This is a genomic window from Mesorhizobium sp. (assembly GCF_004963255.1).
In the GTDB taxonomy this organism is placed as follows: domain Bacteria; phylum Pseudomonadota; class Alphaproteobacteria; order Rhizobiales; family Rhizobiaceae; genus Mesorhizobium.
In genome coordinates this window covers 55,954-164,300 of sequence record NZ_SUGA01000009.1, presented here as the reverse complement: position 1 = coordinate 164,300, position 108,347 = coordinate 55,954, and the positions used below count along the sequence as shown (strand labels likewise).

Annotated in this window: 121 protein-coding genes and 2 tRNA genes (2 of these 123 only partly in view); 67 read left to right on the top strand and 56 right to left on the bottom strand. The window is 63.4% G+C overall.

All coding sequences use genetic code 11. From position 1 onward, the window contains the following. The 8 genes from E5X34_RS13210 to E5X34_RS13175 form a co-directional block, all read left to right on the top strand. Positions 1-9 carry the final stretch of a hypothetical protein gene (locus E5X34_RS13210; protein ID WP_292565089.1) on the top strand. 141 nt of this gene lie to the left of the window's left edge, so the window shows 9 of its 150 coding nt (coding positions 142-150); its start codon lies beyond the left edge, outside the window; the stop codon is at positions 7-9. A gap of 38 nt (positions 10-47) precedes the next feature. Next, positions 48-311: a hypothetical protein gene (locus E5X34_RS13205; RefSeq protein WP_292565086.1), complete on the top strand. Its 264-nt coding sequence runs from the start codon at positions 48-50 to the stop codon at positions 309-311. Then, positions 311-1,093 (top strand): DNA N-6-adenine-methyltransferase, encoded by a 783-nt coding sequence (locus E5X34_RS13200; protein ID WP_292565083.1) that lies wholly within the window; start codon positions 311-313, stop codon positions 1,091-1,093. Before E5X34_RS13205 ends, E5X34_RS13200 begins: the two co-directional genes overlap by 1 nt. A 51-nt stretch (positions 1,094-1,144) precedes the next feature. Beyond that, positions 1,145-2,575 (top strand): P-loop NTPase fold protein, encoded by a 1,431-nt coding sequence (locus E5X34_RS13195; protein ID WP_292565080.1) that lies wholly within the window; start codon positions 1,145-1,147, stop codon positions 2,573-2,575. Between the two features lie 25 nt (positions 2,576-2,600). Beyond that, positions 2,601-2,969 carry a hypothetical protein gene (locus E5X34_RS13190; RefSeq protein ID WP_292565077.1) on the top strand — a complete coding sequence of 123 codons (369 nt, stop codon included), beginning with the start codon at positions 2,601-2,603 and terminating at the stop codon, positions 2,967-2,969. After that, the gene (locus tag E5X34_RS13185; RefSeq protein ID WP_292565075.1) at positions 2,956-4,356 is read left to right on the top strand and encodes a helicase HerA-like domain-containing protein; all 1,401 of its coding nucleotides are present in this window, start codon (positions 2,956-2,958) and stop codon (positions 4,354-4,356) included. The genes E5X34_RS13190 and E5X34_RS13185 overlap by 14 nt, the downstream gene beginning before the upstream one ends. Positions 4,357-4,444: 88 nt before the next feature. Continuing rightward, positions 4,445-5,629 (top strand): DUF262 domain-containing protein, encoded by a 1,185-nt coding sequence (locus E5X34_RS13180; RefSeq protein WP_292565073.1) that lies wholly within the window; start codon positions 4,445-4,447, stop codon positions 5,627-5,629. Positions 5,630-5,632: 3 nt separating this feature from the next. Further along, complete coding sequence (locus E5X34_RS13175; protein WP_292565070.1) at positions 5,633-6,721, top strand: MAE_28990/MAE_18760 family HEPN-like nuclease; 1,089 nt, start codon at positions 5,633-5,635, stop codon at positions 6,719-6,721. Between the two features lies 1 nt (position 6,722). Here the strand turns inward: E5X34_RS13175 and E5X34_RS13170 are convergent, their stop codons facing one another. From E5X34_RS13170 to E5X34_RS13100, 15 genes are all read right to left on the bottom strand, one after another. Beyond that, positions 6,723-8,024: a hypothetical protein gene (locus E5X34_RS13170; RefSeq protein WP_292565067.1), complete on the bottom strand. Its 1,302-nt coding sequence runs from the start codon at positions 8,022-8,024 to the stop codon at positions 6,723-6,725. 87 nt (positions 8,025-8,111) lie between these two features. Next, positions 8,112-8,564 (bottom strand): hypothetical protein, encoded by a 453-nt coding sequence (locus tag E5X34_RS13165; RefSeq protein ID WP_292565064.1) that lies wholly within the window; start codon positions 8,562-8,564, stop codon positions 8,112-8,114. Continuing rightward, positions 8,564-8,968 carry a hypothetical protein gene (locus E5X34_RS13160; protein ID WP_292565059.1) on the bottom strand — a complete coding sequence of 135 codons (405 nt, stop codon included), beginning with the start codon at positions 8,966-8,968 and terminating at the stop codon, positions 8,564-8,566. Before E5X34_RS13160 ends, E5X34_RS13165 begins: the two co-directional genes overlap by 1 nt. Further along, on the bottom strand, positions 8,965-10,308 hold the full coding sequence (locus E5X34_RS13155) for an AAA family ATPase (protein ID WP_292565056.1): 1,344 nt from the start codon (positions 10,306-10,308) through the stop codon (positions 8,965-8,967). The genes E5X34_RS13160 and E5X34_RS13155 overlap by 4 nt, the downstream gene beginning before the upstream one ends. After that, on the bottom strand, positions 10,305-11,417 hold the full coding sequence (locus E5X34_RS13150) for a CHC2 zinc finger domain-containing protein (protein ID WP_292565053.1): 1,113 nt from the start codon (positions 11,415-11,417) through the stop codon (positions 10,305-10,307). Before E5X34_RS13150 ends, E5X34_RS13155 begins: the two co-directional genes overlap by 4 nt. Continuing rightward, positions 11,417-11,701, bottom strand: a complete 285-nt coding sequence (locus E5X34_RS13145) for a hypothetical protein (protein WP_292565050.1) — start codon at positions 11,699-11,701, stop codon at positions 11,417-11,419. Before E5X34_RS13145 ends, E5X34_RS13150 begins: the two co-directional genes overlap by 1 nt. Next, positions 11,694-14,042, bottom strand: a complete 2,349-nt coding sequence (locus E5X34_RS13140; RefSeq protein WP_292565048.1) for a DNA cytosine methyltransferase — start codon at positions 14,040-14,042, stop codon at positions 11,694-11,696. The genes E5X34_RS13145 and E5X34_RS13140 overlap by 8 nt, the downstream gene beginning before the upstream one ends. Next, a complete protein-coding gene (locus E5X34_RS13135) occupies positions 14,039-14,521 on the bottom strand; it encodes a hypothetical protein (RefSeq protein ID WP_292565044.1) in 483 nt (160 codons plus the stop codon). Before E5X34_RS13135 ends, E5X34_RS13140 begins: the two co-directional genes overlap by 4 nt. Beyond that, positions 14,518-15,180 (bottom strand): MT-A70 family methyltransferase, encoded by a 663-nt coding sequence (locus E5X34_RS13130; RefSeq protein ID WP_292565041.1) that lies wholly within the window; start codon positions 15,178-15,180, stop codon positions 14,518-14,520. Before E5X34_RS13130 ends, E5X34_RS13135 begins: the two co-directional genes overlap by 4 nt. Then, positions 15,177-15,938 (bottom strand): winged helix-turn-helix domain-containing protein, encoded by a 762-nt coding sequence (locus E5X34_RS13125; protein WP_292565038.1) that lies wholly within the window; start codon positions 15,936-15,938, stop codon positions 15,177-15,179. The genes E5X34_RS13130 and E5X34_RS13125 overlap by 4 nt, the downstream gene beginning before the upstream one ends. Positions 15,939-16,172: 234 nt before the next feature. Then, positions 16,173-16,829 carry a hypothetical protein gene (locus E5X34_RS13120; RefSeq protein WP_292565035.1) on the bottom strand — a complete coding sequence of 219 codons (657 nt, stop codon included), beginning with the start codon at positions 16,827-16,829 and terminating at the stop codon, positions 16,173-16,175. An 80-nt stretch (positions 16,830-16,909) separates the two neighbouring features. Beyond that, complete coding sequence (locus tag E5X34_RS13115; RefSeq protein ID WP_292565032.1) at positions 16,910-17,434, bottom strand: hypothetical protein; 525 nt, start codon at positions 17,432-17,434, stop codon at positions 16,910-16,912. Further along, positions 17,418-18,041: a GcrA family cell cycle regulator gene (locus E5X34_RS13110; RefSeq protein ID WP_292565030.1), complete on the bottom strand. Its 624-nt coding sequence runs from the start codon at positions 18,039-18,041 to the stop codon at positions 17,418-17,420. The genes E5X34_RS13115 and E5X34_RS13110 overlap by 17 nt, the downstream gene beginning before the upstream one ends. Further along, complete coding sequence (locus E5X34_RS13105) at positions 18,038-18,553, bottom strand: hypothetical protein (protein WP_292565028.1); 516 nt, start codon at positions 18,551-18,553, stop codon at positions 18,038-18,040. Before E5X34_RS13105 ends, E5X34_RS13110 begins: the two co-directional genes overlap by 4 nt. Positions 18,554-18,739: 186 nt before the next feature. Then, positions 18,740-18,970, bottom strand: a complete 231-nt coding sequence (locus E5X34_RS13100) for a helix-turn-helix transcriptional regulator (protein ID WP_292565025.1) — start codon at positions 18,968-18,970, stop codon at positions 18,740-18,742. A gap of 73 nt (positions 18,971-19,043) precedes the next feature. Here E5X34_RS13100 and E5X34_RS13095 point away from each other — a divergent pair, with 73 nt between their 5' ends. The 15 genes from E5X34_RS13095 (at position 19,044) to ssb (ending at position 27,960) form a co-directional block, all read left to right on the top strand. Further along, positions 19,044-19,712, top strand: coding sequence for a S24 family peptidase (locus tag E5X34_RS13095; protein WP_292565023.1), 669 nt, complete (start codon positions 19,044-19,046; stop codon positions 19,710-19,712). A 9-nt stretch (positions 19,713-19,721) separates the two neighbouring features. Beyond that, the gene (locus E5X34_RS13090; protein ID WP_292565020.1) at positions 19,722-20,015 is read left to right on the top strand and encodes a hypothetical protein; all 294 of its coding nucleotides are present in this window, start codon (positions 19,722-19,724) and stop codon (positions 20,013-20,015) included. A 585-nt stretch (positions 20,016-20,600) separates the two neighbouring features. Beyond that, the gene (locus tag E5X34_RS13085; protein WP_292565018.1) at positions 20,601-21,554 is read left to right on the top strand and encodes a YqaJ viral recombinase family protein; all 954 of its coding nucleotides are present in this window, start codon (positions 20,601-20,603) and stop codon (positions 21,552-21,554) included. Further along, positions 21,541-22,314, top strand: a complete 774-nt coding sequence (locus tag E5X34_RS13080) for a hypothetical protein (protein WP_292565015.1) — start codon at positions 21,541-21,543, stop codon at positions 22,312-22,314. The genes E5X34_RS13085 and E5X34_RS13080 overlap by 14 nt, the downstream gene beginning before the upstream one ends. 25 nt (positions 22,315-22,339) lie before the next feature. Beyond that, positions 22,340-23,539 carry a recombinase RecT gene (locus tag E5X34_RS13075; RefSeq protein WP_292565012.1) on the top strand — a complete coding sequence of 400 codons (1,200 nt, stop codon included), beginning with the start codon at positions 22,340-22,342 and terminating at the stop codon, positions 23,537-23,539. After that, on the top strand, positions 23,536-23,817 hold the full coding sequence (locus E5X34_RS13070) for a hypothetical protein (protein ID WP_292565009.1): 282 nt from the start codon (positions 23,536-23,538) through the stop codon (positions 23,815-23,817). Before E5X34_RS13075 ends, E5X34_RS13070 begins: the two co-directional genes overlap by 4 nt. Next, positions 23,814-23,948, top strand: coding sequence for a hypothetical protein (locus E5X34_RS13065; protein WP_292565006.1), 135 nt, complete (start codon positions 23,814-23,816; stop codon positions 23,946-23,948). Before E5X34_RS13070 ends, E5X34_RS13065 begins: the two co-directional genes overlap by 4 nt. Further along, positions 23,945-24,094 carry a hypothetical protein gene (locus tag E5X34_RS13060; protein ID WP_292565004.1) on the top strand — a complete coding sequence of 50 codons (150 nt, stop codon included), beginning with the start codon at positions 23,945-23,947 and terminating at the stop codon, positions 24,092-24,094. The genes E5X34_RS13065 and E5X34_RS13060 overlap by 4 nt, the downstream gene beginning before the upstream one ends. Then, complete coding sequence (locus tag E5X34_RS13055; RefSeq protein ID WP_292565002.1) at positions 24,091-24,441, top strand: hypothetical protein; 351 nt, start codon at positions 24,091-24,093, stop codon at positions 24,439-24,441. Before E5X34_RS13060 ends, E5X34_RS13055 begins: the two co-directional genes overlap by 4 nt. After that, complete coding sequence (locus E5X34_RS13050) at positions 24,434-24,754, top strand: hypothetical protein (RefSeq protein ID WP_292564999.1); 321 nt, start codon at positions 24,434-24,436, stop codon at positions 24,752-24,754. The genes E5X34_RS13055 and E5X34_RS13050 overlap by 8 nt, the downstream gene beginning before the upstream one ends. Further along, positions 24,751-25,551, top strand: a complete 801-nt coding sequence (locus E5X34_RS13045) for a hypothetical protein (protein WP_292564996.1) — start codon at positions 24,751-24,753, stop codon at positions 25,549-25,551. The genes E5X34_RS13050 and E5X34_RS13045 overlap by 4 nt, the downstream gene beginning before the upstream one ends. Further along, on the top strand, positions 25,551-25,766 hold the full coding sequence (locus E5X34_RS13040; RefSeq protein ID WP_292564993.1) for an HTH domain-containing protein: 216 nt from the start codon (positions 25,551-25,553) through the stop codon (positions 25,764-25,766). Before E5X34_RS13045 ends, E5X34_RS13040 begins: the two co-directional genes overlap by 1 nt. Continuing rightward, positions 25,759-26,886, top strand: coding sequence for an AAA family ATPase (locus E5X34_RS13035; protein WP_292564990.1), 1,128 nt, complete (start codon positions 25,759-25,761; stop codon positions 26,884-26,886). Before E5X34_RS13040 ends, E5X34_RS13035 begins: the two co-directional genes overlap by 8 nt. A gap of 38 nt (positions 26,887-26,924) precedes the next feature. Next, on the top strand, positions 26,925-27,473 hold the full coding sequence (locus E5X34_RS13030) for a J domain-containing protein (RefSeq protein WP_292564987.1): 549 nt from the start codon (positions 26,925-26,927) through the stop codon (positions 27,471-27,473). Position 27,474: 1 nt separating this feature from the next. Continuing rightward, positions 27,475-27,960, top strand: coding sequence for a single-stranded DNA-binding protein (gene ssb, locus E5X34_RS13025; protein ID WP_292564984.1), 486 nt, complete (start codon positions 27,475-27,477; stop codon positions 27,958-27,960). A 41-nt stretch (positions 27,961-28,001) separates the two neighbouring features. On the opposite strand, the gene E5X34_RS13020 is transcribed toward ssb, so the two are convergent. After that, entirely contained in the window at positions 28,002-28,697 is a 696-nt protein-coding gene (locus E5X34_RS13020) for a DUF4145 domain-containing protein (RefSeq protein ID WP_292564981.1), read from the bottom strand. An 83-nt stretch (positions 28,698-28,780) separates the two neighbouring features. Here E5X34_RS13020 and E5X34_RS13015 point away from each other — a divergent pair, with 83 nt between their 5' ends. The 3 genes from E5X34_RS13015 to E5X34_RS13005 are packed head-to-tail and all read left to right on the top strand — an operon-like array spanning position 28,781 to position 30,677. Further along, positions 28,781-29,287, top strand: a complete 507-nt coding sequence (locus E5X34_RS13015; RefSeq protein WP_292564979.1) for a hypothetical protein — start codon at positions 28,781-28,783, stop codon at positions 29,285-29,287. Further along, positions 29,284-29,553, top strand: coding sequence for a hypothetical protein (locus E5X34_RS13010; RefSeq protein ID WP_292564976.1), 270 nt, complete (start codon positions 29,284-29,286; stop codon positions 29,551-29,553). Before E5X34_RS13015 ends, E5X34_RS13010 begins: the two co-directional genes overlap by 4 nt. Next, positions 29,541-30,677 carry a hypothetical protein gene (locus E5X34_RS13005; RefSeq protein ID WP_292564972.1) on the top strand — a complete coding sequence of 379 codons (1,137 nt, stop codon included), beginning with the start codon at positions 29,541-29,543 and terminating at the stop codon, positions 30,675-30,677. Before E5X34_RS13010 ends, E5X34_RS13005 begins: the two co-directional genes overlap by 13 nt. 68 nt (positions 30,678-30,745) lie before the next feature. Here E5X34_RS13005 and E5X34_RS13000 read toward each other — a convergent pair. Continuing rightward, positions 30,746-30,822: transfer RNA gene (locus E5X34_RS13000), tRNA-Asp, on the bottom strand. A gap of 217 nt (positions 30,823-31,039) precedes the next feature. Here E5X34_RS13000 and E5X34_RS12995 point away from each other — a divergent pair. Further along, positions 31,040-31,115, top strand: a tRNA-Val gene (locus E5X34_RS12995). A 78-nt stretch (positions 31,116-31,193) separates the two neighbouring features. On the opposite strand, the gene E5X34_RS12990 is transcribed toward E5X34_RS12995, so the two are convergent. From E5X34_RS12990 to E5X34_RS12960, 7 genes are all read right to left on the bottom strand, one after another. After that, a complete protein-coding gene (locus tag E5X34_RS12990) occupies positions 31,194-31,733 on the bottom strand; it encodes a hypothetical protein (protein ID WP_292564969.1) in 540 nt (179 codons plus the stop codon). A gap of 117 nt (positions 31,734-31,850) precedes the next feature. Beyond that, complete coding sequence (locus tag E5X34_RS12985) at positions 31,851-32,606, bottom strand: ABC transporter permease (protein ID WP_292564966.1); 756 nt, start codon at positions 32,604-32,606, stop codon at positions 31,851-31,853. After that, positions 32,603-33,376 carry an ABC transporter ATP-binding protein gene (locus E5X34_RS12980; RefSeq protein WP_292564963.1) on the bottom strand — a complete coding sequence of 258 codons (774 nt, stop codon included), beginning with the start codon at positions 33,374-33,376 and terminating at the stop codon, positions 32,603-32,605. The genes E5X34_RS12985 and E5X34_RS12980 overlap by 4 nt, the downstream gene beginning before the upstream one ends. Beyond that, positions 33,376-34,428 carry an ABC transporter substrate-binding protein gene (locus E5X34_RS12975; RefSeq protein WP_292564960.1) on the bottom strand — a complete coding sequence of 351 codons (1,053 nt, stop codon included), beginning with the start codon at positions 34,426-34,428 and terminating at the stop codon, positions 33,376-33,378. The genes E5X34_RS12980 and E5X34_RS12975 overlap by 1 nt, the downstream gene beginning before the upstream one ends. Before the next feature lie 67 nt (positions 34,429-34,495). After that, the gene (locus tag E5X34_RS12970) at positions 34,496-34,930 is read right to left on the bottom strand and encodes a VOC family protein (RefSeq protein ID WP_292564957.1); all 435 of its coding nucleotides are present in this window, start codon (positions 34,928-34,930) and stop codon (positions 34,496-34,498) included. Between the two features lie 2 nt (positions 34,931-34,932). Beyond that, a complete protein-coding gene (locus tag E5X34_RS12965) occupies positions 34,933-35,667 on the bottom strand; it encodes a FadR/GntR family transcriptional regulator (RefSeq protein WP_126082454.1) in 735 nt (244 codons plus the stop codon). Continuing rightward, positions 35,664-37,100, bottom strand: a complete 1,437-nt coding sequence (locus E5X34_RS12960) for an FAD-binding oxidoreductase (protein WP_292564954.1) — start codon at positions 37,098-37,100, stop codon at positions 35,664-35,666. Before E5X34_RS12960 ends, E5X34_RS12965 begins: the two co-directional genes overlap by 4 nt. A gap of 253 nt (positions 37,101-37,353) precedes the next feature. Between E5X34_RS12960 and E5X34_RS12955 the strand changes: the two genes are divergently transcribed. After that, complete coding sequence (locus E5X34_RS12955; RefSeq protein ID WP_292564951.1) at positions 37,354-38,532, top strand: M24 family metallopeptidase; 1,179 nt, start codon at positions 37,354-37,356, stop codon at positions 38,530-38,532. Next, complete coding sequence (locus E5X34_RS12950; RefSeq protein WP_292564949.1) at positions 38,519-39,745, top strand: M20 family metallopeptidase; 1,227 nt, start codon at positions 38,519-38,521, stop codon at positions 39,743-39,745. The genes E5X34_RS12955 and E5X34_RS12950 overlap by 14 nt, the downstream gene beginning before the upstream one ends. A gap of 33 nt (positions 39,746-39,778) precedes the next feature. Here E5X34_RS12950 and E5X34_RS12945 read toward each other — a convergent pair whose 3' ends face one another. Continuing rightward, entirely contained in the window at positions 39,779-41,059 is a 1,281-nt protein-coding gene (locus tag E5X34_RS12945; RefSeq protein WP_292564946.1) for a M23 family metallopeptidase, read from the bottom strand. Positions 41,060-41,363: 304 nt separating this feature from the next. On the opposite strand from E5X34_RS12945, the gene E5X34_RS12940 reads away from it, so the two are divergent. Beyond that, positions 41,364-42,365, top strand: coding sequence for a sterol desaturase family protein (locus tag E5X34_RS12940; RefSeq protein ID WP_292564943.1), 1,002 nt, complete (start codon positions 41,364-41,366; stop codon positions 42,363-42,365). Continuing rightward, the gene (locus E5X34_RS12935) at positions 42,362-43,498 is read left to right on the top strand and encodes a GNAT family N-acetyltransferase (RefSeq protein WP_292564940.1); all 1,137 of its coding nucleotides are present in this window, start codon (positions 42,362-42,364) and stop codon (positions 43,496-43,498) included. The genes E5X34_RS12940 and E5X34_RS12935 overlap by 4 nt, the downstream gene beginning before the upstream one ends. Before the next feature lie 41 nt (positions 43,499-43,539). Here the strand turns inward: E5X34_RS12935 and E5X34_RS12930 are convergent, their stop codons facing one another. Beyond that, positions 43,540-44,007: a peroxiredoxin gene (locus tag E5X34_RS12930; RefSeq protein WP_292564937.1), complete on the bottom strand. Its 468-nt coding sequence runs from the start codon at positions 44,005-44,007 to the stop codon at positions 43,540-43,542. Positions 44,008-44,102: 95 nt separating this feature from the next. Here E5X34_RS12930 and E5X34_RS12925 point away from each other — a divergent pair, with 95 nt between their 5' ends. Continuing rightward, complete coding sequence (locus tag E5X34_RS12925; RefSeq protein WP_292564934.1) at positions 44,103-47,510, top strand: DUF3971 domain-containing protein; 3,408 nt, start codon at positions 44,103-44,105, stop codon at positions 47,508-47,510. Positions 47,511-47,573: 63 nt separating this feature from the next. Here E5X34_RS12925 and tyrS read toward each other — a convergent pair whose 3' ends face one another. Beyond that, entirely contained in the window at positions 47,574-48,827 is a 1,254-nt protein-coding gene (gene tyrS / locus E5X34_RS12920) for a tyrosine--tRNA ligase (protein ID WP_292564931.1), read from the bottom strand. 233 nt (positions 48,828-49,060) lie between these two features. On the opposite strand from tyrS, the gene E5X34_RS12915 reads away from it, so the two are divergent. Together E5X34_RS12915 and E5X34_RS12910 are read left to right on the top strand one after the other, a co-directional pair. Further along, the gene (locus tag E5X34_RS12915; protein WP_292564928.1) at positions 49,061-50,704 is read left to right on the top strand and encodes a glycosyltransferase family 39 protein; all 1,644 of its coding nucleotides are present in this window, start codon (positions 49,061-49,063) and stop codon (positions 50,702-50,704) included. Between the two features lie 47 nt (positions 50,705-50,751). Further along, positions 50,752-51,621, top strand: a complete 870-nt coding sequence (locus tag E5X34_RS12910) for a phosphatase PAP2 family protein (RefSeq protein WP_292564926.1) — start codon at positions 50,752-50,754, stop codon at positions 51,619-51,621. Between the two features lie 26 nt (positions 51,622-51,647). Here E5X34_RS12910 and E5X34_RS12905 read toward each other — a convergent pair whose 3' ends face one another. Next, a complete protein-coding gene (locus tag E5X34_RS12905) occupies positions 51,648-52,322 on the bottom strand; it encodes an alpha/beta hydrolase (RefSeq protein WP_095818525.1) in 675 nt (224 codons plus the stop codon). A gap of 268 nt (positions 52,323-52,590) precedes the next feature. Between E5X34_RS12905 and E5X34_RS12900 the strand changes: the two genes are divergently transcribed. The 7 genes from E5X34_RS12900 to sufA all read left to right on the top strand — a co-directional run bounded on the left by E5X34_RS12900 (position 52,591) and on the right by sufA (position 59,776). After that, positions 52,591-53,751, top strand: a complete 1,161-nt coding sequence (locus tag E5X34_RS12900; RefSeq protein ID WP_292564924.1) for a cysteine desulfurase family protein — start codon at positions 52,591-52,593, stop codon at positions 53,749-53,751. 190 nt (positions 53,752-53,941) lie between these two features. Further along, positions 53,942-55,462, top strand: coding sequence for a Fe-S cluster assembly protein SufB (sufB, locus tag E5X34_RS12895; RefSeq protein ID WP_292564921.1), 1,521 nt, complete (start codon positions 53,942-53,944; stop codon positions 55,460-55,462). Between the two features lie 26 nt (positions 55,463-55,488). Then, entirely contained in the window at positions 55,489-56,244 is a 756-nt protein-coding gene (sufC, locus tag E5X34_RS12890) for a Fe-S cluster assembly ATPase SufC (RefSeq protein WP_042644485.1), read from the top strand. Between the two features lie 22 nt (positions 56,245-56,266). Beyond that, a complete protein-coding gene (sufD, locus tag E5X34_RS12885) occupies positions 56,267-57,538 on the top strand; it encodes a Fe-S cluster assembly protein SufD (RefSeq protein WP_292564918.1) in 1,272 nt (423 codons plus the stop codon). Positions 57,539-57,639: 101 nt separating this feature from the next. After that, positions 57,640-58,881, top strand: coding sequence for a cysteine desulfurase (locus E5X34_RS12880; RefSeq protein ID WP_292564915.1), 1,242 nt, complete (start codon positions 57,640-57,642; stop codon positions 58,879-58,881). A 5-nt stretch (positions 58,882-58,886) separates the two neighbouring features. Continuing rightward, positions 58,887-59,294 carry an SUF system Fe-S cluster assembly protein gene (locus E5X34_RS12875; RefSeq protein ID WP_126060580.1) on the top strand — a complete coding sequence of 136 codons (408 nt, stop codon included), beginning with the start codon at positions 58,887-58,889 and terminating at the stop codon, positions 59,292-59,294. A 101-nt stretch (positions 59,295-59,395) separates the two neighbouring features. Continuing rightward, positions 59,396-59,776 (top strand): Fe-S cluster assembly scaffold SufA, encoded by a 381-nt coding sequence (sufA, locus tag E5X34_RS12870; RefSeq protein WP_201410242.1) that lies wholly within the window; start codon positions 59,396-59,398, stop codon positions 59,774-59,776. A gap of 32 nt (positions 59,777-59,808) precedes the next feature. Here the strand turns inward: sufA and E5X34_RS12865 are convergent, their stop codons facing one another. Further along, positions 59,809-60,306 carry a GFA family protein gene (locus tag E5X34_RS12865; protein WP_292564911.1) on the bottom strand — a complete coding sequence of 166 codons (498 nt, stop codon included), beginning with the start codon at positions 60,304-60,306 and terminating at the stop codon, positions 59,809-59,811. An 89-nt stretch (positions 60,307-60,395) separates the two neighbouring features. On the opposite strand from E5X34_RS12865, the gene E5X34_RS12860 reads away from it, so the two are divergent. After that, entirely contained in the window at positions 60,396-60,719 is a 324-nt protein-coding gene (locus E5X34_RS12860; RefSeq protein WP_292564908.1) for a TfoX/Sxy family protein, read from the top strand. Positions 60,720-60,926: 207 nt separating this feature from the next. On the opposite strand, the gene E5X34_RS12855 is transcribed toward E5X34_RS12860, so the two are convergent. After that, positions 60,927-61,844 (bottom strand): pseudouridine-5'-phosphate glycosidase, encoded by a 918-nt coding sequence (locus E5X34_RS12855; protein WP_292564905.1) that lies wholly within the window; start codon positions 61,842-61,844, stop codon positions 60,927-60,929. 40 nt (positions 61,845-61,884) lie between these two features. Further along, the gene (locus E5X34_RS12850; protein ID WP_292564901.1) at positions 61,885-62,838 is read right to left on the bottom strand and encodes a carbohydrate kinase family protein; all 954 of its coding nucleotides are present in this window, start codon (positions 62,836-62,838) and stop codon (positions 61,885-61,887) included. A 282-nt stretch (positions 62,839-63,120) separates the two neighbouring features. On the opposite strand from E5X34_RS12850, the gene recA reads away from it, so the two are divergent. Together recA and alaS are read left to right on the top strand one after the other, a co-directional pair. After that, positions 63,121-64,218, top strand: coding sequence for a recombinase RecA (recA, locus tag E5X34_RS12845; protein WP_040981289.1), 1,098 nt, complete (start codon positions 63,121-63,123; stop codon positions 64,216-64,218). 328 nt (positions 64,219-64,546) lie between these two features. Further along, positions 64,547-67,216, top strand: coding sequence for an alanine--tRNA ligase (gene alaS, locus E5X34_RS12840; RefSeq protein ID WP_292564898.1), 2,670 nt, complete (start codon positions 64,547-64,549; stop codon positions 67,214-67,216). A gap of 226 nt (positions 67,217-67,442) precedes the next feature. Here the strand turns inward: alaS and E5X34_RS12835 are convergent, their stop codons facing one another. Beyond that, a complete protein-coding gene (locus E5X34_RS12835; protein WP_292564895.1) occupies positions 67,443-68,069 on the bottom strand; it encodes a glutathione S-transferase family protein in 627 nt (208 codons plus the stop codon). Positions 68,070-68,230: 161 nt separating this feature from the next. Further along, positions 68,231-69,442, bottom strand: coding sequence for an NADP-dependent isocitrate dehydrogenase (locus E5X34_RS12830; RefSeq protein ID WP_292564892.1), 1,212 nt, complete (start codon positions 69,440-69,442; stop codon positions 68,231-68,233). Between the two features lie 208 nt (positions 69,443-69,650). On the opposite strand from E5X34_RS12830, the gene E5X34_RS12825 reads away from it, so the two are divergent. The 3 genes from E5X34_RS12825 to murI all read left to right on the top strand — a co-directional run bounded on the left by E5X34_RS12825 (position 69,651) and on the right by murI (position 72,167). Further along, positions 69,651-70,499 (top strand): RNA methyltransferase, encoded by an 849-nt coding sequence (locus E5X34_RS12825; RefSeq protein ID WP_292564889.1) that lies wholly within the window; start codon positions 69,651-69,653, stop codon positions 70,497-70,499. Between the two features lie 81 nt (positions 70,500-70,580). After that, complete coding sequence (locus tag E5X34_RS12820; RefSeq protein WP_292564887.1) at positions 70,581-71,186, top strand: hypothetical protein; 606 nt, start codon at positions 70,581-70,583, stop codon at positions 71,184-71,186. Positions 71,187-71,366: 180 nt separating this feature from the next. After that, positions 71,367-72,167, top strand: a complete 801-nt coding sequence (gene murI, locus E5X34_RS12815; protein WP_292564884.1) for a glutamate racemase — start codon at positions 71,367-71,369, stop codon at positions 72,165-72,167. Here murI and E5X34_RS12810 read toward each other — a convergent pair. Continuing rightward, a complete protein-coding gene (locus tag E5X34_RS12810; protein WP_292564882.1) occupies positions 72,164-73,549 on the bottom strand; it encodes an RNB domain-containing ribonuclease in 1,386 nt (461 codons plus the stop codon). The two genes, murI and E5X34_RS12810, sit on opposite strands and share 4 nt — an antisense overlap. 192 nt (positions 73,550-73,741) lie before the next feature. On the opposite strand from E5X34_RS12810, the gene E5X34_RS12805 reads away from it, so the two are divergent. Then, positions 73,742-73,924 (top strand): DUF3008 family protein, encoded by a 183-nt coding sequence (locus E5X34_RS12805; protein WP_292564879.1) that lies wholly within the window; start codon positions 73,742-73,744, stop codon positions 73,922-73,924. 70 nt (positions 73,925-73,994) lie between these two features. Here the strand turns inward: E5X34_RS12805 and E5X34_RS12800 are convergent, their stop codons facing one another. Further along, the gene (locus tag E5X34_RS12800; protein WP_292564877.1) at positions 73,995-74,198 is read right to left on the bottom strand and encodes a hypothetical protein; all 204 of its coding nucleotides are present in this window, start codon (positions 74,196-74,198) and stop codon (positions 73,995-73,997) included. A gap of 371 nt (positions 74,199-74,569) precedes the next feature. Between E5X34_RS12800 and rpsD the strand changes: the two genes are divergently transcribed. The 3 genes from rpsD to E5X34_RS12785 all read left to right on the top strand — a co-directional run bounded on the left by rpsD (position 74,570) and on the right by E5X34_RS12785 (position 77,003). Then, positions 74,570-75,187: a 30S ribosomal protein S4 gene (rpsD, locus tag E5X34_RS12795; RefSeq protein ID WP_040981269.1), complete on the top strand. Its 618-nt coding sequence runs from the start codon at positions 74,570-74,572 to the stop codon at positions 75,185-75,187. Between the two features lie 102 nt (positions 75,188-75,289). Beyond that, entirely contained in the window at positions 75,290-76,186 is an 897-nt protein-coding gene (ttcA, locus tag E5X34_RS12790) for a tRNA 2-thiocytidine(32) synthetase TtcA (RefSeq protein ID WP_292564875.1), read from the top strand. Then, on the top strand, positions 76,176-77,003 hold the full coding sequence (locus E5X34_RS12785) for an inositol monophosphatase family protein (protein ID WP_292564872.1): 828 nt from the start codon (positions 76,176-76,178) through the stop codon (positions 77,001-77,003). Before ttcA ends, E5X34_RS12785 begins: the two co-directional genes overlap by 11 nt. Before the next feature lie 44 nt (positions 77,004-77,047). Here E5X34_RS12785 and E5X34_RS12780 read toward each other — a convergent pair whose 3' ends face one another. From E5X34_RS12780 to E5X34_RS12755, 6 genes are all read right to left on the bottom strand, one after another. Next, positions 77,048-78,316, bottom strand: a complete 1,269-nt coding sequence (locus E5X34_RS12780) for a multidrug effflux MFS transporter (protein ID WP_292564869.1) — start codon at positions 78,314-78,316, stop codon at positions 77,048-77,050. Between the two features lie 155 nt (positions 78,317-78,471). Then, a complete protein-coding gene (grxD, locus tag E5X34_RS12775; protein WP_040981263.1) occupies positions 78,472-78,807 on the bottom strand; it encodes a Grx4 family monothiol glutaredoxin in 336 nt (111 codons plus the stop codon). A gap of 151 nt (positions 78,808-78,958) precedes the next feature. Beyond that, positions 78,959-79,192: a BolA/IbaG family iron-sulfur metabolism protein gene (locus tag E5X34_RS12770; RefSeq protein ID WP_006206026.1), complete on the bottom strand. Its 234-nt coding sequence runs from the start codon at positions 79,190-79,192 to the stop codon at positions 78,959-78,961. A gap of 111 nt (positions 79,193-79,303) precedes the next feature. Continuing rightward, the gene (locus E5X34_RS12765) at positions 79,304-79,831 is read right to left on the bottom strand and encodes a hypothetical protein (RefSeq protein WP_292564866.1); all 528 of its coding nucleotides are present in this window, start codon (positions 79,829-79,831) and stop codon (positions 79,304-79,306) included. Positions 79,832-79,923: 92 nt separating this feature from the next. Further along, a complete protein-coding gene (purL, locus tag E5X34_RS12760; RefSeq protein ID WP_292564863.1) occupies positions 79,924-82,155 on the bottom strand; it encodes a phosphoribosylformylglycinamidine synthase subunit PurL in 2,232 nt (743 codons plus the stop codon). Positions 82,156-82,302: 147 nt separating this feature from the next. Beyond that, a complete protein-coding gene (locus tag E5X34_RS12755) occupies positions 82,303-83,712 on the bottom strand; it encodes a PLP-dependent aminotransferase family protein (protein WP_292564860.1) in 1,410 nt (469 codons plus the stop codon). A 91-nt stretch (positions 83,713-83,803) separates the two neighbouring features. Between E5X34_RS12755 and E5X34_RS12750 the strand changes: the two genes are divergently transcribed. Then, positions 83,804-84,052 (top strand): DUF1127 domain-containing protein, encoded by a 249-nt coding sequence (locus tag E5X34_RS12750; protein WP_292565233.1) that lies wholly within the window; start codon positions 83,804-83,806, stop codon positions 84,050-84,052. Positions 84,053-84,074: 22 nt separating this feature from the next. Here E5X34_RS12750 and E5X34_RS12745 read toward each other — a convergent pair whose 3' ends face one another. From E5X34_RS12745 to purC, 5 genes are all read right to left on the bottom strand, one after another. After that, positions 84,075-84,737 (bottom strand): Pr6Pr family membrane protein, encoded by a 663-nt coding sequence (locus E5X34_RS12745; RefSeq protein ID WP_292564857.1) that lies wholly within the window; start codon positions 84,735-84,737, stop codon positions 84,075-84,077. Positions 84,738-84,744: 7 nt separating this feature from the next. Next, positions 84,745-85,155, bottom strand: coding sequence for a hypothetical protein (locus E5X34_RS12740; protein ID WP_292564853.1), 411 nt, complete (start codon positions 85,153-85,155; stop codon positions 84,745-84,747). 40 nt (positions 85,156-85,195) lie between these two features. After that, on the bottom strand, positions 85,196-85,864 hold the full coding sequence (gene purQ, locus E5X34_RS12735) for a phosphoribosylformylglycinamidine synthase subunit PurQ (protein WP_127253302.1): 669 nt from the start codon (positions 85,862-85,864) through the stop codon (positions 85,196-85,198). Position 85,865: 1 nt separating this feature from the next. Beyond that, entirely contained in the window at positions 85,866-86,105 is a 240-nt protein-coding gene (gene purS, locus E5X34_RS12730) for a phosphoribosylformylglycinamidine synthase subunit PurS (protein ID WP_040995386.1), read from the bottom strand. A 62-nt stretch (positions 86,106-86,167) separates the two neighbouring features. Beyond that, complete coding sequence (purC, locus tag E5X34_RS12725; protein ID WP_042644540.1) at positions 86,168-86,962, bottom strand: phosphoribosylaminoimidazolesuccinocarboxamide synthase; 795 nt, start codon at positions 86,960-86,962, stop codon at positions 86,168-86,170. Between the two features lie 275 nt (positions 86,963-87,237). Between purC and E5X34_RS12720 the strand changes: the two genes are divergently transcribed. Beyond that, positions 87,238-87,558: a DUF1476 domain-containing protein gene (locus tag E5X34_RS12720; protein ID WP_095818554.1), complete on the top strand. Its 321-nt coding sequence runs from the start codon at positions 87,238-87,240 to the stop codon at positions 87,556-87,558. 109 nt (positions 87,559-87,667) lie between these two features. Further along, complete coding sequence (locus tag E5X34_RS12715; protein ID WP_292564850.1) at positions 87,668-88,441, top strand: HpcH/HpaI aldolase/citrate lyase family protein; 774 nt, start codon at positions 87,668-87,670, stop codon at positions 88,439-88,441. A gap of 109 nt (positions 88,442-88,550) precedes the next feature. Here the strand turns inward: E5X34_RS12715 and E5X34_RS12710 are convergent, their stop codons facing one another. After that, positions 88,551-89,108, bottom strand: a complete 558-nt coding sequence (locus E5X34_RS12710) for an alpha/beta hydrolase (protein ID WP_127863762.1) — start codon at positions 89,106-89,108, stop codon at positions 88,551-88,553. Between the two features lie 187 nt (positions 89,109-89,295). Between E5X34_RS12710 and E5X34_RS12705 the strand changes: the two genes are divergently transcribed. Beyond that, the gene (locus tag E5X34_RS12705; protein WP_292564846.1) at positions 89,296-90,108 is read left to right on the top strand and encodes a VOC family protein; all 813 of its coding nucleotides are present in this window, start codon (positions 89,296-89,298) and stop codon (positions 90,106-90,108) included. A 246-nt stretch (positions 90,109-90,354) separates the two neighbouring features. On the opposite strand, the gene purB is transcribed toward E5X34_RS12705, so the two are convergent. Beyond that, positions 90,355-91,662, bottom strand: a complete 1,308-nt coding sequence (gene purB, locus E5X34_RS12700; protein WP_292564843.1) for an adenylosuccinate lyase — start codon at positions 91,660-91,662, stop codon at positions 90,355-90,357. A gap of 300 nt (positions 91,663-91,962) precedes the next feature. Between purB and E5X34_RS12695 the strand changes: the two genes are divergently transcribed. After that, positions 91,963-92,220, top strand: coding sequence for a DUF2171 domain-containing protein (locus E5X34_RS12695; protein WP_040982323.1), 258 nt, complete (start codon positions 91,963-91,965; stop codon positions 92,218-92,220). Here E5X34_RS12695 and E5X34_RS12690 read toward each other — a convergent pair whose 3' ends face one another. Next, positions 92,221-93,243, bottom strand: coding sequence for a P1 family peptidase (locus E5X34_RS12690; RefSeq protein WP_292564839.1), 1,023 nt, complete (start codon positions 93,241-93,243; stop codon positions 92,221-92,223). Further along, positions 93,243-94,313, bottom strand: a complete 1,071-nt coding sequence (locus E5X34_RS12685; RefSeq protein ID WP_292564837.1) for a branched-chain amino acid ABC transporter substrate-binding protein — start codon at positions 94,311-94,313, stop codon at positions 93,243-93,245. Before E5X34_RS12685 ends, E5X34_RS12690 begins: the two co-directional genes overlap by 1 nt. A gap of 192 nt (positions 94,314-94,505) precedes the next feature. On the opposite strand from E5X34_RS12685, the gene E5X34_RS12680 reads away from it, so the two are divergent. From E5X34_RS12680 to E5X34_RS12650, 7 genes are read left to right on the top strand one after another with little or no spacing between them, the layout of a single operon-like run. Next, complete coding sequence (locus E5X34_RS12680) at positions 94,506-95,000, top strand: flavin reductase (RefSeq protein ID WP_292564834.1); 495 nt, start codon at positions 94,506-94,508, stop codon at positions 94,998-95,000. 29 nt (positions 95,001-95,029) lie between these two features. Beyond that, entirely contained in the window at positions 95,030-95,953 is a 924-nt protein-coding gene (locus tag E5X34_RS12675) for a MoxR family ATPase (protein ID WP_126060608.1), read from the top strand. A 5-nt stretch (positions 95,954-95,958) separates the two neighbouring features. Continuing rightward, complete coding sequence (locus tag E5X34_RS12670; RefSeq protein WP_292564831.1) at positions 95,959-97,209, top strand: VWA domain-containing protein; 1,251 nt, start codon at positions 95,959-95,961, stop codon at positions 97,207-97,209. 57 nt (positions 97,210-97,266) lie between these two features. Next, positions 97,267-97,605 (top strand): XdhC family protein, encoded by a 339-nt coding sequence (locus E5X34_RS12665; RefSeq protein ID WP_127226125.1) that lies wholly within the window; start codon positions 97,267-97,269, stop codon positions 97,603-97,605. A 5-nt stretch (positions 97,606-97,610) separates the two neighbouring features. Beyond that, complete coding sequence (locus tag E5X34_RS12660) at positions 97,611-98,315, top strand: XdhC family protein (protein ID WP_292564826.1); 705 nt, start codon at positions 97,611-97,613, stop codon at positions 98,313-98,315. After that, the gene (locus tag E5X34_RS12655; RefSeq protein WP_292564823.1) at positions 98,312-99,931 is read left to right on the top strand and encodes a molybdopterin-binding/glycosyltransferase family 2 protein; all 1,620 of its coding nucleotides are present in this window, start codon (positions 98,312-98,314) and stop codon (positions 99,929-99,931) included. The genes E5X34_RS12660 and E5X34_RS12655 overlap by 4 nt, the downstream gene beginning before the upstream one ends. Positions 99,932-99,964: 33 nt before the next feature. Beyond that, positions 99,965-100,846, top strand: a complete 882-nt coding sequence (locus E5X34_RS12650) for an alpha/beta fold hydrolase (RefSeq protein ID WP_292565230.1) — start codon at positions 99,965-99,967, stop codon at positions 100,844-100,846. Positions 100,847-100,861: 15 nt separating this feature from the next. Here E5X34_RS12650 and E5X34_RS12645 read toward each other — a convergent pair whose 3' ends face one another. After that, the gene (locus E5X34_RS12645; protein ID WP_292564820.1) at positions 100,862-101,911 is read right to left on the bottom strand and encodes a DUF1176 domain-containing protein; all 1,050 of its coding nucleotides are present in this window, start codon (positions 101,909-101,911) and stop codon (positions 100,862-100,864) included. Between the two features lie 142 nt (positions 101,912-102,053). On the opposite strand from E5X34_RS12645, the gene E5X34_RS12640 reads away from it, so the two are divergent. After that, positions 102,054-102,560, top strand: coding sequence for a DUF1993 family protein (locus E5X34_RS12640; RefSeq protein ID WP_292564817.1), 507 nt, complete (start codon positions 102,054-102,056; stop codon positions 102,558-102,560). A gap of 59 nt (positions 102,561-102,619) precedes the next feature. Here the strand turns inward: E5X34_RS12640 and E5X34_RS12635 are convergent, their stop codons facing one another. Next, positions 102,620-102,784, bottom strand: coding sequence for a DUF1127 domain-containing protein (locus E5X34_RS12635; protein WP_095818565.1), 165 nt, complete (start codon positions 102,782-102,784; stop codon positions 102,620-102,622). A 391-nt stretch (positions 102,785-103,175) separates the two neighbouring features. Between E5X34_RS12635 and E5X34_RS12630 the strand changes: the two genes are divergently transcribed. The 3 genes from E5X34_RS12630 to E5X34_RS12620 all read left to right on the top strand — a co-directional run bounded on the left by E5X34_RS12630 (position 103,176) and on the right by E5X34_RS12620 (position 106,120). Next, a complete protein-coding gene (locus tag E5X34_RS12630; protein ID WP_292564813.1) occupies positions 103,176-103,634 on the top strand; it encodes a hypothetical protein in 459 nt (152 codons plus the stop codon). 117 nt (positions 103,635-103,751) lie between these two features. Further along, positions 103,752-104,819 carry an aldo/keto reductase gene (locus tag E5X34_RS12625; RefSeq protein WP_292564810.1) on the top strand — a complete coding sequence of 356 codons (1,068 nt, stop codon included), beginning with the start codon at positions 103,752-103,754 and terminating at the stop codon, positions 104,817-104,819. 32 nt (positions 104,820-104,851) lie between these two features. Further along, complete coding sequence (locus E5X34_RS12620; RefSeq protein ID WP_292564807.1) at positions 104,852-106,120, top strand: cysteine desulfurase-like protein; 1,269 nt, start codon at positions 104,852-104,854, stop codon at positions 106,118-106,120. 1 nt (position 106,121) lies between these two features. Here E5X34_RS12620 and E5X34_RS12615 read toward each other — a convergent pair whose 3' ends face one another. The 4 genes in view from E5X34_RS12615 to E5X34_RS12600 are tightly spaced (at most 23 nt apart) and all read right to left on the bottom strand, a layout consistent with a single transcriptional unit that may run on beyond the window. Continuing rightward, positions 106,122-107,150 (bottom strand): histone deacetylase family protein, encoded by a 1,029-nt coding sequence (locus E5X34_RS12615; protein ID WP_292564804.1) that lies wholly within the window; start codon positions 107,148-107,150, stop codon positions 106,122-106,124. Positions 107,151-107,152: 2 nt separating this feature from the next. Next, entirely contained in the window at positions 107,153-107,656 is a 504-nt protein-coding gene (locus E5X34_RS12610) for a GNAT family N-acetyltransferase (RefSeq protein WP_292564801.1), read from the bottom strand. 3 nt (positions 107,657-107,659) lie between these two features. Continuing rightward, positions 107,660-108,169 (bottom strand): DUF523 domain-containing protein, encoded by a 510-nt coding sequence (locus E5X34_RS12605; RefSeq protein ID WP_292564799.1) that lies wholly within the window; start codon positions 108,167-108,169, stop codon positions 107,660-107,662. A 23-nt stretch (positions 108,170-108,192) separates the two neighbouring features. After that, a protein-coding gene (locus tag E5X34_RS12600; protein ID WP_292564797.1) for an aspartate aminotransferase family protein crosses the window boundary here: on the bottom strand, positions 108,193-108,347 show its end. It continues 1,213 nt past the right edge of the window; only the last 155 of its 1,368 coding nucleotides appear in the window; its start codon lies off the right edge, out of view; it ends in the stop codon at positions 108,193-108,195.

Below are 108,347 nucleotides of genomic sequence, written 5' to 3'. Positions count from 1 at the left end.
ACCACCTGAAACCGCCCCGATCGTGGGGCATGACGAAAGGAACTGACATGACCGACAATTCAAAACAGGCATGGGTTGATGCCGTTGCCGCTGGTGAGACCACCGACAGCTTCGCCGATTGGTGGGCCGAGCGCGAGCGCGAGAAACAGTGCGACGACTGGCCGAGTTGCGCCTGCGGTCAAGGTGGGCCGGACAACTGCCGCACTGACCACTTCGAAAAGCTGGTCGACGCGCACGACAGGCACCGGGTCCAAGCACACGCGGCGCGCATCGCTGACTTCCGCAAGCTGAAGGCGGAGGGCAAAATCTGATGTCCAACCGCAAAGGAATCGGCGGCCACCACTCGGCCCGGGCGAACACCGAGGTCTGGCTCACCCCGCCCGATCTGCTGCAGGCGCTTGGCGGGCCAGAAACATTCGCTCTCGACCCCTGCGCAGCGCTCGGCCAGCCATGGCCGACGGCGCGCGCGCACTTCACTATCGAAGACGATGGCCTGGCGCAGCCGTGGCAAGGCCGCGTCTGGCTCAATCCGCCCTATACCTCGGGCGTCATCGGCAAATGGTTGGGCAAGCTCGCCACGCATGGCGACGGCATCGCCCTGACCTTCGCGCGCACCGAGACGGAAGCGTTCCACCGCACGGTCTGGGAGCAATGCGACGCGCTGCTGTTCCTCGAGGGCCGCTTGTTCTTCCACGTCGCCGAAGCCCAGACGTTCAATCAGGGCGGGCGCGACATCTTCGTTCCAAAGGGAGGGCGCGCGCCGGCCAATGGCGGCGCGCCGTCGGTGCTCTGTGCCTACGGGGCAGACTGCGCCGACATCCTCGCCGAATCCGGCCTGAAGGGCAGCTTCGTGCCGCTGCGGCTGCGCGTGCTGACCTTCGGCTTCGAAACGGTCGGGACGTGGGTCGAGGAGGTGCTGGCGCTGATCGCCGGCCGCAACGAACCCGTCACGCTCGACTGGCTTTACCGGAAACTCGCCGGCTCGCCGAAGGCCAGGCGCAATCCCAATTGGAAAGCGAAGGTGAGGCAGACGCTGCAGCGAGGACCGTTTGAGGCGCTGGGCGGCGGTGTCTGGCAGGCGGCTACTTTGTGAAGCAGCAGAAAATGATATTCCTTTCGATAGAAGCAACAGTGGGGCGGGTTCATGGAAAGCATTGAAGAGATTTGGGCTGGAGATCAACTTGGCCGAGCAGAGGACGCTCGGTTCGTGATCGACTTCATTCGGAACAGCATCGCGCTGCGACAGCAGCGAGGAAAAACAGCGTCTTATGTCCTGAACGTAGACAGCGAATGGGGAGGGGGTAAATCGTTCTTTCTCAAACGCTTGGCGGAGCAACTGAGAGCCGAGAGACACGTCGTCGCCGAGGTGAATTCATGGCGTGACGACCATTCAGACGATCCGCTCGTTGCTTTGATGGCAGAGATCGACAAGGCTCTGAAGCCACTCTTTGCAAAGAAGAACAAGATTGAGGCTGCCTGGTCGGCTGTTAAAGCAGACGGCGCAAAAATCGCAGGTCGCGCATTGCTATCGGCCGGCAAAACTGCATTACGGCGCTACGTCGGTGCTGAGCTCGACGAATTGATGGCTGAGGAAGGGATTGAGTCGAACTCGACGTCGGGCGAGGTCATTGGCGAGGCTATCAACGCCGTAGGTAAGGAACTCGAAACCCTGACGGATAAGACCGCGGACGCACTGATCGCAAAATTTGCAGCAGCATCGCGGTCCATCGATTCCTTCCGCAAGAACATGAGCCATCTGGTCGGGGCGCTATCGCAGAGCGAGTTCAAAGCACCTCTGTTCGTTCTTGTTGACGAGCTAGATCGCTGCAGACCCTCGTATGCAGTTGCGTCCCTCGAGCGGGTAAAGCACCTCTTTGAAACGAACGGCGTAGCCTTCGTCTTCGCGACCGACACTGCGCAATTGCAGCATACTATCCGGGGCGCCTACGGCGGGGAGTTCGATGGCCGGGCCTATCTCGATAGATTTTTCGACCGGCGATACTCTTTTGAAACTCCGAATTTGCAGCGATTCGTCCGAGAGCGTCTCGCCGGTTTCGACTCGAGCAAAGTGACCTCATTCGGCGACGATTGGCAGCGAATCGTCGTGAGCTGTTTCGAGGCCCAAAAGATCAGCTCCCTTCGAACCATTGGCCGCATTCTAGACATAGTGGAAACCACGGTCCTGGCTTGGCGATACCCGGAGAAGATCGAACTCTGCTCGCTGCTTTTCTTATCGTCTTGCTATGAGCAGACGCACGAGTTCGACGTGAGATTTGCGCAACATTTTCTTGGAGCCTGGGTCATACAAGATCGAACGAAAACTCAGCCCGCATTCATTGATCTGGCCAACGTAGCAGGCACCGTGATCCAGAAGGCTCGGAACCTTCGAGAGGCCGTTACGCCGCCCCACAACCAGAGGGACGTCTCGTTGAATCACGACCCAGTCGAGGAGTACATCATTTCGGTGTTTGCCCCTGAGTTCAATCGCAAGAATCCGGGCTTCGGTGCGCCAAGTGTGCAGAGCGAGCTACCAGCCCTAATACGGTGCGCCGGTCGCACAACGGGCCAACGATGAACTTCACTCAAACAGGGGAGGGACCATGACCCAGATAGTGTCTATGCTGGTCGGCGCCGCACTGCCGAGGACCAACATGCCCCGATTCGAATATTCCCGGATGAACGGAACCGAGCTGCACGAGACCTTCACCGAGCTCGGCATGCCGCCCTATGGGTTCGCCAGGATCTTCGGGGTGAAGCCGGACACCGTGAAGAAATGGCTGCGCGACCAGCAGGACATCCCGCCGTGGGTCTATGTCGCGCTGTCGCTGCTCTATGTGGACGGCGCACTCGGCGCCGCCCGCAAGGCGGCCGCCGAGCACATCAAGTTCGACAACAAGCGGCCGGCGGCAGGGGAATTCCCGTATTTGAACGGTGGCGATCTGTTGGAGGGCAGCGATGACGACGATTGAAATCGGTCTCAACGCCGCCGGCGCGGCCGTCGTCCTGCCCCTGCGGCTCGCCAACCGCCACGGTCTGGTCACCGGCGCCACCGGCACCGGCAAGACCGTCACTCTGCAGCGCCTCGCCGAGCAATTCAGCGCTGCCGGTGTCCCGGTTTTCGCCGCGGACGTGAAGGGCGACCTGTCCGGCATTGCATCGAATGGCCGTCCCGTTGCGTTCTGGGACCTATTCGGTGCGCACGGGCTGCCGATCCGCACCAGCGTGCAGGATATGGGCGCTGGCCTGCTCTCGCGCATGCTGGGGCTCAACCCGGCGCAGGAAGGCGCGATGCAGATCGTCTTCCGCAAAGCCGAGGACGAACAATGCTACATGCTCACCCTGGACGATCTGCGCTGGTCGCTCAACGACATGCTGGAAGAGCGCGAGGACGTCTGCAAACGCTATGGCAATATCACCCCGGCGTCGATCGCCGCCATCCAGCGCAACATCCTGGCGCTGGAAGCGCAGGGCGGCGACCACCTGTTCGGCGAGCCGCCGTTCGATATCCTCGACCTGATGGCCGCCGATGGCGCGGGTAGGGGAACCATCAACCTCCTGCACGCCGACAAGCTCCTCGAGGCGCCGAAGCTCTACGCTACCTTCCTGCAATGGCTGCTGACGGAGCTCTTCCGCAAATTGCCCGAGGCCGGCGACCTGCCCAAGCCCAAGCTGGTGTTCTTCTTCGACGAGGCGCATCTGTTGTTCGCGAACACCCCGAAGCACCTGGTCGAGAAAATCGAGCGGCTGGTGCGGCTGGTGCGCTCAAAGGGCGTCGGCGTGTTCTTCGTCTCGCAATCGCCGACTGATATCCCCTCCACGGTGCTGGAACAGCTCGGCACCAGGATCCTGCACGCGATGCGCGCCCATACGGCGGACTCGCTGCGCAAGATCCGTGCAGCCGCCGACACGATCCGGCCGCGCAAGGGCTTCAAGACCCGCGATGAACTGCCGGTCTTGTCGATCGGCGAGGCGCTGGTCTCGGTCATAGGCGAGGACAATGTGCCGAGCGAGGTCGAGAAGGTGAAGGTGACGCTGCCGGCCGGCGAGATCGGACCGATTTCAGATGAAGAGCGGCGCGTGCTGCTTGAGTCGACACCCTTGCGGAAGAAGTGTCATGCGGGGTTGCCGGATCACGTCGCCGGCGACGTTTTCAACCGGCGCATGAAGGTGGCGAGGGGAATCGATCCGGGGCCAGAAGGGGAGGTGGTTCCGCCCGAGCCGAAGCTTTACTTAAAGCACATTCCGACGATTGACACTGTAGATCACAGAGGTAGGACCATGGGGGGACAATTCACTCAGGTCGTGGGTTGGGGAGCGTTTGCCGCCGTGGGCCTGAAGCTATTGGGCTGGTTTTAATAACGAGTAATCGCGAGGGTAAGGGGGAAAAGGTGACGACCGCCTCCCTCTCCCTTACTGTCCCCGTTCCTTAACAGGATGCTGAGATATGCCATTTTCTTCGACCGAAATGACTATGTGGTTGGATGATCCGGGCGAACGGATAACGCGTCCAGATGACCGCGACATAAATGAACGATATGTGCGAGGTGAAGGACGGATTGTAATCGAGTCCAACCGAGAGAAATTGCCGGGCTTCGTTAACCAGCTGAAGAAACCCGACTATATGGATTTGCGGCCGTTTTACCAGCGGAGACCCCGCTGGGACGTAAAGACTCAGAGCTTGTTGATTGAATCGTTTATAATGAACATACCGGTTCCCCCGGTATTTCTTTATGAGCGCGATTTCAATTCGTACGAGGTTATGGATGGACAGCAGCGCATAACGGCAATTCGTGATTTCTATGGGAACGTATTCAAATTGAGAGGCCTGGAAACCTGGCCGGAATTAAACGGTCGGAGCTACTCGACTTTGCCAGACAAAATCCGAGCCGGGATCGACAGGAGATCAATTTCGTCAATCGTGCTTCTTAAAGAATCGACTGAGAGTGAGGAAGAGGCCTCGCTTCTTCGCGAAACCGTATTTGATCGATTGAACACGGGGGGCGTGAAACTCGAGAGGCAAGAAATTCGCAACGCTCTCTATCGCGGCGCTTTCAACGACATGCTTCATGAGATCACTCGTTCCGACGACTTTAGGGAGGTTTGGGGATTACCTCGTTGGGTGGCCGGAGAGATTGAAACGAACCCGACGCTCGCAGCTGATCCGTTCTTCGCCAAAATGGCTGATGCAGAGGTTGTGCTCCGCTTCTTTGCATTGCGACACGTCGATCACTACAGGCGTGGGATGCAGGGCTTCTTGGACCTCTACATGCGGCGTGCGGCGAAGTTCACAGAGGAGGACGTTGCCGAGTTAAAAAGATTGTACGAGCGAACGTTGCGTCTTGCACGCGAAGTTTATTCGGACTTAATTTTCAGGCCTTACTCGCCCGAACGACAAGATTGGGATTCCAAACCTCACCGGGCCTTCCAAGATGCCGTCATGATCGGACTTTCGGAGCACCTGAGCAATGAAGAGGAGCTAAAAAAGCGTTCATTTGACGTGATCGAGGCTACAAAGAGGTTGTTTGCGCAGCATCCAGACGGAACGTTCACGGGAAGAGGAAATACCAAGCAGGACATAAAGGATCGAATTGGATTCTATCGTGACATGCTTGGCCAAGTGCTGCGTTGAAAGATGTACAACGCCTTTCTGAAGCGCACAAAGGAAGCTATAGCGGCGCTCGAAAAGCACATCCGCACCTCGGACCAGTTTCGAACGGCTGTCTTCAACGAGAGTGTAAAATGTAAGAGGAAGAAGACTCCCTGCTTCGATCCCGCAATTATGTCTCCAGAAACGGCTCCAGACCTCCTTCAATGGCGTGTGATTGACCATTGCGCTGCAGTGACGCGCATTTACGCTATTTACGAACAGTTCGCCCATGAGATGATCAGGGAGCATCTTAGCTTGCTCCAGAGCCGCATCCCTTTTGGCGAGCTTCCGGACTCGCTTAGATCATCTTATCGGACTGGTATCGCCAAGATCCTGGAAAAGAAGGACGGCCCCCGGTTCGCCGATCTGGACCTCGCCACGCTGATTAGTGGCTATGATCGCGCCCTGGGCGGTCATGAATATGTGCTGGAACCGCGGGCGATGCTCATGCAAGAGCAAAATCTCCGGCTACCGGAACTTCAGCGCTTCATGAGCGCCTGCGGCGTCGATGGTGTGGCGCATTGGATAGAGCAGCATCCTGCAATACAGAGTTTTTTTGCGGTTGGAGGCCGGCTCACGGCCACCGCCGCCAGCGAAATGGCAGAGCTGATAGAGTATCGCAACGACGCCGCGCATGGCAGCATCGACATCACTGATATCCAAAACGTGAATGGTCTCACGGAGTTCTGCCATTTCGTTGCTGCTGTTTGCGAAGCGCTGGCCGAAAAGGTGCAACTCGCCGGATTACGAATGCTTCAGCCGCATGATCAAGCAGCAGAAAGAGGCTGGGTTGCCCAATCCCTAAAGAAAGGGCTGGTGGCGATAGGCCGAATGACCGGGAGCTTTAGAATAGGAGATACGGTGTACCTATGCGGAGAAGCGTATTGTCATGAGCGGGCTGTGGTCAGTCTGCAGCTAGATGGCGTAGCGCAAGATGAAGTAAACTTGGCGGTCGCAACTGAGCTTGGCATCCAGTTTGATGCGCCCGGGAAAAGGAACGCTACCGTAATGGTCATCAACCCGCGGCCCGCACGCTCTGACAGAATTAAAACCGAAGATAACACCCCCGATTAACTTATGCCTCTCGGTCCAGTTCGTTTGCAAGCTTCCGCGCGCCTCTATTGTTAACCTCGAATTCCGCGCCATTCGTCGTGATTTTTGCCTTTGCCGAAGCGCGCAGCAGTGAGCCCAGGCCATCTGCTGGCAAGCTCGAATCCTTGCTCGGGCCAGTGTCAAAAAGGTTGCGAGAAACGCCAGCGACCAGAATGTCGGGAATGCTCCCTCCATCCTTCTTGGCCTCCATGATTGTTTCGACCGCCCAGCTGGCACGGTTGAGATCGATCGAGTACCTTTCCAGCTCACGCTGAGCGCGAACATCGGCGTGGTAGATACTCTTGAGCCAGCTTATGGCGTAAACCAGGAACGCGACGGCAAGGCCGCCTGTAACGACGCCGCGGCCGAGCAAGAACCATCCTTGCTGAAGCGTGAAATCCGAGACAGGATTCAGCGACTTGACCGAAGCCTGCTGAACGATGGACACATATCCCACTAGGCTCTCGAATGAGACCCATCCCAAGAAGCCAGCGACCAGCAAAGAAATGGAGAATACCGCCCAGCCAACTAGCGACGTCCTCATTGGGACAATAGCGCTCGCCAGCCTTGCTTCGATTCCCTTGGTGATGTCTTCCCTCAGCTTCCGCCTAGCGTGAATATGGTCGCGATCATCGAGCTCCTTTGTTCGTTGCAGCAATGATCCTTCGCGTCGCAACATCTCTTCGTGTAACCCGGCAGATGTCTCTTCGAGCTTCGCTTGTCTCGCCTGAAAATCGGCTTCCAAAGCGGACCGGCGCTCGGCAAACTCGGTTTCCATCTTCAGTCGTGCCGCGGCCAGCTGCTCCGTCATTCCCACGGTCGTGCTTTGGAGTTGGCTGAGAAGTAGTTGGTGAGATTTGATGAGTGTCTTAAAAGCCTCCTGGTTGCGAAATAAGCCAACCGAAGGCTCCCAGCCGGGCTGGAATGTCTCGCCAATGAGCTGGTTGATCCGCCGAACTTTGTCTTTTCCGAAACGCTTTTCGGACTCGTTGTTGACCACTTGGATCCTGTCGAACAAGGCATCTTTGTCGAGAGGGGGCCGGCTGAGAGTGATAGAGATGTTCTGATGCCCAACTGATGCGCTGAAGACACTGTATAGTTCAGACGCAGACAGCCCGCTATCGTCCGGCTGCCTATCTTCAGCAAGGGAGACAGTTGTTCCAGTTTGTGCGCCGAGCTCTGTAACCGTAAAGCTCGGTGCTCCGATCAATCGTCCGGCTTCGGTAAAAAAACGGTAGATATCTCTCGTTCGTGCTCTCGGAACTTCGAATTGATAGTCGGCCATGGTGTCCTCCGCCAGGCGACCATATTGAGACAGGAGAGTTTCTTTGGGCAAGGTTTTGGATTGAACTTCCACCGGATCCTTTTACATCTACCAAGAATCGATCCCGGTATGGTTTAGCCGCTGTGCTATGGTTTGGGCTGCCTTGTCGCGCCGGCGTCGGAATGTTGAGTAGGCCCAACCGCGGCGCTGGCACTCGACCTCCGTGTGGCAGCCGCGAATTTCCCAGAAGCACCAGGTCACAAGCGCGCGCTTGGCCGCCGGCTCGTCCGAGACATACATCCCCCAATTCGGGAACCCACGGTGACCGATCAATACCGTTTCCATTTGGGAAATCTCGCGCGCGGTGCGCTGCACGCGCACCCGCGTGATGGTCCGCACCGTGCCTTCGCTACGCTGCGCGACCTCGTCCGAGAACTCGACCCGATACTCCGGCCAATTGTTCTTGAACCAGTCCGGACCGACCTGGCCCGTGGTGTCGAGCAGCACCTCGAACGCGTGCACCATGGCATTTTTCACGAGCGTCGGTGTCCAGCCGGCCATCAATCGAACTCACCATCTGTGATTGCATCGTACATGTCGTCTCGAATCGCGCAGACGTTGATCCGGCGAAGATATTCCTCGCCTGTTAATCCGCGCTTCTTGGCCTGGCGGGCGAGCTTCGCGCGCTCATGGAAGGTCAGGTTGACAGAGATGCGGCGGTGCTTCGGGCCGCCGACCTCGTGCAGCGGCAGGCCCCAATTCTTCCACTGCCGGCGCACCGTGGCAGCGCTCGTCCCGTCCGCCATGCGCTTCTCGATCTCGGCCGAGGAGTAGCCAAGGCCAGTCAGGAAACCGATGTACGCACCCTTCGCGATCGTCCAGCGGATGACGACCGGATAGCCGAAGCGCTCGGTGAAATGGCGCTTCTTCTGCGGTGTTTTCGATCTCCTGCGAACGGGCTTCACAGCGCTGACATCCCGTCGGTGTCGAAGAGCTCGGCCATGCCGGGCGAAATGGGGTTGTCCGCAATTTGTCCGGTGTTTGTCCCGGTCTCGTCCGGTTTTTGCGATTTTGGGAAGGTTCGCGCGAAGCCCCGCACGGCCTTGCCATCCCACCACAGATACGGGTTCACCATCTTCAAGACGCCGTATTTGATCAGGCCGTCCTTTGCGCGGGTGAATTCCTTCCGAATTTGCTCTCTGGCCTTGGTCTTGTCCTCGACCTCGAGCATCTTTTCGAGCGCGACCGTGACATAGTCCCGGTAGTCGACGACGACCTTGCCGACGGCGGCCTTCGGGCCTTCCTTGTCGTTGGCGATGAACTTCCCATGGCGGTCCAGGGTCTCGAAGAAGTTCATCAGGATGCGTCGCTCGGTCGGGCTCACCGAGAAGCCCTGCCGCTCCTGTTCCTTCTTCAGCCGCTCCTTCTCGCTGACCGTCACGATCGCACAGGAGGTAAACTCTTTGGTTGTACCGTCGGCCATCGTCTCGGTGCGCACCGGCACCGAAATGAGCGAGAAGCGGATCTTCCGACCGTCCTCCCCATCCTTGATCTTGTCGAGCACAGCGTCCCTGATGCCGGTCTCCTTGTCGTGCTCGATCAAAATGACCTGGTCGACGTCGTCGCGCAGCGAGGTGTGGCCGCGCAGCTTCTTGCCGTCGGCATTCGTGTGATGGACGAGGCAGACATGGCAGCGGGTCTCGCGCTCGATGCGCGAGACATTGTCGAGCACCACGGCATTGTCCTTGCCGCTGATCTCGTCGATGCCCGGCGCCGCCTTCTTCAGCGTGTCGATCACGACAAGGCCGGCCGGAAAGCCGAGCTTCTCCTCCCACTCTTTCGAGAACACGTTGACCTCCTCAATGAAGATGTCGACGTCCTTCTTCTCCTTGGTGAAGATGTCGATCTTGCCCGGCAGCATGGCGAACGCGATGTCCTCGTCCTCGGGCACCTTGAAATGCTGCGCATAGGCCTCCATGCGGTCCAGCAGGCCGAGGCCACCTTCACCCGCTTGGTAGACGACACCGCAGCGGCGGACGGTCAGGCCGAAGAAGTCGACGCCTCGCGCGATGCACAGGCTGAGGTGCAGGGCCAGGAAGGACTTGCCGCAGCTCGACCGTCCGCCGATGACCGAGACGCCGGCGGTGGTCAGCCAATCCTCGACTAGGTATTGCAGCCGGCGCCGCGGCCGCTTGCGGTTCTTCCACTCGATCGCGCCGAAGCTGGACCGAAACGGCGGGATCAGCAGCTTCTCGGTCGCCGCCTCGAACTGCTCGAACGATTCGATGGTTGGGGCGACCGTCATGACTGCTGTTCTTCCTGCAGCACGTTGCTGAAGTCCTTTCCGTCTGGGGCCATGGACACAAACACCGTGCGGCCTTGATTCCTGAAGCGCCGACCCGCGACCATCATTCGGGCGCGGGTCATGTATGGGTCGCTGTCGCCGTCCCCGAGGAGGATGACCTCCTTCACCCGCAAGGGCAGGATGACGCCGGGCCGGTCCTCGTCGGGGATGCCGTTCGGCACCCGCTTGCTCGGATCCTTGGGGTGGGGCTGCGAACCGGTGGCGCTGCCGGCCATGTTGCCGAGCGACACGCTGGCGGCGAGCGCAATGTCGTCATCGCCATAGCCGAGTGCGTACCAGGACCGCGTCGTCTCGATACCCTCGCCGGTGGCCAACCGCTCGCCGACAGGGGTCAGCCAGATCATGCCGCCGGACTGTTCGCCGAGCACCTTCTTCGCCTTGTTGCGCCGCTGGCAGCCGGGCGGGGTGAGCTTCTTCGGCTCCACCGGATCGAGATAGGTGCGGTGCACGCCGATCAGCGTCATGTCCTTGTCGCGGATGGCGGCAATCATGGCTGGGTAGGTTCCCAGCACGGTGGTCTCTTCCGCGTTGTCGTTGGCGTAGCCGCGATATTCGAGCGCCGGCACGAACCGAAGGTCGAACGTCCACCGCTTCACCACCGGCAGTGCGCGCCCTGCCAGGTAGGCCTCGGCGTGCGTGCCCAAGAGCGACACACCGCTGTTGAACAGCCGCTCGGACGACTTCCTGGCCTTCTTCTTCTCCTCGGCTTCCTCGGCCTCCCATTGGGTGAAGCGATCCTCTATGACCTTGCGCTCCTCGGCCGTCACCAACTGGACGCCGCCGAGGGCTTCGACGGCTTCCATGAATGTCTTGCCGCCAAGCTCCTGCAGCACCGTGTAGTGATCGCCGCCGGCGCCGCAGCCGAAGCAGTTGTAGCGCCCCTTCTTGTCGTCAATCTTCAGGCTGCCGGTCTTCTCGCCGTGGAAGCAGCAGACGACCCATTTAATATGGCCCTTGTCCCGGCTACGGACGCCGTACCTTTCGAAAACCTCGGACAGCTTGGTCCGCGATTTCAGGTGTTCCAGTTCGATCGGATCGATGCGGGCCACTATCGCCGCTCCACCGGGATCTTACGACCCTTCTTGAAGATGGCACCGAACAGCGCCTCGGCCTTCGAGCGCGCGATGGTGCGGTCGATCGTCGTACCGACGATCTCGCCGCAGAGATGGGACCGCAGCGCCCGCCAGGCAGCACGCTCGGCCTCGGCTTCGGTTGGGAAGATGCGAGGCGTGCCGCCCTCGCATACCTTCTCCCAATCGACCTTGTGGACCTTTCGGAACTCCCCGTGGTAGCCGCCATAAACCGGCGTGGCGCGGGCATCGACGTTATTCATGGGGGATGTTCCCGCGATCATCGACCGAGAGGGCGACGGCGACTTCGCGCACCCAGATCGGTTGGCTGGAAAGCATGAAGGTCTCGCCGGTCATCGCCAGCAGCAGCGTCGTCGCCATGACGCTGGCGATCGCCGCCGCGGCATCCGGCGGCACGGCGTTGCCTATTCGCTCGCGCCATGCGGAGTCGGATTGGCCGTCCAGCGTAAAGCCCTCGATCTCGTCGGGGTCGACGAGGCTCTGCAACGCGGCCAGTTCCAGCGTCGTGAAAGGGCGGTGCCATGTGTTGTCGAGCGCGCGGATGACGGCGACGAGACGGTCGTCGGGCTTGGGCAGTTCGATCAGGGGCTCGGCCGCAGCGCCATATGGATCGGCTACCGACCAATGGCCTCGGTCGTATTTCGCGAAGCCGGGCACTGCGTAGGCGCTTTCACCCCACGGCACGACACCATAATGCCCGCCGCTCTGGTAGTGATCGCGTTTGGCGTTTAGCCCGACCGGACGGGGGTCCGCCACTGCGAAAGCGCCATTGGATGGCATCGTCTCGCCCTGGACGGTCCCGGCAGTGTCGCCGAAACCGTTGACCCCAAATGCACCGTTGCGCAGATCGTCGACCGGACGAGGGTCAGCGACGCTGAGGGCGCCCCCGGCGACATGCCTCGCGCCGGAAATGACCTTGGCCGAATCCTCCCAATCGGTAACGGCGAGGATGTTCTGGTGAGCGTTCTGGCCGTAGCCGGGCCGAGGGTCGGCGACAGCACCGCCACCCGCGAGAATTCGACTCGAGGTGACCGTTCGAGCCGGTTCGCCCCATTCCTGCACGGCCAACTTGCTGCCGTGGGCGTTCTCGCCCCAATTAAGTGCTGGATCAGCTACGGCATAGGCGCCGTTGCCGGTGGTTGATGCGCCAATGACCGCACCGGAAGATTCCCGCATACCGGTAACGCGGTATTTTGTCTGCTTATAGTCGTCGCGCTGGGATGGGCGAGGGTCGGCTACGGCCAGCCCGCCGGCCGGGCCGCCAGGACCGGCGACGGCCGGCGCGGAACCCGCCCACGGCACGATACGGAAGGTGTTGTTGAAGCGTGGCTTCCCCTCCATCCGAGGGTCTGACACCGCATATGGGCCGGTGCCGACCGAGACATCGCCCTTCACGCATGCCGCAGTCTGATCCCACCGGCGGACGCCGAGCTGCACCGATTTCTCATGGCCGTCGACTCGGGGGTCGGCGACGCTTTGCGCGCTCGAGCCGGGGCTGCGCTGGGTCGTGATCGCGCCGGCCGACTGCTCGTAGCCGACGACGCGCAGACCGTGGAAATCGCTACCGCTGCCGCCGTCGACGAACTGGCGCGGATCAGCGACAGCGAACGCGCCGTTGGTCGGCGTCGATCGACCGGCGATGACGCCGCTGGTGTCGTTCCAGCCGTGTACCCCAAGCACGCCCGCCTGCCATTCGACATCGGGCAGGATGCCGAAATCGCGCAGCACTCCGTCCTCGACCGCCAATTTGTTGAGGGAGCGCCAGTCGGAGCCGGCTTCGACGAAGGCGAGGCGGACCCATGTCTTCCACTGCAACGCCGGCATCCGGTGCATCGGGCCGCCGCGCGGATCGCCGGGCCGAGGCAGTTTCTCAAGGATCTCGCCGACGCCGCGCAGGCGTCGCTTCTCCGGCTCGTAGAGGAAGGGCGGCACCTTGGCTTCATGCCGCGCGACCATCAGGAAGCGTTTCCGGCTCTGGCCTAGCCCGCCGATGACGCCGCAGTCGTGCGCCGTCTCGCGGACGGCATAGCCATAGGACCGAAGGAGTGCGATGATCTGGTCGAGCAGCCGGCGACCGCGCTTCATGATCCTCGGCACGTTCTCGAATATGATGAGTTCGGGCGGGTCGTCCTTCCAGGTTTCCAGCATCAGCCAGACGCCGCGCAGCGTGAGCGCGTTGAGCGCCTGGTATTTGTCGGTGATGCTGGACGCCTCGGGCAGCAGGCCAGAGAAACCCTTGCACGGGGCCGAGAGGAACACGGCATGCGGCCGCTCGCCGTGCGCAGCGCGGCGGATGTCGTCCGTCGTGCATTCACGCCAGGCGGCTGGCGGCTCGCGACCCCAGAAGGCGGTATACTGCTCGCGGCTGAAGAGATCGATGACCGTGCCAGGCACGCCAGCGGCGCGCGTGAAATCGCGGATGGCGGCCGGGTCGCTGTCGACACCGCCGATGCAGCGCCAGCAGCCGCGTAGATTCCCGACGCGGGCGGTCCCCTTGTTGAAGCCCTTGCCGCCGCCGCCGAGGCCGCAGAAGAAGTGGAAATGCCGAAATTCGATATCGGCGATGGCGCCCGAGGCGTTCATTTGAGCTCCATGGTTTCGGCATTCAGCATGCGGATGACGTTTGCAGCGGCGACCTTGGTCAGCACGCTCTTGATCTCCTTCGCCGATGGGTCGCCAGCGAGGATGCGGTCGCAGTCCAGGTCGGCCTCGGCGAGGGTGAAGGTGAGGAGGGGCTTGGCGTCTATCGACGCGGCCCTCGAGTCGTGTTTGGTGGCGATTACCGACCAGGATCCCGCGCCGTCGCAGCGAATGGAGCGCTCGACGCTGGCATCCCGGTGGTCGGCAAGGGCGTAGATGGTCGGGTTGCTGGGGGCGGCCGGCCGCGGCGTCTCTGTGCGAGTGTCGACGACGTCGAAACCGAGGCGCTTCCCGAGGCGGACGAACGCGTCGAAGGCGCGGCGCCACTCCTCCTGGTCGCACTGGTCCCAGCCGAAGCGCGTGCGGCCGATGCGCGCCTCGCGCATAGCCTCGGCGGCGCGGTCTCTGAGGTCGCGGGTCATGCGGCCTCCCGGAACAGGGGCAGGACGTCCGCGTATTGCTTCTTCAACTGCTTGAGGCGCTGCGGAAGCTCGACCGCATCGAATTTGCCGACCTCGTCGCCCCACTGTTCCCAACCAGGCCGGTTGGCGCGGCTGAAGAGCGAGACGCGCCGGCCCTTCGGTAACATGCGATCGGCGAGGGCGTAGAACTCTTCCGGCTTGCGGCTGTGCTCGCGCCGAAGGCCATCGAAACACGATCGGACATCTTTGGCGACAAACGGCGGATGACCTCGGGTCGCGATCAGCACCGGCTCGTGCGAGCCGCGCACGATATAGCCCGGGCCGAACGTCTGTTTCCCGAGGGCGGTGACCTTCCGCCAGATCATCTCGGTCTTGTAGGTGAAGCCCCATGCGTCGAGGACGCGCATCTGCTGCCGAAGCATGGGCGCCGTCGACCAGAGCGACAGGACGCAGTTTTCGGCGGCAAGATCTTGGACGGGAAAGGCCATGATCTGGTCGAGGGGCAAGCACCGGTAGTGCTGCTGCGCGCTCTTCTTCCCGCCCTTGACCGAGAACAGCGAGAAGTCCCACGGGCAATCGGCGTCGATCCATGCGTATGAATGCGGATCGAGCTCGTCGAACGGCCAATTCGCCAGCCCTGCATGCGCGAAAAGTCTCAACCCGCGACCCTCGCGTGGGCCTCGGTCATCACCGGGGTGTAGCCACCCGGGACGAACTGGTAGCCGCGCCCCCAAACGGTCTGAATGACGTCAAGGCCGTTAAGGGCAACGGCGAGCTTTTTCCTGATTTTGCAGACGGCGACGTCTACAATCTTGATATTCGCTTCGTCTCGGCCGCCATAGAGATAGTTCATCACCATCTCTTTGGTGACGATGGTGGCGCCCCGGAGCGACAGCAGCTCGAGCACGTCACCTTCGAGCTTGGTGAGGAGAATGGTCCCGCCCGGGTGCTTGACCGTTCCACCGTTGGGATCGAAGACGGCGTCGCATGGCAGCTTGACCAGGCGCTCGTTGGTGCGGCGATCGCGCCGCGCAAGCGCGGCGAGGCGGGCGGCAAACTCATCCTTGTCGATCGGCGCTGGTTGGACGTCGTCGGCGCCGGCGGCGAGAATATTGCAGCGGAACACCGCCGCGTCTGTCAGGGTTTCTGAGCGTGGCTTCCGAACCAGCAGGACGAACAGGATGTTCGTGATGTTGGCCTGGCGCCAGTTGCGGCAGATCACGCTGGCGATCCCGGGGGAGTCCGTCCAGATGACTGCCATCGTGTCAGGGTCGCGGTAGAGCGCCGAGCAGATGTCTTGCGTGTTGTCGAACTTCTCGGCTTCAAACCCACCGGTGCAGGCCTGGTAGTAGACGGTTTCAGCCGCGGCGGCGTCGTGCTTTGGGTTTGCGCTCGACGCGAGGATCAGGACGCGCATGGTCGCCTCCATTGGGCGTAGACGTTCGGGAGGGAGAAGATGACGACCTCGTCGGTGGCTTCGAGCCGGCGACGCTTCGCGGCGTAGCGAAGGCGGGAGAGGATCCGTGCGATCATCACCGCCCCCCGAAGAAGACGATGAGGCCGACCGTCACGAAGGAGGCCAGGAACAGCCCGAGTGCGATCGACATGGGCATGGAATGGTAGCCGCGCATGCGGCTGTGGTGCGAGCGCATCAGAACTTCTCCATGATGGATCGTCGCCGCTCGCTTTCTTCGCGAATGGCCTGCTCGGTCTTCGCGAGGCGTTGGTCAGCGGCGGCGGCCTCACGGCGCTTCCGCTCCTCGGCCTTGACGAACAGGTCGTCGATCGGCTGCGCGAGTTGCGGACAAAGCACCGTGCCGGCGTAGTGCCAGCCGGCTAGCGCGTCGGTACGGTCGTGTGAGAGATCTTCGTCGTTGGCCGAAATCCAGCCGAGGGCTATGCACTTGCGCCAGACCATCGGCTTGGCAATCTCGCCCTTGGCGTTCTTGCCGATGAAGTGGGTGCGGATTTTCGAGACTCGAGCGACCGACACCCGGTACATCTGCAGGCCGTACGCCATGCCCTGGATGGCGAACGGAAGGCCCATGAGGATTTCCTGGGTGGACACGGTCGTCTTGCCGTTGACCAATGTCGCTGGCAGGGGCGCCTCGACGACGATCTCGTCCGGCCGGTAGGACTGGATTTGCTCGGCCACGAATCGCATTGCGCCCCATGCGATGGCGCCCTGCGATGAGTCCTCAGGCGCGAAGCGGGCGCTGCCGGATTCCGGCTTCTCACCTGGCCGACCGCGCGCCCAGCCGTAGCGGCTGGCGGCGTCGACGAAGAGGATCTTCGGTGCGTCGGTCATTGGGGAAGGGGTCTCGAGGGGCCGCCCCGCCGCTGCAGCCCTCAGTCTTGAATCGCGCCTGTGGGCGGACGCGCTGGGTATTAGTGAGCGGCGGACTTGCCTTTGCCCTTCTTGGGGTCGGCGTCGTCCCATGCCTTGTTGGCGGCGTTGACGATGGCGGCCGTGGTCGCATCCTGCTGGCCGGGCTGTTCGCCCTCACGCTCGACTGCCGCGGCGCCGAGCCCGAAGCCGGCAAAGTCGGTGCCGAGCGCGGTCAGGATGTCGACGGCCTGAGTGCGCTGCTCGGCCTCAAGCTGGTCGACCCGCTCGCGCGCGGCTTCCTTGGCGCTTTCCAGCAGCTCGGCGTGCTTGCGAATCTTCTTCTGCCCGTCGACGATGGAGCGGACGACTGCCTTCGGCACACCAACGCTCTTCGCGTCGTTCAACTGTGCCGTGATCTCGTCGTTGGCCTTGGTGTTGATCGCTCGCTTCTTCGCCTTGAACTCTACGTCCAAGTCATGCAGCAGACGCTCACGCTCCTGCTCAATGCGGTCGCATTCGTCGACATACGACGATGCCTCCTCGGCGGACGCGCGATTGCGGCCGCCCTCAAGAACTCGCGCCATGGCGATACTCCTTCGGGGGTGGGGCTAGGTTGTAGGCAATGCGGTGATGTTCACGGCAATAGGCGCCGTCGGCAGGACGTCCGCAGTAGGTGGGGTCCTTGCCGTAGAGGCCGTTCACCGGCCAGTGGCACTCCCCGCCCTGAATGTCGGCGAGGTCGACGGGTACGGAATCGGGGAGAGGGAGGAAGTACGATTCGCGTGTCGTGAAAGTGGGAATGACGGCTGGCGTCGATGGTGACGGCGCCGGCGGCGGCAGCACGATCGGCGCCGGCTTCGCCTTCTGCTTTTCCGGCCTGAGAGCAACATGCTCGATACCGGCGATCAGCTTCTTCCGCTTCGGCGCGGCCGGCGTTTTGGAGGCGCCCTTCCTTGCCGTCGACCGCGCTCTGTTCGCCTTGATCGCGGCTGGCGCGGCTTTGCTAAAGCTCAGTTTCAGCCGGTGCACCCGGCCGATGATTGCGTTCCGGCTAAAGGTTCCGAAACGCTCCGAGATCTGGGAGGCTGACAGGTTCTCGGCGAGAAGTGCCTTCAGCCTCTCGTCCGCTTCCGGCGTCCAACGTGCGTAGAATGGGCGCTGGCGCTCTCTTGGAGTTGGGCCACGGGTCATAGGCGACCTCCGACCGGAACTCCGGCACAAGCCAGGCCGCGAAGCGCCCCGCTCGATCCCGCATCATGATTGCCCGGAACATCAATCGGTCGGCCCGCGATGCGCGCCAGCGCTTCCATTTGGACGCGAGAAAGCGACGCGCCCTCAGCGGCAAGAGCTGCTGCAAGACGGTTGGTGGTGGCGATGAATTCTCTTTGTTCACGTTTGGCCTCCTCGAGGGCCTTGAGTTCGCGAAGGGCGACGACCTCCTCGAAGTCGATGCGACGCGCCTCGCCGAAGAACCACGTCTTGACGCGGTTCCAGGTAAGAGCTTCGAGGCAGGACGCGAACGAAGGTTTGGTCAGTTCGCGGTGAACCGCGCTGACCTGCTGCTTCCAGCCTTGGCCTGGTGCGAGCAAGCCGCCAAGCTCGCGGGTGAGGGGCTGGACCGACGCGAGGCTAGACATGCGCTGCCCTCGCGAACGGAATTCTGAGGCCTCGGAACGAAATTCCGAGAGATCGGAATCGGGCATCGGTATCTCCATTTCCAGCGACGGAAATGAACGGAGACAGGGATGACCGAACGGACGAGAAAGAGGGGTGGGCCACCAAGCCGATCAGGATCGGCAAGAGGCCCACCATGGCCGGCTCCACCCACGATTGGGTTACGAGCCGGGGAGCGCGCAGCGGGAAGGACGGGACGGTGCGCGCAAAGGAAATCATTCTGCCGCCTCTTGCGTGGCGGGTTCTTCCGGGCAGAGCGCGTCGGCAGTGCCGTTGGCCGCTGCCGCGACGAGCATCTGAAGCAGGCGGAGCACCGCGCCTACCGCGGGCCGCCCATTTTCCATGTGGGACACGCTGGACCGGTCGATCCCGAGATAACGGGCCAGACGGTCCTGGTTCCAGTTGACGCTCTTGCGGAGAGCTCGGATGTCGATTGCTTCGCTCATGACCAAAGCGTGCATAACGCACTGTACAAAGTCAAGTCGAAACGCACGCTATTTTCGTGCTTAATGCACTGTCATGGAATACGATGATCGCCCCGACCCCGCGAAACGCCTTGAAATCGCTCGCAAAAAGCGGGGTTTCAAGACCGCGCGGGATGCTGCCAATTTTTATGGTTGGAGCATCGACTCCTACGCTCAGCATGAGAATGGCACACGCGGTCTCGTCCGCGCCGCAGCGCGTTATGCGAAAGCGTTCGGTGTAAGCGAGGCGTGGCTGCTGACGGGCGAGGGAGAGCCGGAGGCCATGACTATTCCCGTGGTTGGGTATCTTGGCGCCGGCGCAGAAATCGAGCCTGACTTCGAGCAAGTTCCGCCTGAAGGGCTCTACCAGATCGAGCTGCCGCTGGCGGTGCCGGCCGACATGATCGCCTTCGAGGTTCGCGGCGAATCAATGCTGCCGGTCTTCAAGCCGGGACAGGTCGTGGTGGTCTGGAAAGAGCAGCGCAAGCCCCTCGAGGATTTCTATGGGAGTGAGGCGGCGGTCCGAACCTCAGACGGGCGGCGCTTCATCAAGACCATCATGCGCGCTGGTAGCGGCTTGGTGAACCTCCTGTCCTGGAACGCTGCACCGATTGAGAACGTCCACCTGGAATGGATTGGCGAGATCTTCGCCACGCTGTCGCCTGCGGCTGTGCGCCAGGCGCCGCGGCGAGGTATCCAGGGCCAACTGAGGCTGCGGGCGTGAGGGCTGTTCGTGGCGACGCTAGTCCTGGCGGCGCATGCTTGGGCAGATGAGGAATCGACGTCCATCTCCAAGCCGTTTTTCGGATGCACCGACCTGACAGCCTTCAAGGACGGTCTTCGGCTGCTCAAGGAGACCGACATCGTGGCGTTCAAAAAGTTGATTCGGGAGCGCGGCTGCCACGAGTTCAACAAAGGCGAAAAGACGTTCCGTCGCCAACTCAGCGAGGATGCCCTCTACGCTTGCATTCGGCCCGAAGGCGAGCCGGACTGCTTTTGGACGCTCCCCGATCTGACAACGAAGTGACTTTAGTCTGCGCGCGAGCGCGTCAGCGCGATCGCGCGGATGACAGATAAAAACCTCCATCCAAATAGCTCTACGGTAGACGTTTCACTCTACGATGAACCGTAGAGCTGCAACCTGAAACCTCTCAGTCGCGGGGCGCTTGAAGCGCCCTCGAGTACACCGCTCCACGACTCAAGGTTGGCGGCTACTCGCGCGTGCGAGACGGCCGCAACAGAACGCACGGCAAAAGAATTTGCGTGCGTTTCGCACTTTTCTGCTTGACCAGTTGCAGTGCGTTATGCACGCTATAGGCAGATTGGAGCGAACCGATGCCATCAGAACCAGCCTCCCGTGTGACCCGAGAAGCGCTACGTGCCGTCCTATCGAAGTGGATGGCTGGTGGCAGATTAACCCCGGCCGAAAATGCGCTGGTGCGCCGCCTCTGCGCCGTGAACATGGCGCAGCAGATCGCCAAGGCCCCCCTGTGATGGTTCGGGCGGTCGTATTCGGCGCCAGCGCAGGCGTGGTCGTGGTGGCACTGTACGGCTACCTCTGCTTCGAGATCCTGCCGCAAGTCCTCTGGGCCGCGTTCCTTGGAGCTCAGCCATGACGGTCGAGACCCATTATCCCAGAGACCGCGAGGAATGGCTTGCCCTTCGCCAACACGACGTGACGGCCTCCGTCGCGGCCTCTCTGCTCGGCATCCACCCATACAAAACACCATACGGACTTTGGGCGGAGAAGACTGGTCGCGTCAGGGAAGATACCGAAGAGACCGAGGCAATGGAGCGGGGCAACCTCCTTGAGCCGGTCGCGGTCGCGATGCTCGCGAAGCGCCAGCCGACTTGGGACATCATCTACAAGAACAACCGCGCCTATTATCGCGATGCCGACCAGCGCATCGGCGCCACGCCGGACGCGTTCGTCAGGATCCCGGGCCGACTAGGTCTCGGCAACCTGCAGATCAAGACCGCATCTGAGGATGCCTTCCGGAAATATTGGCTGGACTCGGACACGGACGAGGTGGTGCCACCAACGTGGATTGCTGTCCAGGCAATCGCCGAGGCGAAGCTGACCGGCTGCGCCTACGCCATGGTCGCCGTCGTCGTTGTGACCTGGCGGGGGAACCTGCGGCTGTATGTCGTGGATATTCCGCTGCACGAAAAGCTCTGGACCCGGCTGGTCACCGAAGTCGGCAAGTTCTGGGCGCTCGTCGGCGACGGCGGCGAGCCTCCGATCGACTGGCAGCGAGACGGTGAGGTCGTGCTCGATGTTTATGACTCGAGCTACATCGATCGTCGCGACCTGACATCCGATACCGACCTCGACGGGATCGTCGGCCGGTACAAGGCCCTGAAGGAAAAGGCTGCCGAGGCGACAAAGCAGGCCGACGTCCTCAAACCCCAGATCATCTACGCGCTCGGCAATTCCGAGGCCGGCTTCACTGCCGGCTGGGAGATCACCGCGCGCACGCAAGACCGAGAAGCCTACACCGTGAAGGCTTCGACCATGCGCCCATTGCGCATCAAGCCAAGGAAATCCGCCGATGCAAGTTTCTGACGCACCATCTATCGCCGGCCCCGGCCACAACCTAGCCACCACGACCGACATCCTGCGCGACAGGTTCGCCGATCTGATCGGCCAGGTCGACGGTATCGCAGACAGAGCGAACCGGGCTCGTGAACCCCTCGGTGAGGAGGGCATTGTTACCGAAGACGAGCAGCGCGACCCGTTGGTCAGCATAGGCATCGACGCCGGCAAACTCTCACGGCTGATCGACGCGAAGCGCCTCGAGTCGACCAAGCCGCTCCGGGACGAGGTCGAAGAAACCAACAAGTTCTTCAACGCGCTCGCGGCCCGCATGGACCGCATCAAGACGCGGTTCGAAGAGATCGTCGGCGCCTACGATAGGAAGAAGCGAGACGAGGAGAGGAGGCGTGCCGCAGAAGCGGCGCGTCTCGCCCAGGAAGAGGCCGATCGCAAGCTCGCCGAGGCACAGGCCGAGCAGCACAGCGTGGTCGCCGACGTCATCGTGAACGAGGCCATTGCGGCCGAACAGAAGGCGGACCGGCTCGCCGCCGCAGCATCGACGGCCGGCATCGGCCCGACCAGGACCGACGCCGGCACGATCTCGTCGTCGTCGTCTTGGACCTTTGCAGTCGAGGATTGGCAGAAGGTCGATGTCGCCGAGCTGCGCGACCAATTCAGCGTGGCCGAGATCGAGAAGGCCATCCGCGCCCACGTCAAGAAATTCAAGAACACCCGGCCGCTCAAGGGCGTCCGCATCTTCCAGGACGAGAAGACCCGATTCCGCGGCTGATCGCGGCCACAAGAGGAGTGCCCTTATGAACGCAATGACGAAGACGGAAGAGCGCCAGCCGCCGCAGATGGTGGCTTTCCGCGCTCAACTCGAACAGCGGCTTGGCAGCTTTGCAGAGGCGCTTCCACCACAGATCACGCCGCAGAGGTTCAAGAGCGTTGTGATGCAGGCGGTGATGGCGGCGCCAGAACTCCTCGCCGCTGACCGCGTGTCCCTCTTCGAATCCTGCCTTGCCGCTGCGAACGACGGCCTGGTGCCGGATAAGCGCGAGGGCGCGCTGGTCGTCTACAACACCAAGCTTCCCAAGGAGAAGAAGACCGACCCTGATGTCTGGATCAAGAAGGTGCAGTGGCTCCCCATGGTCCGTGGGATCCTGACCAAGATCTACAACACCGGCAAGGTCAAGTCGGCCAGCATGGACATTGTCTATGGGGGTGACCACTTCCGCTATTGGAAGGACGACGAGGGCGAACACCTCGAGCATGAACCGGCCGAGGATCGCGACAAGAACATCATGCGGCGGGTCTATGCGCACGTCGTGATGAAGGCGTCCGAGGGTGGCGGCGTGTTTGCCGAAGTCCTCGACATGGACGACGTCGCCAAGGTCCGCTCCAAATCCAAGGCGAAGGACAGTGGCCCGTGGGCCGACTGGTTCGAGGAGATGGCGAAGAAGACGCCGATGAAGCGTCTCGCCAAACGCTTGCCGTTCGCCCGTGAAATCCAGCAGGTGCTCGACCGGGACAACGCCCTCTACGATTTGGAGCGCCAGCCCGATACCCGCCGGCGCTCGGGCAGCCTCGCGCAGCAGCTCGACGAGCTCGCCGACGGCGGGCGGGGAAACCTCATCGAACACAATTCCCAGGTGCCGATGGACCAGGAGACCGGTGCCGGCGCCGGCGACAAGGTGACGGCATCCGACAAGAAATCCGCATCAGCCCAGCCCCCCGCCGATGCGGAACGGCGCGACGAACGACCGGCATCGGCGTCGCGCCAGGCGCCCGAGGGTGAGTCCTCGGGCGCCACCAATTCCGAACTCACGGTCGAGGAGGCGCGCAAAGCCGGTGCCACCGCTCGTGAAGATGGCCGCAGCCGGAAAGCGGTGCCGGCCAAATTCAAGGCCAACGAGCAGTTGCTCGAAGGGTATCTCGCCGGCTTCGACGGCGACCCCGAGGACAACGGCGACGTCGACGAAAGTGAGCCGGATGAGGAGGGCGATCGCCAATGACCACGTTCGGCATCACCCGCACTGAGGCCACGCGTGGCGCGTCGGCCGCATTCGTAGCCGAGCTCGACAAGAGCATCGACGAGCTGACCGAGCAGCTATCGCTTCTGCAGACGCTTCGGCGGGCCACCGCCGGCGCATTCGGCTTCGACCGCCGCGGCGACGAGGCCGGCACATTCGGCAAAGCCGCCGATGCCGCGAAACGCGCGATCTACGAAGGCGAGAACGGCGGCGGCACCGATGGCGAGGGTCGTCTGGTCCCGAGAGGAGCGGCCGCATGAGAGCTCTCGGCGCAGTCCTCGCCGCCATCCTCGCGGTTGCTGCCAGCGTCGTCTTCATGCTGGTCGCGATCGCCTGGATCACGGTCCTGCCGTTCCTCGGGCTCTTCTGGTTGCTCGGGTGGCTCGCATGACGACCTTCCGCGTCCACCTAGCCGACGGCACGCATCGTGACGTGCCCGCAGCAACGCCGGCCGCCGCAGGAGCGGCGGTCCGCGCCACCACCGACCTGATCGTCACCAAGGTGAAGGTCGTCAGGCAGGAAGGGAAAGCAGCATGATGGAGATCCACGCCGAGGTGATCGACACCTTCCAGCGCGGCGCCGTGCGCGTCATGTGCGTGACCGAGCCCGGGCACACCGTCGTGCTCGGCAAGGAAGGTGAGGTCAAGATCCCCTACAAGGCCGGCGACGTCGTCCTGGTCGGAGTCGACGACCGCCTGATCTGCGGCCCGATCGGGTTCGAAGGCGGCGTCGAGTTCGCAGAGAGGATCCTGTCGGGCGACAGCCGCGCGATGACCCAGCCCGCCGGTCTGCAGATGCTCGCCACTGTCCTGGTCGCGCTCTCGACCTTGCCGCAATTTCAGCCGCCGGCGTCGGCCGCCGCGGCGGGGGTGGCCCATGGCTGAGGCCAAATCCCCAACGCCGATGAGCCACACCGATGTTCGGCGGGCTGCTCATCTGATCGAAGTGCGCGGCAAATATCAGCGCACCCTCGACGGACTCAAAACCGTCACGACAATCAACGGCTTGAACAACGCCGCCATTACGATGGATCACGGCGACGGCCACGCGCAGAAATGGCCCTTGGCGCATCTCCTGCGCGAGCTCGACGTCGAAGAGCAGTTCGGCAACAAGATGATCGAGTTGCTGCTCACCGTTGCTGCCGGGAAGATCGGTGAGATCAACGCCGAACTGAAAAACCTCGGGGTTGCAACGTGACCGCACCCCTGACCCTCATCCGCGTCGTCGACACGGAGACGACCGGGCTCACCGACCCCAAGGAACTGGTTGAGATCGGCTGGACCGACGTCCGCCTCTTCCCAACCGGGTGGGCGATCGAGAGCGGGCCCCATGCTCGCCTCGTCAACCCCGGCATGCCGATCACCCCCGGTGCGCGCGCTGCTCATCACATCACCGATGAGGAAGCGGCGACCGGAATGTCGCCCGACTATGCGCGCGCGCTGATATCGCCCGGCCCGGACTACATCTGCTGCCACCAACTGGCCTTCGACGAGCCTCTGCTGAAAGCAGGTAAGCCCGGCATCTGTACGTTCAAATGCGCGAAGGAAGTCTATCCGGACCTCGAGTCCCACAAGAACGGCGCTCTCTGGTACGCGCTCGGCCTCGGCGGCGGTGCTAAGCAGATGGAGCCGGTGCACAGGGCCGGCCCCGACAGTTGGACGACTGCGCACATCTTACTCGACCTCCTGCGCGTGCTGCCGGTCGAGACCATGGTCGAGATCTCGGCCAACCCGATCCGTCTGCTGAAGATGGCCTTCGGCAAGCACGCCGGCATGTCGTTCACCGAACTGCCGTGGGATTACCTCGACTGGATCGTCAACAAGTCGAACATGCGCAATGAGCCAGAGCACGAAGACGTGGTGCATACGGCGCGCCTCGAGCTCGTGCGCCGTGCCGACAGCCCGGCCGAGACGCGGCCGCCAGCCAAGACCACGCAACCAGAGATTTTCGACCAAGACCCCGACGCGTGGCGTCGGGAGATGGAGAGATTCTGATGACCAAGGCCACCATCCGCATGGGGAAAATCGTTGTGGCGCTCCGGAAGGGCATCACCACGGCCGACAAGCTGGCCGCTGCCAGTAGAGCTTCAGTCCGCCAGACCTATCGCGACATCGCCACCCTGAAGCAGTGGGGCATGCTGATCGAAGGCTCGGCCGGACTTGGTTACGAGCTGCGCGTTCGCAAAGGTGCGGGGTTGCATCATGGCTGAGGTTCGCAACTGGTCGCCACAGCAAGCTGCCGCGCTCGACGCCGTCGCAGCATGGTATGGCAGCGGCCTCTCCCGCAAGCAGGTCTTCCGCGTGTTCGGTTACGCGGGCACCGGCAAGACGACGCTCGCGCGGCACTTCGCCGGCGGACTACGAGGCCAGGTGCACTATATGGCCTACACCGGCAAGGCCGCCATGGTGATGCGGAAGAACGGCTGCCTTGGCGCCATGACAATTCACGCCACCATATACGCAGTCGAATTCGACCACGTAACCGGGGTCAAGAAATTCGTCCTTCGCGACATCGACGACCTCGGCGATGCGGCGCTCTTCGTGATCGACGAATGTTCGATGGTAGACGAAGAGATCGGCAAGGACATCCTGTCCTTCGGTGTACCCGTCCTAGTGCTCGGCGACCCCGCCCAGCTTCCGCCAGTGCGGGGCGGTGGCTTCTTCACCGACGCCGAGCCGGACGTCATGCTTACCGAAATCCACCGGCAGGCGGCCGAGAACCCGATCGTGCGGATGGCGACAACCATCCGCGAGGGCGGCCGCCTGGAATTCGGCACCTACGGACCGAGCGAGGTCATCAGGCGATCGGCGCTAACCCAGGATCACGTGCTGCAAGCGAGCCAGGTGCTCGTCGGCCTCAATAAGACACGGGCCGCCTACAACACCCGCATGCGTGAACTGCTTGGCCGAATGAGCGACTTGCCCGAGCCCGGCGACCAGCTTGTTTGCCTGAAGAACGACCGTAACAAAGGTATCTTCAACGGCGGGCTCTGGCAGGTGGTCGAACTCCTCAAGCGTCGTAAGGGCCACCTCAACGATCACTGCATCCGGATGCATGTAACGTCGCTCGACTTCGACTCGACCACCCCCATCGACGTCCGGGTCCGCGAGGAATTCTTCCGCGGGCAGGGCAACGAAATCCCGTGGCGGGAACTCAACGGCTTGCAGCAATTCGACTTCGGCTACGCGCTTACCGTTCACAAAGCCCAAGGCAGCCAATGGGACACGGTCTGCCTCTTTGACGAAAGCGGCACCTTTCAATCCGATCGCGCACGCTGGCTTTACACGGGCCTGACCAGAGCGGCCGAGAAAATCACGGTGGTGATGTGATGGAGGCGCAACGCTATCCGCTTACCTGGCCCGAGACTATGCCGAGGACGACCAACAAGGTCGCCTCAAAGTTCAAGACGGCCCTGTCGACGGCGCTCAAGAACGTCAACTCGTCGCTCACCCTCTTCGCTGGCGATAGCGGCAAGCGCGTCGAGAATGTGGTCATCTCGTCAAACGTCACGCTCGGCGTCGAGCGGCCTGCGGACCCGGGCGTGGCGGTCTGGTTCGTCTGGGACGGCATGCAGGTCTGCATCGCCGTCGACCGCTACCCCAAGGTCGAGGACAATCTTCAGGCCATCCACCACATCGTCGAGGCCCGCCGCACCGAGATGCGGCACGGCGGCCTCCATATCGTGCGTGCAACGTTCCGCGGCTTCACCGCGTTGCCGGCGCCGAAAAACAAAGGCTGGCGCGAGGTCATGGATTTCCTGCCCCAGGACGAGCCGCAGATCACCCGCGACGTAATCGAGAGCCGCTTCAAACGGCTAGCGGCACAGCGCCACCCCGATAGGCCCGGCGGCTCGCATGACGCGATGACCGAGCTCAACCACGCCAAAGAACAAGCACTGAGAGAGAAAGGCAACTGAAATGGCCGGAAGCGTCAACAAGGTAATCCTCGTCGGGAATCTCGGTGCTGATCCCGATATCCGTCGCCTGAATAGCGGCGACCCGGTCGTCAACCTTCGCATCGCCACATCCGAGTCCTGGCGGGACAAAAACTCGGGTGAGCGCAAGGAGAAGACCGAGTGGCACCAGGTCGTCATCTTCAACGACAGCCTCGCCAAGGTCGCCGAGCAATATCTCAAGAAGGGGATGAAGGTTTTCATTGAGGGTCAGCTACAGACCCGCAAATGGACTAAAGACGGCCAGGATCATTACACGACCGAGATTGTGCTGCAGAAGTTCCGCGGCGAACTGCAGATGCTCGACTCGAGGAACGAGAACGGCGGCGGCGACCGGCGCGATGATGATCGCGGTGGCGGCCGGCGCGATGACGGCCGGTCCGGCGGCGGCAACAGGCGCCAGCAGAGCAACCAGTCGAGCCGCGAGCTCGACGACGAGATCCCGTTCTGATGAGCCACTACAAGATGACGTCCGGCATCGGGGATCGCGCGCTATGGCGACTGTCGACGAATTTCGACCTCTTTTGGCAGGGTGATGAGATACTTCAGGAACGCATCGCAGAAGCCCCGGGCCGCGATGAGGTCAGACCGTTCAACCTGGTCGTCATGGGCGCCGTCGTTCCCTATCACTCGGATTTCGTCGGCCCAGTCGCCCATTGCCTTGGGCATGACACCGGTCCTCACGAGTTCCTTAATCTGCGACGCCAATGCTCCTGGCAGGCCAGGATGGGTGGCTTTAAGCGCTCGCTCAAGCGCTCGGCGATACATCGTAGCGGCTGCTTCTTCATGCCCAGCCTGCAAAAAGTTCGTTTCTGCTTGAGTCAGAGCTTTTCCTACATCCTGCGGAATGTGGTTCGGCAGCTGAGTATCAGGCAGACGGCTAAAAAACGGGGCGATAAGAACGTTCTGCCCATTAAGGTTCCTGTCGGCACCGCCGGAACAATAGGTGCGCAACAATTCGGCCAGGGATGGCCACGACGCGTTTCCGCTCGTGTGGACTGTAAATATCAATGGTTTTTCACAATGCGAGCAAACCGCAAAGACGTACCCGAAAGGGTAACCACCGCCCTGATTTCTTGGGGAGGTCGGACACGAATACGCGACCAAAGTCATCGTAATTTTTTTCGAGTTGCACTCAATACAGTCGGCGACCAACGAGCCCATCGGAGTTCCGTCATTCGGCAGCAAGGGATCGCCAAGCTATCTTTCTCTCCGCTGAAGGCAAGTATATCCCTCAGCGATTCGACCAGCATGCCAGGGAAGCGTACATCATGACGCCGACGGTTGTGCATCGCTTTGAGATCCCGCTGCGCGAGGCGCTGGGCCTGCTTGTCGGGGACGAGCGTGCCGGATCCAGTGCGGGATGGAAAATTGTGGTCGAGGACGAGGCGGTGGTCGTCGATCTGGTTGAGCCGTGGGCCGAACGCTCAATCGCCGTTCCGCCGGATTTCGACCACGAGAAGCTGTTGGCAATGATCGAGGCAGGCGAATTCCGCCTGCCGCCGCCAGAGCCCCCACCATCGCCGCCGCCCGCTGGCCAGGCGGAGTCGCCACCACGCAAAGGCGGCCCGCTGGCGCAGCGCGCGGGCATTCTCTGCAACGAGGGAGCGTTTCGGCTTTGGGCCGAGGTCCAGACACCGGACGCTGCCAAGGCATTTATTTACCGCCGGTGCGGGGTCGAAAGCCGCGTCGACCTTGATTACGAGGAAGAGGCGGCGGCGAAGTTCAAGGAGATGACTCTTGAATATGAGGTGTGGTTGGAGATGCCCGACCCATGACAATCCGCTTCGTGATCGACCCTCGTATGGTCCCGCCGGAGAAGATCGCTCGGCGCCTCGGCGTGACGCCGGCCGTATTCGAAGCGAAGCGCGCCGAGCTCGAGGGCACAGGCTTCCCGAAGCCCGACCGGGTGCTGGGGAATTACTGTTTAGAAGCTGTGGACAAGTGGATCGATGCGCAGGTGGGTTTGACCCGGGCCGACGATCCGGCTTCCGCTCAAGCTGCGATGCTTGCGGCTGTGCGGGGTAAGGCATGGGCAAAGTGAAGGTTCGCTACTACAGCGTTATCAAGGGACGGGGCTATTGGCAGCCCACGGCCGTGATGCGCGCTGCAGGCTTCAAGCCGCAATCGTGCGGCCCGGACGGGCCGTCCGCGTGGGCGATAGCCGAGCAGTTGAACAAGGCTTGGGACGAGCGGGACGCGCCGGCGGACGAGGCAACGCCGGCGCCGATCGTGGAAACCTGGCCGGTCGGCTCGGTCGGGGAGGCGTTCTTCGTCTACCGCGGCACCAACGAGTGGGCGAAAAAGGCGGTCCGGACGCGCGAGGATTGGGAGAGAGCTTGGAAATACATCGGGTCGGTCTTTGGCAAATTCTCGCCGAAACTGGTGACGATGCCGGCGATCTCGGAATGGCGCCAGGCGATCGAGGACGGTATCAGCCTGCGCGAGGCTCACCGTGCCCTGAAGATATGGCGCGCGCTATGGAAGGTGATGGCGGCATTGAAATATTGCGAGAAGGATCAGGATCCGTCTCTTGCCGTTGTCAACACCGAGCCGAAAGGACGCTCAGCGACTTGGAATGAGGGCGAAGCCGTCCGTCTGATCAAACGCGCGATTCGCGAGGGATATAAGGGGCTTGCTGCCGCCCTTGCGTGTATGTGGGACGGAGCTGTGGCTCCCGTCGACGCTCGCACGCTGAAGTTGTCGCAGAAGCGCCAGGACGACAAGGGCATCTGGTTTGATATTACCCGCGGCAAGACGGGCCGCGACGGCGTCCTGACGCTGTCGCGGCGCACCGAGCGGCTGTTCAACTGGTATCTGCGCGAGCAGTTCGGCGAGGCCGAGCCAATCGGCAGCATGGAGATTTTCCGTACCCGCCGCGGCGCCGCTTACCGGAAGAACTCTTTCTCAGAGGATTTTCGTGACATTCGAAAACTGGTGTTCCCCGGTGACACCCGCATGATGCTGGACTTCCGCCGCTCGGGGAGCACCGAGGCTGTGGCGGGCGGTGTCGAAGGCACTGCCCTTTCGGCCAAACTGGCGAACTCGCTGTCCGAATCGAAGAAGCTCGAGCAAACCTATGTGCCGGTCCAAGTCGAAATGGTGAGGCGCGCCGACGATGCCAGACGGGAGGGAAGGCGAGCTCTGAGGGGGAACAAAAAGAGCTAAAAGTCTGAATTGCCGGTCTGGCGTTCAGACTTTTCACCCTCTACCCAACGGCTAACTCATTGAAAAGATGGCGCGAGTGACGGGGCTCGAACCCGCGACCTCCGGCGTGACAGGCCGGCACTCTAACCGACTGAGCTACACCCGCGCACTGACGAGCACGTGTCAGGCGTGTCGTCGTTGAGGCGCTGGATAAGGGGTTCGCCTGCGGGTGTCAAGCGCGGCTTTCAACCATTACAGCAATCAGGAGAAGGTTTTTTGACAGCGGCGTCGAGGCCGGGGAAAACCTGCCGCGACAGGCGCGCCGTACGGTTCATTTGGCCTTGCGAAGCCGAGCCTAACTGCTTAAAGGTCCGCGCTCAGGCGGGCGATTAGCTCAGTTGGTAGAGCGCTTCGTTTACACCGAAGATGTCGGCGGTTCGAGCCCGTCATCGCCCACCATTACGCCGAACAAGCTGAAGCAGAACGCGGCAGCGGCCCTTGCCAGGGCCACCGCCTTATCGAGCTGCGGTCAGGCCGCTACTGCCTGACGTAGCAGCGCTTGTGAGCGCCGGGCGCAGGATCGTCGCCGAAAGCGTCGTTGCCGCAGCGAACGCCGTTCCTGAAGACGTCCTGGGTGTATTGGCCACGTGCGCCGTATCTGACCATCGCGCGGCCGCGGAAATCGCAGAATTCACCCTCCCTGGCGCAAGCGACCCATTCGCCACGGCCTGGGCGCGAGCCGTAGTCATCGTCCCCGTAATCATTGTCATCGCCGTAGCCGCCGCCACGCGCCACGAAATAGCAGGCCTTCTCGCGGCCGGGGGCGGGGTCGCCAAAAACGCGATTCGAGCAAGGGACGGCTCGACGATCGAAAAACCGGGAGGTCATTCGACCGCGCGCGCCGTAGACCACTTCCGTGGGGTAGGGCAGGCGGCAAATGCCACCCTCATTCGCGCATCGCCGCAGCTGCTGCGCCGACGCGGTGGTAGGGAACAGGGCCGTAGCGGCCGCGGCCAAGCCGACGAGGCAGATGAAGGCCAGCGTTGCTCGGATCGAGACGTGAAAAGTTCTTAACACGAATTGTCTCCCGGTTTGGTTGTACGCCGGCATCCTACAGCAGGCGGATTAAATGCGCGATGAATGCCTGATCGGGAGACCATTGTTAACTCGGGCGGTCCTACGGGCGGCCGGGGCTCAATATCTAATGATCCGCCGCTCAACGAGGACCACCAGGCAGAACAGCGCGATCGACAGCGACGACGAAAGAATGATCGCGGCGTAGAGCCGGTCGGACTGATAGTTGAAGGTCGCCTGGATGATCAGCGCGCCGAGCCCTTTGTCCGAGCCGATCCACTCGCCGACGATGGCGCCGATCACGGCGGTGGCCGACGCGATCCTGAGGGACGAGAACAACATCGGCAGAGCACGGGGCAGGCGCAGGCCCCAGAAGATCTCCGAGCGTGTCGCCGACAGCACCCGGAACAGCTCGTGTTCGTTGCCGCTGGCCGAATCGAGGCCGCGGATCATGTTCACCAGCGTCGGGAAGAAGCAGATCACCGCGGCGATGACGATCTTCGGCGTCATGCCGAGGCCGAAGATCAGGATGATGATCGGCGACAGCGCCAGGATGGGGATGGTGTTGAAGAAGAGCACGATCGGGAAATAGGCGGCCTGCAGGACGCGGCTGTGGACGAAGAGCACGGCCAGCAGCACGGCAGCGAGATTGCCGATGACGAAGCCGGCCAGCGCTTCGATCAGCGTCGGCCTGAGATTGTCCATGAGGAGCGAAAAGTTCTTCTGGAAGACGCCGAAAATGGCCGTCGGCGTCGGCACGATATAGGCCGGCACGCCGAGCAGCGGCAGAATGTATTGCCAGGCAAGCAGGATCGAAGCCGCGCCCAGGACCGGAAGCGCAACCGTCGTTTGCGGGGAGAGCGGCGCCTGTCTCACGATGCGCGCTCCAGCGCCACGCGCAGATCGGCCATGGCGGCGACCATCGCCGCATCCTCGCGCTTGCAGCGATTGCCTTCCTGCTTGAGGGGCCGCATGTCGAGGTCCTTGACGACACGTCCCGGATTGGCGGCCAGCACGATGACGCGCTCGCCGAGATAGGCGGCTTCGGCGATCGAATGGGTGACGAAGAGGATGGTCGTGCCGCTGCGCCGCCAGAGCGCCAACAGCTCGTCGTTCAACCGGTCGCGCGTGATCTCGTCCAGCGCGCCGAAGGGTTCGTCCATCAGAAGCAGTTTCGGTTCGCCGAGCAAAGCGCGCGCGATCGCCACGCGCTGGCGCTGGCCGCCGGAGAGCTGGTGCGGCAGGCGCTCACTGAGGGCGCCGAGCCCCATCAATTCAAGCAGTTCCGTGCTGCGATCCTCGATCTTGCGTGTCAGGCTGCGCAGGCCGACGCCAAGCGGCAGGCGCACATTGTCGCGCACCGTGCGCCAGGGCAGGAGGGTCGAATCCTGGAAGACGAAGCCGACATCGCGCCGCGAGCGCACTGCATGCGGCGTCTCGCCCAATACTCTGATCGTGCCGCCGAGCGGATCGAGCAGATCGGCCACCACGCGGAGCAAGGTGGACTTGCCGCAGCCTGACGGCCCCAGGATCGACAGGAAGGAGCCGGCCGCGACGGTCAAGTCGAGGCCGGCGAGCACTTTGACGGCCGCCTGCCGGCCGCCATAGCCGACATCCAGCTGTCGGGCCTCAATCGCGCTTGGCATCAGGCCGCGGGCGCGTCGAGCTTGGGCCGGTCCGCGGCGGAAAGCTCCAGGATCTTGGTGGTGTAGACATCGGCGGCGGCCGGGCGTCCGTTCGGATACTGGCCGACCTTATCGAGCAGCGCCAATTGCTCCTCGATCGAGGCCGGATCGAACGTGCCCCAGCCGTCCTTGGCGGTCGCGCCGTCGAAGGAGAGCTTCAGCACCAGATTGACCGTCTTCTCCTCCCAGCCGAGATCCATTTCCGGATAGGCGGCGACCATCTTCTTCACCGCTTCCTGCGGATTGGCATGCACCCAGCCCCAGCCTTTGCCGACGGCGCCGATGAACTTCGCCAGCGTCTCAGGATCCTTCTCGATTGCCGCGTCGGTGGCGAAATAGACATCGGCGTAGGAGCTCAGCCCAAGGTCGCGCGTCAGAAGGTCGATGCGGTCGTCGCCGACGACGCTGAGCGCCTGGGTGTTGGTAATCCAACCGCCGATCGCGTCGACATCGCCGCGCACCAGCGGCGCCTTGTCAAAGCCGACATTGACGATGGTCACCTCCGAGGGGTCCATGCCGTTCTTGGCCAGGATCTCGTCGATGACGAAGCGTGCCGTCGGCTGGATGCCGATCTTCTTGCCCTTGAGATCAGAGACACTGTGGATCGGCTTGGCCGGTTTCGAGGTCAATGCGTAAGGACCGGTACGGAAGCCGCAGGCGATGATCTTGATCGGCACGCCGCTGGCGCGGGCAGAATAGAGCTGCGGCGTTTCCGAGAACTGCCCAAGCTGCGCGGCGCCCGAAATGACCGGCGGCACGGTCGACGCGTTGGGGCCGCCGGGGCTGAACTCGACCTCCAGCCCAGCGTCCTTGAAATAGCCGTTGGCGACGGCCGCGATATCGCCGATCTGGCCGTTGGACATCAACCAGTCATACTGGATGACGACCTTGCCCGCGGCCTTGGCGCCCGGCGTCAGCACCAGCTGCATGCCGGCAGATACGGCGGCCACCGCTGCCATGCCGCCTTTCACGAAAGCACGGCGGTTCAATTCGAAGTCCCTGTTCCCACTCATTTTTCGCTCCTGTTGCAGACTTTTTTCGTCTCTTCTCCAGGCGCCGTTCCCTTCGGCGCGGCGTCGTCTACGGCTGTTCGTCGTGGTAATCGCCAGGGCCGCCGTCGAGCCAGGCGTAAAGCTCCCAGAGCGTGTCGTCCGGGTCGCTGAAATAGGCGCAGCGCGCCTTCCAGACGTAGTTTTCCGGCGGACCGTAGAAGGGCACGCCCTTGGCGCTGAGTTCAGCGTGCATGCGGTCGATGTCGGCCGGTGTGTCGAGCTGCACGGCGACACAAACCTTGTGCGCGTGGCGCGGCGATCTCAGGTTGGACACGCCGGTGTGCCGGTTGATGTGGTCGAGCTCCCAGGCAGCGAGCGTCACGCCCTCGCCATGGAAATCGGCAAAGCCTTCGGCGCGGCGGCGCAAGCGGAAGCCGAGCTTGTCGACGTAGAAATCGACCGTCCGTTCGATATTTTCGACCAGCAGGCAGACGTCGGAGATGCGGGTGACGCTCGCAGGCATGGCTATTTCGCTCCGGTGTCTTTCGAGAGCGGCAGCTTGACGCCGACGCGGTTGGCGGCGCCGACGATATGCGTGCGCATCGCCGCCTCCGCCGCAGCCGGATCGCCCGCCACCAGAGCCTCATAGATGCGCACATGTTCGCCGACATTGATCTCGACGAGGTCGTGCAGCGGGTTCGTCATGCGCGCGTAGTGGATCGAGTGGCGGATCTGCTCGCAAACGAAGGAAATGAAGGTGTGGATGTAGCTGTTGCCGGTGGCGCGCGCGATCTCGCGGTGGAAGAGCAGGTCGGCGTCGATGCTGCCTTCTTCCCAGCGCTCCTCGCCGCCCATGCGGTCGAGCGCAGCCTTGATCGAATCGAGATGGCCCTGATTGCGGCGCGCCGCTGCCAGCGCCGCCGATTCGGCCTCGAGGATGCAGCGCAGTTCGAACAGCCGCTCCATGTTGTGCGTGTCCTTGAGCGCCTCGCGGTCGATGCGGATCGCTGCCCGCTGCTCGGGCGCCAGCACGAAGGCGCCGATGCCTTGGCGCGCCTCGATCATGCCGTCGGCGCGAAGCTGGGCGATCGCCTCGCGCACGACATTTCGGCTGACGCCGAATTTTTCGGACAATTCCTGCTCGGTCGGCAGGCGCGCGCCGGGGTTCAATTCGCCGGATTCGATCTCGCGGCTGAGGAAGGCGGCGACCCGGTGCGGCAATGTCTCGACAGTGCCGATGGCGGCCAGTCTCTGCTTCATGGAAAAGTCTCCGTCGCGGGCAACAGGCAACCGGGATTCATCAGGCCCTTGGGGTCGAGTGCGCCCTTCAGCGCCGCGACCATGCGGCGATGCGCCGGCGAAAGCCCGGCCCAGAATTCCTTGCGGCGGCTGCGGCCGATGCCGTGCTCCGCGCTGATCGAGCCGCCGAGACCGATGGCGATTTCATAGAGCCCGGCGATGACTTCGGCGCCCCGGGCACGGGCTTCATCCTCGGCAAGTTCGAGCGGAGGCAGCACGTTGAAGTGGATGTTGCCGTCACCGGCGTGGCCGTAGGCGAGCGGGATCCAGCCGGGATGGTCATTCGCGACGAAGCGGCGGGCTCTTTCGATGAGGCTGGGGATGTCGGAAATCCTCACCGACAGGTCAGTGCGCACATGATAGCCACGCTTGGCCTGGCCTTCGACCAGACCTTCGCGGATCACCCAAAAACTCCTGGCCTGCGTCGTGCTCGCGGCGAGAACCGCGTCGGTTACAAGGCCATTTTCGATGGCATCGCCGAGGAGGCCGGCCAGCAAGCTGTTGAGGTCGATAGCAGCGCTGGATGACAATTCGATCAGCACGTGGACGGGCGCGGCGACCGGTGCCCTCATCGCCGGGTCGATCAGCTTGGCAAGCTCGATGCATTCGGCACCGATGATCTCGAAAGCGGAGACTAGGTCCGAGCAGTCGCGGCGCGCCTGGTTGAACAGCGCCACGGCCGCCTCGAACGAGGCTAGGCCGAGGTAAGCGGTCTCGGTTCGCGCCGGTTTCGGAAACAGCTTGACCTCGACACCGGTGATGATGCCGAGCGTGCCTTCGGAGCCGATGAAAAGCTGCTTCAGGTCGTAGCCGCTGTTGTTCTTGCGCAGACCGGAGAAGCCGTTCCACAGTTCGCCGTCCGCCAGCACGACTTCGAGACCGAGGATCAGGTCGCGCGCCATGCCATAGCGCAGCACGTTGACGCCGCCGGCATTGGTCGCCGCATTGCCGCCGATCTGGCAGCTGCCTTGCGCGCCGAGCGCGAGCGGAAAGAGGCAATCTCGCACCTCGCAGGCGTCCTTGATCGTCTGCAGCACGCAGCCGGCATCGGCTTGCAGCGTGAAATTGTCTCTATCGATCTGCCGGATGGCGTTCAGCCGCTCCAGGCTCAAGACAACCAGGCCGCCGCCCTTGCTGTCGATCGCGCCCGATACCAGCCCGGTGTTGCCGCCTTGCGGAACGATGCCGAGCCCAAGCTCGTTGCACAAACGCATCAGGGCCTGGACTTCGCCGACCGAGCCGGGCCGCAGCACGGCAAGCGCTCGGCCGCGATAATCGCCCGCCCAGTCGCCCAGATATTTCGCCATTCCAGCCGGCTCGGCGGCAATGCCGTTTCGGCCGACGGCGCCTTCCATGGCGCTGAGTATTTCCGGCGAGAGGCTATGAACGGTCATGGAGATTCATGTCTGGATATCAGGTGATACATATCATCCTACAACTTACTTCGAGTCAATCGCTCTCTTATTCGGCGAACAGGTCATCGGCTCGTTCAAGGCAGGTGGAACTGACCATGCGGCTGGCAAGCCGAGACTGCTCGGTAGGCCCTGCCTATGCACCGTCCTGGCCGATTGTCGTCGCTCAAAACCACCGCGATGGTAGGACGATAGGGCTTCGTCCCCGACCAGATCGATCCGATGAGGAGAAAAGATGATTGAACTGCCTTTTGCCCGCGCAGAGTACCAGCGGCGGCTCGGAGAAATCCGCGCCGAGATGGCCAGGCGCGGCATCGAACTCCTGATCGTCAACGACGTCGCCAACCAGCACTACATCACCGGCTATGACGGCTGGTCGTTCTATACTCCGCAGGTCGTGCTTGTTCCCATCGAGGATGCCGAGCCGGTCTGGATCGGCCGCGCCATGGATGCGGCCGGCGGCTTGCTGACGGCCTGGATGAAGCCGGAAAACGTCGTCGGCTTCCCGGAGGACCATGTCCAGCGCGCCGACCGGCATCCGATGGACTGGATCGCGGCCTGGATCGTCGCCAAGGGCTGGGGCAACCGCCCCATCGGCATCGAGCTCGAAGCCTATTATTTCTCGCCGAAGGCGCATGCGCGGCTCGTCGCCGGCCTTCCCAACGCCAAATGGCACGACGCCGACCTGCTCGTGAACTGGATCCGCGCGGTGAAATCGGCGCCGGAAATTGACTACCTGCGCAAGGCGTCGAGGCTGGCCGAGGCGGCGGTCGCGCGGGCCTACGAAGTCATCGCGCCGGGCGTGCGCGAATGCGACGCGATTGCTTCCATCCAGGCGGCGCAGATCGCCGGCAGCCCTGATTTCGCCGGCGACATCACGGCGCTGCCGCCGACGATCCTCGGCGGCGAAAACGCTTCTGCCCCGCACATCATGTGGAGCGACCGGCGGTTCGGAAAGGACGAAACCATCGCGCTGGAACTCGCCGGCGTCTGCCGCCGCTATGCCGCCGGGCTTGCCAGGACCATGCAGCTCGGCAAGACGCCGGCCCGCGTCGCGGACACGGCAAAGGCGGTGATCGAAGGCATGGATGCGGTGCTCGAGACCGCCCGTCCAGGCACGACCGCCGAGGCGGTCGAAGCCGCCTGGCGCAAGGTCATTGCGCGTCACGGGCTGAAGAAGGAATCGCGCATCGGCTATTCGATCGGCGTTGCCTATCCGCCGGATTGGGGCGAGCATACGATCAGCCTGCGGCCAGGCGACAAGACGGTGCTGCAGCCCGGCAATGTCGTCCATTCCATCCTGGGAATGTGGATGGACGGATGGGGCATCGAGGTCAGCGAAACCATTCTGGTGACCGAGACCGGCAACGAGACACTGACGAAGTTCCCGCGGGATATCCATGTCAAAACCTGACCGGCCGTCCTCGACGAGCGATGCCGCGCCCGACATCGATGCCGGAATTCTCGATCGGATGATCGAGATCCGGCGCCATCTGCACTGCCACCCCGAGCTGTCGAACCGGGAAGCGGGCACGCAGCGCTATTTGCGCGAGATGCTTGCAAAGGAAGGGATCACCGAAATCCGTGATGTGGCCGGCTACGGGCTTGCCGTCGACATCGTCGGCACCGGCCGGCCTTCGAACCGCAAGGTGGCTATCCGTGCCGATATCGACGCCTTGCCGATCGAGGAGGAGTCCGGTGTCGATTTTGCATCCAAAAATCCGGGCGTGATGCATGCCTGCGGTCATGACGCCCATGCCGGGATGGGCTTCGCGGTCGCCGCGCATCTCAATCGCTCACGCGACAGTTTCGGCGGAACGGTTCGCCTGATCTTCCAGCCGGCCGAGGAAGATGAACCGTCAGGCGGCAAACGGGTGGTCGAGGAAGGGCTTCTCGACGACGTCGATGCCGCGATCTGCCTCCATGTCGATCCGTATACGCCGTCGGGCAAGGTGGCCGTCGGCCCGGGTCCCTACACTCTCGCCTGCGATACGTTCGATGTGCTGGTCACGGGCTCGGCGGCGCATGCGGCAAAGCCCTATGAAGGCATAGACGCGCTGACGGTCGCCTGCTCAATGGTGGGCGACCTGCAGAAGATCGTATCGCGTGAGACCGATCCCTATGATCCCCTGGTCATCTCGGTCACCGCCATCAATGGCGGCAATGCCTATAACGTCACCGCCGGCAAGGTCGCGTTCAAAGGCACCATCCGCAGCGGCCACGACGCCACTCGCGTGCGGGCCTGGCGCCGGCTTCGTGAAGTGCTGGAAGGAATAGCGGCAAGCCACGGCGCCAGCGTAAAGATCGACATCCGCCGGGGCGAACCGGGCGTCGTCAACGATGCCGGTATGGCCGCGCTCATCATGGCCGGCGCCAGGGCCAGCATCGGCGCGGATAATGTTCTCAACATGCCTGGATGGAGCATTGCGGACGACTTCGGTTACTATAGCGAGAAACGCCCGTCGGTCTATTTCCGGCTCGGCATCCGCAACGAGGGGGTAGGGGCAGTCTACCCGCTCCACCATTCCAGGTTCCGCGTCGACGAGACGGCGTTGAAGAACGGCGTCCTTACTCTGGTGTCGGTGGCAACGATGTACCTGGCCGGACAGGAAAATTGCGGCGCTTAGCCGATCCGCAGGCGCCTTTGTCGGATCAGCCGGTCAAAGGTATTGCGCGACCTTCTTGCCGACAGTGAGGAAGCGCAGCGGGTCGACCGCCTCGCCATCGTGGCGCACTTCGTAATGAAGGTGCGGACCGGTCGAGCGGCCGCTGCTGCCGGTCTTGCCGATGATGTCGCCGGCGGCGAGCTTCTGGCCGACAGTGACGTCGATCTCGCTCAGATGTCCGTAGCGTGTGGCAAAGCCGTTGCCGTGGTCGACCTCGACCATGCGGCCGTAGCCGCCGGCCCAGCCGGCCCTGGTGACGATGCCGGCGGCCGTGACCTTGGCCGGCATGCCGATCGGCGCCCTGAAATCCATGCCCGTGTGCAGGGCGGCGCTGCCCAGGATCGGGTCCGTGCGTACGCCAAACGGGCTGGTCACCGGATGGCCAGGGGCGGGGTTGGCAAGCGGCAGCTTGCGCGCCTCCTTCTTGACTCCGTCAAGCGCGTCGAGCGCCTCGTCCAGTTCCTTGACCTTGCTGTCGAAAACCAGCGAGGGATCGAGCGGCACCAGTGGGCCGCCGACGTCGCTCTTGTTGAGCTCGCTGTCGACCGGCAGGCCCGCGGCTTCCAGCGCCTGGGTTATGGCATCGGCATTCTTGTAGGCGCTGTCGGCAAGCGTGGTGATGCGCGAGAGCTGCTGGCTCTCGATGGCCTTCAGCGATGCGTTGATCGAGACGAACAGCTTGTCGGCGCGATCAGCGGCCGTTTCACCATCGAGCGGATCGGACCTTGTCGACCAGAGCGAGAAGGGCCTGGTGTCACCAGCGCTCAAGGATGCGACGGAATAGGTCGGCGCCTGAGAGAGGCTGCCGGTGACCTCTGCGGGTTCATCGCGCTTGGCCGCCGCGGCGCCTGCCGCGGGCGCGTCGCCGACCTCGTTCTCGGCGCGCTCGAGGATCGGGCCAAGCCGCCCGTGACGCTCGCTGAGCTGTGTCTGCCTGGCCAAGAGCTCGCTGACCTTGGTTTCCATCAGTTGCTGGTCGAGAAGCTGGCGGCTGGTGATGCGGTCGACCTGGGCACGAAGGGCCGAGATGCGGTCCTCATAGGCCTGCTGCATGCGCGCCTGCCTGGCCGTCGTGGCGCCGATCAGGTCGTCGCGCAACACCAGATAGGACGTGGCAAGCAGATAGCCGATGGCGATCGCCGCCAGGGCCGAGCCGAGGAAGGCGGCGAGCCAGGGGCGGATGGTGAAATGCCTTATCTCGTTGCCGCGGGCGATGATGACCGTGTGCGGTTCCTTGCGCCTGCCGAAGACAGCTGACTGACCGGTTGGTTTCACGGGGACCAGGCTTTCGTTACGGGACCAACGACAAGCCTGATTACACATTATTAGGGTTAACAAAGGCTTGCCGGGTCGACCGCGCGGCGCCGAATGCTCGCAGCACGGGCACGAGGTTGCGCGTAAATCTCCTGGACGCGGACGCCATGTCGCGAAATCGTTGGCGACGAGCATCAATGTTCTGCCGGGAGCAGCCTATAGCTCCCAGAGTAAGGCGCGGTTTCTTAACTCTCTTCGATTGCGTTTAGTTGACGTTTTTCGAGTAAAGGCGTGTTGGTGTTTGGGATTCACCGTGGCGGTAGGAATGCTGGACGATCTGGTTGGCAAGCTCCTCGACAAGATTTCGGGCACCAGTCTGCTGGCGACCGGGCTTTTGCTGCTGACTGCCTTTGTCAGCGCGCTTGTAGCCTATTGGCGCACGGTCGAGGAGAAGAGCTGGAAGGAGTTCTTCGAGTTCGTCATCCCGCACGAGGTCATCACCCATCCTTCCGCGAAGGCCGACCTTCTGTTCTGGGTCACGAAGAAGGCCCTGATGCCTTTCCTGATGCTGCCCGCCGGAATCGTCTTCGTCACGGCGGTGGGGTACGGGACCAACTGGCTGTTTTCGACACTGCTCCACTTCCAACCGCCTCTGACCGAGGGGCCGGCAGGGCCGGTGACGGTTCTGATCTTCACCGTCAGCATGCTCCTCGCCTACGACATTTCCTATTATCTCTATCACGTCGCCCAGCATCGCTATCCACTGCTTTGGGAACTGCACAAGGTGCATCACTCGGCCGAGGTGATGGTCGGGATCACCAAGGACCGGGTCCATCCGCTCGACGAGTTGATGAACCGAGCCTGGGACGGCATCATCGTGGGGTTTTGCTTCGGCATCTGGTCGCTGATTTCGCTGAACCTTGTCGAACTGACCGTTTTTGGCGTCAACGTCTATGTCATGCGTAACATCCTGATGATGGATTTCGTCAGGCACACGCATTTCAAGATCTCGTTCGGCCCGCTCAACCATTTGATCCTGTGTCCCCACTGGCATCAGTTGCATCACAGCGTCGATCCGCGCCACTACGACAAGAACTTCGGGCTGCTCTTCTCGTTCTGGGACCGGCTTTTCGGAACATTGTGTGTGCCGAGGCCTGACGAGGACTTCAAGTTCGGGCTGGTCGACCGCGATGTGCGTGACTATCAGTCGCTCGCAGGCCTCTACCTCATGCCGCTGAAGCGGATGTGGGGTCATATCGCCAGGCGCATCCGGCCCGGAAAGCCACGGTCACGCACCTCGCGGGCCTCGGAGGGGACACGGCCATGAACGGTCCCGTTGTGCTCGCAATCCCGCGGACACACACCTTCGAAGTCGTGACGTCGGCGGCGCGCCTGGCCGAGATCGCACCGGCCTGGAGGGCGCTCTGGCAGCGGGCTGGCGGGCTTGTCTTCCAGCACCCGGACTGGATCGCGGCCTGGTGGCGCACCACCCCGCAGCAGGAGCGGCGCGCGCTCAGGATTGGGCTTGCCTGGAACGGCGGTCGGCTCGATGGCGTGATAGCGCTCGCGACCTTCAGGCGTTCCGGCATCCGCATCCTCGAATGGGCGGCGAAGGATCACAGTGACTATGGCGACGCGCTGGTTGCACCCGACAGCGACCCGCGGGCGATCTCCCGCCTCTGGCAGTATGTTTTTGACCAGGGTGGCTTCGACCTGATCTATCTCAACCGCCTGTTACCGGATGCCGGTGTTCATGCCCTGCTGGAACCGGTTCATGGCAGGGCGCTTCGGCCCAACCACCGCACTGAAATCAGCTATCGTGTCGCTGGCTCCTGGCAGCGCGGGGCGGAATGGTTCGAGACGTTGTCCAAGAAGGGCCGGCAGAACTATCGCCGTGGCCGGAAGTTCATGGAAGAAAGCGGTGCATTGCGTTTCCGGCTGCTGGACGCGGCGGAGCCGCGCGAGCCGGTGCTCGAGCGCGTCGCGACGCTGAAGCGCCTCTGGCTCGCTCGCCATGGTCGTGCCTCGGATCTGTTCGATAAGGGCTCGCCGGTTCTTGCCGCGCTTACTTCGGTGCTGGCCGACCTCGGGCTGTTGCGCATCTTCGTGCTGGAGCTTGACGACACGATCGTCGCCGTCTCGATCAATTTCGAGCAGCACGGCACGATGATGGCTTTCGTCACCACCTATGATCCCGAATACGAGCGCGCCTCGCCGGGTATGGTACTGATGATGGACTATATCCAATGGTCGTTCGACCGTGGCCTTGCCACCGTCGATTTTCTCTGCGGCGGCGAGGATTTCAAGCGGCGCTTTGCCACGCAATCAGTCACGCTGTCGTCCTTGATGGGGGCGCGCGGTTTGCGTGGCCAACTTGCCGCGTTGGCCGATCAAGCGAGCCATCGTTCGAAATCCTGGAGGACGCGGCGGCAGCCGAAGGCCGAGGCACCTGACGAGTAACGACCATAATTGTCGATTGCTTTGATGGGCTTTGGCGACGCTCAGAGCGCGCGCACGGCCTCGAGCACTTCTTCGGCATGGCCCTTGACGCGAACCTTGCGCCAGACGCGGGCAATGCGCCCATCCTTGCCGATCAGGAAGGTGGCGCGCTCGACACCCATATAATTGCGTCCGTACATCGTCTTCTCGACCCACAAATGATAGGCCTCGATCACCTTGCGCTCCTCGTCGGCGACGAGATCGACGGTGAGATCGTACTTCGCCTTGAATTTGTCGTGTTTCTTCACGCTATCGGGGGACAGCCCGATCACTTCGACGCCGGCCTTCTCGAACTCCGGTTTCAACTGCGAGAAGCCGATCGCCTCGTTGGTGCAGCTTGTGGTGTCGTCCTGCGGGTAGAAGTAGAGTACAACGGGCTTGCCCCGGAGCGCGGCGAGACTGAGGGAGCCGCCGCCGTCACGCGGAAGATCGAATTGGGGCGCTGCGTCGCCCACCGCGAGATCAGCCATATCGATGCCCTTGTTTGCGGTTACGCGCGGGAAAGCATCGTTATAACGTGAGGCGGGGATTCGTCCATGACGAGTTCGTCACAACGGAAGATTGCTTGGATCAGGAAGACCCGCAGCACGAGAAGATCAGGTTCAGGCGTGACGAGATCACCGACCTGGCGAAGCTCCCGTCCGCTTGCAGCGTGCCGCCGCTTGGCCGCGCGGTGGTGCGGCGGCGCTTCCGCGTCCTCGGCCGCGTGTTTGCCGGGCTTTGCGCGCTCGTGCTTCTGGCGGCGGCGGGCGTCTATGTCCTGGGGGCCTCGGGCATCGGCACGGAACGGCTCCGGGCCGAGGCGGAGACCGCCATCGAGAAGCTGGCAGGGGTCGATGTCAATGTCACCGTCGGCGCGGCGCGGCTGACGCTGGACGGATCGAGCTTCATTGCCCTGCAGGTGAACGATGTCAGCCTCAAGACGGCTGACGGCAAGCCGATGGCCGATATCGGGCGGGTGCGTTTCGGCATGCGCCTCTTGCCGCTGCTTTCGGGCGATGTCCGGCTGACCAGCGCCAGATTCTCCAACGCCCACATTGTCGTGGCGGCCATGCCTTCTGGCGGCGGTGACTGGACGGCGGCGCTGCGCAACGAGAACGGGCTTGTCGACCCGGAGAAAGTGTCGGCGGCGGCGTTCGCCAGCGTCAACGACGCACTGGATGCCGTGCGCGAGGACTCGATACGCCAGATCGATTTGCACAACGTCGAGTTCGAATTGCCGGACACAGGGCTCGTCAAGCGCGTGACCGTCACCTCGGCAACCGTCGCGCAGACCGGTACCGGGCGCATGCAGTTCTCCTACGATGCCGATGTCGACGGCCGGCACGCGACTTTGACCGCAACCGCGACCCGCGATGCGACGGCAAGGCGGATCGCCTCGCTGGATGCCAACATCGAAATAGAAGGCGCGGGCAACTCCGGCGAGGGCGCCTCGACCGAGACTGCCCCCGCGGCCGATGGCGCCAGACTGGGTTCGATCTCGCTGAAACTTTCGGGCTCGGAAGCGTCGGCCGACAGCCCGTCGCGGCTGGCGGCCTCGCTCTCGCTCACCGGTTCCGTGCTCGACCTGGACGAGCGTGGGCTGCTGCCTGTCGATGTCGAAGCCAATGCCACGCTGATGGCCGGCTCGAACAAAATTTCGGTCGACCGACTGCTGATCAAGAACGGTCGCTCGAGCTTCGACTTTGCCGGGTCGATTGGGCCGAAGCCGGCAGCCATCGGGGAGGAGCCCGCATACCGCTACGACCTGACCAGCGACGGCTCGACGCTGGCGCCCGCGGAATCGCCCGAACCGGCGCTTCAGTTCCTGGCCCGCATCGCGGGCGTCTATCAGCCGAAGAGCCGCAAGCTCGTCGCCGAGCAGATCGGCGTCCGGTCCGGCGGATCGGGCGAAGTGCTGGGCGCGGCCACCGTCGCCTTCGTCGACAACGGTCCTCCGGGCGTGTCGCTGTCGCTCAACGTTCACGACATGCCGGTCTCGCATGTGAAGCAATTGTGGCCATGGTTTTCGGCCCGCAACGCGCGGCTTTGGGTGCTGGGCAACCTGTTCGGCGGTACGGTGACCGACGGCAACCTGCAGTTCCAGGTGGTGCCGGGGCGCCTGGGCAATGGCGTGCCGCTTACCGGCGACGAAGTGTTTGGCCGTTTCCAGATCGAAGGCTCGCGCTTCGATACCGCCGGGCGCATCCCGCCGGTCCGCGACGCTGTCGGTGTCGTCGCGTTCCACGGCAACGATGTCGACGTCGCGCTCTCATCGGGCAGCGTCTACATGCCGAGCGGGCGCACCGTGGCGGCAAGCGGCGGGACGCTGACGATCAAGAACGCCAATCGACCGATCGTGGTCGGCGGGCTCGACATCGACGTCGCGGGTGAGGCGCCGGCGATCGCCGAGCTTGCCTCCTACGAGCCGATCAATGCCATGCGCCATGTCGGGCTGGCGCCCGAGGACCTGTCCGGCACCGTTACCGGCCACGTCAGGGCAGACATTCCGCTGACGAGGGGCATGGACACCGCGAAGCTCGATTGGCTGGTTTCCCTCGACTATCAGGACCTGTCGCTCGCCAAGCCGTTCGAAGACCAGACCGTTACCGAAGCGGACGGCTCGATAACAGTGGGGCCAAAACAGGCGGTGATTTCGGCGGAAGCCAAGCTCAACGGCATTCCGGCCGAGCTCGATCTGGTCGAACCGCTCGCCGATGACGGGCCGGCGCGCAGCCGCAAGGTCACGCTGATCCTCGACGACAAGACGCGCGACGCCAGCATGCCTGGGCTCTCGGACCTGCTTTCGGGAACCATCAAGGTGGCGATCGACAAGAGCGGCGAGGACGCCCAGCAGGTCTCGGCGGACCTGACCAATGCCAGGCTCGACATTCCCTGGGCGGGCTGGAGCAAGGGCGCCGGCATTCCGGCCAAGGTTGCATTCAACATGGCGAAGTCCGGCAGCACAACCACGCTGTCGGATTTCGCTCTCGACGGAAAAAGCTTTTCGATCGACGGCAATGTGACGCTGGTCAACGGCGCGTTGTCCGCGGCCCGCTTCAGCAAGGTTGCGTTGAACCGAGGCGACGATGTTGCCGTTTCGGTCAAGCGCGCCGGCAAGAGCTACGCGGTCGACGTCAGCGGCGCGTCGCTCGACGCCCGCTCGCTGATCAAGCAGTTCACTTCCGATGTCGACACCGCCACCAAGGGCGCTGGCAGCGACGCGATCTCGGTGAGCGCCGATGTGGCATCGCTGACCGGTTTCCATGACGAGGTGCTTTCCAATCTGAAGCTCGAATACAGCGCGGCCGGATCGCGCGTGAACGGGCTCAACGTCACCGCCGCGGCAAGCTCGGGCGCCCCGATCACGATCAACAACACCACCAGCGAAGGCGGCCGGGTGCTTAGGGTGAAGTCGGCCGACGCCGGCGCGATCCTGCGTTTCCTCAACGTCTACGAGCATATGGAAGGCGGCGCGATCACGCTGTCGCTCTCGGGCGCTGCCGACGGGCCGATGAAGGGACAGGTGGATGCCCGCAACTTCTATGTCGTCAACGAGCCCAAGCTCGCCTCGATCGTGTCGACGACGCCGGCCGGCGATACGCGCAGCCTGAACGAGGCCGTCAAGGGCAATATCGATACGTCCAGGGTGCAGTTCGAGCGCGGCTTCGCCGAGATCGACAAGGGGTCCGGCTATCTGAGGCTGGCGAACGGCCTGCTGCGCGGTCCACGCATCGGCACTACCTTCCAGGGAACGCTCTACGATCCGAACAACAACATGGACATGACCGGCACCTTCATGCCGGTCTACGGGCTGAACCGCATCTTCGGCGAATTGCCGCTGTTCGGGCCGCTGCTCGGCAACGGACGCGACCGCGGCCTGATCGGCGTCACCTACCGGCTGCGCGGCAATGCCAACAAGCCGACCCTCAACGTCAATCCGCTGTCCGTGGTGGCGCCCGGTATATTCCGCTCGATCTTCGAGTACCGTTAAACTCGATCCCGAAAAGCGGTCTCCGGTTTTCGGGAAGGACGATGATCGAGAAGGTGCGGCCGATCAGATCGGCCGCACCAGCACGTGCTTCTTCTTGCCGAGCGAGAGCTTCACCACGCCTTCCGGGCCGAGGTCCAGGGATGTGACGATGCGCCGGTCGTCGGTCAAGGGCTGATCGTTGATACGCACCGCACCGCCCTGGATATGCCGGCGCGCTTCGCCGTTCGAGCCGGCCAGCCCGGCTGTTACGAACAGCGCCAGGATGCCGATCCCGGCTTCTAGGTCCGATTTGGCGACTTCGACGCTGGGCAGCGTGTCGGCGAGCGCGCCTTCCTCGAAGGTCTTGCGCGCCGTCTCGCTTGCCGTCTCGGCCGCCTCGCGGCCGTGCAGCATGGCTGTGATCTCGGTGGCGAGGATTTTCTTCGCCTCATTGATTTCCGAGCCGCCGAGCTTTTCCAGCCGCGCCACCTCGTCCAGCGGCAGCGTGGTGTAAAGCTTCAGGAAGCGGCCGACATCGGCATCCTCGGTGTTGCGCCAGTACTGCCAGAATTCGTAGGGGCTCAGCATGTCGCCATCGAGCCAGACGGCGCCCGAGGCCGACTTGCCCATCTTGGCGCCGGACGAGGTGGTGAGCAGCGGTGTGGTCATGGCGAAGAGCTGCACGCCCTCCATGCGGTGGCCGAGGTCGATGCCATTGACGATATTGCCCCACTGGTCCGAGCCGCCCATCTGCAGCCGGCAGCCAAAGCGCTTGTAGAGCTCGACGAAGTCATAGGCCTGCAGGATCATGTAGTTGAACTCGAGGAAGGACAGTGACTGCTCGCGGTCGAGCCTGAGCTTCACGCTGTCGAAAGCGAGCATGCGGTTGACCGAGAAGTGCCGGCCGACATCGCGCAGGAAATTGACGTAGTTGATCTCCATCAGCCAGTCGGCGTTGTTGACCATGACCGCGTCGCCGGGGCCGCTGCCGAACTTCAGGTAAGGCGCGAAATTGCGGCGGATGCCGACGAGATTGTCCTCGATGTCCTGCGGGGTGAGCAGCTTGCGCGCTTCGTCCTTGAAGGACGGGTCGCCGATCATCGAGGTGCCGCCGCCCATCAGCGCGATCGGCCGGTGACCGGTCTGCTGCAGCCAGTGCAGCATCATGATCTGGATCAGCGATCCGGCATGCAGACTCCGGGCCGTGGCGTCGAAGCCGATATAGGCGCTTACCGTTTCCTTGGCGAAAAGCTGGTCGAGGGCGGATTCGTCCGAAATCTGGTGGATGAAGCCACGCTCGCCCATGATGCGCAGGAAATCGGATTTGAAGGCGTACATTTTCTCTTCCTGGAGATCGCTTGGCGCCAAGGCCAAGCTGGATATGAAGGCGCGCGTTTAGCATCCAAGCGCCGTTAGCAAAAGTGGTTTCCGGCTTTGCGACCGATCGGACGCGGCGCCCGGGCGTCCTTGCTTCGCCCTTTTTGCTGTCGTAATGAGGCGCCGCGCACAGATAGGCGCCCATGCGCCGCGACGGGACCATCCCGCAGTTTCAGATCGGACGAGCCCCCGCGATGAACAGGAACTACATTCTCCTCTTTCTGTTCAGCATCGTCATGACCGTCAGCGGGCTGGCCAGCCTGCCGCCGGTCGACCGCGACGAATCCCGCTTCGTCCAGGCGACCAAGCAGATGGTCGAGACGGGCGACTATGTCGATATCCGCCTGCAGGATGTCACGCGCTACAAGAAACCGATCGGCATCTACTGGCTGCAGTCCGCGGCGGTCGCGCTGAGCGGCGAGGGGGCGGCGGCGCCGATCTGGGTCTATCGCGTGGTCTCGATGCTGGGCATCGCGATCGCGGTCGTCGGCATCGGCTGGACCGGGACAAAGCTCTTCGGCGCCAATGCCGGGCTCGCCGCCGGCCTGATGATGGCGGCGATCTTCGCCACCGCCTTCGAGGGACGCGACGCCAAGACCGACGCGATGCTTCTCGCCTGCTGCGTGATCGCGCAAGGCGCGCTGGCCCAGGTCTATATGGCGGCCAAGCGCAACGAGCCGGTACCCGGGCATCTGCCGTGGATCTTCTGGATCGCGCAAGGGTTGGGCATCCTGATCAAGGGACCGGTTTCGCCGCTCTTGTCGCTACTCACGGCCGCGGCGCTTGTTGCCTTCGACCGCGACTGGCGCTGGCTGCTGAAGATGAAGCTGGTGCGCGGCGTCCTGATCGTGCTTGTCATCGTCCTGCCGTGGCTTGTCCTCATTACCTGGAAGAGCGGCGGCGCCTTCTTCCAGGAGGCGGTCGGCAAGGACATGCTGAACAAGGTGGCGCAGGGCGAGGAATCGCACGGCCTGCCGCCCGGTTTCTATATGCTGACCTATTCGCTGTTCATGTGGCCGTTCGGGTTGATCGCTGTCGGCGCCGGGCTGCAGGCGATCAACCGGTTCTGGGACGATCCGCGCCTGCGCTTCTGCCTGGCCTGGTACATCCCGTTCTGGCTGGTGTTCGAGGCGATCCCGACCAAGCTGCCGCACTATGTCATGCCGGCCTATCCAGGCATGGCGCTTTTGATCGGCTGGCTGCTCACCTTGCCGGCGGACCAGGCCAACGCGCCGCTCAAGCGCTGGCAGACCTGGCTGTGGTGGGCGACCGCCTTCGGCCTTGCCGTGGTGGCAATCGGCCTTGCCGTGGTCTGCGTCGGCGCGCCGCTCTATCTCACCAAGACCTTCTCCTGGTGGAGCATACCGGCGGTGATCGCCGCTCTTGTCACCGGCTACCTTGCCTTCCCGCGGCAATTGCAGGTGTCGCTTGGCCGCATCGCCGCGATCGCGGTCGGCGCCGGGATCACCTTCAGCCTGCTGTTCGGCGTCATCGCGCCGTCGCTGAAGCCGATCTGGCTTAGCCCCGCGGTCAAAGCCGCGGTCGACGCCAACCGCCTTTGCGACACCACGGTGCTTGCCTCGGCCAAATTCCAGGAGCCCAGCCTCGTCTTCCTGGTCGGCACCAAGACCGTGCTCACCGACGTCGAGGGCGTGGCGCGGCATCTGCTCGACGATCCGTCCTGCGCGCTCGGGCTGGCGCCGATCAAGGACGAACAGAAGCTTGCCGATGTGCTGACCGCCCAGGGCAAGTCGGCCAAGCGCCTGACCGAGATCGACGGCATCAACTATTCGTCAGGAGACAAGCTTGCGCTCGGGCTTTACCGGGTGGCGCCGTGATGAATAGCTTCGGGCATCGAATGCCCCTATAGACTCGCGCCAAAGCCATGTCCGCCGCGCCCCTTGCCCTTTACCGCCGCTCGCTCGGCAATTTCCGCGACACGATGTCGATCGTGCTGCGACGCTTTGCCGTGCGGCCGGCGCGCTATCCGCGAATCCTATGGAGCGTCTGGCTCATAGCCTGGGTGCTGCTTACCGTGGCGGTCTTCCTGCGCCTCGACGCCGCCGCGGGCGAGATGCGCGGCGAATGGTCACCCGGCTTCGTGCGCTTCACCGACTTCTTCACGCAGTTCGGCCTCGGCGGCTGGTACCTCATTCCGTCAGCGCTCTGCCTCGTCGTCGCCAACCTGACGGATTGGCGCGGCCTTTCCCGGCACGGCCGGATGCTGGTCTACAACTGGACCTGCTTCGCCTTCCTGGTGCTGTGCGCGGCCGGCCTGTCCGGTCTTGCGGTCAACGTGCTGAAATACGGCATCGGCCGGGCCCGGCCGCTTTATTTCGACAGCTTCGGCGTCCTGTCGCTGCATCCTTTCGCCATGGACGCGCGCTTCGCCGGCTTTCCCTCCGGCCATGCCACGACGATGGGCGCGGTGTTTGGCATCCTGCTGCTGCTGTTCCCGCGGCGCTGGTACATCACGCTGGCGGTCACCGCCTGCATCGCCTCGACCCGCGTCTTCGTCGGTGCGCACTATCCCAGCGACACGGTCGCGGGCTTCGGGCTTGGGCTGGCATTCGCGGTGATCTCGGGGCTGGTCTTCGCCCGGCTCGGTTTCATCTTTGGCCAGACAAGCTCGAAATTGCCGGTGCGCAAGCGGACATTCCGGCTGGCACCCTCCCGCGCGCTGAGAGGCAGGGTTTCGATGGCCGGCCCGGTCGAAGGCGCCGAGATCGGCGCCGGCCGGACGCCAACCCATTAAAGCGCTTCGACTGTACAGCTTCCTGCTTAGCGCAGCCGCTTCGGCCGCGGATCCGCGAGCTCGCCGGCGAGGCGCCGGTCGAGATAGTCAGCGCATTCATGGATCAGCAACTCGGCGTCATTGGCGAAGAAATGGTTGGCGCCGGGCAGCGTCTTCTGGGTGATGGTGATGCCCTTTTGCGTGTGCAGCTTGTCGACAAGTCCCTGCACGTCCTTGGGCGGCGCCACCTTGTCGGCATCGCCATGGATGATCAGGCCGGATGAGGGGCAGGGCGCCAGGAAGGAGAAATCGTAGGTGTTGGGCTGCGGCGCCACCGAGATGAAGCCCTCGATCTCCGGCCGGCGCATCAGAAGCTGCATGCCGATCCACGAGCCGAAGGAATAGCCGGCGACCCAGCAGCTCTTGGAATCCGGATGCAGCGACTGCACCCAGTCGAGCGCCGCGGCCGCGTCCGACAATTCGCCGGTGCCGTGGTCGAACTCGCCCTGGCTGCGGCCAATGCCGCGGAAATTGAAACGCAGCACGGTGAAATCGCGCTTCTGGAACATGTAGAAGAGGTCGTAGACGATCTTGTTGTTCATCGTCCCGCCGAATTGCGGATGCGGATGCAGCACGATGGCGATCGGGGCGCTCTTTTCCTTCGAGGGCTGATAGCGTCCCTCCAGGCGACCAGCCGGACCGGCGAAAATGACCTCAGGCATAAAATACTCCACGTGGCATATGAATGCGCTAGCTCGAAACTCGTTCGGCCCTAAACTGTCCTGCGGCCCCAAACCTTCTGTGGCCTTGACGCCGGGCGAGCGTCTTCCTAGAAGCTAGTTTAGAATTGTTCAAAACTGGGAAGCCGAAACCCGATGGTTCGGCCGCCCGCGCCGCAAGCCGGGTAAATAGGACGGCTTGCCTTGCAATTTCAAGGAAATAACGCGCTATCCTCGCGGGATAGTTGGCGGAAGGACGAACTGAGCGAAAATGGCCGCAACCCGCGCCTATCTCGACTACAACGCCAGCGCGCCGCTCATTGCGGAAGCGCGGGCGGCGATGGTCGCCGCCCTCGATGCCGCCAACCCGTCATCGGTGCACACCGAGGGCCGCGCCGCGCGCCGACTGGTCGAGGATGCGCGCCGTGACGTGGCGCGGCTGGTCAACGCCAGGCCCGAGCATATCGTCTTCACCTCCGGCGCCACCGAAGCCGCCTCGACGCTGCTTACGCCGGACTGGCAGATGGGGCGCGGCGCCATCCGTATGAGCCATCTCTATGTCTCTGAGGCCGACCATCCCTGCGTCCTCAATGGCGGGCGCTTCGCGGCGGCGCAGGTGACGAGGATCGGCGTCGACAGCAACGGCATTGCCGATCTCGAGGCGCTTGCCGCCGCGCTTGGCCAGCATAACAAGGCGGCCGGTCTGCCCCTGGTGGCGATCCACGCCGCTAATAATGAGACTGGCGTCGTCCAGCCGGTCGGTCGCATCGCCGAGATCGTCAAGGCCGCCGGCGGGGTGCTGGTCGTCGACGCCGTCCAGGCCGCCGGGCGGATTCCGCTCGATATGTCAGGCCCTTATGCCGATTACCTGATCCTGTCCTCGCACAAGATCGGCGGTCCCAAGGGCGTCGGCGCGATCGTCGCCGCGTCCGACCTGATGATGCCGCGGCCGCTGGTCAATGGCGGCGGCCAAGAGAAGGGCCATCGCGCCGGCACGGAAAACGTCGCCGGGATCGCCGGTTTCGGCGCCGCGGCGCGGGCAGCACTTGCCGGCCTCGACGATATGGACGCCGTAGCGCGCCGGCGCGACGAGGTCGAAGCCATCGTGACCGAACTGGCGCCGGACGCGGAAATCTTCGGAAATGGCGCTCAGAGGCTTGCCAACACGACATTCTTCGCTATTCCCGGCATCAAGGCCGAGACGGCGCAGATCGCTTTCGATCTGGCCGGCGTCGCGCTGTCGGCGGGCTCGGCCTGCTCGTCGGGAAAGGTCGGGCCAAGCCATGTGCTGAAGGCCATGGGCCATGGCGACAGCCTGGGCGCCTTGCGGGTCTCGATCGGCCGCGCGACCGGCGCCGAGGACATCGCGGCGTTCAGAGCGGCGTTGGCCGGCATTGTCGCGCGCCGCGCGGGCAAGGAAGAAGCCGCCTGACGGCGGCGAAGACGAATTCAGGCCCTGCGGCCTGGTAGAGTGGTGCGTTTTATCCTGGCCGGGTGAATTTCCGGCGGACACGCACTATATGGAGCTTACTCCGCTGCGCGTCCCTGCCGGGATGCGATCACAGCGGTGCCATAGTTTGAAAACTGCCGGGCCTTGACCCCGGCGTGGATGGAGAACGCTTATGCCTGCTGTGCAGGAGACGATCGATCGAGTCCGAAAGATCGACGTCGACCAGTATAAATATGGATTCCAGACAGAGATCGAGATGGACAAGGCCCCGAAGGGCCTGAGCGAGGACATTATTCGCTTCATCTCGGCCAAGAAGGATGAGCCGGACTGGATGCTGGAATGGCGTCTGGGGGCCTATCGCCGCTGGCTGACGCTGGAAGAGCCGACCTGGGCGCGCGTCCACTATCCGAAGATCGACTTCCAGGACATCTATTACTACGCCGCGCCGAAGAGCACGCCGGGGCCGAAGTCGCTGAGCGATGTCGACCCCGAACTGCTCAAGGTCTACGAAAAGCTCGGCATTCCGCTCAAGGAGCAGGAAATCCTGGCCGGCGTGCAGAAGCCCGCGGCGGCGGACGGGGAAGCGGAGATAGGCGACAACGTCTACAAGTCCGGCCGCGTCGCGGTCGACGCCGTGTTCGATTCGGTTTCCGTGGTCACGACCTTCAAGGAAGAGCTCGCCAAGGCGGGCGTCATCTTCTGCTCGATCTCGGAAGCGATCCGCGAGCATCCGGAACTGGTCAAGAAATATCTCGGCTCGGTTGTGCCGACCTCGGACAATTTCTACGCGACGTTGAACTCGGCCGTGTTCACCGACGGTTCCTTCGTCTTCGTGCCGAAGGGCGTTCGCTGCCCAATGGAGCTGTCGACCTATTTCCGCATTAACGAGAAGAACACCGGCCAGTTCGAGCGCACGCTGATCATCGCCGAGGAGGGGGCTTACGTCTCCTATCTCGAAGGCTGCACGGCGCCGCAGCGCGACGAGAACCAACTGCATGCCGCGGTAGTCGAGCTGATCGCGCTCGACGATGCCGAGATCAAATATTCGACGGTGCAGAACTGGTATCCCGGCGATGCCGAGGGCAAGGGCGGCATCTACAACTTCGTCACCAAGCGCGGCGATTGCCGCGGCGACCGCTCCAAGATCTCGTGGACGCAGGTCGAAACCGGCTCGGCGATCACCTGGAAATATCCGAGCTGCATCCTGCGCGGCGACGATTCCAGCGGCGAGTTCTATTCGATCGCGGTCTCGAACGGTTACCAGCAGGTCGATAGCGGCACCAAGATGATCCATCTCGGCAAGAACACGTCGAGCCGCATCATCTCCAAGGGCATCGCGGCCGGGTTCTCGCAGAACACCTATCGCGGCCAGGTCTCGGCGCACCGCAAGGCGACCAACGCGCGCAACTTCACCAATTGCGACTCGCTTCTGATCGGCGACCAGTGCGGCGCGCACACCGTGCCTTACATGGAAGCCAAGAACGCGACGGCGAAGTTCGAGCACGAGGCGACGACGTCGAAGATCTCCGAGGACCAGAAGTTCTACGTCATGCAGCGCGGCATCCCAGAAGAGGAAGCGATCGCGCTGATCGTCAACGGCTTCGTTAAGGATGTCATCCAGCAGCTGCCGATGGAGTTCGCCGTCGAGGCGCAGAAGCTGATCGGGATCAGCCTCGAGGGTTCGGTCGGCTGACCGCAAAAGTTATTCAGGAAGAAACTATGCTTGAGATCAAGAATTTGCATGCCCGCATCGTCGATGACGGCACCGAGATCATTCGCGGCCTGAATCTGACGGTGAAAGCCGGCGAGGTCGCGGCCATCATGGGTCCGAACGGCTCTGGCAAGTCGACGCTGTCCTATATCCTCGCCGGCCGCGAGGACTATGAGGTGACCGAAGGCGACATCCTCTATAACGGCCAGTCGATCCTCGAGATGGATCCGGCCGAGCGCGCCACCGCCGGCATCTTCCTCGCCTTCCAGTATCCGATGGAGATACCGGGCGTGGCGACCATGGAGTTCCTCAAGGTGGCGATGAACGAGCAGCGCAAGGCGCGCGGCGAGGAGCCGCTCAAGGTTCCGGAGTTCCTGAAGCGGGTGAAGGAAGCCGCCGCCTCGCTCAGCATGGACATGAATATGCTCAAGCGGCCGCTTAATGTCGGCTTCTCGGGCGGCGAGAAGAAGCGCGCCGAGATCCTGCAGATGAAGCTGCTGGAGCCGAAGCTTTGCGTGCTCGACGAGACCGATTCCGGCCTCGACATCGATGCGCTGAAGATCGTCTCGGACGGCGTCAACGCGCTGCGTTCGCCGGAGCGCGCCATCGTCGTGATCACCCACTACCAGCGCCTGCTGGAGCACATCGTGCCGGATTCGGTGCACGTGCTCTACAAGGGCCAGGTCATCAAGTCGGGCGACAAGTCGCTGGCGCTCGATCTCGAGGCCAATGGCTATGCCGGCGTGATCGGCGAAGCGGCGTGAGATGGCAGTCGAGGCAAGAGCCATGAACATGCATGCACAGCCCCAGCGGACCTTGGCCGAGACGGCGCTCATTGACGCCTTTGGCGAGCGGCTGTCACAACTGCCCGGCGACGGGGCGGTGATGGTCAAGCGCGACGACGCGATCGAGGCGATCAAGCACGGCCTGCCGACGCGCCGCGTCGAATCCTGGCATTATACGGATTTGCGCCGGTTGCTGACCAACGTGCCGGCTTTCGAAGCCGACGCCGTGGCCAAGGCACTTGCGCCGGTTCTTGAAGGGTCGGCCGTGCTGCCTGTGCTGAACGGAGTCTCACAGACGAAGCTGCCGGAGATCGACGGCGTCACCGTGCAGCGCCTGTCGGAAAAGCTGACCGACGGCAGCGTTGCGCCGGGACTCGACACCTATGGCGACGACGATGCGATCGGCGCCCTGAACACGGCCTTTGTTGCCGACGGCTATTTTGTCGATATCGCCGATGCAACCGAGTTGGAAAAGCCGATCGAGTTGCAGAATTTGCAGGCGGGCGGCCAGTCGCATGTGCGGCTCTTGGCACGTGTCGGCGCCGGCGCCAAGGCGGTCATCGTCGAGCGCCAGACGGGCGAGGGCGACGAGGCGCTCATTTCGTCGGTCAGCCAGCTGGTGGTCGGCGACGGCGCGCAAGTGACCTGGCTGATCGTGCAGGAGCAGCCGGACACGGCCACGCATCTCGCCCAGTTCAAGGCGCATATCGGCAAGGACGGCAAGCTGACGCTGTTCGTGATGAATGCCGGCGGCAAGCTCGTTCGCCAGGAGGTCGTGGTCAGGACGACGGGCGAGGGCGCCGATTTCAAATTGCGCGGCATCAATCTTCTCGCCGGCGACACGCATACCGACACCACCATGGTGCTCGATCATGCCGTGCCGCACACCACCTCGACGGAAGTGATCCGCAATGTGGTGACCGGCAAGGCGCGGGGCGTTTTCCAGGGCCGCATCAACGTGCATCAATACGCGCAGAAGACCAACGCCAAGATGGCCTGCAACACGCTGCTTCTGTCCGATGACGGCGAATTCTCGACCAAGCCGGAGCTGGAAATCTTCGCCGACGACGTGGTCTGCGGCCACGGCGCAACCGTCACCGAGATCGACCACAACCATCTGTTCTACCTGATGGCGCGCGGTATCGACGAGAAGTCGGCGCGGGGCCTTCTGGTGAAGGCGTTCGTCGCCGAAGTGATCGAGGAACTGGACGACGAGGCGCTTGTCGAAGCGCTCGAAGAGCGGCTCGACGGCTGGTTTTCGACGCACGGCTAGCGCCTAACCTTCTCCCCCTTGTGGGAGAAGGTGGCCGAGCGAAGCTCGGACGGATGAGGGGTGTTGGAAGGATCGCGGCTTTGGCCGGCAAGGACTTCGAAATGGACCAGAAGATCGAAACCACCCCATACGACGTCGAGGCGATCCGCCGCGACTTCCCGATCCTGTCGCGCCAGGTCTATGGCAAGCCGCTGGTCTATCTCGACAATGGCGCTTCGGCACAGAAGCCGCAGGTGGTGCTCGACACCATCCAGCACGCCTATTCCCAGGAATATGCCAACGTCCATCGCGGCCTGCATTTTTTGTCGAACGCCGCGACCGATGCCTATGAGAATGCCCGCAAGTCGGTGCAGCGGTTTTTGAACGCGCCGAGCACTGACAATATCGTCTTCACCTCGAACACCACCTCGGCGATCAACACGGTCGCCTATGGCTGGGGCATGCCGCGGATCGGCGAGGGCGACGAGATCGTGCTGTCGATCATGGAGCACCATTCCAACATAGTGCCGTGGCATTTCATCCGCGAGCGGCAGGGCGCCAAGCTGGTCTGGGTGCCGGTCGACGATCTCGGCGCGTTTCACATCGAGGAATTCGAGAAGCGCCTGACCGACCGCACCAAGCTGGTCGCCATCACGCAGATGTCCAACGCGCTGGGCACGGTGACGCCGATCAAGGAGATCGTGCGCATCGCGCATGCGCGTGGAATTCCGGTCCTCGTGGACGGCAGCCAGAGCGCGGTGCACATGCCGATCGACGTGCAGGATCTCGACTGCGATTTCTTCGTCTTCACGGGACACAAGGTCTACGGCCCGTCGGGAATCGGCGTGCTCTACGGCAAGAAGGACAGGCTGGAAGAGATGCGGCCCTTCATGGGCGGCGGTGAGATGATCGAGGAGGTGACGGAGGACATCGTCACCTACAACGAGCCGCCGCACCGTTTCGAGGCTGGCACGCCGCCGATCGTGCAGGCGATTGGGCTCGGCGCCGCGTTGGACTATATGGAGAAGGTGGGCCGCGAGCGCATCGCAGTACATGAGGCGGACCTCAAGGCCTACGCGCATGAGCGGCTGCGGGCGATCAACTCCTTGCGCATCTTCGGCGACGCGCCCGGCAAGGGCGCCATCATCTCGTTCGAGTTGCAGGGCATCCATGCGCATGACGTGTCGATGGTGATCGACCGGCAGGGTGTTGCGGTCCGCGCGGGCACGCATTGCGCCCAGCCGCTGTTGAAACGCTTCGGCGTCACCTCCACATGCAGGGCATCGTTCGGCATGTATAATACCAGGGCCGAAGTCGACGCTTTGGCCGAGGCGCTGGAAAAGGCGCGAAAGTTCTTCGGGTGATGATGATGAACGATGTGAGCGCGACCCAAGAGACTGCTCCGGAAACGGCTGGTCCGGAAACGGCCGGCAACGGTATCGTCTCGGCCTCGGCTATCCCCGCCGACGAGTTGGCGCGGCTGACCGACGACATCGTCTCGGCGCTGAAGACGGTCTATGACCCGGAAATCCCGGCCGACATCTACGAGCTTGGCCTCGTCTACAAGATCGACATTGAGGACGACCGTTCAGTCAAGATCGACATGACGCTGACCGCGCCGGGCTGCCCCGTGGCCGGCGAGATGCCGGGCTGGGTCGAGAACGCCGTCGGCGCCGTCGAAGGCGTTTCCGGTGTCGAGGTCAACATGGTGTTCGACCCGCCATGGACGCCTGACCGCATGTCGGAAGAGGCGCAGGTCGCGGTGGGTTGGTACTAGCAGGCACATGCTGGCGCACTTGCGCCAGCGGTAAAACTTCACCATTTTAGGTGAGAATCATTCGGCAGGCCTTGAACCTGCAGGGAATGGAGAAGGAAAATATGGGACGCTTCGCCGTCATCACGATGACCGAAAAGGCCGCCGACCGCGTGCGCGAGATCGTGGCCGCGCGCGACAACGCGCATGGCATCCGGCTCGGCATCAAGAAGGGCGGCTGCGCCGGCATGGAATACACCATCGATCTGGTGACCGAGCCGAACCCCAAGGACGACCATATCGAGCGCGACGGCGCGCATGTCTATGTCGCGCCGGAAGCCGCGCTCTTCCTGTTCGGCACCGAGATGGATTTCGAACAGACGACGTTGCGCACCGGCTTCACCTTCAAGAACCCGAACCAGAGTTCGGCCTGCGGCTGCGGCGAATCCGTCGAATTGAAGCCGGCTGATCTCAAGGCCCTTGCCGAGGCGCGCGCTTCGGCCTGATCTTCCTTGGCCTCGTCAACGGGGCGAAGAGACTAGTCGACCCACATCCCAGTTCGCTTGTGCCAGTCGGCGATCGATTCCTCGGGGTAGACCTCGAATACCTTATCCTTCTTGCCGACCACCGGCTCGACCCAGTTCGCCTTGTATTTCAGCATCAGATGCACCTTTTCCGGCGGCTTCGGCAGGTCGGTGTCGATTGCCGAGGCGAAGGGGTGCACGAGATCCGGCCAGGTCGGGTCGTAGAGCCAGAGCGCCGAGCCGCATTTGCGGCAGAAATTGCGCTCGCCGGTCGAGACCTCGCAATGCGGGTGCTCGTCGTCCTCGATCTTGGCGCGGTAGACGCCGAGGCTGCGCTTGCCCCTGATTTTCATCGTTTCGTAGTCGGCGCCGAGATTGATGGCGAAACCGCCGCCGCCCTGCTGCTTGCGGCAGATCGAGCAATAGCAGAGCATGAACGGCACCGGCGTGTGGCTTTGCACCTCGAAGCTGACGGCGCCGCAGCGGCAGGAGCCTTTGAGCAGGACGGGCATGGCGGGAACTCCGTTTCCAGGTTTCAACCTGTCAGCATGCTTTTGGTTGCGGCGATGACAAGGCCCTTGGCGGATGAGATGATCGCGGCATGGATAATACGCGCCTCGAAGAACTGTTCGAAAGCCTTGGGCCGATCAGCATCCGCAAACTGTTCGGCGGCAAGGGCATCTATTGCGACGGCGTTATCGTCGCGGTGGTGGTACGCGGCGAGCTGATGCTCAAGGCGGATGAGGAAACCATTCCCGATTTCGAGGCCGCCGGCTGCAGCCAGTGGACCTATATCGGCTCGCGCCACGGCAAGGACGTGGCGATGCCCTATTGGAGCGTGCCGGACGAGGCGTTCGACGATCCCGACGAGATGGCCGTGTGGGCGCGGCGGGCGTATGAGGCGGGAAGACGGGCGGGGAAGTGATTTGACCTGCTGTTGAAACACTGTGAAGGGCACGTCTAGGCCGCCCCCTCATCCGGCCGCTTCGCGGCCACCTTCTCCCCGCTGGGGAGAAGAGGTTGGCGCGGGCGCTAGCAGCTCCTCTCCCCTCGGGGAGAGGTCGGATTGCCCCGAATTGCTCTTCGCAATTCGGCCTTGGCAATCCGGGTGAGGGGGCTTCGCCGCGTGCCTCTACAGCGCCTTCGCAATCTCCGCCGCAAGCCGGGCGTTGTTCTCGACCAGCGCGATGTTGGTCTTGAGGCTGCGGCCGCCGGTGAGTTCCAGGATCTTCGACAGGAGGAACGGCGTCACCGCCTTGCCGGTCACGTTCTGGGCTTCCGCTGCTTTCTGCGCGGCATCGATATAGCCGGCCATTTCGTCGGCCGGAATCTCGTCGTTTTGCGGCACGGGATTGGCGACCAGGATGCCGCCGCCGATGCCCAGCGCCTGCCGCGTCCGGTAGAAATGCGCGATGTCCTCAGGCGCCTGCAGCGTCAGCGGCGCGCGGAAGGGCGATTGCCTGGACCAGAAGGCGGGCATGGTTTCGCTGCCATGGCCGATGACCGGCACACCACGCGTCTCCAGCACTTCCAGCGTCTTTTCGATGTCGAGGATCGCCTTGGCGCCGGCCGAGACGACGATGACAGGCGTGCGCGCCAGCTCGTCGAGATCGGCCGAGATGTCGAAGCTTTTCTCGGCACCCTTGTGGACACCGCCGATGCCGCCGGTGGCAAACACTTTTATGCCGGCCATATGCGCGGCGATCATGGTGGCGGCCACCGTGGTGCCGCCGGTGCGCCCTTGCGCCACCGCAAAGCCGATATCGGCACGCGACAGCTTCATGGCGTCGCCGGTCATGGCGAGCGATTCGCGTTCGCCGTCGGACAGGCCGATCTTGATGCGGCCGTTGACCACGGCGATCGTCGCCGGCACCGCGCCGGCATCAATGATGATCTGCTCGACCTTGGCCGCCATCGCGCCATTGTCGGGGTAGGGCATGCCGTGGGTGATGATGGTCGATTCCAGCGCCACCACGGGCCGGCCGGCGGCGAGCGCCTCCGCCACGGGCGGGTGGACATCGACGAAGGGGCGGGCGGTTTGCGGCGTCATGGCTGTTCTCCGACAAGGAGGAAGTAGATTGTCGGTGGCCCTATGCCACCTCCCGTGCCTCCGGCACAAGGGCAAGCGCCTGCGTGAAATTGGCGGTCGTAAGGGACGGCACGGCCTCGGCGCTTTCTATGGCGAGCATTGCCGCCGCGACGCCCTCGCGCAGTGCGGTGCGCAGCGGCAGGCCGTGCAGCAGGGCGGCGACCGTCGCGCCGGTCAGCGCATCGCCGGCGCCGGTCACGTCGGCGACCCGGCGCGGCGCCGGCGGGTCGATTTCGAAGATGCCGGCGTCGTCGAAGCCCAGCACCGGAGCGCTGCCGGCCGTGATCACGCCGGCGTTCAGGCCGACCTGCCTGAGTGCGTCGACAAGGGCTTCTCCTGACATTTCGGCGCGAACCAGCGCGGCGGCTTCGCGGCGGTTCATGAAGAGCAACGACAGATCACTGAGCAGAGGCGCCAGGCGGACGACCTTGGCTGGCGAGACGGCGATGGCGAAGACCGGCCGGTCGCCGGCGAGCGCAACCAGGCGCTCCAGCGCCGCGGTCGGCAGGTTAGCGTCGCACAAAATGGCGTCGGCCGCGGCGATCGCCTCGCGCACCTTGGAACGCCTTATCTGCTTGGGAAAGGCGAGGTCGTAGAGCGCCATGTCGGCCAGTCCGACGATCAATTCGCCCTCGGCGTCGATCAGCGCCGTGTAGCTCGGCGTCGTGCGGTCGAGGAACACCACCGAGAGGTCCGTTATCCCCGCGTTGTCGATCGCCGAGGCAACTGTGTCCGCCGCCGCGTCGCCGCCGCGCACCGAGATCAGCGAGGCCGGCACGCCGCGCTTCACCACGCTGCGCAGCGCGTTGAAAACGACGCCGCCGACATCCTCGCGCATCATGCCGGGATTGGAGGCGGCGGGCACATAGGTGCCCGCGACCTGGCCGCGCCGGTCGATATGGGCGCCGCCCAAAGCCAGGATCGTTGGGGCCAGGATAGTTGGGAATGTCGGCATTTCGGGTCGCTGACTTTCATTGATCGTGCGGCTGCGCACACTAGGTTTCCCCGGGTCGCCCTGCAATCGGGCTCGCGATTCGGGATGGCCGGATATCGAAATCTCTTCTGGACCAGCGGTTGTGCTCCGCACTAGCCCTGGTGAGACAAAAATAGAACAAATCCAGATATTGATTGTTTTTCAGATATTTGTTGCCCCTTGCCAAATGAGAACAAAAAAGGTACAAAACAGCAGGGATCACGGATTGTCCGGCCTTCATTGACGACCAAGGGGTGATGTATCATGGCTCAGAATACTTTGCGGCTTGTAGAGGATAAGGCAGTGGACAAATCAAAGGCTCTGGACGCGGCGCTGTCGCAAATCGAGCGCGCTTTCGGCAAGGGCTCGATCATGCGGCTCGGCGCCAACGAGCAGGCGGTCGAGATCGAAACCGTACCGACCGGCTCGCTCGGCCTCGACATCGCGCTTGGCGTCGGCGGGCTGCCGCGCGGCCGTATCGTCGAGATCTACGGGCCGGAAAGCTCGGGCAAGACGACGCTAGCGCTGCACACGGTTGCGGAAGCGCAGAAGAAGGGCGGCATCTGCGCTTTCGTCGATGCCGAGCACGCGCTCGATCCGGTCTATGCCCGCAAGCTTGGCGTCGACCTCGAGAACCTCCTGATCTCGCAGCCCGACACCGGCGAGCAGGCGCTGGAAATCTGCGACACGCTGGTGCGTTCGGGCGCCATCGATGTGCTGGTGGTCGATTCGGTCGCGGCGCTCACGCCGCGCGCTGAAATCGAGGGCGAGATGGGCGACGCGCTGCCCGGTCTCCAGGCCCGCCTGATGAGCCAGGCGCTGCGCAAGCTGACCGCCTCGATCTCGCGCTCCAACACCATGGTCATCTTCATCAACCAGATCCGCATGAAGATCGGCGTCATGTTCGGCTCGCCCGAAACCACGACCGGCGGCAATGCGCTGAAATTCTACGCATCGGTGCGCCTCGACATCCGCCGCATCGGCTCGGTCAAGGACCGAGACGAGGTCGTGGGCAACCAGACCCGCGTCAAGGTGGTCAAGAACAAGCTGGCCCCGCCCTTCAAGGTGGTCGAGTTCGACATCATGTATGGCGAGGGCGTGTCCAAGACCGGCGAGCTTGTCGATCTCGGCGTCAAGGCCGGCGTGGTCGAGAAGTCGGGCGCCTGGTTTTCCTATAATTCGCAGCGTCTCGGCCAGGGTCGCGAGAACGCCAAGCTGTTCCTGCGCGACAATCCCGACACGGCACGCGAGATTGAGATGGCGCTTCGGCAGAATGCGGGGCTGATCGCCGAGAAATTCCTTGAGAATGGCGGCTCCGAAGGCGGGGACGACGGTTTCGAGGACGAAGCCGGCGCCATGTAGGGCCGGTCCAGGAAGATTGCGTAGCGGTTTCCTGTTCGGCGCGGGCAATTCGTCGGGTTAGCCGGAGTTCGGCCACAATCCTGGTTTATTTGGTTATGCTTATGTAATCGCGTTCTTGAGTACTGCGTACCCGAACCGCCGGCCTTCGCGCCGGCGGTTTTGCGTTTCGCGGGGGGTGTTGAGCCGCTGCCCGCTTGCCGATTGGCCCAACTCCGTGTTTCTGGACAGGCTCAAGAGCTATCGCTAAAAGGCCCATCTATCTTCTGAAATACCAAAGCCCATTTGCCGCCGGCCGGGCCGGTGGTTCTTGCGAAAAAGGCAGTGTGCAATGAGTGGCGTGAACGACATCCGGTCGACATTCCTCGACTACTTCCGCAAGGAGGGCCACGAGATCGTCGCCTCCAGCCCGCTGGTGCCGCGCAACGACCCGACGCTGATGTTCACCAACGCCGGCATGGTGCAGTTCAAGAACGTTTTCACCGGCCTGGAGAAGCGCTCCTATTCGCGCGCCGCGACCGCGCAGAAGAGCGTGCGCGCCGGCGGGAAGCATAACGATCTCGACAATGTCGGCTACACCGCCCGCCATCTCACCTTCTTCGAGATGCTCGGCAATTTCTCGTTCGGCGACTATTTCAAGGAGCGCGCGATCGAGCTTGCCTGGAACCTGATCACCAAGGGTTTCGGCCTGAAGAAAGACAAGCTGCTCGTCACCGTCTATCACACCGACGATGAGGCGGCAGCTTACTGGAAGAAGATCGCCGGTTTTTCCGACGACCGCATTATCCGCATTCCGACCTCGGACAATTTCTGGGCGATGGGCGACACCGGCCCGTGCGGTCCCTGCTCGGAGATCTTCATCGACCGCGGCGAGCATATCTGGGGCGGCCCGCCCGGCAGCCCGGAGGAGGATGGCGACCGGTTTCTGGAATTCTGGAACCTGGTGTTCATGCAGTATGAGCAGGTGACGAAGGAAGAGCGTATTGACCTGCCGCGGCCCTCGATCGACACCGGCATGGGGCTGGAGCGCATGGCCTCCATCCTGCAAGGCGTCGAAAGCGTCTTCGAGACCGACCTGTTCAAGCATCTGATCGATGCCGCCTCCTCGGCGCTCGGCCACGGGCCAAATACGGAGAACGTTGCGTCCTATCGCGTGATCGCGGATCACCTGCGGTCATCCGCCTTCCTGGTGGCCGATGGCGTGCTGCCGTCCAACGAAGGCCGAGGCTATGTGCTGCGCCGCATCATGCGCCGTGCCATGCGCCACGCGCAGCTGCTCAGCGCCAAGGAACCGCTGATGTGGCAGCTGGTGCCGGCGCTTGTGCGCGAGATGGGCCAGGCCTATCCCGAGCTGGTGCGCGGAGAGGCGCTGATCACCGAGACGCTGAAGCTCGAGGAAACGCGCTTCCGCAAGACGCTGGTGCGCGGCCTCGGCCTGCTTTCGGACGCCACCGAGACGCTTCATGCCGGCGACATGCTGGACGGCGAGACGGCCTTCAAGCTCTATGACACCTACGGCTTCCCGCTCGACCTGACGCAGGATGCGCTCCGCCAGCGCAGCATCTCGGTCGACATCGCCGGCTTCACCGACGCGATGGAGCGGCAGAAGGCCGAGGCGCGCGCGCATTGGGCGGGCTCGGGCGAGGCCGCGACCGAGACGGTCTGGTTCTCGGTGCGCGAAAAGACGGGCGCGACCGAATTCCTCGGCTACGAGACTGAAGCTGCGGAAGGCATCGTCCAGGCGCTGGTAAAGGATGGCAAGACGATCGACAGCGCCTCCCAGGGCGATGCGATCGCCGTGGTCGTCAACCAGACGCCGTTCTATGGCGAATCCGGCGGCCAGATGGGCGATACCGGCGTCATCTCCGGCGAGGGCTTCTCGATCGAGGTTTCCGATACCCAGAAGAAGGCCGACGGTCTGTTCGTGCATCTGGGCAAAGTGGTCAAAGGCACGGTGAAGACCGGTGCTGCGGTCGAGCTCAAGGTCGACCATGCCCGCCGCTCGAAGCTGCGCGCCAACCATTCGGCGACGCATCTCATCCATGAGGCACTGCGCGAGGTGCTGGGCACTCACGTGGCGCAGAAGGGCTCGCTGGTCGCGCCCGACCGCCTGCGCTTCGACATCTCGCACAACAAGCCGATCTCGGCTGACGAGCTCGAGGAGGTCGAGCGCATGGCGAACGAGATCGTCGTGCAGAACAGCCCGGTAACGACGCGGCTGATGTCGGTCGATGACGCCATCGCCGAGGGCGCGATGGCGCTGTTCGGCGAGAAATACGGCGACGAGGTGCGCGTCGTGTCGATGGGCACCGGCCTGCACGGCGCTAAGGCCAATCGTCCCTATTCGGTCGAGCTTTGCGGCGGCACGCATGTCAGGTCGACTGGCGATATCGGCCTGGTTCGCATTCTCTCGGACAGTGCTGTCGCGGCCGGCGTGCGCCGCATCGAGGCGCTGACCGGCGAGGCGGCACGCAGGCATCTCGACGAGCAGGACAAGCGACTGAAGGCCGCGGCTGCGACCCTGAAGATTGCGCCGGCCGATGTGCCGTCGCGTGTCGAGGCGCTGCTCGAAGAGCGCAAGAAGCTCGAAAAGGAGCTGACCGAGGCGCGCAAGAAGCTGGCGCTGGGCGGCGGTTCGGCCGTTGCCGATGCCCCGGCCGCGAACGAGACGGTTGCCGGCGTCGGTTTCCTCGGCAAGGCGGTTTCCGGTGTGGCGCCGAAGGACCTGAAGCCGCTGGCCGATGCCGGCAAGAAGACGCTTGGCTCCGGCGTGGTCGTCTTTGTCGGCGCTGGCGAGGACAACAAGGCGAGCGTGGTCGTCGGCGTCACCGACGACCTGACTGGCCGCTTCAGCGCCGTCGATCTGGTCCGCGTCGCGTCGGCCGCGCTTGGCGGGCAGGGCGGAGGCGGCCGGCCCGACATGGCGCAAGCCGGTGGTCCGGATGCATCCAAGGCAAATGACGCGATCGCGGCGGTGAAGGCGGCGCTGGAAGCCGCGTAGGCGGGCGGACTGAATTTATTGCGACGGTTGGCGGGACAGCGCCCCTCTCTGTCCTGCCGGACATCCCCCCACATGGAGGGAGATCGGACGTCGCATCGGCTTTCGCCAATGGTCAGCGGTGCAGGAAAGGCGCCTGCGTTGCAACCGCTTCTTTCTCCCCGTTACGGGGAGAAATGCCCGGCAGGGCAATGAGGGGCGGCGCCGACGTTGAGGAAATTCACTCGGCCTAAGCGACCTTTTCAGTCCGCACAAAGCTCGCACGATCAGCCACGCGCGCATACCAATCCTGGATATCCGCAAACCGCGCCAGCAGGTCGCGCCCTTCCGAGACCTTGAGGAAATAGGCGATGATCGGCGCCGCGTGCAGGTCGGCCAGCGTCAGTTGCTCGCTAATCAGCCAGGGCCCCTTTGCCTTGCAGGATGTCAAAACCTTGAACACCGTTTCGGCCTGGCGGAGCCCGGCGGCGATCAGCGCCTCGTCCGGCGGCGCCTTTTCAAGCCGCTCGACCGCCACATCCCAGACCATGGCGCGGTAGCCATAGGCATCGAGCATGCCGATGATCTGGTTCATCCGCGCCCGAAGGCGCGGATCAGTAGGCTGAAGGGCCGGGCCATCGAAGGCTTCGTCGACATAGCGCGCGATTGCGCCGGTCTCGAACAGGCGAAAACCGTCATGCTCGAAGGCCGGGATGCGACCGAACGGGTGATGTTCCAGATACCAGGCGGGAATGCCGTCGGCGGCGAAGATGTCGAGCGGCACCAGCTCGTAGCCGATGCCTTTCTCCTCCAACGTCATCCGCGCGATGCGCACATAAACGCTGTAGTCAGCGCCATAGAGGATCGGCTCGGCCATCGCTTCCGCTCTTTTGCTTACCCCACAAAAACGAAGGCTCCTTTCGGAGCCTTCGACACTGAGGGACTTTGGCACACGGCCCGGCCCTACGCTATGGCTCCGGGCGTTCGTCGCATGAAAAGCCCATTTTGGGGCTTTTCATGCGCTTCGCGCACCGCTCCTCACCCCATTGCCTTCTGCAGATTCTCGTCGATCTTGTCGAGGAAGCCAGTGGTGGAGAGCCACGGCTGGTCGGGGCCGATCAGCAGCGACAGGTCCTTGGTCATGAAGCCGCTTTCGACGGTCTGGATGCAGACCTTCTCCAACGTCTCGGCGAAGCGCTTCAGCTCGGCATTGCCGTCGAGCTTGGCGCGATGGGCGAGCCCGCGCGTCCAGGCGAAGATCGAGGCGATGGAATTGGTCGAGGTTTCCTCGCCCTTCTGGTGCTGGCGGTAGTGGCGGGTCACGGTGCCGTGCGCGGCTTCCGCTTCCACGGTCTTGCCGTCGGGGGTCATCAGCACCGAGGTCATCAGGCCGAGCGAGCCAAAACCTTGCGCGACGGTGTCGGACTGCACGTCGCCGTCATAGTTCTTGCAGGCCCAGACATAGCCGCCCGACCATTTCAGGCTCGAAGCGACCATGTCGTCGATCAGGCGGTGCTCGTACCAGAGTTTGCGCGCCTTGAATTCGGCCTCGAATTCCTTCTCGTAGACCTCCTGGAAAATATCCTTGAAGCGGCCGTCATAGGCCTTGAGGATGGTGTTCTTGGTCGACAGATAAACCGGGAAATTGCGCAGCAGCCCGTAGTTCAGCGAGGCGCGGGCGAACTCGCGGATCGACTCGTCGAGATTGTACATGGCCATGGCCACGCCGGCGCCCGGCGCGTCATAGACCTCGTGCTCGATCACCTGGCCGTCCTCGCCGACGAACTTGATCGTCAGCTTGCCCTTGCCGGGGAAGCGGAAGTCGGTGGCCCGGTACTGGTCGCCGAAGGCGTGACGGCCGACGACGATCGGCTTGGTCCAGCCCGGCACCAGGCGCGGCACGTTCTTCATGATGATCGGCTCGCGGAAGATGGTGCCGCCGAGGATGTTGCGGATGGTGCCGTTGGGCGACTTCCACATCTTCTTCAGCTTGAATTCCTCGACGCGGGCCTCGTCGGGGGTGATCGTCGCGCATTTCACGCCGACGCCCCATTTCTTGATGGCGTTGGCGGAGTCGATGGTCACCTGGTCGTTGGTGGCGTCGCGGTGCTCGATGCCGAGGTCGTAATATTCAAGCTTCAGATCGAGATAGGGGTGGATCAGCTTGTCCTTGATGAACTGCCAGATGATGCGGGTCATCTCGTCGCCGTCGAGCTCGACGACCGGGTTCGCCACCTTGATCTTCGCCATGGAAAGAGTGCCTCGTTGCTGGGGGATCTGGACGGCCTTGCCCGCATGGTTTCGGCCGGGAATGCGGAGCGTATATCAAAGGCTTTTTCAGCGCGCAAACCACGATCCGCGCCGGAATGGACGTGTGCCGCTGTTGTGAATGCTTCATTTTCCGGTCCGGATGTGGCAGGGGACGCCGAAACGCCGCAAACCCCGGTTACCCATAGCCATGCCAGCCACCGAAGATACAGCCAAGACCGCCTCCGCCGGACCGGCGATCATCCTGGTCGAGCCGCAGCTCGGCGAGAATATCGGCATGGTCGCCCGCGCCATGGCGAATTTCGGCTTGTCGGAACTGCGCCTCGTCAACCCGCGCGATGGCTGGCCGAGCGAGAAGGCGCGCGCGGCCGCCAGCCGTGCCGATCATGTCATCGACGCCACCAGGGTCTTCGACGATCTGGCGTCGGCCGTTGCCGACCTGAACTTCGTCTTCGCCACGACCGCGCGCGAGCGCGACGGCTTCAAGCCTGTGCGTGGGCCGGTGGAAGCGGGCAGGGCGCTGAGGGCACGCGTCGAGGCCGGCCAGCGCACCGGCATCCTGTTCGGCCGCGAGCGCTTCGGCCTCTATAATGACGAGGTCGGGCTTGCCGACGAGATCGTCACTTTTCCGGTCGATCCCGGGTTCTCCTCGCTCAACATCGCGCAAGCGGTGCTTTTGATGTCCTATGAATGGATGAAATCCGGCCTCGCCGACGAGACCCAGACCAATTTCTCCGGGCCGGAGATGGTGCCGGCGACCAAGGAGCAATTGCACAGCCTGTTCGCCTATCTGGAGAACGCGCTGGAGGCGCGAGGCTACTTCCGCCCGGAAGAAAAGAAGCCGAAGATGGTCGACAATTTGCGCGCCGTGCTGACGCGCGCGGGCTTTGCCGAGCCGGAACTGAAGGTTCTGCGCGGCATCATCTCCTCGCTCGACCGGTTCTCGCCGGCCATGCCGCGCGGCGATGGCTCGCCTGGGGATGATCCGAGGCGGCTGCCGGCGGCTGCGCGAAGTCGCGCCAAAGACCAAGAAAGTTAAAATCCATAAGCTATGAGCATTTGAAGTAACCGATTTTTATTCTGTTATGCCTCATCCTTGCCGCAATAGTGGGGGTGGCACATGTTTACGTCCAATATTGGCCGGCTGCGCTTTTTCCTTTACTCTCTCGGTCTTGCTGTTGCCGAAGCCGTGGTGGTCGTTGTCTGCATTGTCGGCACGATCGGTTTCGAAGGACTGATCAATTCAGGGCCTGGCCCGGCGCGGCAGGGCATGGCAGGCGCGGTCCTGATCGCCTCGCTCATCTTTGTCGCGCTTCGCGGCAACATCGCCGCGCGCCGCACCCGCGACGCGAATGGACGCCGGTGGATCCTGTGGGCCTATATTGCCCTTTCCGCCGCCTATGCCCTATTGCAGGCGGGCGTGCTGCTGGTCGTCAAATTCGACGATCCCGAGAGCATTCCGGGCGGGCTGAACCTGCTCGGACTTTCGATATTCGGACTTTGGTGCACGATCCTCTGGGCGAAACCCGTCGCGGGCAGCAACATCGATGAATTGACGGATGTCTTCGACTTCGACGGTCCGCTGCCGGCACCGGCGCGCACTGCACGCGCCGCTGTGCCGGCCGCACCACGCGCCGCGGCTGCCGCTGCAACTCCCCGCGTTCCGCCCGCGCCGCAGCCCTTCGGCCGGCCGCGCCCGGCCGGCTTCGGCAAGCGCGGCATATGAGCGAGCCTGCGAGACAGCTGCGCAAAAGCTGCTCGCATTCGCCTCTTCAAGACCAAGATCATTCGCGATAGAAGCGCCTGCGGTCCAATCACGGACCTGCCGCCTCTCTTTGTTTTGACGCAATTCCGGACGGAAAACCGTTTCACACTTTTCCTGGAATTGCTCTATGACCGGATGACAATGAGCGATCGATCAAGCCAGCGCCCGATCCTGATGTTCGATTCCGGCGTCGGCGGGCTGACCGTGCTGCGCGAAGCGCGCGTGCTGATGCCCGATCGCCGCTTCGTCTATGTCGCCGACGACGCGGCTTTTCCTTACGGCGCCTGGGAAGAACCGGCGCTCAAGGAGCACATCCTCACGCTGTTCGGCAAATTGCTCGACCGGCTGCAGCCGGCGATCTCGGTCATTGCCTGCAACACAGCTTCGACGCTGGTGATCGAGGCGCTGCGCGAGACATTCCCCGGCCACCCTTTTGTCGGCACCGTGCCGGCGATCAAGCCGGCCGCCGAGCGCACGCGATCCGGCCTGGTGTCGGTGCTGGCGACGCCGGGCACTGTGAAGCGCCAATACACGCGCGACCTGATCAGCAAATGGGCGCAGAAATGCCATGTGCGCCTGGTCGGCAGCGACCGGCTGGCAGGGCTAGCCGAGATCTATATGCGCCAGGGCTTCGTCGATGAAGAAGCCGTGCGCGCCGAGATCGCGCCTTGTTTCATCGAGCGCGAGGGCAACCGCACCGACATCGTCGTGCTTGCCTGCACGCACTATCCGTTTCTCGTCAACCGCATGCGCAAGACGGCACCCTGGCCGGTCGACTGGATCGATCCAGCCGAAGCGATCGCCCGGCGCGCCATGTCGCTGCTCGAACCAGTCGCAGAAATATCCAGCGACAGCGAGCCCGATCTTGCCGTCTTCACTTCCGGCAAGGTGGATTTCGCCACCAGGCGGCTGATTCAGGGATTTGGACTGACCGCGCGTTAGACGGCAGTCTCGAAGACGATGCTGCGCTGATCCGGATCGGCCGAGACCAGTTTCAGCCTGAGATCGTCGCCCTGCCTGAGCCCGGAGGCTTTCACGTTGGCGACGACAGGCATGTCGGCAAGCTGTGCGCGCACGCCATGATCGACGAAGTCGGTGACGACGGCCTTGAACGTCTCACCCTCGTGTCCTTTGAGCATCACCGCCTCGGCAAGGTCGATGACAGCGTGGTTGATCTGCGAGGCTCGGGCGTCGCCGCGCCCCATCACCTTCGGCAACCGGGCGAAGGCGTTGGTGACGGCCTGCGGCACGGGCTGGCCGTTGGCGATTGCCAGCGCGCAGCGCACGACGTAGCGGTCGGCCAGCCGCCTGAGCGGCGCGGTGGCATGGGCATAGGTCGCGGCCATCGCCTCATGCCAGGGGACAACGCCCTGCTGATAGGGCTGGTAGGACGCGCCGTTGCCGGCGCGGCGGATTTCCAGCATCAGCGCCGCCTGTTTTGGATCGGCCGGATCGAGCGTGCGCTGATAGTCGTGCAGGCTGGTGGAGGCTGGCCAGGACAGGCCGAGCGCCTGCGCTGCGCTGCGCAGCCTTTGCACCTTGGAAGCGTCAGGCCCCGACATCACCCGAAACAGCCCGGTCTTGTGCGCCAGCATGGCATCGGCGATCGCCATATTGGCGGCCAGCGAAAGTGCTGCATTGTCCTGTTCGGATTGCAGCAGCGGCCTGAACGAAAGCCGGAACGTGCCGTCGGCGAGCCTTTCCACCTCCTGCTCGGGCGGGTCGACGCGCGAAGCACCGCGACGCTCTTCGTTTGCCGCCATGCGCCGCGCCAGTTCCGTGAAGCCGGCCGGAACGTCGGAGGGTTGCACGCTGTTATAGGCGAGCTTGGCGCGGCTTTGGATGATGGCGCGCTCCGCGCCGTCCAGCTTCACCGCGCCGTCCCCGGCAACCCTGATCGTGAAGATGACTGAGGGACGCGGTCCATCGGGCAGCAGGCTCGCCGCGGCCTCGGCAAGCACCGGCGGGTAGAGCCCGGCCTTGCCGTCCGGCAAATAAAGCGTCTCACCTCGGTTCCAGGCTTCGAGATCAATCGCGTCGCCGTCCTCGGCGAACCAGGCCACGTCGGCGATGGCATAATGCAAGAGGAGATCGCCGCCGCTCGCCTCGATAGAGAAGGCCTGATCAAGATCGGTGGAGCTCGCCGGATCGAGCGTGACGAAAGGCATCGCGGTGCGGTCGGCATGCTGGCTAGGCACACGCCTGGCCGCCGCTTCCGCCGCAGCCATCACCTCCGGCGGAAATCCGTCCGGCACGTGGAACTCGGTGCGGATCTTCGCGAGGCCGGTGGAGAGGGCCTGTGAGGGATCGGTCAGCGATTTCATGCCGTTGTCCTACACTGGGGTTCCGGACACGGGAAGTCTGCCAGCGAAGGTCGGGCTTCCGGGGATTGAAGCTGTGGACGCCGGAACTGGCGCCGGAGCGCGGCGTTTCTACTCTATCTGATTGACGCAATTCCTGACGGAAAACGTTTCACACTTTTCCTGGAATTGCTCTCCAGCAAAGGAGAAACGACCATGCCCGCCACATCGCAAGCCCAGCAAAAGGCAGCCGGCGCAGCGCTTTCCGCCAAGCGTGGCGAGATCAAGAAAAGCGAGCTCAAGGGTGCGTCGCGCGAGATGTATCACTCGATGAGCGAAAAGCAGCTCGAGGAATTCGCCGAGACTAAGCGCAAGGGCCTGCCCAGCAAGAAGTCTTAGATCGCGGGATCGGATGAAAAAGCCCGCGGTGTTGGCCGCGGGCTTCAGTCGAAGTCTTGCCGAAAGAAGGCTAGCGGCGCCACCAGCAGTATTTCGTCTTGTAGCGCACGACATGGCGGTGGCCGTGGCGCCAGACGACTCTTTTCTTCACCAGGACGCGGCACACCTGCTTGTGGCCGTGCCAATGCCTGGCCATGGCCGGTTCAGGCGTCATGACCGCCATCGACCCGGCCAGGACGGCGGCTCCGGTCAGGGTAAGGAAGAATTTCTTCATGGGAATTCGCACTCCTCTGCTCCAGTCCCTTCATCATGTGCGGGCGTTCGCATCCGAAGACGCCGCATCCGCCCCCGATGCCGCCGGCGTGCAACTTTCCGCCACATCCAGCGCCGCATGCAACGCAGGAATGGTATAGGCTTGCCCTCAATGTCGCCAGCCGCAAGCTTGACAGCGGTTAAATCTGTGTTTAACAGGCCCCCAAACACCGGGTGGCGACGCCCGGTGGTTTCTTTTGACGTGTCCCGTGGGTTTTCCGTCGCTTTGCGTGGGAAACCCTGTCAGGTCTCGAAAACGGAGGCCAGAGGAGGGCGCGTTTCCTTCGCCCGGAGCCATGGGGTTCCGGGTACATTGTTTTGAAAGGGAATGCGATGAGCAAGCGCGAATCCGCGAAATACAAGATCGACCGCCGTCTCGGCGAAAACATCTGGGGGCGCCCGAAGTCCCCAGTCAACAAGCGTGAATACGGCCCCGGCCAGCACGGCCAGCGCCGCAAGGGCAAGCTTTCCGACTTCGGCCTGCAGCTGCGCGCCAAGCAGAAGCTGAAGGGTCACTATGGAGACGTTTCGGAAAAGCAGTTCCGCAAGGTCTATGAAGAGGCCAACCGCCGCAAGGGCGACACCTCCGAGAACCTGATCGGCCTGCTCGAGTCGCGCCTCGACGCGATCGTCTATCGCGCCAAGTTCGTGCCGACCATCTTCGCCGCCCGTCAGTTCGTCAACCACGGCCACGTCAACGTCAACGGCAAGCGTACCAACATTGGTTCGTATCGCTGCAAGCCGGGCGACGTCATCGAGGTGCGCGAGAAGTCGAAGCAACTCGTGATCGTGCTGGAGTCGGTCGCTCTCGCCGAGCGCGACGTGCCGGACTATATCGAAGCCGACCACAACAAGATGACCGCGACCTTCGCGCGCGTTCCCGGCCTGTCGGACGTTCCGTTCGCGGTGCAGATGGAACCGAACCTGGTCGTCGAATTCTACTCGCGCTGATCGAACTCAATCAGCCGCAACATCCAGGGCCGCCCTCGAGGCGGCCTTTTCTTTGGCGATAAGGTCCGCTAAGCGGAGCGCTGATAACGCGGAGCCGGCGCCATGAACATGCTGCCAGACCTCAAATCACTGGAGCCGATCGATGATGAGACCGATGGCGGTTTCCACCCACTGTTCCGCGACGTGCCATCCTCGGTCGAGTTCAACAAGCTGCGCAAGCGGCTGTTGAGGCTCACCCGCCAGGCAATCGAGGATTTCGCCATGGTGAAGCCCGGCGAACGCTGGCTGGTGGCGCTTTCGGGCGGCAAGGATTCCTACGGCCTGCTGGCGCTTTTGCTCGACCTCAAATGGCGCGGGCTGCTGCCTGTCGATCTGCTCGCCTGCAATCTCGACCAGGGGCAGCCGAATTTCCCAAAACATATCCTGCCCGATTATCTCAACGCCAACGGCATCGCCCACCGCATCGAATACCAGGACACCTATTCGGTGGTGACCGACAAACTGCCCGAGGGCAGCACCTATTGCTCGCTCTGTTCGCGGCTGCGGCGCGGCCATCTCTACCGCATCGCGCGCGAGGAGGGGTGCTCGGCGCTGGTGCTCGGCCACCATCGCGAGGACATCCTCGAGACCTTCTTCATGAACCTGTTCCATGGCGGGCGTCTCGCCGCCATGCCGCCCAAGCTTCTCAATGACGAGGGCGACGTCATGGTGCTGCGGCCACTCGCCTACAGCGCCGAGGCCGACCTCGAGAAATTCGCCAACGCGATGAAATTCCCGATCATTCCCTGCGATCTCTGCGGCAGCCAGGAAGGGCTGCAGCGCAACGCCATGAAGGCGATGCTCGACGACATCGAGAAGCGCATGCCGGGCCGCAAGGACACGATGATCCGCGCCATGACGAATGTAAGGCCCTCGCATCTGCTCGACCGAAAACTGTTCGATTTCACCGCGCTCGATCAGCGCCTCGCCACAGGGCAGGACATTTCCGATGAGATTTGACGACCGCGCGATCGACTGGCTGGCCGACCTTCTTGCCGAAGCGGCCACGGCAGAAATCATGCCGCGCTTCCGCCGGCTGGGCGAGGGCGACGTGCGCCAGAAGACCTCTGCCGCCGACCTCGTCACGGAGGCGGACGTCAATGCCGAGAGGCTGATCACCGCCCGGCTGCGCGAACGCTATCCCGACGCCATGGTGGTCGGCGAGGAGGCCTGCTCCGACAATCCGGCGCTGCTGTCGGGCCTTGGCGATGCCGCGCTTGCCTTCGTCATCGATCCGGTCGACGGCACCTTCAACTTCGCCTCCGGCGTGCCGCTGTTCGGCGTCATGGCCGGCGTCGTCGTCCATGGCAAGACCGTAGCCGGCATCATCCACGATCCGGTCGGCAAGGATTGGCTGATCGGCGCCAAGGGCGCGGGCAGCCATATCCGCCACGCGCATGGCGCGCTGGAGAAGGTTCGCGTCGCGGCGCCGGTGCCGATGTCGCAGATGACCGGCGCCGTTTCCTGGCAGTTCCTCGAAGAGCCTGAGCGCTCGCGGCTCGCCCGCAACCAGACCAAGACGCTGTCGCAATTCGCCTATCGCTGCGCGGCGCATGAATACCGGCTGCTTGCCAGCGGTCACGCCCATTTCGTGCTCTACAACAAGCTGATGCCCTGGGATCATCTCGCGGGCGCGCTGATCCATCAGGAAGCCGGCGGCCATGTCGCGCGTGTCGACGGCAGCGCCTACCTGCCGTCGCATGTCGACGGCGGCCTGCTGGTCGCGCCGGACAAGCAAAGCTGGGACGAGTTGCGCCGCGAGCTCTGGGCCGAATAGGAATAAACCGCGCCCCGGCCGGCAACCGCCAGCCAGGCGACAATCTAGTGCAGATCGGTGACGTGCCCCGAAACAGGGGGATTGTGCGGCTGGAACATCCTGCCCCGCTCGGCGATCAGGATCATCAGCAAGGCCGCGACCGAAACGCTGCAGAAGCCTGCGGCCAGAGGCGTGACCGTGCCGTTGTAGGCCTGGCCGATCGCTGCGCCGATCAGGGCGCCGAGAAAAGTCTGCATGAAGCCAAGGATGGATGCCGCCGTGCCGGCGAGCTCACCGAGCGGCTCCATGGCGAGAGCGTTGAAATTCGCGCCAAGACCGCCGAACGGCAGCATCGCGCCGGCAAAGAAGGTGATGAAGAGCCAGAGCGGCATCTGCATCTCCAGCGAGACCACCAGCCAGGCAAGGCTGATGCACAGGAAGATGAGCAGCGCGCCCTGCGACAGGCGGCGCATTCCGACCTGTCCGACCAGCCGCGAATTCAGATAATTGGAGAAGGCAAGCACGGCGGCGACACCGGCAAAAATCAGCGGGAACAATTCGCCGACATGGAAGATGTCGATGTAGATCTGCTGCGCCGAGCTGATGAAGCCGAACATGGCGGCGAAGATGAAGGTGCTGGCGAAGGCATAGCAAAGCGTGAGCCGGTTGGTGAGCACGATGCGGAAGCCGCCGACGACCGAGCTTACCGTGAGCGGCCGGCGATATTCGGCATGCAGCGTCTCCGGCAGGCGCAGCAGAGCCCATGTCGAAACGATCAGCGCGCCGATGGCCATGGTCACGAAAATCCAGTGCCAGGTGGCGAACAGCATGACGAACTGGCCGATGCCCGGCGCGATGACGGGGATGGCCATGAACACCATGAAGATCAGCGACATCACTTCGGCCATACGCCGGCCTTCGAACGTGTCGCGCACGATCGAGACGGCGATGACGCGGGTTGCGGCCGCGCCGATGCCCTGGATGAGACGGCAGGTCAGCAACAAAGCGAAACTGGGCGCTATGGCGGCGGCAGCCGCGGCCACGACATAGACGACCAGGCCAAAGACCAGCGGCGCGCGGCGTCCAAAGCGATCTGAAATGGGCCCGAACAAAAGCTGTCCGCCGCCAAAGCCGAGCATATAGGCGGTGATGACATATTGGCGGTGGTTCTCGCTCTCGACGCCGAGCGAAGCGCCGATCTGCTGCAGCGCTGGCAACATGATGTCGATGGCCAGGGAGTTGAGCGCCATCAGCGCTGCGCAGAGCGCGATGAATTCCCAGCGCGGAATGGGCAAGCTGGTTGCCCGTTGCGACGCTTCTACCTGCTTATCCACGGCAAAGTCCGATCTTTCAAACGAACAAGCGCCGGCTTGCCGGCGCGCTGGTTCGTCTCATCCCCGAGATGCGGGTTCATAATTGCCGAGGTGGGGCAGCCCCGGGCGATGCTTGCCTGCCGGAGAGTTAGCCTCTGCCGGCGAGCAAGATTGGATCAGGCCGCGCCTTTGACGCTGACGCCCTTTTCGACCAGGAAGTCCTGCAACTCGCCGGCCTGGAACATTTCACGGACGATGTCGCAACCGCCGACGAATTCACCCTTCACATAAAGCTGCGGGATGGTCGGCCAGTTGGAATAGTCCTTGATGCCCTGGCGCAATTCGGCCGAGTCGAGCACGTTCACGCCTTTGTAGTCGGCCCCGATGTAATCGAGGATCTGGACCACCTGGCCGGAAAAGCCGCATTGCGGGAAGCCCGGGGTGCCCTTCATGAAAAGCACGACGTCGTTGCTCTTCACTTCATTGTCGATGTAGTCGCTGATTCCGGTCATGGACAATCCTTTCATGCCTGTGGGAGTCAGGCTCGAAGCATGCCCTTCAAATAAACCCATAGGGTGGCTGAAACAAGACGTTAGCCGTGACGCTACTTGAATGGCGCAAGGGATAACGCGATTTTGGGCCAAGCCCTAAGGGCGATAGCGCTTAGTCCGGGACGCTGGTCTGCAGCGCCAGCGCGTGCAGCACGCCGCCCATATTGCCCTTCAGCGCGTCATAGACCATCTGGTGCTGCTGGACACGGCTCTTGCCCCGGAAACTCTCGGCCACCACTTCCGCCGCGTAGTGGTCGCCGTCGCCGGCGAGATCACGGATCGTCACCTTGGCGTCCGGAATGCCTTCCTTGATCAGTTTTTCGATGTCGTGGGCATCCATTGCCATGGCAAAATCCTGTCTCGTGCGGCGGGCAGCTAGGCGGCACCGGTATGATCTGACTCGCGAGCCTAAAGCCTTTCCGACCCGGATTGAAGCCGTTCCGTCCGCGACAGCGGCCTAAGAATTGTCCTGCTTCGAATGGACCACGCCGTCTTCGGTGATGTCATCGCGGGTCGAGAAGGCCCGGCCAAGGCTGAAGGTGAGTATATAGAGCGGGATGTTGATCAGCAGGCCGACGATCGGAAGATAGCTCGTCATTCGCCAGGCGGACGAGAAGAAGGGTTGGCCATAACCGTCGCAGACCAGGGACGAGCCATAGTCCCAAGTCGCTCCGATGATTGCGGCAACGATGAAGAGCTTGATGCAGGCCGCGATATGCCGTGTTCGCGCCGGTTCCGGCGCGAGCCTGTCCCACAGCACCAGGCAGACGACCGGAACCGCGTAGATCAAGGTCTGCAAGACGAGCATCGGCAAAGCGGCATTGGCCGCGGCCAGGAACTCGTCGCGGGTTTCCAGCCGTGCGCACACCTCGCTCGAGGTGGTCGACAGCAACAAGAAAACGAACGGGCCGAGGAACCAGAAGAAGAACAGCGAAGGCCAGAAGACAACTGCGATCAGCGCCTTCGCAGTTAAATCATGTCGCATAAAAAAGGATTTATGCGACATGATTTAAGTCTTTTGTCGTAAGCATGTCTTTTCCCGAAACCGCTGCACACTTTCGGGAGACATGCTTCTGGTCAACTGGCCTGATCCATGAAGCGCGGGAACCAGCCTTCATGGGCTGCCTTCAGCTCGCTGACCGGGATCGGCCGTGCGTCACCCAGTTTCAAGTCACGCCCGCCGGTGGTGCCGATCCAGGGCGCGAAGATGCCGAGCTTCTCCTGTTCCTGGCGGATCCTGCCCCACTCGCCGCTCTGTGGGTCGATCGACAGCGTCAGCAGATAGCGGCCCTGGTCTTCGCCGAACCAGACCGGAATCGGGTCGATGCCGGTCAGCCCCGGAATGGTGGCGCCGATGCCGGAGGCCATCGCCATTTCGGCCAGCGCTATCGCCAGGCCGCCGTCGGAGATGTCGTGCGCGGCGGTGACGATGCCGGACGCGATCAGCGAGCGCACATGGTCGCCGACGCGCTTTTCATGTGCGAGGTCGACAGGCGGCGGCGGACCGTCCGCACGACCGTGGATGTCGCGCATATAGACGGACTGGCCGAGATGGCTGCCCCAGCTCGGCGGCGCGCCGACCAGCACGATCATCTGGCCCTCGGCGGCAAAGCCTATGCGCGCCATCTTCGACCAATCGGCGATCAGCCCGACGCCGCCGATGGTCGGCGTCGGCAGGATGCCGCGGCCATTGGTTTCGTTGTAGAGCGAGACATTGCCGGAGACGATCGGGAAGCCGAGCGCGCGGCAGGCATCGCCGATGCCTTTAACGGCGCCGACGAACTGGCCCATGATCTCGGGCCGCTCCGGATTGCCGAAATTGAGGTTGTCGGTGGCGGCGAGCGGCAGCGCGCCGGTGGCGGTCAGGTTGCGCCAACATTCGGCCACGGCCTGCTTGCCGCCTTCGTAAGGGTCGGCCTCGCAGTAGCGCGGCGTGACGTCGGAAGAGAAGGCGAGCGCCTTGGTCGGATGGCCTTCGACGCGCACCACGCCGGCATCGCCGCCCGGAAGCTGCAGCGAATTGCCTTGGATGAGCGTGTCGTATTGTTCCCACACCCAACGGCGCGAGGAGAGGTCCGGCCCACCCAGCATCTTGAGCAGGGCGTCGGCGACATCCGCCTTCGGCGCGTCGTTGGCGGCGAGCGGCGCGGGCTTCTTCGCCTCGACCCAGGGGCGGTCATATTCCGGCGCCTGGTCGCCCAACTCCTTGATCGGCAGGTTCGCGACCTCGTCGCCCTGATGGATAACGCGGAAACGCAGATCGTCGGTGGTCTTGCCGACGATGGCGAAGTCGAGTCCCCATTTGCGGAAGATCGCCTCGGCTTCCTCTTCCTTCTCGGGGCGCAGCACCATCAGCATGCGCTCCTGGCTTTCCGACAGCATCATCTCATAGGCGCTCATGCGCTCCTCGCGCACCGGCACCTTGTCGAGGTCGAGCTCGATGCCGAGGTCGCCCTTGGCGCCCATCTCGACGGCCGAACAGGTGAGGCCGGCCGCGCCCATGTCCTGGATGGCGATAACGGCGCCCGACGCCATCAACTCGAGGCAGGCTTCCAGCAGGCATTTTTCGGTGAAGGGATCGCCGACCTGCACGGTGGGGCGCTTCTCCTCGATCTTGTCGTCAAACTCGGCCGAGGCCATGGTGGCGCCGCCGACGCCGTCGCGTCCGGTCTTGGCGCCGAGATAGACGACCGGCAGGCCGACGCCCTTGGCCTGCGACAGGAAGATGGCGTTTGTCTTGGCAAGGCCCGCCGCAAAGGCGTTGACCAGGATGTTGCCGTTGTAGCGGGCGTCGAAATTGACCTCGCCGCCGACCGTCGGCACGCCGAAGGAATTGCCGTAGCCGCCGACGCCGGAAACCACGCCGGCGACGAGATGCCGGGTCTTGGGATGGTCAGGCGCGCCGAAGCGCAGCGCGTTCATCGCCGCGACCGGCCGCGCGCCCATGGTGAAGACGTCGCGCAGGATGCCGCCGACGCCGGTCGCGGCACCCTGATAGGGCTCGATGTAGGAGGGGTGGTTGTGGCTCTCCATCTTGAAGACGACGCAGTCGCCGTCGCCGATGTCGACCACGCCGGCATTCTCGCCTGGACCCTGGATGACCTGCGGACCGCTGGTCGGCAGCGTGCGCAGCCATTTCTTCGAGGACTTGTAGGAGCAGTGCTCGTTCCACATCGCCGAGAAGATGCCGAGCTCGGTGAAACTTGGCTCGCGGCCGACCAGATCCAGGATGCGCTGGTATTCATCGGGCTTCAGCCCGTGCGCGGCGACGAGCTCAGGGGTGATCGGCACGGAATTGGAAATGGTCATGAGCGGCGATTTTTGTCCGTGGGAGAGGGGAGGTTCTTCGAGTCTCCTCTTATCGCAAGCTTTCGCGCGATACACCCCCACCAGATAGGGAAAACGCCGGAAAACTGCCACTCCGGCAGTGCTCAGGTCTGGGCTTTCAGGGCTTGATCAGGAAAAACTGTCGTAGCCGGCGCGGCCTTCGTCGAGCAGGCGGCGGATGACGGCGACGCCGCCGGCGACATCCTGGCTTTGCCGCGGTTGCGAGACGCCGAAGCGTACGCCGTGAAAGACCTGCTCGGAGCGGCCGGCCTTGAACTCGTCCTCGTCGTCGATGAGCACGCCTTGCGCCAGGCAGGCGTTCTTAAAGGTGCCGGACAGCCACGGGTCGGGCAAGGTCAGCCAGACGAAGGGCACGTTGTCCCGCGCCTTGACGTCGAAGCCCGCCAGCACCTCGCGCACGATGGCGAGGCGAGCCTGGATTTCGGCAATGCAGCGCTTGCGGATATCACCGGCCTGGCCCGACATCACCAGCCGCGTGCCGACCTCGGCCAGCAGGAAAGGCAGGCCGCCGGTCATCATCTTGTGGGCGACACGGATGCGATGGCGGTAGGCCGGCGGGCAGGAAAGCCAGCCGCCGCGTACCCCGGCCGCGACCGACTTCGACAGGCCGCCGGCGACGATCGTGCGCTCGGGCGCATATTCGGCCAGCAGCGGTGTCGGATCGTCGGTGAGCTCGCCGTAAAGATCGTCTTCGATCAGCGCGACATTGTATTCGCGCGCAATCTTCGCGATCGCCTGCCGCCGCTCCGCCGACAGGGTCACCAGCGTCGGGTTTTTCGCGGTCGGCATCAGGAACATCACCTTTGGATGTTTCTGCGCGCAGACACGCTCGAAATCGTCGGGGTCAATGCCTTCGTCGTCAGTCGAAACCAGCGCTGTGCGGCGGCCGATCAGGCCGGCGCTGCGGGCGATCTGCGAATAGGTGAGGTGCTCGAAGACCACATAGTCGCCGGGCATGGTCAGCGCCGCGATCGCCGCCATGACCGCGGCATGCGTGCCCAGCGTCGGCACGATCGAATCGGGCGAGGGGCGGAAGGCGTTGCGGGCCAGCCAGCGGCTGCCCGCCTCGTACCAGCGTTCGGGAAAATCCCGCGTGTAGCTCGAGATTTCGTACTGATGTTCCTGTGCGGTGCGCGCCAGGATGTCGGCGATCACCGCGCCCTGGCCGACATCGGGCGCGGCGGTGCTGTCGAAGCGCAGCTTGCCGCTCGGGGCGTCGATGGGGCGCGTACCTTGCAAGCCAGCTTCGACGTCGGGTTTCGGCGCCTCGGCGCGCTGGCCGAGCACATAGGTGCCGCGACCGACCTCGCCGCTCACCAGACCGCGTTCGCGGAGCAGTTGATAGGCCCTGCCGATGGTCCCGACGGTCGTGCCGATGTCATAGGCGAGGTCGCGCTGCGGCGGCAGTTTTGCACCGGCATCGATGACGCCCTTGTCGATATCTGACTCAATGCTGTCAGCAAGGCGCTGATAGAGCGGACCGGAGCCAGTGGAGAGGTCAGGGAGCCAATTTGTCATGGTGACAATTTTCTATATTGCGCCGCGCGATGAGTCAATTCATATCGGGCCCGCGATTGGAAAGGTACAATCGAGACAAGGCAGCACGACAATGGATACAATTGAGACAATTCGCTACGCTCCCCCGGCTTTTGGCGCGCAGGCCGAGCCACTGGCCCAGCGCGGCTTCGTCGGTCGTGTGCTGGTGGTGCTCCGTTCTCTCGCCAGGCAGATCAACCGCATGCTGGAGCGTCGGCGTGGCCGCCTTGCGCTGTTGGAGATGACTGACGAGCAGCTCAAGGATATCGGCATCTCGCGCTGCGACGCTCATCGCGAAGGCATCAGGTCGTTCTGGGAGTGACGCCCAGTCGTCGAATGACAACCTATCGGCGGCCTGATTGAACGCGGGTTGCGGGTTTTCCCCGCAACCGGCCGATGCCGTGGTCGATGAGCACGGCAAGCACGCTCAATCCGACGAACAGCGCCGTGACGCCCACAGCCGAAACGGCAACGCTGGCCGCGCCGTTCTTGGCGACGTCGAGGAACGGGTACGGCACTTCGCCGGCGAACGGTGCGCGGATCAGCGCGTAGGCGAGATAGGCCAGCGGGTAGATCATCCACCAGGAGATATCGCGCCATCGGGTGCTGCCGTCGGCGCCCGCGACGAGCCACCACAGCACGAAGATAAACGGCGTAACGTAGTGGAGCAGGATGTCGCAAAGCAGGAACAGGCCCTGCGGTTGCCAAAGCCCTGCCAGTACGGTCGCGTAGACGATGAAAACCAGCGTGATGGACACCGCCACGCCGGTTCGCGTCCGCGGCCCCGCGAAGGCCGGAAACCAGGCATAGCCGGTGGGTGACAGCAGCGAAGCATGCACCATCACAGCCGCGATGTTGGTCAAGATGGTGAAGAAGCTGAGAAGAAAGACGAACGAGCCTAGCAGGCTGCGCCCGGCCGCCATCGACGCCGGAATGGTGATCGCAGCTTGCAGGACGAGCGCAATCAGCCCGATGACCAGTCCCGCGATCTGCAGGAACCGGCCCATGGCGGCCTCAAGCGGCAGCCGCGCAGGACGGGTTTCCGGCCTGCCATCTGGCGATGTCGGAGCCGATGCGGGCGCCGAGCGGCTCGTTCATCAGCGGCCCGAACACGTCGACGCGACTGGAATTGCCCTGCGCCTGCACGACCAGCAGCGGCTTGCCGCCATAATGCTTGGCGGGCACCAGCAGGAAGCGCGGCGTGCCGCTGTAGGAATTGAGCTCATTGGCCATCTGGTATGGTTTGAAGGCCGGATCCTTGCTGGCGATCCAGCATTTATGCGCCGCGATGGCGACCTGTTCCATGGCAAGCAGCGAGGCGCTTTTGCCCGAGGGGACCGGCGTCGTCTTAGGGCTGGACTGGCAGGAAGCCAAGCCGATCCCGGCCGCGGCCAGGAAAGCAAGGCGAGCGATCGTCGGTCTCATGGTCAGTCCGCCCCCGCGTTCCGATAGGATTCTTAAGGGATCAAGCCGCGAGACCGAGCGCGCTTTCGAACAGCGCGCGTCCATCATTGCCGCCATGCGCCGCCTCGATCAGGTTTTCGGGATGCGGCATCAGGCCAAGCACGTTGCCCTTGTCGTTGACGATGCCGGCAATGTCGTTGATCGAGCCGTTGGGATTGGTGCCTTCGGCGTAGCGGAACACCACCTGACCTTCGCCTTCGAGCCGGGCGAGCGTCTCGGCATCGGCGAAGTAGTTGCCGTCGTGATGCGCCACCGGCGAGCGGATGATCTGCCCCGGCTTGTAGTGCCGGGTGAACATAGTGTTGGCGTTGGCGATCTCGAGCTTCACCTGGCGGCAGACGAACTTCAGCGACGCATTGCGCATCAGGGCGCCGGGCAGCAGTCCCGCCTCGACCAGGATCTGAAATCCGTTGCAGACGCCGATGACGGGCACGCCCTTGGCCGCCTTTTCGGCGACCGCCCGCATCACCGGCATGCGCGCCGCGATCGCGCCGCAGCGCAGATAGTCACCGAAGGAGAAACCGCCGGGGATGGCGATCAGGTCGACATCGGGGATCTCGGTGTCGGTCTGCCAGACGGTCGCCGGCGCCTGGCCGGAAATCTTGGTCAGCGCCGCGATCATGTCGCGGTCGCGGTTGAGGCCAGGCAGGAGGACGACAGCTGATTTCATGTCAGGCGATCTCCACCGCGTAATTCTCAATCACTGTGTTAGCCAGAAGCTTGTCGCACATGGCCTTGAGATCGGCTTCGGCCTTGGCCTTGTCGGTTCCGGTGAGCTCGATGTCGAACACCTTGCCCTGGCGAACCTGGCCGACGCCGTCGAAGCCCAATCCGGAGAGGGCATGCTCGATCGCCTTGCCCTGCGGGTCGAGGACGCCGTTCTTGAGGGTCACGGTGATGCGGGCTTTCATCGATACTCCTAAGTGATGGATCAGGCGGTGGACCTGCCATTGCCCGGCAGGCCCGTCGGTATTCAGTGCTTCAGGCCCTTGGGCGCATCGGAAGAGGCGACGAGGACCGGACCCGTCGGGCGCGGCGGCTCGTTCTCGTTGATGATGCCGAGACGGCGGGCGACTTCCTGATACGCCTCGACCAGGCCGCCCATGTCGCGGCGGAAGCGGTCCTTGTCGAGCTTGTCCTGGGTGGCAACGTCCCACAGGCGGCAGGAATCCGGCGAGATCTCGTCTGCGACGACGATGCGCATCATGTCGCCCTCGAACAGGCGGCCGCATTCGATCTTGAAGTCGACGAGCTGGATGCCGACGCCGAGGAACAGGCCGGAGAGGAAGTCGTTGACGCGGATGGCCAGGGCCATGATGTCGTCGATTTCCTGCGGGCTCGCCCAGCCGAAGGCGGTGATGTGCTCTTCCGACACCATCGGGTCGTCGAGCGCGTCGGCCTTGTAGTAGAATTCGATGATCGAGCGCGGCAGCACCGTACCTTCCTCGATGCCGAGGCGCTTGGACAGCGAGCCGGCGGCGACATTGCGCACGACGACCTCGAGCGGGATGATCTCGACTTCCTTGATCAACTGCTCGCGCATGTTGAGCCGGCGGATGAAGTGGGTCGGGATGCCCATGCGGTTCAAGTGGTTGAAGATGTGCTCGGAAATGCGGTTGTTGAGCACGCCCTTGCCATCGACCACTTCATGTTTCTTCTTGTTGAAGGCGGTGGCGTCATCCTTGAAGAACTGGATCAGCGTGCCCGGCTCAGGTCCCTCATAGAGGATCTTGGCCTTGCCTTCGTAAATGCGGCGGCGATTTTTCATTTGATTTTTTCTCTGGGTCTGCGGGCAGGCGGCAAGTGACCGGTTCCTGTCCGTCTGCCTAAATTAGTATGGCGACGGCGGTGTTCAATGCCGGTGTTATCGCAATCGCCTGGTTTGCTCAATCGCCAAATCCGGCGAATCAACCGCTTTCGGGACTGAAATGCCGCAGCGCAGCATGCGACGAAGTATATTGACCGGGTCGCGGCCTTTTGATTTGTGCTTGCCCATCACACATATTCACCGCGAACGCGAATCGGATTGATCGGAGGGACGTCATGAGCAGCATGAAAGACCGCGAAGAGGGCTTTGAGCGCAAATTCGTCTTCGACGAGGAACTTCGCTTCAAGGCCGCGGCGCGGCGCAACAAGGCGCTTGGCCTGTGGGCCGCCGAGAAGCTGGGCAAATCCGGCGCCGATGCCGAAGCCTATGCCAAGGAAGTGGTGGTCTCCGATATAGAGGAGGCGGGCGACCACGACGTCTTCCGCAAGATTCGCAAGGATTTCGATGCCGCCGGCGTCAACCAGTCCGACCATCAGATCCGCCGCACCATGGACGAGTTGATGGCCCAGGCGATCGAGGAGATCAAGAATGCCTGAGGCCGGCCTCTAGCTGGACCAATCGACCGCCCGGCCAAACCGGGCGGTTTTTCTTTGCCTTTGCCGTCGTTTCCGGCTGAAACTGCGGATTGTCACCAAGGAAAGTCCGATGTCGCTCAAATCCCGCCTGACCGCCGACGAAACACTGTTCACCGCCTGGTCTGGGGTGCCGGACGCGCTGACGGTGGAAATCATCGCCAAGCAGGGTTTCGACGCCGTCACCCTCGACATGCAGCATGGCGGCCATCATGAAGATAGCGTGCTGCGCGGCCTGGTGCCGGTGCTGGCCGCCAATAAGCCGGCGCTGGTGCGCATTCCGGTCGGGCGCTTCGACATGGCGAGCCGCGCGCTCGATTTCGGCGCCGAGGCGGTGATCGCGCCGATGGTGAACTCTGTGGCCGACGCCAGGCAGTTCGCCGCCGCGATGAAGTATCCGCCCATGGGCGAGCGCTCCTGGGGGCCGACCTACGCCTTCCCGCGCCACGGCAAGGGCGACCACGCCGAATGGCTGCGCGACTCCAACCAGCGCACCATGGCCTTCGCGATGGTCGAGACACGGGCGGCGTTCGAGGCGCTCGACGGCATCCTCGATACGCCCGGCATTGACGGCATCTTCGTCGGTCCGTCGGATTTCTCGATCGCCTGGTCGAACGGAACGACTGTCAATTCGACGCTGGAAAGCATGATGGAGACGGTCGCTTCGATCGCCGAGCGGACGCGCAAGGTCGGAAAGCATGCGGCGATCTACGTCATCGAGCCGGCAATCGCCGGCCGCGTCGTGTCGATGGGCTACCGGCTTCTGGCCATGGGCTCGGACCACACGCTGATCTCGCTTGGCGCGAAGACCTTGTTGAAGAGCATGCGGGATTCGATCGGCGCCTGAGGTCGGCCTTAGAGCAATTCCAGGAAAAGTGTGAGCGGTTTTCCGTCAGGAATTGCGTCAAAACAAAGAGATAGAGCGGTTCGCCGTTTCCGTGAAACGGTGAAACGCTCTAGGGCTGCTTCAGTTCCGTCAAGAACTTGGCGAAAGTCATCGAACCTTCCGGCCACGGGCCGAAGCCGGCGTCCTGGTTGAGGTGGCCGGCCTCGCCGGCGTCAATGAAGAGCGACCCCCAGGCGGCGGCAATGTCCTCGGCGATCTCGTAGGCGCAGAACGGGTCGTTGCGGCTGGCGATGACGATCGACGGAAAGGGCAGCGGATCGCGCGAATAAGGGCCAAAGGTCATCAGATGTTTCGGCCTGATTTCCGGGTTCGAGACATCCGGCGGCGCGACGAAGAAAGCGCCGGCGACGGGCTTCTTGAACTGCGGGATAGCCTGCACCGCCGCCGCGACGCCAAGCGAATGCGCGACAAGCACCACCGGCCGCTCGGCCTCGTTCACGGCGTTCGCCACGCTCGCCGTCCAGTCCTCGCGCACGGGTTTGGTCCATTCCGCCTGCTCGACGCGCCGCGCCGTCGACAGTTTCGACTGCCAGCGGGTCTGCCAGTGCTCGGGGCCGGAATTGGTGTAGCCCGGTACGATCAGGATATCTGCGTCTTTGACTTTCATGGCGCGGATGTAGCGAGCGGCTTTGCCGGCTGCAACCCCGTTGCCAACATCACTGATGTCGCAATTGTGAACAACTTGTTCGATTCTTGCTCTCTTGTGTGAACGATCGCAATCGACGATTTGGAGGGGGAACAAGAGCTGGCGGCCTGGAAATCCCATGCCTAGGTCCGCCCGAACGGAGAGTTTGATGAGCGAACTGCCTTTTGCCGCGACCACACCGGTCAGCGTGTCGCGTGTCGGGTTGAAGGCGCGCGATGCCGAGAGCCTTGCCACCTATTATCGCGCGGTCGTCGGCCTGCAGGAATTGAGCCGCGCCGATGGCGCGATCACACTTGGCGCCGCCAACCGACCATTGCTGGTGCTTGAACAGGATGCTTCGGCGAAGCCCGACGATCCGCGTAGCGCTGGCCTTTTCCACACGGCCTTCCTTTTGCCGTCGCGCGCCGATCTCGGCCGCTGGATCAATCACGCCGCCGCCAATCGCATCGGCATAGAAGGCGCCTCGGACCATCTGGTCAGCGAGGCGCTCTATCTGACCGATCCGGAAGGCAACGGCATCGAGATCTATGCCGACCGCCGTCCGCAGGACTGGAAATGGAACGGCGACAAGGTCGCCATGGCGACCGAGCGGCTGAACCTGCCGGCGGTGGTGGGCAGCGTGCCGGCGGGCGATGCCGGCTGGCAGGGCGCGCCGGAAAACACCATTGTCGGCCATGTGCATCTGCGCGTCGGCCGGCCGGAAGATGCCGAGGCCTGGTGGCATGACCAGTTCGCCTTCGACACCGTCGCCAAATATGGCAGCCAGGCGGTGTTCCTGTCGTCCGGCCATTACCACCATCATATCGGCGCCAATGCCTGGCAGAGCGCCGGCGCCGGCCGTCGCGATCCGTCCCGCTCGGGCCTCGCCTGGGTGGAGATGCGCTCGGACAATGTGAAGGATGAGACTTCGCGGGAAGACCCGTGGGGCACCGTGATCAGGACGGTCCCGGGCAAAGCTTGAGCGACGGCAGGGTCAAGCTGGAGCACCCCTCATCCGTCTCGGCGCTAGCGCGCCGATCCACCTTCTCCCACAAGGGGAGAAGGGAAGAACTCGCCGGCGCCGTTGGCAATCGCAGGTGTCGGTGATTTTGCCGAAATGTAGGCGCCGGAGTCCCCTTCTCCCCTTGTGGGAGAAGGTGGCTTGTCGCGAAGCGACAAGACGGATGAGGGGTGCTCCAGCTTGGCGCTAACGCACGCCTTGCTCGCCTCAAGCCTCTCCAAACACCCGCTTGAAGATCGTGTCGACGTGCTTGGTGTGGTAGCCGAGGTCGAATTTCTCTCGGATCTCGGCTTCGGAGAGGGCTGCCGTCACGTCCTTGTCGGCCAGCAGTTCCTCCAGGAAATCGGCGCCGTGCTCCCAAACCTTCATGGCATTGCGCTGCACCAGTCGATAGGCGTCCTCGCGTGACAGGCCGGCCTGGGTCAGCGCGAGCAGCACACGCTGCGAATGCACCAGGCCGCGGAACTTGTTGAGGTTCTTCTCCATGTTCTCGGGATAGACGAGCAGCCTGTCGACGACGCTGGTGAGGCGCGCCAGCGCGAAATCCAGCGTCACCGTGGCGTCCGGCCCGATCATGCGCTCGACCGAGGAATGCGAAATGTCGCGCTCATGCCACAGCGCCACATCCTCCATCGCCGGCAGCGCCATCGACCGCACCATGCGGGCGAGGCCGGTGAGATTTTCGGTCAGCACCGGATTGCGCTTGTGCGGCATGGCAGACGAACCCTTCTGGCCCGGCGAGAAATACTCTTCCGCCTCCAGCACCTCGGTGCGCTGGAGATGGCGGATCTCGACGGCGAGGCGTTCGACCGACGAGGCGATGACGCCAAGCGTGGCAAAGAACATGGCATGCCGGTCGCGCGGGATGACCTGGGTCGACACCGGCTCAGGCTTCAGCCCGAGCTTTGCCGCCACATGCTCTTCGACATAAGGCTCGATGTTGGCAAAGGTGCCGACCGCGCCGGAGATCGCACATGTCGCGATATCTTCCCGCGCGTGCACCAGCCGCTCGCGGGAGCGCGAGAATTCGGCATAGGCTTGCGCCAGCTTGACGCCGAAGGTGGTCGGCTCGGCATGGATGCCGTGGCTGCGGCCGATGGTGACAGTGTCCTTGTGCTCGAAGGCGCGGCGCTTCAGCGCGGCGAGCAGGGCGTCGATGTCGGCGAGCAGGATGTCGCTGGCGCGGGTCAGCTGCACCGCAAGGCAGGTGTCGAGCACGTCCGACGAGGTCATGCCCTGGTGGATGAAGCGGGCATCCGGTCCGACGAATTCGGCGAGATGGGTGAGGAAAGCGATGACGTCGTGCTTGGTGACGCGCTCGATCTCGTCGATCTTGGCGACGTCGAACTTGGCCGCGCCGCCTTTTTCCCAGATGGTCCTTGCCGCTTCCTTCGGGATGACGCCCAGCTCCGCCAGTGCATCGCAGGCATGCGCCTCGATCTCGAACCAGATGCGGAAGCGGGTTTCTGGCGACCAGATGGCGACCATTTCCGGCCGGGAATAGCGAGGGATCATCTGTTTTCAGTCCTGCCTGGGAGAAGCGTCGGCCGCGTCCTAACAGAGGCGGGCCCAATGCTCAACGCCGCTGCCGCGCAAACCAGATGCTAACCCCGACAAGTGCCGCAAAACCCAGCGGAAAATAGAATCGAACGCCAAGCGCGAGGAACTGGTGGAGCGCCGTCAGCAGCGTGAAGGTGAATCATGCCTATCACGCCATGGTGAACGAGACGCGCCGTGCGATGCATCCAATCCGGCGTTCATTTGTTATTGTCGGCCGTCTCGCATCCGAAAGGGCAAATCCAGCGGAGAACCAGCATGAGCACCGACATCAGCAAGATACGCGGACATATGGAAGTGATCGGCGCCGATGGCGTCCATATCGGCACCGTCGACAAGGTCGAGGGTGACCGGATCAAGCTGACCAAGGCCGACAGCGGCATGGGCTCGCACAAGGGCCATCATCATTATATTTCGCTCGCCCTGGTCGCGGAGATCGACGGCCAGAAGGTCTGGCTTTCCGCGAATTCCGATGTCGCCGTCACCTTCGAGGAAGAGAAATCTGATCCGACCTGATTAGCTTCGGCGCGACGACCAGACAGGAAACAGATCGCCTTCGGCCGGTGTCGCGGCATGGACGCCGCGGCTGATCGCGCGCGACATGGTCGCGCCAGCCGCCGCGAACAGGTCGATCGCGGCATCGGCGCCGAGCTCGATGCCGCTCCTGCCGGTCGCCAGGGCGAAGACCAGATCGCCGTCAGCCGGCGTATGGGTCGGCCAGATGGCACGGGCGAAGCCGTCATGCGCCGAAATCGCCAGCCGCTTAGCCGCGGCCTTGGTCAGCACGGCGTCGGTGGCGATAACGGCAATGGTGGTGCTGCCGGCTTCCCCATGTCCGCCAACACGCCGGTCGCGGTATTTCAGCAGGATCTTCCTGGCGTCTTCGGGCAGCGGATCGGGGTAGCCCAGGCCGCCGAACTCGTCGCCGATCTCGAAGGGCGCCGCCCAGAAATGGCGGCTGCCGCCGACCGTCACCGAGCCAGTAGGGTTGACGGCGGCGAGCGCACCGATGGTGACGCCGCTGTCGAGCAAGGTCGAAGCCGAGCCCAGACCGCCCTTCAGCCCGGAGGTCAACGCGCCGGTGCCGGCTCCGGCCGTACCGATGGCGAAATCGGCGATTGCCGTCTGCACGGCCTCATAGCCGAGCTCGCGATAGGGCGGATAACGGCCCCAATCCTTATCGCCGCCATTGCGCAGGTCGAACAGGATCGCGGCCGGCACGATCGGCACGCGGAAGCCGCCGACCTCGACGCCGATGTTCTTCTCGCGCAGCGCCGCCTGTACGCCTGAGGCGGCGTCGAGCCCGAAGGCCGAGCCGCCGGACAGGACGACGGCATGGATCGTCGCGATCGAATTCTGCGGCTCCAGCAGGTCGGTCTCGCGCGTGCCCGGCGCGCCGCCCAGCACCTGGACGCCAGCCACGGCAGGTTCGTCGCACAGCACCACCGTGACGCCGGATTTCAGCCCGGCGTCGGCTGCATTGCCGACGCGAAGACCAGCAACGTCGGTGATCAGATTGCGCGGTCCGGTGCGGAACATCACTTGCCCTCCAGCGGTACGAAATGCGTGCCGTCGGAGCGGAAGACGCGGAACGGGTTCTGGCTGAGGTCGCCCTTGTCGTCGAAGCGGATGGTGCCGATCGCGGTCGCGAAATCATGGCCGGTCAGCGCTTCGCCGAGCGGTTGGCCGGAGCTTTCCGCATTAGCCAGCGCGGCCTTGGCGACCTCGACCGCCGCATAGGACGGCAGTGTGTAGCCGTCCGGTACGATGTTTTTTGCGCCGAAGGCCTGTACCACCTTGGGATCGGCGACCTCCGACCATTCCGGCGTGGCGATCATCAGCGTGCCGACGGCGTAAGGCACATCGCCAGGCGGCGTGCGCAGGTTCTCGCCGCCGGCGAATGTGATGCCTGCGTCGAGCTGGGCGGCGTCACGGCCCATGATGGCGACATCGTCGCCATCGCCGCCGGCGAACACTTTTGTCGCGCCGGCCTTCTTCAGCCGGCCGACCAGCCCGATCTGGTTGTCGAGCTGCGGCCTGAAAGTGTCGGTGAAGACCGGTTTCAAGGCAGCCTGCTCGGCCGCAGCGCGAAAAGTCTCGGCCATCTCGCGGCCGTAGATGGTGCCGTCATCGATTATGGCGAAGAGGTCGTCGCGCCACAGCCGGGTGAGCTCGGTGGCGACCGCGTTGCGCTCATCGTCGCCGCGCGGGCCCAGCCGGTAGACCGGCCAGCCGGTCTTGGCGCGTCGGTCGGTCAGGCTTTCGGTGCGCACGCCGACCGTGATGACCGGAATGTTGGCGTCCTTCAGGATCGGCAGCGCCGTCTCGATCGCCTCGGTGCAGAGAAAGCCCACCACGATATCGACCTTGGCGTCGACGAATTCCTTTGCCGCCGCGGCGCCGCCATCGGCAGTGCAGGCATCGTCTGCGGTCTTGATCGCAAGGCCGTTCGCCTCCGCCGCCAGGCCGGCACCATTCTCAATCTGCTTGCCCAGGATCGCCGACGGACCGGAAAGCGGCGCCGCAACGCCGATCAGCGTCCCGGCCTCGGCGCTCGCGGCCAGCGACAGCCAGAACAGCACGGCTGATGTCGTCGTGAGAAGACGCATTCGGGCTAAGAGATCCTCCATGCCGGGAATACAGTCCCGACATTATTCCAGGAAATGCCTAAAGGCTGGCTAAGCGGTGCGCAACACGCGAATTTGCGGATTGCGGTCAAGCACTTCGCCCATGATAGATAACTTGTGGCGTGCAATATGCCGCCATATATAACGAGCTTGTTCCGACAGGTGGATTATCGCGTGCTGAAGATCAATGATATCGGGCCGCAGCACTATCGCGATGCGATGGCGCATTTTGCCGGCCATGTGCATGTGGTGACCACGGACGGGCCCGGCGGCAAACGCGGCGCGACGGTGATCGCCGCCTGTTCGGTTTCGGACACGCCGCCGACGGTCCTGGTTTGCCTCAACCGCGAGAACGCCAAGAACGAGGCTTTCATCAAGAACGGCAAGTTCGCGCTCAACACGCTTGCCTCGGATCAGGAAGCCGTCTCGGTCGGCTTTTCCGGTGTCACCGGGTTGCCGGCGGACGAACGCTTTGCGCTTGCCGAGTGGGATGTGATCTCAACCGGCGCGCCGACGCTGAAAGGGGCCCTCGCCGTGTTCGACTGCGAGATCATCGACGCCAAGGATCTTGCCACCCACCGTGTGCTTTTTGGCAAGGTGACAGGCCTGCGCATCGGCGATAATTTGCGGCCGCTGATCTACTATAACCGCGACTATCACGTTCTTTGAAACGTGCAAGCGGGACCCACGGAGACAAGATGACCGCGCCGCGCCCCGCGCCGAAATCGATCGACGAAACGCTCGATCTTTTGACCGCTGCGGACTATGTCGCGGACCGCTCGCTGGCGACCGTGCTGTTTCTTTCACTGCGCATGAAGCGGCCCTTGTTCCTCGAAGGTGAGGCGGGCGTCGGCAAGACCGAGATCGCCAAGGTGCTGGCCGACGCGCTCGGCCGCCGGCTGATCCGGCTGCAATGCTATGAGGGGCTCGACGTCTCCTCGGCCGTCTATGAGTGGAATTATGCCGCGCAGATGATCGAGATCCGCATGGAGGAGGCGGCCGGCAAGGTCGTGCGCTCCGATATGGAGCGCAACGTATTCTCCGAAAAATACCTGATCCGCCGCCCGGTGCTCGACGCGCTGACCGGCAAGGCCGGCGCGGCCCCGGTGTTCCTGATAGATGAGCTCGACCGCACCGACGAAGCGTTCGAGGCGTTCCTGCTCGAGATCCTGTCGGACTTCCAGGTTACGGTTCCCGAGCTTGGCACGATCAAGGCGGAAGAGCCGCCGATCGTCATCATCACCACCAACCGCACGCGCGAAATCCATGACGCGCTGAAGCGGCGCTGCCTTTATCACTGGGTCGATTATCCGAACGCCGAGCGCGAGCTGGAGATCGTGCGCCGCAAGGTGCCGCAGGCGAACCGCCGGCTGTCGGCGGAGGTCGTGTCCTTTGTCCAGAAGCTGCGCCAGGTCGAGCTGTTCAAGGCGCCAGGCGTCGCCGAAACCATCGACTGGGCCGGCGCGCTCACCGAGCTCGACAAGGTGGCGCTCGACCCGGAGACCGTGTCCGACACGATCGGCGTGCTTTTGAAATACCAGGACGATATTGCCCGCATCGGTGAGGGCGAGGGCCGGCGCATCCTCAATGAGGTGAAGGCCGAGCTTTCGGCGGCGGAGTAGGGGCGATGCCGTCGCCGCGTCCGGAACCCAAAGAGGCGCGCGCCGATGGGCGCATCGCTGATAATATCGTCTATTTCGCTCGCGCCTTGCGCAAGGCCGGCATGCGCGTCGGGCCGGCCTCGGTGAAGGACGCCATCGAGGCGGTGCTTGCCGCCGGCATCGGCTCGCGCGACGATTTCTACTGGACGCTGCATGCGGTGCTGGTCTCGCGACACGAGGATCATCCGGTCTTCGACGAGGCCTTCCGCCTGTTCTGGAAATCGCGCGAGCTGATCGAGAAGCTGCTGGCGATGTTCTCGCCAGTCGCCCTGGACACAAGCGAAAAGCAAAAGCCGCGGGCGGCGGAGAACCGCGTCAGCCAGGCGATGTTCGAAGGCCATCAGAAGAGCCAGCCGGTGCGGGAAGTGCCGGAGATCGAGGTCGATGCGCGGCTCACCTTTTCCGGCAATGAAGTGCTGCGCGGCAAGGATTTCGCACAGATGGACGCCCGCGAAATGGCCGAGGCCAAAAAGGCGATCATGGCCTTGCGCCTGCCCTTCGACCTTGTCCGCACGCGGCGCTTCAGGGCTGACGCGCAGGGACGCCGCATCGATCCGCGCGCCATGATGCGCTCGGCGGCGCGCACCGGCGGCGCGCTTATCCTGCCGAAATTCCGATCGGCGCGCGAAGTGCATCCGCCGCTGGTCGTGCTGGCCGACATTTCGGGCTCGATGAGCCAGTATACCCGCATCTTCCTCCATTTCCTGCATGCCCTGACGGAGAAGCGCCGGCGCGTGCACGCCTTCGTCTTCGGCACGCGGCTGACCAATTTGACCCGGCAGATGCGCCATCGCGATCCGGACGAGGCGCTTGCCGAATGCTCGGTGGCGGTGAAGGACTGGTCGGGCGGCACCCGCATCGGCGATACGTTGGCCGAATTCAACCGGCTGTGGTCACGGCGCGTGCTGGGGCAGGGCGCCGTGGTGCTTCTCATCACCGACGGGCTGGAGCGTGACGACGTCACCGGCCTGTCGCAGGAGATGGAGCGGCTGCACAAATCCTGCCGGCGGCTGATCTGGCTCAATCCGCTTTTGCGCTTCGACGGCTTCGAGGCGCGCGCCCGTGGCGTGAAGGCGATGCTGCCCTATGTCGACGAGTTCCGGGCGGTGCACAATCTCGACGCACTGGCCGACCTTTGCGCCTCTCTCGACCGGCGGCCGGCGGCTTCGGTCGATCCGCGCCGCTGGCTGCGAACTGGCGGGAGGCACGCCGCGTAGCCATATGCTCTGTCAGGGATTGTCCCGGCGGGAAAACAGACTTTGTGAGAAGCGACGATGGATGAGAGCATTTATCTCGATGAGGCCCGTGATCCGCTGATCATCGCGGAGGGCTGGATGAAGGAAGGCAAGGATGTCGCCATCGCGACCGTGGTCGAGACCTGGGGTTCGGCGCCGCGTCCAGTCGGCAGCCATCTGGTCATCGACGCTGAAGGGAATTTCCATGGCTCCGTCTCCGGCGGCTGCGTCGAGGGCGCCGTGGTGACCGAGGCGATCGACGTCATAGGCTCGGGCAAGGCCAGGATGCTGGAGTTCGGCGTCGCCGACGAAACCGCTTGGCAGGTGGGCCTGTCCTGCGGCGGCCGCATCAAGGTCTATGTCGAAAGGCTGGGCTGACCGCCGTGGATCCGTATATTCTAAAGACCCTCAACGAAGAACGCCGCGCCCGCCGCGCCGCGGTGCTCGTCACCGATCTCGGCGACGGCCGCGACCGCATCGTGCGCGAGGGCGACCATGTCGCGGGCGATCTCGGGACGGCAATCGCCAATGCGTTTCGTACCGGCAATTCGCGGTCGGTGGAGGCGGAAGGGCGGACCTTCTTCCTCAATGCCCATCTGCCGCGCCCGCGCCTCGTGGTGATCGGCGCGGTGCATATCAGCCAGGCGCTGGCGCCGATGGCCAGGATCGCCGGCTACCCGGTCGAGATCATCGACCCGCGCACCGCCTTCGCCACTCCCGAGCGCTTTCCCGACGTCGCGCTACATGCCGAATGGCCGGAGGATGTGCTGAAGCGCGCGCCGCTCGACAGTTACACGGCGCTCGCCGCAGTCACCCATGATCCGAAGATCGACGATTTCGCGCTGAAGGCGGCGCTCGATGCCCGCTGCTTCTATGTAGGCGCGCTTGGCAGCCGCAAGACCCACGCCAAGCGCGTCGAGCGCCTGCTGGCGCTCGGCGCCGGCGCCGACCAGATCGCCCGCATCCACGCGCCGATCGGCCTCGACATCGGGGCGGCCAGTCCGGCCGAGATCGCCGTTGCGGTGCTCGCGCAGACCATCCACGCCTTCCGCTCGCGCGGTCTGGAAGCAAAAGGCGCCGTGGCGTGAAATTCGGGCCGGTTCCGATCGACGAGGCGGAAGGGGCGGTGCTGGCGCATGCGACGGCCGCGGGGGAAAAGCGGTTCCGCAAGGCGCACCGGCTGAGCCGCGAGGATGTCGCGGCGCTCAAGGCGGCAGGTGTCGGCGAAGTCGTCGCGGCGGTTCTTGACCGGAACGATCTCGGCGAAGATGCGGCCGCCGCGAAGATCGCCGCCGCGATGAGCCACCGAAACATCGAGGTCAGGCCGGCCGCGACCGGGCGGGTGAACCTGCACGCAGCCGCCTCGGGCGTGTTTACCGTCGATGCCGGGATGATCGATGCCATCAATGGAGTGGACCCGGCCATCACCGTCGCGACGCTGGCGCAGCATGCGCCGGTCGAGAAGGGTCAGATGGTCGCGACGGTGAAGATCATCCCCTTTGCCGTCGCCGCAAGCCTGGTGGCCAGCGTGGTGAGGATTTGCGCCGGCCGCGAGATCTTTGCCGTCAACGCCTACCGCCCGATCACTGTCGGCGTCATCCAGACGATGCTTCCCGGCGTTAAGCCGAGCGTGCTCGACAAGACGCTGCGCGTCACCGAGGCGCGGCTGGCGCGCTCCGGCGGCCGGCTGACGGCCGAGCGGCGCACGCCGCATGAGATTGCCCCGGTCGCCGCGGCCGCAACCCAGCTGGCGCGCGACAATGACATGGTGGTGATCTTCGGCGCCTCAGCGATGAGCGATTTCGCCGATGTCGTGCCGGCTGCGATCGAACGCGCCGGCGGCACCGTCATCCGCGCGGGCATGCCGGTCGATCCCGGCAATCTGCTGGTGCTCGGAACGCTCGACGGCAAGCGCGTCGTCGGCGCGCCCGGATGCGCGCGCAGCCCGAAGGAGAACGGCTTCGACTGGGTGCTCGATCGCCTGATTGCCGGGCTCGATGTGACGGCGGGCGATATTGCCGGCATGGGCGTCGGCGGGCTTCTGATGGAAATTCCGACCAGGCCGCAGCCGCGCGAGCCGGCGCCGCAGCAGCCGGCAAGGTCGGCGCTGAAAGTCGATATCGTGCTTCTGGCGGCTGGACGTTCGAGCCGCATGGGCGGGCCGAACAAGCTTCTGGCACTGTTCGACGGCGAGCCGCTGGTGCGCCGAACCGCTTCCCGCGCGCTGGGCTCGAAGGCCGCCAGCACCATCGTCGTCACCGGCCATCAGCGCGAACGCGTGCGTTCAGCGCTTGGAGGCCTTGAGGTGAAACTCGCCGACAATCCCGATTTCGCCGACGGCCTGGCCTCGTCCTTGAAGGCGGGCATTGCGAAGGTCGCGCCCGACGCGGCCGGCGCGATGATCGTTCTCGGCGACATGCCCGGCGTTTCGTCGAAGGACCTCGACAGCCTGATCGATGCGTTCCGCCGCTCCGGCGGCCACGCCGTGGTGCGCGCCTCGCATCAGGGCAAGCGCGGCAACCCGGTGCTTTTGCCGCGATCGCTTTTCGCGGCGGTTGCGCAGCTCGAGGGTGATACCGGCGCGCGACACCTGGTCGAAGCCGAAGGCCTCGACGTCATCGATGTCGAGATCGGGCAGGGCGCATCGATCGATGTCGACACGCGCGAGGCGCTGGAAGGGGCGGGCGGCGTCCTGCAGGATTGACAAACCGAAGCCGAATTTCGCATGCCTCTCGGCATGTTTTTCCGCTTCCTCCTCGCCCTGCTCGTTGCAACCGGTTTTACCGTCCAGGCTGCGCATAGCCAGACGCTATCGCTAAAACCGTTCAAGGACGACCTGTTCGCTTATCCGGCGGCGCTGTCCACAGGCGACAATGGCGCCTATACGGTGCTCGACTATCATGAGATGCGCGATATCAACCAGCGCGACGAGGTGCCGGAAAAGCGTGTTCGCGCGCAATACACCGACCCCGGTGTGCGCAAGGTGCAGCGGGACCTGATGTTGAAGACCGACGCCGGTGATGTCAGGCATGTCGCGGTCGGCAGGACGGAAGGCGCTTCCATCATCGTGCTCTACCTGCATGGGCAGGGCGGCAGCCGCAAGCAAGGCGTCGACGATTTTACTTTCGGCGGCAACTTCAACCGCATCAAGAATCTGATGGCCGCCAATAACGGCCTCTACCTTTCGCCGGATTTCCCCGATTTCGGCGACAAGGGCGCGGCGCAGGTCGCTGCGCTCATCGATCACTACGCCCAACAATCGCCCGCCGCGAAGATATTCGTCGCCTGCGGCTCCATGGGCGGCATGATCTGCTGGAAGCTCGCCGCGCGCAAGGATACGGGCGGCCGCATCAACGGGCTGCTGCTGCTCGGATCGCTGTGGGACGACAGCTTTCTCACCAGCCCTGCCTTCAAGCGCCGCGTGCCGGTGTTCTTCGGCCAGGGCAGCCATGACGTGGTCTTCCCGGTGGAAAAACAGGAAGCCTTCTTCCGCTCGATCCTGGCCAAAAAATCCTATCCGACACGCTTCGTGCGGTTCGAGACCGGCACACATGGCACGCCGATCCGCATGGTGGACTGGCGCGGCACACTGAACTGGATGCTGACGAAAGCGCCGTGACCATTCTGTCGAGGCTCAAGGCGCCGTGTTGTAGTCGATGATCGTCTGCGGATTCATCTCGCCGTCATAGGAAGCATCGACGTCGTACTGGACCAGCGAGAAATCGCCATTGCGGAACAAATAGGTCCCCGATGACGAGGCATCGCCGACACCACGCCATTTGTCGGATGTGGTGATGGTTTTCGTGTTCTCGTCATAGTCCGAGTTGGTCGCCCAGCCGCTGGTCTTGAAACCAATGATGTGGATCGATTCGACCTTGCCTTCGCTGTTGTTGTTCTCGTAGCGGATATCGAGATCCGGCTCGGTGAACTGCAACTGGGTCACGCCGTTGACGTCATCGGCGACGTAATAGACCGCGGTTTCGTTGTAGGCGGCCATCGAGCAGAAGAAGCGGAACAGCCGCGTCTCGCGCTCCGGGTCGGCGGCTTGAGCGTCCTTGTCCTTGTAGTGGATCGAATGGACCTCTGGCTCACCGATCGGCTTGCCGTCGGGATCCTGTTTGTCGCACTGCCCGCCATAGGTGGCGAGAAACGCCTTCTTGGCCTGCTCCAGCGCTTCGTCCTTCTTCGGCGGCGGCGGGCCGTCGCCGCAGCTCGCCGGCACGGCGCTGTCGAAATCCTCAGTCGACGGCTTCAGCGCGCCCTTGTCGATGAAGATCGGCTGGAAGGGCGGCTCCTGAATCTGCGCATTGACCTGGCGGACCGTGTAGCAGCCGGCGAAAACCCTGGCCTCGCCCTTCTTGTCGGTGGCCTGGATGGCGACCGGGACGCTGTAATAGATGCTGCCGGCCGCCCCTTCGTCCGATACAGCGCCGGTCTTGACGTCGACGGTATCGGTGCCGTCATAGCCTTTCACGAAAGCGTTGAAATCCTTGGCTGGCTTTGTATCGCCGAAATAACCCCAGGCGCGGGCGAATTCATGGCGATTGATGGCGCTGTAAAGCGAGCGGATGACGGCGTCGGCGCTGGACCTGTCGTCGATATAGGGCGCGTCGGCTGCTAATGCGGACTGGCCGATGCTGGACAGGGACAGGAAGGCAGCCGCAGCGAGAAAGATATGTCTCATCGGGAATCTCCGCTCGATAACGAAAATACTACCATGGCGATTGCGGCGGCGCGGTGACGTGGAGGCATGAACGCTTGAAGAATCGTGGCCGGAGGCGTTAGGTCACGGCCCGCGGCGCTGGGGCCGCCTTGGGAGATTACTCGTGACTATTTCCATGTACGATATTTCCGTCGGCGTCTTTTCCGCCCGGCTGAAGGCGCTGGCCAGCGTGCTGACGGCGGCGGAGCAGAATGCCGGCGAGCGCAAGATCGATCCGCAGGTGTTTCTCACGGCGCGGCTGGCGCCGGACATGTTCGCGCTGGCCAGGCAGGTCCAGATCTCCACCGACCATGCCAAGGGCGCGCCGTCGCGGCTCGCCGGCCGGGAGGTGCCGAAATATGAGGACAATGAAGCGAGCTTTGCCGAGCTGCAGGCCCGAATCGCCAAGACGCTCGATCATCTGGCGTCGTTCTCGGCGGCCGATCTGGAAGGTTCGGAGGACCGAACGGTCGAATTAAGGCTTGGCGGGCGCGAAACCACGCTGCCCGGCCTGCAGTACCTGCTGCATGTCGCGATGCCGAATTTCTATTTCCACGTCACGACCGCCTACGACATCCTGCGCCACAATGGCGTGCCGCTCGGCAAGCAGACTTTCCTCGGAAATCGCTGACTTTTGAACAGGTTGAAGGTTTCCCGGCAGCCCGGGAAACCTCTTTGGTTCGGCGTTGTTCAGCGGGCCGACATTTCGCGCGCGATGCGCGGAAAGTCCGCCGGCTTGATGCCGATATCGGCGCGGTCGGCATTGCTCATCGCGTTGAGAAGCGCGAGCGCCGCGCGGTAACGCTGGTGTTCTTGCGGCCGTGGCCGAGCGAACATTTCAGTGAAGAACCCCATGACTCAATAGCCCCTATTGGTCCTCCCAACGTCGAAGTATAGGCGATTTGTTGAAATTGTGCAGTGCAGCAATTGCATGGCTGCCATGCCGCATCAGATTTTTCCCGCCACAATCGCTTTTTTCGCGAAACTTTTCGGCAGGCTCAATCGTAGGCGTTGGTGCCGGCACTTGGCCGGCTTTTTCCTCGCCACTCCTGGCGACCTTGCCGGACTGCATAAAAATGCGGTCCGGCTTTTTTCTTGATGGCTCCGGCCGGCAAAATGCCTGCAATTGTTAACGTCGCCAGAAGTCATTTTTAACGAGGGCGCCCTATCTTCAAATGGCATCAATGCATGCCGTCACGAGAGGGAGGCTGAGATCGGCACCGGGAACAAGCTCGATTTCGCTTCGTTGCTCGACGACCTGATCGTTGCCTCGGAGAAAGGCGAGGAAGAGGGCGCCCGGCCGTCTATTCCGTTCGACTATCTGTCCGTTGCTGATGAGCTTCATTCCGGCCGCATCAAGGTTGCCGGTGAGAGCGTCGCCGCCGAATACCGCGAATCCGGCGCCGATCTTGCCGCGGAGTTCGCGGCACTTCTCGACCAGGCGAAACTAACGCTTGCGGGCGAAGAGCATTGGCCCGAGGATGAGCTGCCGTCGATCGATCCCGAAGCAATTGCCGGCGAGCTCGGCCTCGATCATCCGGCGAAGAATGCCGATTTCGGCCGCATCCGGCGCAATTTCGCTTTCGCCAACCACCCGGACCGGGTCGCGCCGCATCTGCGCCAGCGCGCCATGATCCGCATGCAGGTGGCCAACATGCTGATCGACGAGGCGAAGCGACGGGCCTTGGCCGGGGCGCGGCGCTAGCCGCGCAGTTCACGCAAAAAAGTCGAAGACTGCGGGCTTGGAGAAACTCCAGCCTGTGCTTTATGCTTGAATTTCCTCCCCGCGCTACCCGCGCAAAACTCCCGCCGGAGAAACTCCATGCATAAACGCCGCCTCGGTCGGACCGACCTCCTTGTTTCGCAAATCTGCCTCGGTTCGATGACCTGGGGGCAGCAGAACACCGAGGCGGAGGGCCACGCGCAGATGGATCTGGCTTTCTCGCGCGGGGTGAATTTCATCGACACGGCGGAGCTTTACCCGATCCCGCCCAAGGCCGAGACGCAAGGGCGGACCGAGAAGACCATCGGCAGCTGGATGAAGGCCAATCGCAACCGTGACAAGGTCATTCTTGCCTCGAAAGTGGTCGGCCGCACGGCCAACACCTGGTTCCGCGGCGATCGTCCCTCAAAGCTGGTGCGCGCCGACATTTTCGACGCGGTCGAGAAGTCGCTGGCCAAGCTCGGCACCGACTATATCGACCTCTACCAGATCCACTGGCCGGATCGGGACATTCCGTGGGGCTCGAATCCGACGCGTGTGGGAGCGGTGGCGCGGCGCACGGATGCGGCAGGCACTCCGGGAGGCGAGACGCCCGTTGCCGAAACGCTAGCCGTCTTCGACGAACTGGTGAAGGCCGGAAAGATCCGTCACCTCGGTCTCTCGAACGAAAGCTCCTGGGGTGTCATGCGCTTCGTCTTCGAAGCCGAAAAGGGCACGGGTCCGCGCGTCGCCTCGCTGCAGAATGCCTACAACCTCGTCAACCGCACCTTCGAGGTGAACCTTGCCGAGGTCTGCGAGCGCGAGGAGATCGCGTTCCTTCCCTATTCGCCGCTGGCGCAGGGATACCTGACCGGCAAATACGACCATGGCGCGCGGCCGCAGGGCTCGCGCTCGCAGCTCTTCAACCGCGGCCAGCGTTACGAGACGCCGAATGCGGCGGAAGTGCTGCTTCAATACAACGAGCTGGCGCGCTCCTTCGGCATGGAGCCGGCGCTCTTCGCCAACGCCTATGTGGCGAGCCGGCCCTTCGTGACGGCGAACATCGTCGGTGCGACCACCATCGCGCAGCTCGAGACGGCACTCTCCTCGGTCGACGTCACCTGGACGGAAGAGATGCAGAAGGCGGTCGACGCCATTCACCAGCGCGTCGGCAATCCGTGTCCTTGATCGGAATCGTCTGAAAAAAAGGGGTGGAGACGATGGCAGAGTTTCCGATCGAGGCCGTGCGCGGCAGATTTCCGGCGCTTTCGCTGACCGATAAAGGGCGCCGGCGCATCTATCTCGACAATCCCGCCGGCACGCAGGTGCCACTGACGGTAGCGGACGCGGTGTCGCGCTGCCTGCTCTCGACCAACGCCAATCTGGGCGGCTTCTTCGAAACGACGGTCGCTGCGCAGCAGGTGGTCGACGGGGCACATGCCGCGATGGCCGATTTCCTCAACGCATCGAGCGTAGAAGAGATTGTCATCGGCGCGAACATGACGACGCTCACCTACCACATGTCGCGCACGCTCGGCCGCACGATGAAGCCGGGCGACGAGATCATCGTCACGCGCATGGACCATGAAGGCAATGTCTCACCCTGGCTGCAGCTTGCCGAGGATCTTGGCCTGGTGGTGCGCTTCCTGCCCTTCGACGAGCGGAGCTGGCAGGTGGAGGAGGCGGCGCTGAGGGCGCTGCTTTCGGACAAGACGCGGCTCGTTGCGCTGAATTATGCATCGAACCTCACCGGCTCGATCAACCGGGTGAAAGCGCTGACCGCGATTGCCAGGCAGGCCGGCGCGCTGGTCTATGTCGACGCCGTGCAATTCGCGCCGCATGGCCTGATCGACGTGCAGGCGCTCGGCTGCGATTTCCTGATCTGCTCGGCCTACAAGTTCTTCGGGCCGCATATGGGCATATTGTGGGGGCGCCGCGACGTCGTCGACGGCCTCAAGCCGTACAAATGCCGCTGTTCGTCGAACGGGCTGCCGGAGCGGTTCGAGCTCGGCACGCCGCAGATCGAGCTGATGGCCGGGCTGACGGCGGCGATCGACTATTTCGCCGATCTAGGCGCTGCCGCCGGCGAGGGCGGATCGCGGCGGCAGCGGATCGCCAAGGCTTTCGACGTTTCGATCGCCTACGAGAATGCGCTGGCCCGGCAATTGATCGAAGGTCTCTCCGATATCGAGGGCCTGATCATCCGCGGCATCACCGATCCGGAGCGCGTTGCCGAGCGGGTGCCGACTGTTTCCTTCACTATCGAAGGCATCGCGCCGGAAACGATCGTGCGGCAGATGAACGCCGAGAATATCTTCCTGTGGTCGGGCCATAATTACGCGTGGGAGATCGTCCACCAACTCGGCATTCCGGCCGAGCAGGGTGTCGTGCGCATCGGCATTGCCCACTACAACACGGCGGCCGAGATCGAGGAGACGCTGGAGAGCGTGCACCGCGTGATCGCGATGCTGCGCCAGCAACGTTCCTGAGCTAGTCCTTTTTGCTGCCGAAGCCGGTCAGGAACGCGGTGAGGTTGTCGCCCAGCGCATCGCAGAGATAGCCGCCTTCCTGGACGATGACCGTGGGCAGGCCGAGCCCGGCAATCGCTTCGCCGATGCGCGAGAAGCCCGGCGTCGTCACCGATAAGCCGCCGAACGGATCGCCTTCGAAGGCATCGAGGCCGAGTGCCACCACAAGCGCTTCCGGCGCGAAGGCGCGGATGCGCTGGAAGGCCGCCGCCAACGCTTCGAGGAAAGCCGCGTCGCTGGACTTGCGTGGCAGCGGCAGGTTGAGATTGTAGCCGAGGCCGGGGCCTTCGCCGCGCTCGTCGGCATGTCCCCAGAAGAACGGGTAAAAGCGCACTGGATCGGCGTGCAGCGAGACGGTGAGCACATCGGGACGGGCGTAGAAGATGCCTTGCGTGCCGTTGCCGTGGTGCAGGTCGACATCGAGGATGGCGACGCGGGCGGAACTCTTGCGCAGAACCTGCGCGGCCACGGCCGAATTGTTGATGAAGCAAAAGCCGCCGGCGACATCGGCGAAAGCGTGATGTCCAGGCGGACGGCAGAGCGCATAGGCCGAAGGCGCGCCGGCCATCACGGCTTGAGCGGCTTCCACCGCGCTCCAGGCGCTCCATAACGCGCTGTTCCAGGTCTCGGCCGAGATCGGGCAGGCGGTATCGGCCATATGGTAGCCGGCCTGGCCGACAGCCGAGGCCGGATAGGAGCCGTTGCGAGCGATCGGGTGGATGTTCGGGATCACCTCCGCCGAAGCGCCTTCGATGCGCTGCCAGCGCGTGAAAATATGCTCGAGGAAGTCGAGATATTCGGGGGTATGTACCGCTGCGACCGGGCCAAGCCCGTGATTTTTCGGGCGTTCGACCGTCAAACCGGCCGATCTTGCGCCGGACAGCAGTCTCTCCACCCGCTCCGGCCTTTCCGGATTGGGCTGCGGTGCGCCGCTCGAAAGGAAAGCCTTGGGATCGTGGCGCTTCTGTTCTTCGGCATAGAAGGCTTTCATCGTCATTCCTCCGGCGTGTCGGCAAAGGCGAAAAAGGCATCGCCGACGATCTTCTGCACCTGTTCGTAGCTCGACCAGCCGATGCCGAGCTTCTCATAGAAGGCCTTGGCGGTCTCGTTGTCGGTGTCGACGGAGAGCCTCAGATAGACCCCGCCCGCCGCGCGGCACTCTTTCGCGACGCGCCGCAGCAGTTTCTCGCCGATGCGGCGGCCGCGGAAGCGGTCCTCGACATAAAGATCCTGCACATAAACGCCCGGACGACCCATCCATGTCGAGAAGATCGGGAAATACAGGCAGAGCCCGGCGAATTCGCCGCCGATCTCGGCGATCAGGGTCGAGAAGGCGGGCTTTTCGCCAAAGCCGTAAGTGCGGAGGTCGTCGGCGGTGGCTTTGATCTCCTGGTTGGCGCCGATATGGGTGCCGAGACGCAGCAGCGCGGCGTAGATCATTTCGACGTCGTCGATGATGCCGGGCCGGAGCAGAATATCGGTGGGCTGCTGCCGCATCGGTCAGTCCGCATGTCCGGCGGCGCTGGAGCCGGTCAACAGATCGTCAAGCTCGCCGATCCTGTCTTCGGAAAAGACACGGATACCGTTTTCCTCGAGCAGCGCGGTGGTCGTGCCTTGGCCAGCCACGCGGGCCCCAGAAAAGCTCCCGTCGTAGATAAAGCTGCTGCCGCATGACGGGCTGCCGTCTGTCAGCACGGCATAGCGGCATCCAGTTTCCCGCGCGAGGTCGAGCGCCAGTTGCCCGGCTTCGCGGTAAAGGCGGGTGACATCGCTGCCGGTTTGCTCGATCACTCCGCCATGGCCCTGCAGGACCGCATGGCCGTCGCCCGCGCTCTGGATTTCCGCCGGCGGACGCGGCGTCGAAAAGCCTGCAGCAACCTCTGGGCAAATCTGCACGATCCGGCCTTCCGACTGCCACCGCGCCAGTACGGAATGGTGGTCGAGCCGAAACGAGCCGTTGTAGCGCACCTTGCTTCCGAGCAGGCAGGCCGAGACAAGCACTCTCTCCATATCGGCTCCTCCCTTGGCGAGGGCTAGTGATTGACCGGCAGGTCAAGTTCGGCGGCAAGTGCCTCCAGCGTGTCGCCAAGCACCGCGATAATCTCGCCGATCTGTTCGCGGGTTGTGATCAAAGGCGGGCAGACCATGAAATTATCACTCACCGGCCCGCCGCGCACGCGCCGCGAGT

Excerpts from the sequence above, each read along its gene's own strand:
- E5X34_RS13205 (WP_292565086.1), top strand. The coding sequence starts at position 48 with ATGACCGACAATTCAAAACAGGCATGGGTTGATGCCGTTGCCGCTGGT.
- E5X34_RS13200 (WP_292565083.1), top strand. The coding sequence starts at position 311 with ATGTCCAACCGCAAAGGAATCGGCGGCCACCACTCGGCCCGGGCGAAC.
- E5X34_RS13195 (WP_292565080.1), top strand. The coding sequence starts at position 1,145 with ATGGAAAGCATTGAAGAGATTTGGGCTGGAGATCAACTTGGCCGAGCA.
- E5X34_RS13190 (WP_292565077.1), top strand. The coding sequence starts at position 2,601 with ATGACCCAGATAGTGTCTATGCTGGTCGGCGCCGCACTGCCGAGGACC.
- E5X34_RS13185 (WP_292565075.1), top strand. The coding sequence starts at position 2,956 with ATGACGACGATTGAAATCGGTCTCAACGCCGCCGGCGCGGCCGTCGTC.
- E5X34_RS13180 (WP_292565073.1), top strand. The coding sequence starts at position 4,445 with ATGCCATTTTCTTCGACCGAAATGACTATGTGGTTGGATGATCCGGGC.
- E5X34_RS13175 (WP_292565070.1), top strand. The coding sequence starts at position 5,633 with ATGTACAACGCCTTTCTGAAGCGCACAAAGGAAGCTATAGCGGCGCTC.
- E5X34_RS13170 (WP_292565067.1), bottom strand. The coding sequence starts at position 8,024 with ATGGCCGACTATCAATTCGAAGTTCCGAGAGCACGAACGAGAGATATC.
- E5X34_RS13165 (WP_292565064.1), bottom strand. The coding sequence starts at position 8,564 with ATGGCCGGCTGGACACCGACGCTCGTGAAAAATGCCATGGTGCACGCG.
- E5X34_RS13155 (WP_292565056.1), bottom strand. The coding sequence starts at position 10,308 with ATGACGGTCGCCCCAACCATCGAATCGTTCGAGCAGTTCGAGGCGGCG.
- E5X34_RS13145 (WP_292565050.1), bottom strand. The coding sequence starts at position 11,701 with ATGAATAACGTCGATGCCCGCGCCACGCCGGTTTATGGCGGCTACCAC.
- E5X34_RS13140 (WP_292565048.1), bottom strand. The coding sequence starts at position 14,042 with ATGAACGCCTCGGGCGCCATCGCCGATATCGAATTTCGGCATTTCCAC.
- E5X34_RS13135 (WP_292565044.1), bottom strand. The coding sequence starts at position 14,521 with ATGACCCGCGACCTCAGAGACCGCGCCGCCGAGGCTATGCGCGAGGCG.
- E5X34_RS13125 (WP_292565038.1), bottom strand. The coding sequence starts at position 15,938 with ATGCGCGTCCTGATCCTCGCGTCGAGCGCAAACCCAAAGCACGACGCC.
- E5X34_RS13120 (WP_292565035.1), bottom strand. The coding sequence starts at position 16,829 with ATGACCGACGCACCGAAGATCCTCTTCGTCGACGCCGCCAGCCGCTAC.
- E5X34_RS13115 (WP_292565032.1), bottom strand. The coding sequence starts at position 17,434 with ATGGCGCGAGTTCTTGAGGGCGGCCGCAATCGCGCGTCCGCCGAGGAG.
- E5X34_RS13110 (WP_292565030.1), bottom strand. The coding sequence starts at position 18,041 with ATGACCCGTGGCCCAACTCCAAGAGAGCGCCAGCGCCCATTCTACGCA.
- E5X34_RS13105 (WP_292565028.1), bottom strand. The coding sequence starts at position 18,553 with ATGCCCGATTCCGATCTCTCGGAATTTCGTTCCGAGGCCTCAGAATTC.
- E5X34_RS13100 (WP_292565025.1), bottom strand. The coding sequence starts at position 18,970 with ATGAGCGAAGCAATCGACATCCGAGCTCTCCGCAAGAGCGTCAACTGG.
- E5X34_RS13095 (WP_292565023.1), top strand. The coding sequence starts at position 19,044 with ATGGAATACGATGATCGCCCCGACCCCGCGAAACGCCTTGAAATCGCT.
- E5X34_RS13085 (WP_292565018.1), top strand. The coding sequence starts at position 20,601 with ATGACGGTCGAGACCCATTATCCCAGAGACCGCGAGGAATGGCTTGCC.
- E5X34_RS13080 (WP_292565015.1), top strand. The coding sequence starts at position 21,541 with ATGCAAGTTTCTGACGCACCATCTATCGCCGGCCCCGGCCACAACCTA.
- E5X34_RS13075 (WP_292565012.1), top strand. The coding sequence starts at position 22,340 with ATGAACGCAATGACGAAGACGGAAGAGCGCCAGCCGCCGCAGATGGTG.
- E5X34_RS13070 (WP_292565009.1), top strand. The coding sequence starts at position 23,536 with ATGACCACGTTCGGCATCACCCGCACTGAGGCCACGCGTGGCGCGTCG.
- E5X34_RS13065 (WP_292565006.1), top strand. The coding sequence starts at position 23,814 with ATGAGAGCTCTCGGCGCAGTCCTCGCCGCCATCCTCGCGGTTGCTGCC.
- E5X34_RS13060 (WP_292565004.1), top strand. The coding sequence starts at position 23,945 with ATGACGACCTTCCGCGTCCACCTAGCCGACGGCACGCATCGTGACGTG.
- E5X34_RS13055 (WP_292565002.1), top strand. The coding sequence starts at position 24,091 with ATGATGGAGATCCACGCCGAGGTGATCGACACCTTCCAGCGCGGCGCC.
- E5X34_RS13050 (WP_292564999.1), top strand. The coding sequence starts at position 24,434 with ATGGCTGAGGCCAAATCCCCAACGCCGATGAGCCACACCGATGTTCGG.
- E5X34_RS13040 (WP_292564993.1), top strand. The coding sequence starts at position 25,551 with ATGACCAAGGCCACCATCCGCATGGGGAAAATCGTTGTGGCGCTCCGG.
- E5X34_RS13035 (WP_292564990.1), top strand. The coding sequence starts at position 25,759 with ATGGCTGAGGTTCGCAACTGGTCGCCACAGCAAGCTGCCGCGCTCGAC.
- E5X34_RS13030 (WP_292564987.1), top strand. The coding sequence starts at position 26,925 with ATGCCGAGGACGACCAACAAGGTCGCCTCAAAGTTCAAGACGGCCCTG.
- ssb (WP_292564984.1), top strand. The coding sequence starts at position 27,475 with ATGGCCGGAAGCGTCAACAAGGTAATCCTCGTCGGGAATCTCGGTGCT.
- E5X34_RS13015 (WP_292564979.1), top strand. The coding sequence starts at position 28,781 with ATGACGCCGACGGTTGTGCATCGCTTTGAGATCCCGCTGCGCGAGGCG.
- E5X34_RS13010 (WP_292564976.1), top strand. The coding sequence starts at position 29,284 with ATGACAATCCGCTTCGTGATCGACCCTCGTATGGTCCCGCCGGAGAAG.
- E5X34_RS13005 (WP_292564972.1), top strand. The coding sequence starts at position 29,541 with ATGGGCAAAGTGAAGGTTCGCTACTACAGCGTTATCAAGGGACGGGGC.
- E5X34_RS12980 (WP_292564963.1), bottom strand. The coding sequence starts at position 33,376 with ATGCCAAGCGCGATTGAGGCCCGACAGCTGGATGTCGGCTATGGCGGC.
- E5X34_RS12975 (WP_292564960.1), bottom strand. The coding sequence starts at position 34,428 with ATGAGTGGGAACAGGGACTTCGAATTGAACCGCCGTGCTTTCGTGAAA.
- E5X34_RS12970 (WP_292564957.1), bottom strand. The coding sequence starts at position 34,930 with ATGCCTGCGAGCGTCACCCGCATCTCCGACGTCTGCCTGCTGGTCGAA.
- E5X34_RS12965 (WP_126082454.1), bottom strand. The coding sequence starts at position 35,667 with ATGAAGCAGAGACTGGCCGCCATCGGCACTGTCGAGACATTGCCGCAC.
- E5X34_RS12960 (WP_292564954.1), bottom strand. The coding sequence starts at position 37,100 with ATGACCGTTCATAGCCTCTCGCCGGAAATACTCAGCGCCATGGAAGGC.
- E5X34_RS12955 (WP_292564951.1), top strand. The coding sequence starts at position 37,354 with ATGATTGAACTGCCTTTTGCCCGCGCAGAGTACCAGCGGCGGCTCGGA.
- E5X34_RS12950 (WP_292564949.1), top strand. The coding sequence starts at position 38,519 with ATGTCAAAACCTGACCGGCCGTCCTCGACGAGCGATGCCGCGCCCGAC.
- E5X34_RS12940 (WP_292564943.1), top strand. The coding sequence starts at position 41,364 with ATGCTGGACGATCTGGTTGGCAAGCTCCTCGACAAGATTTCGGGCACC.
- E5X34_RS12935 (WP_292564940.1), top strand. The coding sequence starts at position 42,362 with ATGAACGGTCCCGTTGTGCTCGCAATCCCGCGGACACACACCTTCGAA.
- E5X34_RS12930 (WP_292564937.1), bottom strand. The coding sequence starts at position 44,007 with ATGGCTGATCTCGCGGTGGGCGACGCAGCGCCCCAATTCGATCTTCCG.
- tyrS (WP_292564931.1), bottom strand. The coding sequence starts at position 48,827 with ATGTACGCCTTCAAATCCGATTTCCTGCGCATCATGGGCGAGCGTGGC.
- E5X34_RS12915 (WP_292564928.1), top strand. The coding sequence starts at position 49,061 with ATGAACAGGAACTACATTCTCCTCTTTCTGTTCAGCATCGTCATGACC.
- E5X34_RS12910 (WP_292564926.1), top strand. The coding sequence starts at position 50,752 with ATGTCCGCCGCGCCCCTTGCCCTTTACCGCCGCTCGCTCGGCAATTTC.
- E5X34_RS12905 (WP_095818525.1), bottom strand. The coding sequence starts at position 52,322 with ATGCCTGAGGTCATTTTCGCCGGTCCGGCTGGTCGCCTGGAGGGACGC.
- E5X34_RS12900 (WP_292564924.1), top strand. The coding sequence starts at position 52,591 with ATGGCCGCAACCCGCGCCTATCTCGACTACAACGCCAGCGCGCCGCTC.
- sufB (WP_292564921.1), top strand. The coding sequence starts at position 53,942 with ATGCCTGCTGTGCAGGAGACGATCGATCGAGTCCGAAAGATCGACGTC.
- sufC (WP_042644485.1), top strand. The coding sequence starts at position 55,489 with ATGCTTGAGATCAAGAATTTGCATGCCCGCATCGTCGATGACGGCACC.
- sufD (WP_292564918.1), top strand. The coding sequence starts at position 56,267 with ATGAACATGCATGCACAGCCCCAGCGGACCTTGGCCGAGACGGCGCTC.
- E5X34_RS12880 (WP_292564915.1), top strand. The coding sequence starts at position 57,640 with ATGGACCAGAAGATCGAAACCACCCCATACGACGTCGAGGCGATCCGC.
- E5X34_RS12875 (WP_126060580.1), top strand. The coding sequence starts at position 58,887 with ATGAACGATGTGAGCGCGACCCAAGAGACTGCTCCGGAAACGGCTGGT.
- sufA (WP_201410242.1), top strand. The coding sequence starts at position 59,396 with ATGGGACGCTTCGCCGTCATCACGATGACCGAAAAGGCCGCCGACCGC.
- E5X34_RS12865 (WP_292564911.1), bottom strand. The coding sequence starts at position 60,306 with ATGCCCGTCCTGCTCAAAGGCTCCTGCCGCTGCGGCGCCGTCAGCTTC.
- E5X34_RS12860 (WP_292564908.1), top strand. The coding sequence starts at position 60,396 with ATGGATAATACGCGCCTCGAAGAACTGTTCGAAAGCCTTGGGCCGATC.
- E5X34_RS12855 (WP_292564905.1), bottom strand. The coding sequence starts at position 61,844 with ATGACGCCGCAAACCGCCCGCCCCTTCGTCGATGTCCACCCGCCCGTG.
- E5X34_RS12850 (WP_292564901.1), bottom strand. The coding sequence starts at position 62,838 with ATGCCGACATTCCCAACTATCCTGGCCCCAACGATCCTGGCTTTGGGC.
- recA (WP_040981289.1), top strand. The coding sequence starts at position 63,121 with ATGGCTCAGAATACTTTGCGGCTTGTAGAGGATAAGGCAGTGGACAAA.
- alaS (WP_292564898.1), top strand. The coding sequence starts at position 64,547 with ATGAGTGGCGTGAACGACATCCGGTCGACATTCCTCGACTACTTCCGC.
- E5X34_RS12835 (WP_292564895.1), bottom strand. The coding sequence starts at position 68,069 with ATGGCCGAGCCGATCCTCTATGGCGCTGACTACAGCGTTTATGTGCGC.
- E5X34_RS12830 (WP_292564892.1), bottom strand. The coding sequence starts at position 69,442 with ATGGCGAAGATCAAGGTGGCGAACCCGGTCGTCGAGCTCGACGGCGAC.
- E5X34_RS12825 (WP_292564889.1), top strand. The coding sequence starts at position 69,651 with ATGCCAGCCACCGAAGATACAGCCAAGACCGCCTCCGCCGGACCGGCG.
- E5X34_RS12820 (WP_292564887.1), top strand. The coding sequence starts at position 70,581 with ATGTTTACGTCCAATATTGGCCGGCTGCGCTTTTTCCTTTACTCTCTC.
- murI (WP_292564884.1), top strand. The coding sequence starts at position 71,367 with ATGAGCGATCGATCAAGCCAGCGCCCGATCCTGATGTTCGATTCCGGC.
- E5X34_RS12810 (WP_292564882.1), bottom strand. The coding sequence starts at position 73,549 with ATGAAATCGCTGACCGATCCCTCACAGGCCCTCTCCACCGGCCTCGCG.
- E5X34_RS12805 (WP_292564879.1), top strand. The coding sequence starts at position 73,742 with ATGCCCGCCACATCGCAAGCCCAGCAAAAGGCAGCCGGCGCAGCGCTT.
- E5X34_RS12800 (WP_292564877.1), bottom strand. The coding sequence starts at position 74,198 with ATGAAGAAATTCTTCCTTACCCTGACCGGAGCCGCCGTCCTGGCCGGG.
- rpsD (WP_040981269.1), top strand. The coding sequence starts at position 74,570 with ATGAGCAAGCGCGAATCCGCGAAATACAAGATCGACCGCCGTCTCGGC.
- ttcA (WP_292564875.1), top strand. The coding sequence starts at position 75,290 with ATGAACATGCTGCCAGACCTCAAATCACTGGAGCCGATCGATGATGAG.
- E5X34_RS12785 (WP_292564872.1), top strand. The coding sequence starts at position 76,176 with ATGAGATTTGACGACCGCGCGATCGACTGGCTGGCCGACCTTCTTGCC.
- grxD (WP_040981263.1), bottom strand. The coding sequence starts at position 78,807 with ATGACCGGAATCAGCGACTACATCGACAATGAAGTGAAGAGCAACGAC.
- E5X34_RS12770 (WP_006206026.1), bottom strand. The coding sequence starts at position 79,192 with ATGGCAATGGATGCCCACGACATCGAAAAACTGATCAAGGAAGGCATT.
- E5X34_RS12765 (WP_292564866.1), bottom strand. The coding sequence starts at position 79,831 with ATGCGACATGATTTAACTGCGAAGGCGCTGATCGCAGTTGTCTTCTGG.
- purL (WP_292564863.1), bottom strand. The coding sequence starts at position 82,155 with ATGACCATTTCCAATTCCGTGCCGATCACCCCTGAGCTCGTCGCCGCG.
- E5X34_RS12755 (WP_292564860.1), bottom strand. The coding sequence starts at position 83,712 with ATGACAAATTGGCTCCCTGACCTCTCCACTGGCTCCGGTCCGCTCTAT.
- E5X34_RS12750 (WP_292565233.1), top strand. The coding sequence starts at position 83,804 with ATGGATACAATTGAGACAATTCGCTACGCTCCCCCGGCTTTTGGCGCG.
- E5X34_RS12745 (WP_292564857.1), bottom strand. The coding sequence starts at position 84,737 with ATGGGCCGGTTCCTGCAGATCGCGGGACTGGTCATCGGGCTGATTGCG.
- E5X34_RS12740 (WP_292564853.1), bottom strand. The coding sequence starts at position 85,155 with ATGAGACCGACGATCGCTCGCCTTGCTTTCCTGGCCGCGGCCGGGATC.
- purQ (WP_127253302.1), bottom strand. The coding sequence starts at position 85,864 with ATGAAATCAGCTGTCGTCCTCCTGCCTGGCCTCAACCGCGACCGCGAC.
- purS (WP_040995386.1), bottom strand. The coding sequence starts at position 86,105 with ATGAAAGCCCGCATCACCGTGACCCTCAAGAACGGCGTCCTCGACCCG.
- purC (WP_042644540.1), bottom strand. The coding sequence starts at position 86,962 with ATGAAAAATCGCCGCCGCATTTACGAAGGCAAGGCCAAGATCCTCTAT.
- E5X34_RS12720 (WP_095818554.1), top strand. The coding sequence starts at position 87,238 with ATGAGCAGCATGAAAGACCGCGAAGAGGGCTTTGAGCGCAAATTCGTC.
- E5X34_RS12715 (WP_292564850.1), top strand. The coding sequence starts at position 87,668 with ATGTCGCTCAAATCCCGCCTGACCGCCGACGAAACACTGTTCACCGCC.
- E5X34_RS12710 (WP_127863762.1), bottom strand. The coding sequence starts at position 89,108 with ATGAAAGTCAAAGACGCAGATATCCTGATCGTACCGGGCTACACCAAT.
- E5X34_RS12705 (WP_292564846.1), top strand. The coding sequence starts at position 89,296 with ATGAGCGAACTGCCTTTTGCCGCGACCACACCGGTCAGCGTGTCGCGT.
- purB (WP_292564843.1), bottom strand. The coding sequence starts at position 91,662 with ATGATCCCTCGCTATTCCCGGCCGGAAATGGTCGCCATCTGGTCGCCA.
- E5X34_RS12695 (WP_040982323.1), top strand. The coding sequence starts at position 91,963 with ATGAGCACCGACATCAGCAAGATACGCGGACATATGGAAGTGATCGGC.
- E5X34_RS12690 (WP_292564839.1), bottom strand. The coding sequence starts at position 93,243 with ATGTTCCGCACCGGACCGCGCAATCTGATCACCGACGTTGCTGGTCTT.
- E5X34_RS12685 (WP_292564837.1), bottom strand. The coding sequence starts at position 94,313 with ATGCGTCTTCTCACGACGACATCAGCCGTGCTGTTCTGGCTGTCGCTG.
- E5X34_RS12675 (WP_126060608.1), top strand. The coding sequence starts at position 95,030 with ATGACCGCGCCGCGCCCCGCGCCGAAATCGATCGACGAAACGCTCGAT.
- E5X34_RS12670 (WP_292564831.1), top strand. The coding sequence starts at position 95,959 with ATGCCGTCGCCGCGTCCGGAACCCAAAGAGGCGCGCGCCGATGGGCGC.
- E5X34_RS12665 (WP_127226125.1), top strand. The coding sequence starts at position 97,267 with ATGGATGAGAGCATTTATCTCGATGAGGCCCGTGATCCGCTGATCATC.
- E5X34_RS12650 (WP_292565230.1), top strand. The coding sequence starts at position 99,965 with ATGTTTTTCCGCTTCCTCCTCGCCCTGCTCGTTGCAACCGGTTTTACC.
- E5X34_RS12645 (WP_292564820.1), bottom strand. The coding sequence starts at position 101,911 with ATGAGACATATCTTTCTCGCTGCGGCTGCCTTCCTGTCCCTGTCCAGC.
- E5X34_RS12635 (WP_095818565.1), bottom strand. The coding sequence starts at position 102,784 with ATGGGGTTCTTCACTGAAATGTTCGCTCGGCCACGGCCGCAAGAACAC.
- E5X34_RS12625 (WP_292564810.1), top strand. The coding sequence starts at position 103,752 with ATGCATAAACGCCGCCTCGGTCGGACCGACCTCCTTGTTTCGCAAATC.
- E5X34_RS12620 (WP_292564807.1), top strand. The coding sequence starts at position 104,852 with ATGGCAGAGTTTCCGATCGAGGCCGTGCGCGGCAGATTTCCGGCGCTT.
- E5X34_RS12615 (WP_292564804.1), bottom strand. The coding sequence starts at position 107,150 with ATGAAAGCCTTCTATGCCGAAGAACAGAAGCGCCACGATCCCAAGGCT.
- E5X34_RS12610 (WP_292564801.1), bottom strand. The coding sequence starts at position 107,656 with ATGCGGCAGCAGCCCACCGATATTCTGCTCCGGCCCGGCATCATCGAC.
- E5X34_RS12605 (WP_292564799.1), bottom strand. The coding sequence starts at position 108,169 with ATGGAGAGAGTGCTTGTCTCGGCCTGCCTGCTCGGAAGCAAGGTGCGC.